This is a genomic window from Streptomyces sp. NPDC017246, assembly GCF_044331325.1.
Taxonomy (GTDB): Bacteria; Actinomycetota; Actinomycetes; order Streptomycetales; family Streptomycetaceae; genus Streptomyces.
The window spans coordinates 609679-722867 of the sequence record NZ_JBIRMW010000002.1 but is presented as its reverse complement, the minus strand read 5'-3'; the positions used below and the strand labels follow the sequence as shown (position 1 = coordinate 722867).

98 protein-coding genes, 2 tRNA genes and 1 pseudogene (2 of these 101 only partly in view) are annotated in these 113189 nt (G+C 73.0%); 30 read left to right on the top strand and 71 right to left on the bottom strand.

Translation table 11 applies throughout. The annotated features are described in order from the left end of the window. The 3 genes from ACH4MY_RS08110 to ACH4MY_RS08100 all read right to left on the bottom strand — a co-directional run. A protein-coding gene (locus ACH4MY_RS08110) for an FUSC family protein (RefSeq protein ID WP_397999126.1) crosses the window boundary here: on the bottom strand, positions 1-1569 show its 5' portion. Its footprint begins 498 nt before the window's first position; only the first 1569 of its 2067 coding nucleotides appear in the window; it begins with the start codon at positions 1567-1569; its stop codon lies beyond the left edge, outside the window. 213 nt (positions 1570-1782) lie between these two features. Further along, positions 1783-2925, bottom strand: coding sequence for a DUF2786 domain-containing protein (locus ACH4MY_RS08105; RefSeq protein WP_397999124.1), 1143 nt, complete (start codon positions 2923-2925; stop codon positions 1783-1785). Next, positions 2904-3293 (bottom strand): winged helix-turn-helix transcriptional regulator, encoded by a 390-nt coding sequence (locus ACH4MY_RS08100; RefSeq protein ID WP_397999121.1) that lies wholly within the window; start codon positions 3291-3293, stop codon positions 2904-2906. Before ACH4MY_RS08100 ends, ACH4MY_RS08105 begins: the two co-directional genes overlap by 22 nt. A gap of 73 nt (positions 3294-3366) precedes the next feature. On the opposite strand from ACH4MY_RS08100, the gene ACH4MY_RS08095 reads away from it, so the two are divergent. From ACH4MY_RS08095 to ACH4MY_RS08085, 3 genes are all read left to right on the top strand, one after another. Beyond that, positions 3367-4185, top strand: a complete 819-nt coding sequence (locus ACH4MY_RS08095; RefSeq protein ID WP_397999118.1) for an NAD(P)H-binding protein — start codon at positions 3367-3369, stop codon at positions 4183-4185. A gap of 107 nt (positions 4186-4292) precedes the next feature. After that, entirely contained in the window at positions 4293-5228 is a 936-nt protein-coding gene (locus ACH4MY_RS08090; RefSeq protein WP_397999114.1) for an ABC transporter ATP-binding protein, read from the top strand. Continuing rightward, entirely contained in the window at positions 5222-7462 is a 2241-nt protein-coding gene (locus ACH4MY_RS08085; protein WP_397999111.1) for an FtsX-like permease family protein, read from the top strand. Before ACH4MY_RS08090 ends, ACH4MY_RS08085 begins: the two co-directional genes overlap by 7 nt. A 285-nt stretch (positions 7463-7747) precedes the next feature. On the opposite strand, the gene ACH4MY_RS08080 is transcribed toward ACH4MY_RS08085, so the two are convergent. Together ACH4MY_RS08080 and ACH4MY_RS08075 are read right to left on the bottom strand one after the other, a co-directional pair. Next, a complete protein-coding gene (locus ACH4MY_RS08080) occupies positions 7748-8317 on the bottom strand; it encodes a GNAT family N-acetyltransferase (RefSeq protein ID WP_397999108.1) in 570 nt (189 codons plus the stop codon). A 76-nt stretch (positions 8318-8393) separates the two neighbouring features. Then, the gene (locus ACH4MY_RS08075) at positions 8394-9320 is read right to left on the bottom strand and encodes an NADP-dependent oxidoreductase (protein ID WP_397999105.1); all 927 of its coding nucleotides are present in this window, start codon (positions 9318-9320) and stop codon (positions 8394-8396) included. Between the two features lie 142 nt (positions 9321-9462). On the opposite strand from ACH4MY_RS08075, the gene ACH4MY_RS08070 reads away from it, so the two are divergent. Together ACH4MY_RS08070 and ACH4MY_RS08065 are read left to right on the top strand one after the other, a co-directional pair. Then, positions 9463-10707: a LuxR C-terminal-related transcriptional regulator gene (locus tag ACH4MY_RS08070; RefSeq protein ID WP_397999102.1), complete on the top strand. Its 1245-nt coding sequence runs from the start codon at positions 9463-9465 to the stop codon at positions 10705-10707. Between the two features lie 137 nt (positions 10708-10844). Next, a complete protein-coding gene (locus ACH4MY_RS08065) occupies positions 10845-12536 on the top strand; it encodes a bifunctional 3'-5' exonuclease/DNA polymerase (RefSeq protein WP_397999099.1) in 1692 nt (563 codons plus the stop codon). Between the two features lie 142 nt (positions 12537-12678). Here ACH4MY_RS08065 and ACH4MY_RS08060 read toward each other — a convergent pair whose 3' ends face one another. Both ACH4MY_RS08060 and ACH4MY_RS08055 read right to left on the bottom strand, forming a co-directional pair. After that, on the bottom strand, positions 12679-13992 hold the full coding sequence (locus ACH4MY_RS08060; RefSeq protein WP_397999096.1) for a hypothetical protein: 1314 nt from the start codon (positions 13990-13992) through the stop codon (positions 12679-12681). Positions 13993-14063: 71 nt separating this feature from the next. Beyond that, the gene (locus tag ACH4MY_RS08055; RefSeq protein ID WP_397999093.1) at positions 14064-14573 is read right to left on the bottom strand and encodes a SigE family RNA polymerase sigma factor; all 510 of its coding nucleotides are present in this window, start codon (positions 14571-14573) and stop codon (positions 14064-14066) included. A 141-nt stretch (positions 14574-14714) separates the two neighbouring features. On the opposite strand from ACH4MY_RS08055, the gene ACH4MY_RS08050 reads away from it, so the two are divergent. Beyond that, complete coding sequence (locus ACH4MY_RS08050; protein WP_397999090.1) at positions 14715-15095, top strand: DUF6479 family protein; 381 nt, start codon at positions 14715-14717, stop codon at positions 15093-15095. A gap of 91 nt (positions 15096-15186) precedes the next feature. Next, positions 15187-16104 (top strand): sigma factor-like helix-turn-helix DNA-binding protein, encoded by a 918-nt coding sequence (locus ACH4MY_RS08045; protein WP_397999087.1) that lies wholly within the window; start codon positions 15187-15189, stop codon positions 16102-16104. A gap of 38 nt (positions 16105-16142) precedes the next feature. Here the strand turns inward: ACH4MY_RS08045 and ACH4MY_RS08040 are convergent, their stop codons facing one another. The 17 genes from ACH4MY_RS08040 to ACH4MY_RS07960 all read right to left on the bottom strand — a co-directional run bounded on the left by ACH4MY_RS08040 (position 16143) and on the right by ACH4MY_RS07960 (position 33035). Next, positions 16143-16766, bottom strand: coding sequence for a pyridoxamine 5'-phosphate oxidase family protein (locus ACH4MY_RS08040; protein WP_397999425.1), 624 nt, complete (start codon positions 16764-16766; stop codon positions 16143-16145). Positions 16767-16988: 222 nt separating this feature from the next. Further along, a complete protein-coding gene (locus ACH4MY_RS08035) occupies positions 16989-17654 on the bottom strand; it encodes a 4'-phosphopantetheinyl transferase family protein (protein WP_397999084.1) in 666 nt (221 codons plus the stop codon). Between the two features lie 20 nt (positions 17655-17674). After that, positions 17675-18973 carry an MFS transporter gene (locus ACH4MY_RS08030; RefSeq protein ID WP_397999081.1) on the bottom strand — a complete coding sequence of 433 codons (1299 nt, stop codon included), beginning with the start codon at positions 18971-18973 and terminating at the stop codon, positions 17675-17677. 34 nt (positions 18974-19007) lie between these two features. Continuing rightward, entirely contained in the window at positions 19008-20072 is a 1065-nt protein-coding gene (locus tag ACH4MY_RS08025) for a polysaccharide deacetylase family protein (RefSeq protein WP_397999079.1), read from the bottom strand. Then, positions 20072-21442, bottom strand: coding sequence for a condensation domain-containing protein (locus ACH4MY_RS08020; RefSeq protein ID WP_397999076.1), 1371 nt, complete (start codon positions 21440-21442; stop codon positions 20072-20074). Before ACH4MY_RS08020 ends, ACH4MY_RS08025 begins: the two co-directional genes overlap by 1 nt. 257 nt (positions 21443-21699) lie before the next feature. Next, complete coding sequence (locus ACH4MY_RS08015) at positions 21700-22545, bottom strand: hypothetical protein (protein ID WP_397999074.1); 846 nt, start codon at positions 22543-22545, stop codon at positions 21700-21702. Further along, positions 22542-22808: an acyl carrier protein gene (locus tag ACH4MY_RS08010; protein ID WP_397999071.1), complete on the bottom strand. Its 267-nt coding sequence runs from the start codon at positions 22806-22808 to the stop codon at positions 22542-22544. Before ACH4MY_RS08010 ends, ACH4MY_RS08015 begins: the two co-directional genes overlap by 4 nt. Further along, a complete protein-coding gene (locus ACH4MY_RS08005) occupies positions 22805-23782 on the bottom strand; it encodes a 3-oxoacyl-[acyl-carrier-protein] synthase III C-terminal domain-containing protein (RefSeq protein ID WP_397999069.1) in 978 nt (325 codons plus the stop codon). The genes ACH4MY_RS08010 and ACH4MY_RS08005 overlap by 4 nt, the downstream gene beginning before the upstream one ends. Continuing rightward, a complete protein-coding gene (locus tag ACH4MY_RS08000; RefSeq protein ID WP_397999066.1) occupies positions 23782-24606 on the bottom strand; it encodes a class I SAM-dependent methyltransferase in 825 nt (274 codons plus the stop codon). Before ACH4MY_RS08000 ends, ACH4MY_RS08005 begins: the two co-directional genes overlap by 1 nt. A 21-nt stretch (positions 24607-24627) precedes the next feature. Beyond that, on the bottom strand, positions 24628-24861 hold the full coding sequence (locus ACH4MY_RS07995; protein ID WP_024755837.1) for a phosphopantetheine-binding protein: 234 nt from the start codon (positions 24859-24861) through the stop codon (positions 24628-24630). 10 nt (positions 24862-24871) lie between these two features. After that, positions 24872-25291 (bottom strand): holo-ACP synthase, encoded by a 420-nt coding sequence (locus tag ACH4MY_RS07990; protein WP_397999062.1) that lies wholly within the window; start codon positions 25289-25291, stop codon positions 24872-24874. Then, complete coding sequence (locus ACH4MY_RS07985; protein WP_397999060.1) at positions 25288-26127, bottom strand: hypothetical protein; 840 nt, start codon at positions 26125-26127, stop codon at positions 25288-25290. Before ACH4MY_RS07985 ends, ACH4MY_RS07990 begins: the two co-directional genes overlap by 4 nt. Then, the gene (locus tag ACH4MY_RS07980; protein WP_397999057.1) at positions 26124-26996 is read right to left on the bottom strand and encodes a diiron oxygenase; all 873 of its coding nucleotides are present in this window, start codon (positions 26994-26996) and stop codon (positions 26124-26126) included. Before ACH4MY_RS07980 ends, ACH4MY_RS07985 begins: the two co-directional genes overlap by 4 nt. Positions 26997-27221: 225 nt before the next feature. After that, positions 27222-27860, bottom strand: coding sequence for a pyridoxamine 5'-phosphate oxidase family protein (locus ACH4MY_RS07975; protein WP_397999054.1), 639 nt, complete (start codon positions 27858-27860; stop codon positions 27222-27224). Then, positions 27857-28885 (bottom strand): LuxR C-terminal-related transcriptional regulator, encoded by a 1029-nt coding sequence (locus ACH4MY_RS07970; protein WP_397999051.1) that lies wholly within the window; start codon positions 28883-28885, stop codon positions 27857-27859. Before ACH4MY_RS07970 ends, ACH4MY_RS07975 begins: the two co-directional genes overlap by 4 nt. 533 nt (positions 28886-29418) lie before the next feature. Continuing rightward, entirely contained in the window at positions 29419-32157 is a 2739-nt protein-coding gene (locus ACH4MY_RS07965) for a BTAD domain-containing putative transcriptional regulator (RefSeq protein ID WP_397999048.1), read from the bottom strand. 278 nt (positions 32158-32435) lie between these two features. After that, positions 32436-33035 (bottom strand): TetR/AcrR family transcriptional regulator, encoded by a 600-nt coding sequence (locus ACH4MY_RS07960; RefSeq protein ID WP_397999045.1) that lies wholly within the window; start codon positions 33033-33035, stop codon positions 32436-32438. 229 nt (positions 33036-33264) lie between these two features. Between ACH4MY_RS07960 and ACH4MY_RS07955 the strand changes: the two genes are divergently transcribed. Then, positions 33265-34170, top strand: a complete 906-nt coding sequence (locus ACH4MY_RS07955; protein WP_397999043.1) for an alpha/beta fold hydrolase — start codon at positions 33265-33267, stop codon at positions 34168-34170. 17 nt (positions 34171-34187) lie between these two features. On the opposite strand, the gene ACH4MY_RS07950 is transcribed toward ACH4MY_RS07955, so the two are convergent. The 4 genes from ACH4MY_RS07950 to ACH4MY_RS07935 form a co-directional block, all read right to left on the bottom strand. After that, positions 34188-34261 (bottom strand) — tRNA-Thr (locus tag ACH4MY_RS07950). Positions 34262-34346: 85 nt separating this feature from the next. Continuing rightward, positions 34347-35897: an alpha/beta hydrolase gene (locus ACH4MY_RS07945; protein WP_397999040.1), complete on the bottom strand. Its 1551-nt coding sequence runs from the start codon at positions 35895-35897 to the stop codon at positions 34347-34349. 58 nt (positions 35898-35955) lie between these two features. Then, positions 35956-37158 carry a DNA polymerase III subunit delta' gene (locus ACH4MY_RS07940; protein ID WP_397999037.1) on the bottom strand — a complete coding sequence of 401 codons (1203 nt, stop codon included), beginning with the start codon at positions 37156-37158 and terminating at the stop codon, positions 35956-35958. A 116-nt stretch (positions 37159-37274) separates the two neighbouring features. Then, positions 37275-37448, bottom strand: coding sequence for a hypothetical protein (locus tag ACH4MY_RS07935; RefSeq protein ID WP_397999034.1), 174 nt, complete (start codon positions 37446-37448; stop codon positions 37275-37277). A gap of 152 nt (positions 37449-37600) precedes the next feature. Here ACH4MY_RS07935 and ACH4MY_RS07930 point away from each other — a divergent pair, with 152 nt between their 5' ends. Further along, complete coding sequence (locus ACH4MY_RS07930) at positions 37601-38866, top strand: sensor histidine kinase (RefSeq protein ID WP_397999032.1); 1266 nt, start codon at positions 37601-37603, stop codon at positions 38864-38866. Next, positions 38854-39498, top strand: coding sequence for a LuxR C-terminal-related transcriptional regulator (locus ACH4MY_RS07925; protein WP_397999029.1), 645 nt, complete (start codon positions 38854-38856; stop codon positions 39496-39498). The genes ACH4MY_RS07930 and ACH4MY_RS07925 overlap by 13 nt, the downstream gene beginning before the upstream one ends. Positions 39499-39517: 19 nt before the next feature. Here the strand turns inward: ACH4MY_RS07925 and ACH4MY_RS07920 are convergent, their stop codons facing one another. From ACH4MY_RS07920 to ACH4MY_RS07855, 14 genes are all read right to left on the bottom strand, one after another. After that, positions 39518-42112 carry an FtsX-like permease family protein gene (locus tag ACH4MY_RS07920; RefSeq protein WP_397999026.1) on the bottom strand — a complete coding sequence of 865 codons (2595 nt, stop codon included), beginning with the start codon at positions 42110-42112 and terminating at the stop codon, positions 39518-39520. Continuing rightward, a complete protein-coding gene (locus ACH4MY_RS07915; RefSeq protein WP_397999023.1) occupies positions 42109-42927 on the bottom strand; it encodes an ABC transporter ATP-binding protein in 819 nt (272 codons plus the stop codon). Before ACH4MY_RS07915 ends, ACH4MY_RS07920 begins: the two co-directional genes overlap by 4 nt. 96 nt (positions 42928-43023) lie before the next feature. Further along, positions 43024-46482, bottom strand: a complete 3459-nt coding sequence (tmk, locus tag ACH4MY_RS07910) for a dTMP kinase (protein WP_397999020.1) — start codon at positions 46480-46482, stop codon at positions 43024-43026. A 127-nt stretch (positions 46483-46609) separates the two neighbouring features. Beyond that, positions 46610-49459 (bottom strand): type I DNA topoisomerase, encoded by a 2850-nt coding sequence (gene topA / locus ACH4MY_RS07905; RefSeq protein ID WP_397999017.1) that lies wholly within the window; start codon positions 49457-49459, stop codon positions 46610-46612. A gap of 283 nt (positions 49460-49742) precedes the next feature. After that, positions 49743-49940, bottom strand: coding sequence for a hypothetical protein (locus ACH4MY_RS07900; protein ID WP_397999015.1), 198 nt, complete (start codon positions 49938-49940; stop codon positions 49743-49745). 158 nt (positions 49941-50098) lie between these two features. Continuing rightward, entirely contained in the window at positions 50099-50890 is a 792-nt protein-coding gene (locus tag ACH4MY_RS07895) for an ABC transporter permease (RefSeq protein WP_397999012.1), read from the bottom strand. Between the two features lie 14 nt (positions 50891-50904). Next, positions 50905-51699 (bottom strand): ABC transporter permease, encoded by a 795-nt coding sequence (locus ACH4MY_RS07890; protein ID WP_397999009.1) that lies wholly within the window; start codon positions 51697-51699, stop codon positions 50905-50907. Next, a complete protein-coding gene (locus ACH4MY_RS07885; RefSeq protein WP_397999006.1) occupies positions 51696-52727 on the bottom strand; it encodes an ATP-binding cassette domain-containing protein in 1032 nt (343 codons plus the stop codon). The genes ACH4MY_RS07890 and ACH4MY_RS07885 overlap by 4 nt, the downstream gene beginning before the upstream one ends. A 183-nt stretch (positions 52728-52910) precedes the next feature. Continuing rightward, positions 52911-53915: an ArsR/SmtB family transcription factor gene (locus ACH4MY_RS07880; protein WP_397999003.1), complete on the bottom strand. Its 1005-nt coding sequence runs from the start codon at positions 53913-53915 to the stop codon at positions 52911-52913. Then, the gene (locus tag ACH4MY_RS07875; protein WP_397999001.1) at positions 53912-55462 is read right to left on the bottom strand and encodes a methyltransferase; all 1551 of its coding nucleotides are present in this window, start codon (positions 55460-55462) and stop codon (positions 53912-53914) included. The genes ACH4MY_RS07880 and ACH4MY_RS07875 overlap by 4 nt, the downstream gene beginning before the upstream one ends. A 247-nt stretch (positions 55463-55709) precedes the next feature. Then, positions 55710-56432, bottom strand: coding sequence for a small secreted protein (locus ACH4MY_RS07870; protein WP_397998998.1), 723 nt, complete (start codon positions 56430-56432; stop codon positions 55710-55712). Positions 56433-56593: 161 nt separating this feature from the next. After that, positions 56594-58903, bottom strand: coding sequence for a sodium-translocating pyrophosphatase (locus tag ACH4MY_RS07865; protein WP_397998995.1), 2310 nt, complete (start codon positions 58901-58903; stop codon positions 56594-56596). Between the two features lie 157 nt (positions 58904-59060). Beyond that, on the bottom strand, positions 59061-59519 hold the full coding sequence (locus ACH4MY_RS07860; RefSeq protein WP_397998992.1) for an ATP-binding protein: 459 nt from the start codon (positions 59517-59519) through the stop codon (positions 59061-59063). A gap of 15 nt (positions 59520-59534) precedes the next feature. Continuing rightward, entirely contained in the window at positions 59535-59888 is a 354-nt protein-coding gene (locus tag ACH4MY_RS07855; RefSeq protein WP_015034520.1) for an STAS domain-containing protein, read from the bottom strand. Positions 59889-59970: 82 nt separating this feature from the next. Between ACH4MY_RS07855 and ACH4MY_RS07850 the strand changes: the two genes are divergently transcribed. Next, the gene (locus ACH4MY_RS07850; protein WP_397998989.1) at positions 59971-62499 is read left to right on the top strand and encodes a DEAD/DEAH box helicase; all 2529 of its coding nucleotides are present in this window, start codon (positions 59971-59973) and stop codon (positions 62497-62499) included. Here the strand turns inward: ACH4MY_RS07850 and ACH4MY_RS07845 are convergent. The 7 genes from ACH4MY_RS07845 to ssd all read right to left on the bottom strand — a co-directional run bounded on the left by ACH4MY_RS07845 (position 62390) and on the right by ssd (position 67753). Further along, complete coding sequence (locus tag ACH4MY_RS07845; protein WP_397999422.1) at positions 62390-62896, bottom strand: Rv3654c family TadE-like protein; 507 nt, start codon at positions 62894-62896, stop codon at positions 62390-62392. The two genes, ACH4MY_RS07850 and ACH4MY_RS07845, sit on opposite strands and share 110 nt — an antisense overlap. 29 nt (positions 62897-62925) lie before the next feature. Further along, positions 62926-63354, bottom strand: a complete 429-nt coding sequence (locus ACH4MY_RS07840) for a TadE family type IV pilus minor pilin (protein ID WP_397999420.1) — start codon at positions 63352-63354, stop codon at positions 62926-62928. 28 nt (positions 63355-63382) lie between these two features. After that, positions 63383-63625, bottom strand: a complete 243-nt coding sequence (locus tag ACH4MY_RS07835; protein ID WP_397998986.1) for a DUF4244 domain-containing protein — start codon at positions 63623-63625, stop codon at positions 63383-63385. A 120-nt stretch (positions 63626-63745) separates the two neighbouring features. Then, positions 63746-64513, bottom strand: coding sequence for a type II secretion system F family protein (locus ACH4MY_RS07830; protein WP_397999417.1), 768 nt, complete (start codon positions 64511-64513; stop codon positions 63746-63748). Continuing rightward, positions 64513-65394: a type II secretion system F family protein gene (locus ACH4MY_RS07825; protein WP_397999414.1), complete on the bottom strand. Its 882-nt coding sequence runs from the start codon at positions 65392-65394 to the stop codon at positions 64513-64515. Before ACH4MY_RS07825 ends, ACH4MY_RS07830 begins: the two co-directional genes overlap by 1 nt. 44 nt (positions 65395-65438) lie before the next feature. Further along, positions 65439-66611, bottom strand: a complete 1173-nt coding sequence (locus ACH4MY_RS07820; protein ID WP_397998983.1) for a TadA family conjugal transfer-associated ATPase — start codon at positions 66609-66611, stop codon at positions 65439-65441. Further along, entirely contained in the window at positions 66608-67753 is a 1146-nt protein-coding gene (gene ssd / locus ACH4MY_RS07815; protein ID WP_397998980.1) for a septum site-determining protein Ssd, read from the bottom strand. The genes ACH4MY_RS07820 and ssd overlap by 4 nt, the downstream gene beginning before the upstream one ends. Before the next feature lie 451 nt (positions 67754-68204). Between ssd and ACH4MY_RS07810 the strand changes: the two genes are divergently transcribed. Next, positions 68205-69071, top strand: coding sequence for an HAD family hydrolase (locus tag ACH4MY_RS07810; RefSeq protein WP_397998978.1), 867 nt, complete (start codon positions 68205-68207; stop codon positions 69069-69071). A 426-nt stretch (positions 69072-69497) separates the two neighbouring features. Here the strand turns inward: ACH4MY_RS07810 and ACH4MY_RS07805 are convergent, their stop codons facing one another. Next, positions 69498-70316, bottom strand: a complete 819-nt coding sequence (locus ACH4MY_RS07805) for an oxidoreductase (RefSeq protein ID WP_397998975.1) — start codon at positions 70314-70316, stop codon at positions 69498-69500. Between the two features lie 102 nt (positions 70317-70418). Between ACH4MY_RS07805 and ACH4MY_RS07800 the strand changes: the two genes are divergently transcribed. Beyond that, positions 70419-71402, top strand: coding sequence for an ATP-binding protein (locus ACH4MY_RS07800; RefSeq protein ID WP_397998972.1), 984 nt, complete (start codon positions 70419-70421; stop codon positions 71400-71402). Positions 71403-71423: 21 nt separating this feature from the next. Here ACH4MY_RS07800 and ACH4MY_RS07795 read toward each other — a convergent pair whose 3' ends face one another. Further along, positions 71424-72737 (bottom strand): hypothetical protein, encoded by a 1314-nt coding sequence (locus tag ACH4MY_RS07795; RefSeq protein ID WP_397998969.1) that lies wholly within the window; start codon positions 72735-72737, stop codon positions 71424-71426. Positions 72738-73039: 302 nt separating this feature from the next. Here ACH4MY_RS07795 and ACH4MY_RS07790 point away from each other — a divergent pair, with 302 nt between their 5' ends. From ACH4MY_RS07790 to ACH4MY_RS07765, 6 genes are all read left to right on the top strand, one after another. After that, a complete protein-coding gene (locus tag ACH4MY_RS07790) occupies positions 73040-75403 on the top strand; it encodes a SulP family inorganic anion transporter (RefSeq protein ID WP_397998966.1) in 2364 nt (787 codons plus the stop codon). A 240-nt stretch (positions 75404-75643) separates the two neighbouring features. Continuing rightward, the gene (acs, locus tag ACH4MY_RS07785; protein ID WP_397998963.1) at positions 75644-77599 is read left to right on the top strand and encodes an acetate--CoA ligase; all 1956 of its coding nucleotides are present in this window, start codon (positions 75644-75646) and stop codon (positions 77597-77599) included. A 256-nt stretch (positions 77600-77855) separates the two neighbouring features. Beyond that, positions 77856-79253 carry a Na+/H+ antiporter NhaA gene (nhaA, locus tag ACH4MY_RS07780; protein WP_397998960.1) on the top strand — a complete coding sequence of 466 codons (1398 nt, stop codon included), beginning with the start codon at positions 77856-77858 and terminating at the stop codon, positions 79251-79253. Positions 79254-79310: 57 nt separating this feature from the next. After that, a complete protein-coding gene (locus tag ACH4MY_RS07775) occupies positions 79311-79808 on the top strand; it encodes a phage holin family protein (RefSeq protein WP_397998957.1) in 498 nt (165 codons plus the stop codon). Then, positions 79805-80743 (top strand): alpha/beta fold hydrolase, encoded by a 939-nt coding sequence (locus tag ACH4MY_RS07770; RefSeq protein ID WP_397998954.1) that lies wholly within the window; start codon positions 79805-79807, stop codon positions 80741-80743. Before ACH4MY_RS07775 ends, ACH4MY_RS07770 begins: the two co-directional genes overlap by 4 nt. Before the next feature lie 122 nt (positions 80744-80865). Continuing rightward, entirely contained in the window at positions 80866-81063 is a 198-nt protein-coding gene (locus tag ACH4MY_RS07765; RefSeq protein ID WP_397998952.1) for a hypothetical protein, read from the top strand. 68 nt (positions 81064-81131) lie between these two features. Here the strand turns inward: ACH4MY_RS07765 and ACH4MY_RS07760 are convergent, their stop codons facing one another. The 3 genes from ACH4MY_RS07760 to nth form a co-directional block, all read right to left on the bottom strand. Beyond that, positions 81132-82331, bottom strand: a complete 1200-nt coding sequence (locus ACH4MY_RS07760) for a MarP family serine protease (protein WP_397998949.1) — start codon at positions 82329-82331, stop codon at positions 81132-81134. A gap of 65 nt (positions 82332-82396) precedes the next feature. Continuing rightward, on the bottom strand, positions 82397-83104 hold the full coding sequence (locus ACH4MY_RS07755; RefSeq protein WP_397998946.1) for an NUDIX hydrolase: 708 nt from the start codon (positions 83102-83104) through the stop codon (positions 82397-82399). Between the two features lie 59 nt (positions 83105-83163). Then, on the bottom strand, positions 83164-84012 hold the full coding sequence (gene nth, locus ACH4MY_RS07750; RefSeq protein WP_397999411.1) for an endonuclease III: 849 nt from the start codon (positions 84010-84012) through the stop codon (positions 83164-83166). A 231-nt stretch (positions 84013-84243) separates the two neighbouring features. Here nth and ACH4MY_RS07745 point away from each other — a divergent pair, with 231 nt between their 5' ends. After that, positions 84244-84918, top strand: a complete 675-nt coding sequence (locus ACH4MY_RS07745) for a Crp/Fnr family transcriptional regulator (RefSeq protein ID WP_015034542.1) — start codon at positions 84244-84246, stop codon at positions 84916-84918. A 76-nt stretch (positions 84919-84994) separates the two neighbouring features. Here ACH4MY_RS07745 and ACH4MY_RS07740 read toward each other — a convergent pair whose 3' ends face one another. The 5 genes from ACH4MY_RS07740 to ACH4MY_RS07720 form a co-directional block, all read right to left on the bottom strand. Further along, positions 84995-85879 (bottom strand): prohibitin family protein, encoded by an 885-nt coding sequence (locus tag ACH4MY_RS07740; protein ID WP_397998942.1) that lies wholly within the window; start codon positions 85877-85879, stop codon positions 84995-84997. Positions 85880-86024: 145 nt separating this feature from the next. Further along, on the bottom strand, positions 86025-86855 hold the full coding sequence (locus ACH4MY_RS07735) for an MBL fold metallo-hydrolase (protein ID WP_397998939.1): 831 nt from the start codon (positions 86853-86855) through the stop codon (positions 86025-86027). Next, positions 86852-87718, bottom strand: coding sequence for an NUDIX hydrolase (locus tag ACH4MY_RS07730; RefSeq protein WP_397998937.1), 867 nt, complete (start codon positions 87716-87718; stop codon positions 86852-86854). Before ACH4MY_RS07730 ends, ACH4MY_RS07735 begins: the two co-directional genes overlap by 4 nt. A gap of 93 nt (positions 87719-87811) precedes the next feature. Further along, positions 87812-88282, bottom strand: coding sequence for a RidA family protein (locus ACH4MY_RS07725; RefSeq protein ID WP_189832090.1), 471 nt, complete (start codon positions 88280-88282; stop codon positions 87812-87814). Next, a complete protein-coding gene (locus ACH4MY_RS07720; protein ID WP_015034547.1) occupies positions 88279-88437 on the bottom strand; it encodes a DUF4177 domain-containing protein in 159 nt (52 codons plus the stop codon). Before ACH4MY_RS07720 ends, ACH4MY_RS07725 begins: the two co-directional genes overlap by 4 nt. A gap of 123 nt (positions 88438-88560) precedes the next feature. On the opposite strand from ACH4MY_RS07720, the gene ACH4MY_RS07715 reads away from it, so the two are divergent. Both ACH4MY_RS07715 and ACH4MY_RS07710 read left to right on the top strand, forming a co-directional pair. Then, entirely contained in the window at positions 88561-89523 is a 963-nt protein-coding gene (locus ACH4MY_RS07715) for an ArsA family ATPase (RefSeq protein ID WP_397998933.1), read from the top strand. 113 nt (positions 89524-89636) lie between these two features. Next, the gene (locus ACH4MY_RS07710; RefSeq protein WP_397999409.1) at positions 89637-90914 is read left to right on the top strand and encodes an ArsA family ATPase; all 1278 of its coding nucleotides are present in this window, start codon (positions 89637-89639) and stop codon (positions 90912-90914) included. Positions 90915-90930: 16 nt separating this feature from the next. Here the strand turns inward: ACH4MY_RS07710 and ACH4MY_RS07705 are convergent, their stop codons facing one another. Next, positions 90931-91275 carry a WhiB family transcriptional regulator gene (locus ACH4MY_RS07705; RefSeq protein ID WP_015034550.1) on the bottom strand — a complete coding sequence of 115 codons (345 nt, stop codon included), beginning with the start codon at positions 91273-91275 and terminating at the stop codon, positions 90931-90933. Positions 91276-91836: 561 nt separating this feature from the next. Here ACH4MY_RS07705 and ACH4MY_RS07700 point away from each other — a divergent pair. Continuing rightward, positions 91837-94080, top strand: coding sequence for a transglycosylase domain-containing protein (locus ACH4MY_RS07700; RefSeq protein WP_397998930.1), 2244 nt, complete (start codon positions 91837-91839; stop codon positions 94078-94080). A gap of 78 nt (positions 94081-94158) precedes the next feature. Here the strand turns inward: ACH4MY_RS07700 and ACH4MY_RS07695 are convergent, their stop codons facing one another. Then, complete coding sequence (locus ACH4MY_RS07695) at positions 94159-94623, bottom strand: GatB/YqeY domain-containing protein (protein WP_397998927.1); 465 nt, start codon at positions 94621-94623, stop codon at positions 94159-94161. 74 nt (positions 94624-94697) lie between these two features. Here ACH4MY_RS07695 and ACH4MY_RS07690 point away from each other — a divergent pair, with 74 nt between their 5' ends. Together ACH4MY_RS07690 and ACH4MY_RS07685 are read left to right on the top strand one after the other, a co-directional pair. Continuing rightward, entirely contained in the window at positions 94698-95636 is a 939-nt protein-coding gene (locus ACH4MY_RS07690; RefSeq protein ID WP_397998924.1) for a metallophosphoesterase, read from the top strand. 226 nt (positions 95637-95862) lie between these two features. Then, positions 95863-95936, top strand: a tRNA-Pro gene (locus ACH4MY_RS07685). A 120-nt stretch (positions 95937-96056) separates the two neighbouring features. Here the strand turns inward: ACH4MY_RS07685 and ACH4MY_RS07680 are convergent. Continuing rightward, entirely contained in the window at positions 96057-96935 is an 879-nt protein-coding gene (locus ACH4MY_RS07680) for a glycosyltransferase family 2 protein (RefSeq protein ID WP_397998921.1), read from the bottom strand. A gap of 251 nt (positions 96936-97186) precedes the next feature. Here ACH4MY_RS07680 and ACH4MY_RS07675 point away from each other — a divergent pair, with 251 nt between their 5' ends. Further along, complete coding sequence (locus ACH4MY_RS07675; protein ID WP_397998918.1) at positions 97187-98281, top strand: serine/threonine-protein kinase; 1095 nt, start codon at positions 97187-97189, stop codon at positions 98279-98281. 17 nt (positions 98282-98298) lie between these two features. Here ACH4MY_RS07675 and ACH4MY_RS07670 read toward each other — a convergent pair whose 3' ends face one another. The 3 genes from ACH4MY_RS07670 to ACH4MY_RS07660 form a co-directional block, all read right to left on the bottom strand. Then, positions 98299-98580, bottom strand: a complete 282-nt coding sequence (locus ACH4MY_RS07670) for a hypothetical protein (RefSeq protein ID WP_397998916.1) — start codon at positions 98578-98580, stop codon at positions 98299-98301. A gap of 261 nt (positions 98581-98841) precedes the next feature. Beyond that, a complete protein-coding gene (locus ACH4MY_RS07665) occupies positions 98842-99861 on the bottom strand; it encodes a YdcF family protein (protein ID WP_397998913.1) in 1020 nt (339 codons plus the stop codon). Between the two features lie 264 nt (positions 99862-100125). Further along, positions 100126-101793: a tetratricopeptide repeat protein gene (locus ACH4MY_RS07660; protein ID WP_397998910.1), complete on the bottom strand. Its 1668-nt coding sequence runs from the start codon at positions 101791-101793 to the stop codon at positions 100126-100128. 154 nt (positions 101794-101947) lie between these two features. On the opposite strand from ACH4MY_RS07660, the gene ACH4MY_RS07655 reads away from it, so the two are divergent. Together ACH4MY_RS07655 and ACH4MY_RS07650 are read left to right on the top strand one after the other, a co-directional pair. After that, positions 101948-102994, top strand: coding sequence for an Lrp/AsnC family transcriptional regulator (locus ACH4MY_RS07655; RefSeq protein ID WP_397998907.1), 1047 nt, complete (start codon positions 101948-101950; stop codon positions 102992-102994). Positions 102995-103002: 8 nt separating this feature from the next. Beyond that, a pseudogene (locus tag ACH4MY_RS07650) lies at positions 103003-103269 on the top strand (DUF6191 domain-containing protein); the annotation flags it as partial. 109 nt (positions 103270-103378) lie between these two features. On the opposite strand, the gene ACH4MY_RS07645 reads toward ACH4MY_RS07650, so the two are convergent. Continuing rightward, positions 103379-104209, bottom strand: a complete 831-nt coding sequence (locus ACH4MY_RS07645; RefSeq protein WP_397998904.1) for a class I SAM-dependent methyltransferase — start codon at positions 104207-104209, stop codon at positions 103379-103381. Between the two features lie 62 nt (positions 104210-104271). Here ACH4MY_RS07645 and ACH4MY_RS07640 point away from each other — a divergent pair, with 62 nt between their 5' ends. Further along, entirely contained in the window at positions 104272-106104 is a 1833-nt protein-coding gene (locus ACH4MY_RS07640; RefSeq protein WP_397998901.1) for a prolyl oligopeptidase family serine peptidase, read from the top strand. Between the two features lie 131 nt (positions 106105-106235). Beyond that, a complete protein-coding gene (locus ACH4MY_RS07635; protein WP_397998898.1) occupies positions 106236-106976 on the top strand; it encodes an SURF1 family protein in 741 nt (246 codons plus the stop codon). Between the two features lie 145 nt (positions 106977-107121). Here ACH4MY_RS07635 and ACH4MY_RS07630 read toward each other — a convergent pair whose 3' ends face one another. The 5 genes from ACH4MY_RS07630 to ACH4MY_RS07610 form a co-directional block, all read right to left on the bottom strand. After that, complete coding sequence (locus tag ACH4MY_RS07630; RefSeq protein ID WP_397998895.1) at positions 107122-108471, bottom strand: hypothetical protein; 1350 nt, start codon at positions 108469-108471, stop codon at positions 107122-107124. After that, positions 108468-109199: a SigE family RNA polymerase sigma factor gene (locus ACH4MY_RS07625; RefSeq protein WP_397998892.1), complete on the bottom strand. Its 732-nt coding sequence runs from the start codon at positions 109197-109199 to the stop codon at positions 108468-108470. The genes ACH4MY_RS07630 and ACH4MY_RS07625 overlap by 4 nt, the downstream gene beginning before the upstream one ends. Before the next feature lie 263 nt (positions 109200-109462). Beyond that, a complete protein-coding gene (locus ACH4MY_RS07620) occupies positions 109463-110521 on the bottom strand; it encodes an aspartate-semialdehyde dehydrogenase (RefSeq protein WP_397998889.1) in 1059 nt (352 codons plus the stop codon). Then, a complete protein-coding gene (locus ACH4MY_RS07615) occupies positions 110518-111789 on the bottom strand; it encodes an aspartate kinase (protein WP_397998886.1) in 1272 nt (423 codons plus the stop codon). The genes ACH4MY_RS07620 and ACH4MY_RS07615 overlap by 4 nt, the downstream gene beginning before the upstream one ends. 115 nt (positions 111790-111904) lie before the next feature. Next, a protein-coding gene (locus ACH4MY_RS07610; RefSeq protein WP_397998883.1) for a tetratricopeptide repeat protein crosses the window boundary here: on the bottom strand, positions 111905-113189 show its 3' portion. It continues 719 nt past the right edge of the window; only the last 1285 of its 2004 coding nucleotides appear in the window; the start codon falls outside the window, past its right edge; the stop codon is at positions 111905-111907.

The window sequence follows — 113189 nt, the reverse complement described above, 5'->3', positions numbered from 1 at the left end:
CCAGTCCGCGAGCCGGCCGCGCAGCCGCGGCGTCTCCCAGGCCGGATAGACGGCGTACGACAGCATCGCGAGGACTCCGCCGAGCAGGGTCAGCAGCACCCGGTCCCGCACCGTCTGGGTCAGGCCCGCGCCCTCCATGCCGAGCAGGAAGACGACGTACGCGGCGACGAAGACCTGCCCGGCCGCGTACCCCGTGCCCATCAGCAGATACATCGCGAAGGCGCACATCACCGCGAGCCCGGCCGACAGATACACGTCCGGATGCGCCGACTGCACCACCGCCGTCGCCAGGGCCACCCCCACCAGAGTGCCGCCGAACCGCGCCACCGAGCGGGCGTACGTCTGGGAGAAGTCCGGGCGCATCACCATCGCCGAGGTCATCGGCGCCCAGTAGCCGTGCCCGAAGGGAAGCGCCCCGCCCAGGAGATAACCGGCGGCCGTCACCACCGAGACACGGATCGCGTGACGCAGGATCGGGGAATCGCGGCGCAGCTCGGTGCGCACCTTCGCGAAGACGATCGGCGCGAGACGGACGAGGGTCGGGCGGGTACGGGCGGCGGCCGCGCCGTGCCCCGACGTCTCCGTCCTCGGTTCGGCCGTCTCGACGACATCACCGAGCAGCGCGACGAGCCGGAGGGCGGCGCGGCGGGACGGGCCGTGGAGGATCGCGGCTGCGTCCGGAGTCCGCAGGGCGTCGACGGCGGCCTCGGGGAGGGTGATCGGTACGCCGTGCCGGATCGCGTGCGCGGCGGCGTCCAGGACGGAGGCCGCCGCGGCGAGCAGCTCCCGCACGCGCGCGCGTGCCGGACCCTCCTCCGGCACGCCGACCGCCGGGTCGGCGAGGGAGGCGAGCACCGGACGGATGCGCTCGGCGAGACCCCGGGCCCCATGGAGCTCCGCCGGGCGGCGGCGGGCCTGGCCGGGGGTCACGGCGGCGGCGTTGCGGGCGGTGATGAGCGGCAGCGGATCGAAGGGGGCCACCGGGTCGTGGCGGAGCCGCCGGGCGTAGTCCGCCTCGGCGGCCAGCGCGTCCGCGAGGGCGTCGCGCTGGGCGCCCCAGCGGCGGACCGGGAGGACCACGACCAGGACGGCCTGGACGACACCGCCCGCGAAGATCATGACGGCGTGACCGGCGGCGGCGGCGACGGAGGTCGGGAGCGTGACCGTCACCAGCATGATCGCCACGTTGGAGGAGGCGATCATGCCGGCGGTGGGGCCGGCGGCCCAGGCCAGCCCCGAGAGGAACGTCCAGAGGAGCAGCAGGGCGAGGAAGAAGACCTCGTGGGCGCCGACGAGATAACCGAAGAAGGTCGACAGGGCGAGGCTGGCGCCGGAGGCGAGGGCGAGGGTCGGGCGGGGACGCCAGGAACGCTGGAAGGTGGCGATGGCCGCCTGGAACGCGCCGAAGGCGGAGGCTGCGGCGACGGCGGGGCCGAAGACGGCGAGGGAGAAGCCGACGACGAGCGCGAGACCGAGTGCGGCGCGGGCGGCGACGACGGGGTTGAGCCGCCGCCGCTCGACGGTGAGCCCGGAGCGCGCGGTCTCCTTCAACGCCCGGAGCCAGCTCATGGCCCGAGCGTATCCGCGATCGCCCGATAACCACCGGTTTCCCCCCTCCCCACCCCTTCCCGAAACCCTGCCGGGGGCGGGTCGGGGCGGGGTGGGGCCCGGGGGTGGAAGGGCCGGGCGGGGCTCAGGTGGAGGTCGAGGTCCGGAGCCGACGGCAGTGGTGGCTGGACCGGTCGGGCGGGGGGACCGTTCGACCGGGGGCGGGTAGTGGTCTTACTCCGGTAGGCCCCGCCGGCCCGGATGCAGGCCCGCTCTGTCCGCGGCCGATGCGCCGTGGGTCCAGCCCTGTTCGTCCCAGGCCGCGCGCACGCGCGTGGTGCGGGTTTCCGGGAAGAGTTCGTCCGTGCGGGTGGTGACCGCGAGGTCGCGGGAGGCGAGGGCCGGCAGGAGCGTGGGGGTTTCGGCGGCGACGCGGCGGGACGTCGTCGCGAGCCGTGCGCCGAGCCGGTTCGCGTACGCGAGCAGGAAGGACTGCCGGAAGGACTTCGTGCGTCTGCGGCCGCCCGCCCGCTGCTCCGCCTCGGCCCTCGTCATCGCCGCGGTCCCCTGCACGAGCAGCGACGTGTAGAGCAGTTCGACCGGGTCGAGGTCCGCCTCGAAGCCGACGACCGTCGAGAAGGCGTACGTCTCGTTCCACACCGCCCGGCAGTGGTTCGCCGTGGCGACCGCGTCCAGCAGGATCGCCTTCGCCTGCTCGTACGGCGGCTCCACCCCGATCCGGATCGCCCCCGGCGTCTCGGGCGACGGCGCCCCGGCCGCGAGCGTCGCCTCGTCCAGGCTGTGGCGTGCCATCAGTTCCTGGGCCTTGGCCGTGAGCGCCTCGGCCTCCTCCGGGTACCCCGTCGCCTCCGCCTTCGCGAGCAGCGCCCTGATCCGGCCGAGCATCCGCGGTTCGCCGGCCGTCGCGGGCGGCAGCACCTCTCCGGGGACCGGACCGACCGCGTCGAGCCGCGGCAGCCGGACCAGGAGGCGGTACAGCTCCAGGACGGTCGTCGCGTGCGAGAAGCGGTCCGAGGGCCGCGCGGGCGGCGCGTCGAGTTCGTCGAGCTGCGCGGGCCAGCGGTGCGGCAGCCGCTCGTAGCGGGCCGTCTCGGTCCGGATCAGGCCGGTGAGCACCCGGAGGTGGTCGTCGGAGAGGTCACGGCGCGCCAGCCGTACGACGTCCGCGGGCTGCCATCCCCGCTCCCACAGCGTCCGTACGAACTCCTCGCCGCGCCGTGCCAGGTCCGCGTCGGCGCCCCGGTCCGCGGCGAGCAGCGACGCGGCCGTGTCGAGCGACCCGTCGTCGCTCGCGTACAGCGCCTCGAAGGCCCTGTCGATCGTGGTGCTCGTACTCACGCCGTCCTCGTGTCCCATTCCTCGCGCGACCGGGCGATCACCGCTCGGTGGTCGAGCGACCAGTCGACGAGCTGTCTGATCAGGTGGGTCATGCTGTGCCCGGTCTCCGTCAGCGCGTACTCCACCTGCGGCGGGGTCGTCGGGTACACCGTCCGCGAGACGAGGCCGTCCCGTTCGAGGCGGCGCAGCGTCAGGGTCAGCATCCGCTGGGAGATCCCGGTGACCAGCCGCTGGAGTTCCCTGAAGCGCCGTGGCCCCGGTGCGAGTTCGACGACGACGTGCACCGTCCATTTGTCACCGAGCCGGTCCTGGACGTCCCGTACCCCGCACTCCTCCGCACAGCTCACCAAGGGATCGGTGGTTACCTCCGTGTGCCCCTCGGACATGGATGTGCCTCCTTACGCGATCTTCTCCGCCCCTCCACGATGGTCTCAGCCATCTCGACCCCTGGGGGAATCCATGCTGCTCGTCACCGGCGTCTCCGGCGCTCTCGGCTCGCTCGTCGCCGCTCGGCTCGCCGGTCGCGAGGAGGTCGTCCTCGGTACGCGCGCGGGGCTGCCCGGCACGCGCCGTCTCGACTTCGACGACCCCGGGACGCTGCCGGAGGCCTTCGCCGGGGTGGACACGCTGCTGCTGATATCCGCCGGGTACGGGGAGGACGACACGGTCGTCGCCCGTCACGAGGCCGCGATCTCGGCCGCCGAGCGGGCGGGCGTCCGGCATGTCGTGTACACGAGTCTCTCCGGCGACGGCGACCATCTGACGTACGCGCTCGCCCACCGCTGGACCGAGCGGCGGCTGCGGCGCTCGGCCACCCTCGACTGGACGATCCTCCGCAACGGCCTCTACGCCGAGTTCCTCACCTGGATCGCCGCGCCCGACGCCGACAACCGGATCACCGGCCCCCTCGGCGGGGGCCGTCTCGCCGCCGTCGCCCGTGAGGACCTCGCCGACATCGCCGTCTCGGTCGCGACGGACCCGGGCGCGCACCGGAACCGGGTGTACGAGCTCGTCGGCGAACGCGCCCTCGGCGGCGCCGACCTGGCACGGGCCCTGGGTGCCACGTACGCGCCCGGCACGCTCGCGGACGCCCGCGCCGCGGCCGCCGCGTCGGGGGCCGTGCCCTTCCAGGTGCCGATGCTGGCGAGTACGTACTCGGCGATCGCCCACGGCTTCCTGGACGGTTCGGGGGTCGAGAGCGATCTGCGGGCGCTGCTCGGCGGTCGCGAACCCCTGGACGCGCTCGATGTGTTCGTGAAGGCCGTACGGGAGGGGTGATCCCTTAGGGGTCGGCCCACCCCGCCCTTCGGGGTAGGGCCAGGCATACCCCCCGGACGCCCTTCAGTGGTCGTGATCGGCGGGCGCGAGAACGGTTCGCTTGGGGCATGACCTCGACTGCTCCCACCTCGCCCTCCGCTTCCGCCGCTCCTGCCCCGTCGGCCCCTTCTGTCGCTTCCGCCCTCGGCACCGGCTCCTCCGCCGCTGTACGGCTCCGCGGGCTCACCCGCCACCACCGGGAGGTCCGTGCCCTCGACGGCGTCGACCTCGACTTCCACGCCGGGACCTTCACCGCCGTCATGGGCCCTTCGGGCTCCGGCAAGTCCACGCTCCTCCAGTGCGCGGCCGGGCTGGACCGGCCCACCTCCGGGCGGGTGGAGGTCGGCGGGGTCGCTCTGGAGGGGCTGAGCGAGCGACGGCTGACGCTGCTGCGGCGGGACCGGATCGGCTTCGTCTTCCAGTCCTTCAATCTGCTGCCCTCCCTGACGGCCGCGCAGAACGTGGCCCTGCCGCTCCGGCTGGCCGGCCGCCGGCCGTCCCGTACGGAGGTACGGGAGGCGCTGGCGCGCGTCGGGCTCGCGGGGCGGGAGCGACGGCGGCCCGGCGAGCTGTCCGGCGGACAGCAGCAACGGGTCGCCATCGCGCGGGCGTTGATCACCCGGCCCGCCGTCCTCTTCGGCGACGAGCCGACCGGAGCACTGGACTCCACGACGAGCCGCGAGGTTCTCGACATGCTGCGGGAGCTGGTCGACCGGGACGGTCAGACGATCGTCATGGTCACGCACGACCCGGTGGCGGCGGCCCGCGCGGACCGCGTGGTCTTCCTGGTCGACGGCCGCGTGGCGGGCGAACTGCCGGGGCCGACGGTGGAGACGGTCGCGGCGCGGATGACGGCGCTGGAGACGGAGACGGAAACGGTTCCGGCGTCTGTGCCGGCGTCCGTGCCTGCGTCGGCGTCGATGCCGGTGCCGGTGCCGGATACGGCGTCGGAGACGGCAACGGCCCGCACCGCCGGTTCCCCCGCCCGGAGGCCCTCGTGCTGACCGTCGTCCTCTCCGGACTCCGCGCCCGCTGGGCCTCCTTCCTCGGCGGGTTCGTCGCCCTCGCGCTCGGTGTCGGGCTGCTCACCGTCATGGGGCTCGGGCTCTCCGCCACGTTCCACGCGCCCGAGCGTTCTCCCCAGCGGTTCGCCTCCTCGCCCGTCGTCGTGCAGGGTCAGGACCGGCTGACGCTCGATGTGCGGCGCGGGCCCGAGACCGTGTCCGTGGCACAGCGGCTCGACCGTCCACAGCCTGTGGACAGAGAACTGCTCCGCGAGCTCCGCGCCCGCTGGACCGTCACGACCTCCGACGCCCGCGACGCAGCCCCGTCCGCCCCGACGACCGGCGACCCCGACACAGCCCCGGCCGACCCCACGACCGACGCCCCCGACGCCGTCGGCGTGGACGGCCCCGCCGCCGAGGTCAGAGCGCTGGTCGGCGACCGCGCCCAGGTCCTCACCGGTGCCGAGCGGCGCCGCGCCGACCCCGACGCCGACCGGGACGCCGACGCGCTCGTCGGCCTCAACGCCCTCCTCGGCACCTCCGGCGGCGTCACCGCCTTCGTCTCCGTCTTCGTCGTCGCCTCCACCTTCGCCTTCGCCGTGGCACTGCGCCGCCGTGAGTTCGGGCTGCTCAGGACCGCCGGAGCCACCCCCGGGCAGATCCGGCGGCTCCTCCTCGCCGAGGCCGCGGCGCTCGGCGTGCTCGCCTCCGTCGCCGGATGCGCCCTCGGCGCCCTCGGCGCGCCGCTGCTCGCCAGGACCCTCGTCGACGGCGGCCTGGCACCCGAGTGGTTCGCGGTCGGCGGGCCGTCCTGGCCCTTCCACACCGCCTTCTGGACGGGGATGACCGTCGCCCTCGCCGGGGCCGTCGCCGCGTCCCGGCGCGCCGGGAAGGTCGGTCCCGCGGCCGCGCTCCGCGAGGCGGACGTCGACGCCGACACCCTGCCGCTCGGCCGGGCCGTGCTCGGTACGGGACTGCTCCTGACCGGCCTCGGGCTCCTCGTCTGGACGTACGCCACGGACCCGTCGGCGCTGCTCAAGCGGAAGACGTACACGACGCTCCCGATGCTCCTGATCACCGGAGTCGCCCTGCTCTCCCCGCTGTTCGTCCGGCCGGTGGCCCGGCTGCCGCGGCTGCGGGGCGCCGTGGGGACGCTGGTACGGGAGAACAGCGCGGCCTCCGTTCGCCGGACCGCCGCCGTCGCCGCCCCCGTCCTCGTGACCGTGGCGCTCGCCGGGACGCTCTTCGGCTCGGCGACGAGCGTCACGCGCGCGAAGGGCGTGGAGGCGCGGGAGCAGACGGCCGCGCAGTACGTCGTGACCGGCGCGGACGGGAAGGGCACGGACGGGAGGGGCACGGCAGGCGGGGAGCACGGCGCCGGGCTGAGGCCGGTGACGACCGCGCCGCCCGGGGCCGTCGTCTCCCCCACCGGGCCGACCTCCGTCTTCGTACGGGACGGGGACGAGGCCGTCGTGAAGTACGGGGCGCGTGCGGTCGAGGACCCGGCGGCCTTCGCCGCGCTCGCCCGGCTGCCCGTGGTCGCCGGCGACCTGCGGGACCTCGACGACCGGTCGATCGTCGTCAACGAGGAGTTCGAACAGCGCCGGGTGGGCGGGACCGTCGAGGTGTGGCGCGCGGACGGGACCGGTCCGGTACGGCTCCGGATCGCGGCCGTCCTCGCCGTCGGGACCGGCGACAACGGGCCCTACGTCACCCTGGCGAACGCCCCGGGCTCCGCCCCCGACCGGATCGAGGCACGCGGCGGCGGTACGGCCACGGTGCGGGCCCTGGAAACGAGCGGCGGCACCGTCAGGACCGCCGACGCCTGGGCCGCCGAGGCCCGGCCGTCGAGCAGCGGCCCGCAGGCCCGGCTCGGCCTGGCCCTCGTCCTCGGCATCGCCCTCGTCTACACGGTGATCGGCCTCGCCAACACCCTGCTCATGGCGACCTCCGTACGCGGTGGGGAGCTGGCCTCGCTCCGGCTGGCCGGGGCCACCAGGACGCAGATCCTGCGGGTGGTGACCGGGGAGGCGACGCTCGCCGTCGCGATCGGGGCCCTGCTCGGTCTCGTGGTCACCGCGCTGGTCCTCGGCGCCCTGGGAGCGGGCCTGGCCGCCCTCTCGGCGCCGGTGGCCCTGGCCCTCCCGTGGACCACGCTCGGTGCGGCGGCGGGGGTGTGCGCGACGGTCGCGGTCGCCGCGTCGGCCCTCCCCGCGTGGCGGCTGACGCGCTGAGCGGCGATGGTGGGACGGACGGGGCGGTGACCGGGGTCGGAGCCGGGTCACCGCCCCGTCCACCCGCGCGCGTGGAGGCGGGAAATCCCTGGCGGGGCGGGGCACGGAGTGGGGACCCTTGCCCTGTGCCCGGACAGCGGAAGCGGAACGCCCGACGACGCACGAGCTGAGCGTCTTCGTCCCCCACCCCGCGCCCGACGAGGCCCCCGCAACCCGCGCCGTCACCCCCAGCCCACGACGGACGGCCTCAGCCCCCGACGAACGGCCCAGCCCTCGCGGACTGCCTCAGCCCCCGGCAGCCGCGGACTTCGCCGCTCTCCACTCCGGGGCCAGGACCGACCAGACCTCCTCGTCGTGGCGCCTGCCCCGGTAAGGGTAGCTCTCCCTCAGGACGCCGTCCCTGGTCATGCCCAGGCGGCGGGCGACCGCGATGCTCGGGCCGTTGTCGGAGGAGACGACCCACTCCACCCGGTGGATGCCGCGCACCTCGATCGCCCAGTCGACGAGCGCCCGTGCCGCCCGGGTCACCAGGCCCTTGCCGACGCCCGCCGGCTCCAGCCAGCAGCCCGCCTCGGCCGTGCCGTCCCCGACGTCCAGCTTCCGGAGGATCACGGCGCCGACGAGGGTGCCGTCGGACCAGATGCCGTGGATACGGCCCGAGTCGGCGGCGGCCTTCTCCGCGTACGCCCGGAGGAACGCCCGGCTCGACTCCAGGTCGGTGACGACGTCGGGGAGTCCGTTGCGCGCGCCGATGAACTCGCGTCCCCGGTCCATGTGCGCGAGGAACTCCTCGGCCTGCCACGGTTCGAGCGGGCGCAGCTCCGCGCCGTCGTCTCCCAGCGGTATCGCGTACATCGTCGTCGCCTTCCAGGTCGGGACCCGCACTCGCGGCGGAGGGATCTTCTCACCCGCCCTCCACCGCGCGCCGGAATTACGGGACCAGGACCAGCTTCCCCCGCACATGGCCCGACTCGCTGAGTTCCTGGGCCCGCGCCGCCTCCTTCAGGGGGAGCGTGTCGGCCAGCCGGACCGCGAGGGTGCCCTCCGTCGCCGCGCGCGCGTGGGCCGTGAGCCCGGCCCGTACGGAGTCGGGGTCGCCCGTGACCCCCGAGAACACGATCCCGTGCTTCTCCGCGTCGACGTCCGCGATCGTCACGATCCGCTCCTTCGCCGCCCCGGCCCCGCCGAGGAGCTCGATCGCGACGGGCAGCACCCCGTGGCCGGCCGCGTCGAAGACCGCGTCGACGCCGTCGGGGGCCGCGGCCCGCACCCGCTCGGCGAGACCCTCCCCGTACGCCACCGGGATCGCGCCGAGTTCCCTCAGATAGGCGTGGTTGGACTCGGACGCGCTGCCGACGACGGTGATCCCGGCGGCGACCGCGAGCTGGACGCCGACCGAGCCGACGACACCCGCAGCGCCGTGCAGGAACAGCGTCTCGCCCTTCCGTACGCCGATCAGGTCCAGGACGCGCTGCGCCGTCTCCCCGGCCACCGGGAGGCTCGCGGCGGCCTCCCAGGAGAGCCCGGCGGGCTTGGGCACGACGATGCCGGCGACGGCGTACTCGGCGTAGGCACCGGTCTTCGTCCAGCCGAGGACCTCGTCGCCGACGGCGAGGTCGGTGACACCCTCGCCGAGCTTGTCGACGGTGCCGGCGAACTCCAGGCCGGGAACGGCCGGGAAGCTCGTCGGGTAGAACTCCTCGACCCAGCCGTAACGGCGCTTCCAGTCCACCGGGTTGAGCCCGACGGCCGCCACCTTGACGCGGACCTCGCCGGGGCCGGGCTCCGGTACGGCGACGCCGGTCGTGTGGCGCAGCACCTCGGGGCCGCCGAACTCCTCGTACACGATCGCTTCCATCTCAGCCTCCACAGCCACCCGTTGACTTCTACGGGTCACAGCCTGCGCCCACGGCCCCCCGGCCCCCGCCCTCCCGACGGCCAGTCCCACCTGGCCGAAAGACCGGCCTCGCCCCGTCCCCGGCCCCCGTACGCTCGACCGCATGGACGCGCCCACACTGACCACCGCGTACGAGATCATCCGGCAGCCGCTCGGGGAGATCCTTCCCAAGGTCTCGGCGGCCCTCGCCGCCCTCGTCCCGCACGTGGACGCGGCCGAACTCTCCACCCACTGCGCCCACTCGCCCTTCAAGGCACTCGGCGGTACGGAGCTGCTCACCGCCTCCGAACTGGCGCCGCTGCTCGCGGCGGGCGTCCCCGGGAGCCCCTGGCAGGGCCGGGCGACGATCGGCGGCCGGGAGCGCGAGGTCGTCGCCGTCACCAGCCGCGCGACCGCGCGCGGGGCGGTCCTCGTGCTCGTACGGGCGGACGGCGCCGCCCCCGTCGGCGAGGACGGGCTCACCGTGGCGCAGGCCCTGTGGGACCTGGTCACCGGACACTTCGACCGGTTCGCGACGGAGGCCCTGCCGGGGGCGCTCGCCCGTTCGCGGGCGGCGGCCGACACCCGGGCGCGGGTGATCGCCGAGCTGACGGCCGCGCACACGGCGGCGCTCTCCGGGGTCCTCGGGGTGCTGCGCAGCCGGGCCCTTGACGACACGACGGCCCGGACGACCGCGACCGATCTGGCCGGGGCGGCGCTGATCGAGATGCGGGCGGAGCAGCGGCGGGACCGGGCGATCGCGGAGGAGCCCGCCCAGGACGCCTTCGAGCGCCTCGCGGGCGAGCTCCGGCCCCTGCTGCGGCACAGCCGGGTCCGGCTCGACCTGGGGGCGCCGGACTCGGAGCGCTCGCTCGCCGCGGACGTGGCGCACAGCGCGCGGGCGATCGTCCGCTCCCTGCTCCTGATCGTGCTCGAACAGGACTCGGTGCGGCGGATCCACGTCGGCTGGCAGCTGACCGAGCACGAGCTGCGGGCCACCGTGCGGGACGACGGCGCGGGCGCGCTCGCCCCCTGCGACCTGGGGGCGGGCACGATCCGGGACCGGCTCGACGTGCTCGGCGGACGGCTCGACATGGACGCCGTCCCGGGCTGGGGCACGACGATCACGGCGGTGATCCCGCTGGCGGCGCCGGCCGCGCCGGTCGAGGCGGCGCACCCGCTGACCGGCCTCGGCGAGCGGGAGGTGGAGGTCCTGCGGCATCTGGCCCTCGGGCACCGCAACCGGCGGATCGCCGAGGCGCTGCACATCAGCGAGTCGACGGTGAAGTTCCACGTCGCGAACATCCTGAACAAGCTGGGCGTCGTCTCACGGGGCGAGGCCGCGGCGCTGTTCCACGCGGCGGCGTAGAGCCCGCGCCAGGGGGCCTCCACGCGGGCGCGTGCCCGTGACGGGCGCCTGCCAGGGGCGGGGGCGGCGAGCAACCCCGCGAGGCCTGACGTGCCGGTTCCGGGGTGCTGTCAGTGCCGGGTGTCAGACTCGGATCCATGAACGAGAGGTGGGCGCTCGCGGCCGAGGCGGAGGGGGACGGAGCACTGCTCGTACCCCTCGGCCCGGACGGGCTGCCCGCCGGGGAGGTGCGGCGCGAGCCGGATCTGGTCGGGGCCGTGCGGGCCAGGCCCGAGGTGGCCCGCTGGGTGTGGCGGTCGACGGCCGAGGTGTACCCCCGGCTGCTCGCCGGCGGGGTGCGGGTCGAGCGGTGCTACGACATCGAGGACGCCGAGCAGCTGCTCCTGGGCCACGAGGGGCGGCTCGGCGAGCCGCGCTCGGCCGCGGCCGCCTGGGCGCGCCTGCGGAACTCCCCCGTGCCGCCCGACCCGCCGCAGCGCAGCGCCGAGCCCGGTTCCCAGGACTCGCTCTTCGAGCCGCGCCCCGTGGTCTCCGTCCCCTTCGACGGCGTCCTCGCGGTCTACGCGGAGCAGCTGCGCCGCCACGACCGGGCGGAGCATCCGGGCAGGATACGGCTGCTCACGGCCGCCGAGTCGGCGGGGATGCTGGTGGCCGCCGAGATGCACAGGTCCGGGCTGCCGTGGCGCGCGGACGTGCACCGGGACCTGCTGAACGAACTCCTCGGCGAGCGGTACGCGGGCGGGGGCGAGCCGCGCCGCCTCGCGGAGCTCGCGGACGAGGTGTCCGCCGCCTTCGGCCGCCGGGTCCGGCCCGATCTGCCGGCCGATGTGCTGAAGGCCTTCGCGCAGGCCGGGATCCGGGTGAAGTCCACCCGCCGCTGGGAGCTGGAGGAGCTCGACCATCCGGCGGTGGAGCCGCTCGTCGCCTACAAGAAGCTGTACCGGATCTGGACGGCGCACGGCTGGTCGTGGCTCCAGGACTGGGTGCGGGACGGCCGGTTCCGGCCGGAGTACCTGCCGGGCGGCACGGTCAGCGGGCGCTGGACGACCAACGGCGGCGGGGCCCTGCAGATCCCCAAGGTGATCAGACGGGCGGTGGTCGCGGACCCGGGCTGGCGTCTGGTGGTGGCCGACGCCGACCAGATGGAGCCGCGGGTGCTCGCCGCGATCTCCCGGGACCCCGGTCTCATGGAGGTCGCGGGGCACCCCGACGATCTCTACACCCGGCTCTCGGACCGGGCCTTCTCCGGCGACCGCGACCACGCCAAGATCGCGCTCCTGGGCGCGATCTACGGGCAGACGAGCGGCGACGGCCTCAAGAACCTGGCGGCGCTGAGACGTCGGTTCCCGCGCGCGGTGGCCTATGTCGACGAGGCGGCGAAGGCGGGCGAGGAGGGCCGGCTCGTACGGACCTGGCTGGGCAGGACCAGCCCTCGGGCGGTGGGCGCGGGCGAGGACGAGGAGGCCGGCCTGCCGCAGGAGGGCGGTGAACCGGAGGCGGTGGACGGCGAGTTCGTCCCCGGATACGCCTCGGGCAACGCGCGGGCGCGGGGCCGCTTCACCCGTAACTTCGTGGTGCAGGGCAGCGCCGCCGACTGGGCGCTGCTGATGCTGGCGGCTTTGCGGCGGGCCCTCGCGGGACTGCGGGCGGAGCTGGTGTTCTTCCAGCACGACGAGGTGATCGTGCACTGCCCGGCGGAGGAGGCGGAAGCGGTCACGGCGGCGATCCGGGCGGCGGGGGACGAGGCGGGACGGATCGCGTTCGGGGAGACGCCGGTGCGGTTCCCGTTCACGGTCGCCACGGTCGAGCGGTACGCGGACGCCAAATAGGCGAGCGGGCGCGCGGGCGGACTGGCCGGCCGCCTCGCTGGGAGACGAACGGGCAGGCAGGCAGCCGAGCGGGACGGACGGAAAAGGGGTGAGGGTCCCGCACCCCCGTGGCGGGCCCCTCACCCCGAGCGCTCCCCCGGTACTACTCCGACGTCAGGGGCAGCTTCCGCCACTTGGGGCTCAGCGCGATCGCCTTCAGCTGCTCCATCGTCAGCACGGGCTCGGCGCGCGTGGCGGCCTCGTGCTGGGCGCCGGTGTTGAAGGTGGACACGATGACCCGGAAGCCGTCCGGGGTGATGGTGTCGGCGGTCCACCAGACGACGCCCGAGCCGCCCTTCTCACCGGGCTGCTGGGTGAGCTTGACCAGACGGCCGTCGGGGAGGGTGGTGACGTCGCCGGTGAAGACGTCGCCGATGATGTCCGCCATGTTCCGCTGGACGTTGATCTGGACGAGGCTCTTGCCCTTGCCGTCGTCGACGACCAGGAAGGCGCTCCCGGCCTGTCCGCCGTTGTCGCTCACCGTGAGGCCCTTGGGCAGGAACGAGCGCAGGGTGGACTGCACGGCGGCGGAGCTCGGCTCGGCCGGCGGCTTCTGGCCGGGGTCCGTCTTGGGCGGCGCGGGGATCTGCTTCAGGAGGGGGCGCCAGCCGTCGGCGGTGACGAGGGCCTTCAGCTGCGCCGGCGTGAAGGGCGGGTTCTCACGGCTGATCTCGGCGCCCTTCTCGGCGGCGGCGTTGTACTCCGCCGCGTCGATCAGGAAGCCGTCCTTGGTGAGGAGGACCGCACGCCACTGCTTGGTCTCCTCGCGCTTGTCGGGGTACTCGTACCCCTGGAAGACCATCAGGCGGGAGCCGTTCGCCAGCCGCTCCGTCGTGCAGTCGTCGTAGGGGACGGCGGTCCTGGAGGGGCAGGTCACCTGGTCGGCGCCCCCCTCGCCGCTGCCGGAGGCGCGGTAGAGGCCGACGGAGACGCCGGCCTTGCCCTTGCCGTCGTCGTAGACGCCGAGGACGGACTGGCCCTTGGCGTCCGGGTCGGCGATCTCCCAGGTGCCGGGCGGGGTGTTGGCCTTGAGGACGGCCGCGAGCTTCTTGACCGGGATCTGGGCCTCGCCCCGCTTGTTCGCCTCGGCCTCGGCCTTGGCCTCGGCGGAGGTGGAGGCGGAGGCGTTGGTGCTCCGCTCGGGGGCCTTGGGGCCCGCCACGGACACCTGCTCGGGTGCCCCGCCGGGCGAGAGCAGCGAGCCGCCGTACGCGCCGCCGACGCCGACGGCGGCGAGCGCGAGGACACCACCGGTCACCGCGAGGCGACGGCGGAACACGCGGCGCCTGCCGCGCCGGAGCCCGCCCTCGACCAGCTCGCGCCGGTCGTCGGCGGCGAAGCCGTCGCCGGTCCTGCGCAGGACCGCGCCGAGCTCCTCCTCGAATCCCTCGTGCTGGGGACCTTCGTTCTGGGGCATGTCGAATTCACCGTCTCCGGTAGGTGGATGCGGAAGGTGGAAAGGGATGGGGGTGCGGAACGCGGGAGGCGTCAGCGGGTCGCGAACTCGGCGATGCTGCCGCCGAGGCGTTCCCGCAGCTTCGCGAGCGCCCGCACGGAGCGGGTGCGGACCGCCGCGGAGCTGACGTGCAGGGCGTCGGCGGTCTCCTGGATGCTGCGGTCCTCCCAGTACCGCAGCACCACGACCGCCCGGTCCTTGGGCGCGAGTCCGGCCAGCGCGTCGAGCAGCGCGATCCGGAGTGCCGGATCCTCGCCGTTGTCGGGGGCGTGGTCGGGCAGTTCGCCGAGCGGGCGCTCGGTGGCCGAGCGGCGCCGCTGGTGGCTGAGAAACGTGCGGACGAGCACGGTCTGGGCGTACGCGGCGGGGTTCCCGATCCGGGCCATCCGGCCCCACAGGGCGTACATCCGGCCGAGTGTCTCCTGCGTGAGGTCCTCGGCGAGATGGGTGTCCCCGCTGGTCAGCAGGCAGGCCGAGCGGAACAGGTGGCCCGTGCGTGCGGCGGCGAACTCCAGGAACTCGTCCGCGCGGGACTTTCGCATGCCCCTCCTTTGCCTCGCGGTCACGTGGTGTGGTCGCCGTACACCTCATTGACGCGACGGGGGCGCGGGAATGTTTCAGGGAATCTGCAGGTGTCTTCGCCCGGTGCGTCCAAAACCGTCGAAATCGGGTAATCCTGGAGTATGAACAGTCTCAGCGCAGCCCAGACCATGGCCGCGGGAGTCTGGCAGTCAGGCCTCGGACAGCTCCTCGGCGGACTCGTGATCGTCGCCGTGCTGATCGCCGCGGTCTGGCTGGGCTTCCGGGTCCGGGACCGCGAATCCGCGGCGCCCAAGCCGGACGAGCAGCCCCACCGGCCGGAGACCGGTGCTCTGCCGGGCGAGTCGTCCGGGTACCGCAGGCCGACCGAGATGCCACAGACCGACGGCGAGCACCGGCTCATGCCCTACCAGCTCAAGGACGGCTCGGAAGCGTCACCCGACCCGCCCACCGAGGAGAAGCGCAAGTGGGGCGGCATCTCCAGCGGCGGCTTCGGCAGCGGGGGCACGGGCCACGGCGACTGAACCGGGGCACGGCGAAGCCCACCGCGATCGTCGTCGGGGCGCCCGCGCCGGCGCCCCGACGACACCCTCTGCCCGACGGAGGTCACGCCCCGTGGATGAGAACGGCGTCCCCGCGACCCTCTTCGAGAAGCACCGTCCCCGCCTGCGGGCGGTCGCGGTCCGCCTCCTCGGCACGTCCGGGGAGGCGGACGAGACGCTGGAGGAGGTACGAGAGACCTGGCCGGCCCCGGAGAAGCCGGCCGGGCCGCACGTGACCGGCCCGCACGCGGGCGCCCCGCCCCCGGACGACCCGACCGCGGCCGTGGCCCGCGCCTGTCTGGCCCGGCTCCGCTCCCGCGAGACCCACCGCGAACACCCCTGGGACCCGTGGGACCCCTGGGCCTCGGGCGGACCACCCCGCCCCGGCGACACCGCAGGCCCCGGTGGTCCCGCAGGCCCCGGTGGTCCCGCCGCCCAGGACACCTCCGGGGAACGGCCCCTGTCGTCCGCCCTCGACGGACTGACGCCCCCGGAACGGCTCGCCTACGTCCTCCACGACGAGTTCTCCGTCCCGTACGAGGAGATCGCCCCGGTCGTGGACCGCACCCCGGCCGCCACCCGGCAGCTGGCGGGCCGGGCCCGCTACCGGCTCCGGGAGGCCGAGGAGATGCCGGAGCCGGACCTGCCACGCCAGCGGGAGATCGTCGCGGCGTTCCTCGCGGCCGCGCGCGACGGCGACACCGCCGCCCTGCGGGAGCTCCTCGACCCGGACGTGGTGCTACGGGCCGACGCCGCTGCCGTACGGGCCGGGGCGGCGTCCGCGCACGGCCCCGCCGCGGTCGCCGAAGCCGTCGCCGGACCGGCGCGCACCGCGCGGAAGGCCCTGGTGGACGGGGCGGCGGGCCTGGCATGGCCGCCGGACGGAGATCCTCGGCTCGTCCTCGGCTTCACGGTTCTGGAGGACCGGATCACCGCGATCGACGCCCTGTCGGACGCGGACCACCTGAGCCGCCTGAAGCTCCAGCTCTGACGGCTCCCGGACCCGCGAAGGACCGCCGCCGTCCCGGCTCACTCCCCGAGAACGCGCCCCGCACGGGATGCCACATGGGCGGGCGGCTCGACGCCGGGGGGAAGGACGGGGTCGGTGACCGGCGCGCCGAAGGTGGTCACCACCGGCAGCACCCCCGCCCACAGCCCGAGGGCCGCGTCCTCGGAGTCCCCGTCGTCCGGCGGCCCGCTCCGGGTCTTCACGGAGGCCTCCGTGAGGTCGAGCGCGAGGAGCGCGGTCGCGGCCAGTTCCTTGCGGCTGGGCTGCCGCACGTACTCCCACTGACCCGGGGAACTCTGCTCGGTGAGCGCCCGGAGCCCGCGCAGCTTCTCGTCCGGGTCGGTCACGAGACGGGGAACGCCGTAGATCATCGCGCAGCGGTAGTTGACGCCGTGCTCGAAGACGGAGCGGGCGAGGACGAGCCCGTCGACATGGGTGACGGTGACGCAGACGGTGGTGTCGGGCGCCCGGACGAGACTGCGGCTGGCGACGGAGCCGTGCAGATACAGCTGGTCGCCCTCGACGCCGTAGGCGGTGGGCAGCACCATCGTCGTGCCGTCGACACCGACCCCGAGATGGCAGAGGAACCCGGCCGCGAGCACCGCGTCCAGATCGGCCCGCCGATGGCTCCCCTTCTCCCGCATCCGCCGCAGCCGGGTCCGCTCGGTCACGGCCGGTTCGCCCTCACTGCCGGACCTGCCGGTGTCACTCACACTGCCCCCAGATTCCTCGACCGACGGTCGATCTCCTGGAGTTGTACGACGTCCCGCCCCGGCCCCGCCACCGCGGACCACCTGTCGGAACGGTACGAGGAGGCCGGGGTGGGACGGGCGGGACGGGGCGGCACCCGCCCGGCGGGGAATCGTTCAGCCGCCGTCGGCTCCGTCCCGGTCCAATCGCTCGGTCCAGGCGCAGCCGACCGGTACCGGCCGGCGGTCGCGCGGGGCACACCAGTGGACCCGCCCCCACGTGCCCGTCCGGCGCCCGAGAGGGACCGGCACGTTCCAGGGACGGGCCGAGAAACCCGCGCCGACCGCCTTCACACAGGCCTCCTGGACGGTGAAGATCCGGGCGAACTCCCGTCTGCGGCCGTCCTCGGGCAGGGCGGCCAGCACCGCGGCGTCCCCGGGCGAGCAGCAGAGCCGCAGCAGTCGGTCGCCGACGGGGGACGGGGTCTGTACGTCGACACCGACGTCACGGCCCCTGCCGACGGCAGCGGCGACCCAGCCTGCCGAGTGCGAGAGGCTCACGCCCAGGTCGGGGCGGTCGGGCAGATACGGCCGGCCGCCCGGGCGGGCGGCGACCGGCCCGCCGCGGAGGTCCTCGCCGACCTCCCGCAGCAGGACGCGCAGCAGGGTCCGCGCCGCGGTGTACTCCGCGGCGCGCCACGGCGGCAGCGCCGCGGCCGCCGCCCGGTCCGCCGTGGCGAGGGGCAGCGCCGCCAGGACCTCCTCGCTCCGGCCGACCAGGTAGTGCACGCCCTCGGCGGCCGTGCACAGCCCGGCTCCCGGCGGCGGCGCCGACGCGCTCACCCGTACCGGTCCGATGCCGCTCAGGCGCGGTCCGGCACGCGCCGCAGCGACCGGATGGGCCGGGCGACGAGGAGGGCGGTGGCGGTGAGGAAGGAGACCACCACACCCACCATCAGCACCTCGTCGGTGCCGAACGCGCCGACCGCCGGGCCGGCGAGCGCGCTGCCGATCGGGTACATGCCGACGGAGCCCGCGACCTCGTAGGCGTGGACGCGGTTGAGGACCTCGCCCGGAACCTGGGTCTGCACGCTGGTGGCCCACATGACGCCCCAGACGCCGATGCCGATGCCGACCGCGACCTGCGCCGCGGCGAGCATCCAGACCGGCCAGCCGAGCACGATGCCGAGCGGGTAGAGCGGGTAGGCCATCATCGCCACGGCCCCGGCGGCCAGCGGCCGTTGGGGCTTGTAGCGGATCGCGAGGAGACCGCCGGCGATGGTGCCGGCGCCCAGGGCGGCGTTGATCAGACCGAAGGCGCTCGCGCCGTGCTCGGGCACGATGACACCGGCGGCCACCGAGAGCTGCGGCCCCCAGGAGAGCACCGCGTAGAACATCCAGATCAGGATCACGCCCCAGAGCCAGCTGCGGGAGCGGAACTCCTGCCAGCCGACCGCCAGGTTGCGCCAGAGGCTCTCGCCGGCCGGCGGGGCCGGCACCACGCCGAGCCGGAGCACGAACAGACAGATGGCGCTGGTCCCGTAGGCCACGGCGGATATCACCATGACCCAGCCGGTGGACCCGAAGCCGACGAGGGTTCCGGCCAGCGCGGGTCCGCCGAGTCCGGTGATCGCCTCGGAGGTGCGCAGTACGCCGTTGGCCCCCTGCACGTCCCGTGAGACCAGCGGAACGGTCGAGGAGGCGCCGGGCTGGAACAGCGCGTTGGCGGTGCCGGCCACCACGAGCAGCGCGTACAGCTGCCACAGGTGGTCGATGCCGTGGATGAAGAGGAGGGCGAGCAGGACATGGGCGGTGAGGTTGGCCAGATCCGCGATGATCATCATCCGGCGGGCGGTGAACCGGTCGGCGAGCACTCCGCCGAACAGCACCAGCCCGGCGAACGGGGCGACCAGGAAGGCCATCGAGTAGCCCGCGGTGTCCAGGCCGTATCCGCCCTTGAGCAGACCGGCCGAGACCGCGACCGGCAGCATGGCCCAGCTGAGCAGGCCCGCGCTGCGGGCGGTGAAGTAGTACCGGAAGTTACGGGACCAGATCGCCGGCTCCCCCGACGACGGCGCCCCGCCGGAGGTCCCGTCGGGCGTTCCGTCCTTCGTCTGTGGGGACGCCACCTCCGCAGTGTGATCTGCCAGGCGTTCTTCCATGACTGTTCAACCCTTCAGTCGTTGATCGTGCGCTTCATCGGTCGAGTGACCGCGGGCCGTCGGGGCCGGGAGCCGCGGGGAGTTCGCTCACGGTGACCAGTTCAAGGCCGCGTTCGAGCAGGCCCTCGACGATCGACGGAAGGGCCTGGACGGTCTGGGCCCGATCACCGGCGCCCTCGTGCATCAGCACCACCGAGCCGGGACCGGCGCCGTCCAGGACGGTCGCCGCGATCTGCTCCGGTCCCGGCCGCGACCAGTCGCGGGCGTCCACGTCCCACATCGTCAGCGTGGTCGGGTGCCCTTCCAGCGCGGCCAGCACCTCCGGGTTCAGCGCGCCGTACGGCGGCCGGAACCAGGTCGGGGTCTCGCCGGTCACCCGGGTCATCACCTCGGCCGTGCGGTCGATCTGCTCGCGCAGCTGGTCCGGTGTCAGGTCGAACAGAAAGGGGTGCGACCAGGAGTGGTTGCCCAGTTCATGGCCGGCGGCGGCGATCCGGCGCACCTCGTCGGGCAGCGCCGCCACGTGCTGGCCGACGCAGAAGAAGGTCGCCCGGGCTCCGTAGCGTTCCAGGATCTCCAGCACCTGGCGGGTGTGCACCGGATCGGGGCCGTCGTCGAAGGTGAGCGCGACCCGGGGGGTGTCCCGGCTGCCGTGCTCGAAGCAGCGTCCGGCCGCCGTCAGCGCCGCGAGGATCGGCTCGCCGCGCCGCACCCCGTCGAAGTACTCCTCGGCGCGGCCGGTCAGCGTGCCGCCCTCGGCGGTCACCCGGGCCAGCGCGCCGGGCGCCGTACGGGCCTGCTCCGCGAGCTGCTCGGCCGGGACGGAGCCGAACCCCGTCCGCTGCGGCAGCAGCCAGGGATCGGCCCGGTACACCTCCAGGCCGGCGGCGGTCATCGGACCGTCGAGCAGACCGTTGGTGCTGTCCAGGACGACGGCCGGGGCCCGCCCGCCGTCCAGGCTCCGCAGCCAGGCGATGAGTTCGGCGACCTGGGCGCCGCCCCAGCCGCTCGGCTCCACCACCCGGCGCCCCGCGTCGTCCAGGACCTCCACCCGGTAGCCCTCGTCCGTCCAGGCGATTCCCGCGTACCGCTTGGTCATCAGTCCCCCAGCGCGATCGCCTCGGCGACGATCAGCCGCTCGACCCCGCGCAGGAACGTCTCCATCCCCTCACGGCCGAGGACCGCCGGATCGGCGGTCATGGCGAGGTCCAGGGCACCGGGGGCGGTCAGCACGTCCACGGCCACCGACACGTTCCTGCGGGGCAGGAACTCCGTCGGCCAGCTCAGCTCGGTCCGGCCGATCAGCTCGCTGAGCGGGGCCCGCGGCTCCTCGACGGTGTCGAACGGCCCGACGCCCGGGTCACGGGTGTCGTTCCACCAGTACGAGTGGTCGGCCGCCTCGCCCTTCTCGACGAGCAGCGCCACCTCCCGGTCCAGCGCCCACTTGTCGTACGCGGCGTGCCGGAACGCGGCGAACGCGACGGACCGGGTCCGCCGCACCGCGTCCCCGAAGTCCCGGTCCGCGTCCGTGAGACGGAACAGGGCCTCCTGCGCCACCGTGCTGACCGACGCGGCGGCGGCCGGCTGGAAGCGGTTGCCGACCACCACCTGGAACAGCACGTCGCTGCTCCCGGACATCCTCGCCAGCTGGTGGGAGGTCGCCCCCAGCAGCACCGCGGCATCGCTGACCTCCAGCTCCGCCGCCACCCGCCCGACGGCGACGGCCAGCGCGGGCGAGCGCAGCAGCGCGTTGGGGAACATCCGGTGCGGATCGTCCGCGAGTTCCGGCGCCGCGGGCTCCCGGAAGATCTGCCGGGGTCCTGCGGTCAGCTGCTCGGACCAGTAGCGGCGGGCCGCCTCGTCCCGGCGGCGGCCGAGCGGCGACGCCTGGAGCTCCGCGGCCTCCAGGGGCTGGAGGGAGGGGCGCGAGCCGCGCAGCGACTCGGCGGTCTCCCCCGACTGGATCGACTCCAGGTCGCGGAGCAGCCGGCCGAGACCCCAGTAGTCCATCCCGGTGTGCGCGCCGGCGAGGACCAGCCGGTGGACCAGACCGTCGGACTCCACCAGGCCCAGCCTCAGGGGCCACTCCCGCGTGTGGTCGAAGGAGCGACCGGCGAGCTCCTTGAGCAGGCCCGCGCTGACCTCGGCGGCCCGCGCCGCCGAGGTCGTCCTGATCTCCACGGGAAGCTCGCCGCTGCCGTCGACGACCTGCTCCAGACCGTCCTCGCCGGTCGGCAGGAACCTGGTGTGCAGGCTGTCGTGGAGCAGGAGCAGCTCCGTCAGGTCCGCGAGGACGCGGGACACGGGGCGGGGCGGGGTGACGGGGAGGTCGACCGGCAGGTTGTACCGGGGGGCGTCGTCGCCGAGCCGGGTCACGACCCCCCAGATCGCCCGCTGCCCCCAGGTCGCCGGGCCGGTCCCGGCCCTCGCGGAGTCCAGCCTGATGGTCCGCTGCTCAGCCGTGGTCATCGTCTTCGAACTTCCCTTCGGTTGCCTTGTCGGATGTCTGTCGGAGCCGGGCCGAACGCGTGGGGGCGAGCCCGGTGTCCGTCACGGCCGGCCGTGACGGATGCCGTGCTCGCCCCTCGGCCGGCCGTGGCGGGTGGGGGGCGCCCCAGGGCCGGTCGTGACGGGTGCGGGCTCGTTCCTGGGCCGGCCGTGACGGGTGCGGTGCTCGCCCCAGGGCCGCCGTACCGGTACGGGCTCGCCCCGGGCCCGCAGGCCGGTTACCCCTCGCCGTGGCCGAAGAGCGCCACGTGGCTGCGGCCGGAGCGCGGATCCGTGTCGCACAGGACGATCCGCCGGTACGTCCGCTGCCACTCCTGCCAGTGGTCGGCCAGATCCAGCCAGACGCTGGTGCAGTAGCTGCCCGGGGCCACCCGGTGCACCGCGCCGTGCTCCGGGACGTCCTCGCCGACCCAGGGACCGAGGACCAGCAGGGTGCCGTCCTCCCCCAGGACCCGGCCAGGGACGTCCTCGCCGAAGTCCCGGGCGAGGGACTCCTCGCCGAGGGCCGCCGCCGCCGAGGCGGCCGAGCGGGCCCGGACGAACCGCAGACCGGGCCCGGTGGCGGCGCCGAGGACCAGCGCCGCCGCCGAGTCGACCAGCGGTGTCTCCTGGACCAGCGGGAAGGCCGTCGGCAGGGTGGTCTGCTCCAGCACCGCGAGGACCACTTCCGCGGCCCGCCCCGCGCGGTGGTACGCCGAGGCGATCCGCAGCGCGGTGAAGGGTGCGGCCAGGCCCTGTTCGGCGATCGCGAAGTTGGTCGCCCCGCCGCCGAGGCGGTCGGTCAGATGCGGCGCGACGGCGGTGAACGGCACCACGTCCGGGAGGGCGTGGGTGACGATCAGCAGCTCCGGCCGGCTCCGGCCGACGCCCTCGTCGGCGACGAGCAGATCCGCGAGGTCCCGGTGGTGGACGTGCGCCCCACGGCCCAGCAGCTCCTCGTCCGGCTTCTCGCCGAAGGGAGTGAGCAGGTCGCGGTAGTAGTCGAGCGCGGCCGGGGTGGTGCCGGACGCCCGGCCCTGCGGCGAGCGCACCGAGGCGGCGGCCCGGACGGCGAGTCCGCTCATGAGGTGCCCTCCGCTTCGCGGATCGCGGCCTCGACGTAGTCGGCGAAGGACCGCATGGTCCGCAGATGGTCGATGTCGAGCTTCTCGGGGTCGATCGAGATCCCGGTCGCCTCCTCGACGGTCATCAGCATCCCCAGGACGGCGAGGGAGTCGAGCTGCAGCTCGTCGAAGAGCGCGGTCTCCTCCGTCAGCCCGGTGACCGGCCGCTCCAGGACCTCGCTGATCGCCTTCTCGATCGTGAGCAGCACTTCCTGACGACTCATCGGGACTCTCCTCCCGCCCGGTGGGTGATCACCATGGCGCCGAACGTGGCGCCCAGGCCGACGGAGACCAGCAGGTAGTGCGCCCCGTCCACCAGGCGGCCGGCGTCCCGCAGCGTGGTGTAGTTGACGAAGACGTCCGCGGCGAAGGTGTGGCTGAAGCGCGGGACGTTGTCCAGGAAGACCTTCTCCGGCGCCACCTCCAGCTCCTTGATGGTCTGCCGCCAGGCCAGCTTGTTGACGTTGTGCGGGATGACCAGGTCGACGTCGTCGAGCGTCAGCCCCGCTTCCGTCAGGGCCTGGTGGATGACCTCGGAGATCCGCTTGCCGTACTGCTCGCCGAACTCGGTGTTCTGCTCGGCGGTCAGCTCCAGCCACTGGGCGTACTCGCCCAGGGTCCGGGTGGCGAAGGAGCGGACCACGTCGCCGTCGCCGTCCAGGGTGATCAGGCAGGACGCGGCGGCGTCGGCCATGATCGAGGTGTTGGGGACGAGCTGGACCATCGGCGAGTACGCCTGCTCGCCGGTGACCATCAGGGCGTACGCGCCCTCGGTGCCCTCCGCGCGGAGCAGTTCGCCGAGCACCTCGATGGCGCCCAGGCTGCTGACGCAGGCCTGGTGGCTGAGGCCGAAGGCCTCGGTCTCGGTGAGGCCGAGGTCCTCGGTGACCACCTGGGCGATGTCCACGTCGGCCGGGGCCACCGCCTGGGTGACATGGGCGTAGGCCAGGTAGTCCACCCGGCCGCCCTCCGGCAGGGCGGCCAGGGCGCCGCGCGCGGCGGGGCGCAGCAGGTCGATCAGCGGCAGCTCGGGGTCGAAGCGGAGCGTGTCCAGACCGTAGAACTTCCGGAACACCCCGAGTTCGGCCCGTCGCAGGCCCAGCCGCTCGCCCAGCTCCTCGATCCGTACGCTGCGCTCGGGCAGGTACGACTCGATCCGCTCCAGGGTGATCCGGCGGTCCGTGGTCGGCTGACTCATCAGGTCGTCACGACCTCGGCGCGGATCAGCCACAGCCGGTTGGCGCCGCGGCGGTCCCTCGGCTGGACCTCGTACGGCCAGCGGCCCTCGCCGGCGCCGGGCTGGCCGGGCTCGCGCAGGTCGGTGGTCTTCCAGCCGTTCGCGGTCAGGAACTCCTCGGGCTCGTCGGTGCCGAAGATCCACGGCGTGCCGTCGGCGGCGAGGTTGTCCAGGAAGCGCTTCGAGAACGGGCTGCGCAGCAGGGCGCGTCCGAGGATGTCGAAGGCGAGGTGGCTGCCGGGGGCCGAGGCGGAGGCGAGCAGCCGCAGCAGGCCGGCGGCCTGCTCGTCGGTGAGGAAGAAGGTCAGCGCCTCGGCGACCCAGAGGGTCGGGCGGTCGCGGTCGAAGCCGGCGGCCTCCAGGGAGGGCAGCCACTCCTGGGTGAGGTCGGCGGAGACCTCGCGCCGGTCGGTGCGCGGCTCGGCGCCGAGGGCGTCGAGCCGGCGGCGCTTCTCGGCGATCAGCAGGGCGTGGTCGACCTCGTAGAGCTCGATGCCGTCCGGCCAGTCGAGGCGGAACGCGCGGGTGTCCATGCCGGCCGCGATCAGGACCACCTGCTGGATCCCGCTCTCGGCGAGGACGGTCTTGATGGCGTCGTCGAGGAACCGGGTCCGGATGGAGATGAACGGCAGCAGGCCGCCGCCGGCGTAGCGCTCGATCAGCTCGAAGCCCCTGGGCGCGGCCAGGTCCTTGGCGAGCGGGTCGACGAAGAGCGCGTCCTCCCGCTCGGACTCCTGTGCGCGGGCCGCGGCCATCCACTGTGCGGTGTACGAGACTGCATCCATGGTGAAGATCCCTCCTCGGGATCAGGCGAAGAACGCCTTCTCGATGGTCGCGAGGGTCTGGAAGTCCTCGATGTCGATGTTGTCGAAGTCGATCTCGACGCCCGCGGCGTCCTCGATCGTGTAGACGAGCTCGACGAAGGCGAGCGAGTCGACCAGCCGGCTCTCGATGAGGTCGACGTCGGCGGCGAGCTCGGTGCGCTCGGGGTGACGGCCGAGGATCCAGTCCCGGACCTTGTCGATACCTGCGGAACTCATGGCATTCCCTTCAGAGTCGCTGTTCCAGCGAGATGGGGTGATCGAGAGAGGTGGAGGCGGCCGCGACGGCGATCGCGAAGCCGGCGTCGTGGCTGATGCTGACGTCGATCGGGCCGAGACCGGCGGCCCGGGCCAGCTCGGCGGCCCTGCCGGAGAGTCGGACCCCGGGCCGGCCGCCGGGCCCGCGGAGGACCTCGATGCCCTGCCAGGGGACCGGTCGTCCGACGGCGCCGAGGAGTTTGAAGACGGCTTCCTTGGCGGCCAGCCGGCCGGCGATCCTGGCCCGGTCGGGTTCTCCGTCCGGGGTCCGGGAGACGGTCAGCTCCTCGGCGGAGAGGTACCGCCGGAGCAGCGGTCCGATACCGGGGTCCAGGAGCTCGCCGACCCGGGAGATCGGTACGAGGTCGACGCCGATCAGCGGCTGGGTCACGTCGGGTCGGCGGCGGCGCGTACGGCGGTCAGCGCGGCGTCGAGATCCCCGTCGAAGTGCTCGGTGAGGACGGCGAGCCAGCGCTCGAGTCCGAAGGCGACACAGGAGGTGTAGGCGTGTTCGCCGGACTCCAGCCGGATGCCGCACCGCTCGCCGAAGAAGTTGCGGTGGGTGTTGACCGAGGCGATCGCCAGGTCGTCGCCGTACTGGAACTCGTACTTGACCGGGCTGAGCTTCTGCATCAGGGCGCGGCCGTTGTCGTTGCGGAAGAACGGGTCGCCGGCCGGCACCTTGGCCAGGTCGACCCCGAGCGCGGCGGCGAAGGCCTGGATCCGCTCGGTGAACCCGGCGAGCACCTGCTGGGTGTGCTCGAAGCTGCCGAGGGCGACGATCTCGCGCATCTGGAAGCTGGCGAGGCGGCGCAGCCCGCCGTAGTGGTCCTCGTTGCGGAAGCAGCGGTTGACCAGGGTCACCAGGGTGTCGTCGGCGACCTGGTCGCCCTCGTGGAAGAGGTACGCGCCGTAGCAGGTGGCGTGCGGCAGTCCGTAGCGCGCCTCGGTCACCGCTCCGGGCCCGAACTTGCCTTCCACCGGCTTGAACTGGTTGTCCGTCAGGTCGAGCGAGCCGGCCACCCAGGCGAGCTGGGGGAAGTTGGTGTAGACGTCGAACTTCTCCAGGTCGGTCACCGGGAAGAGCGGCGGGGCGCTGATCTCCTCGGCGCCGGCCGTCACGCCCCAGCCGGCGAAGACCCGGTCGAGCTCCTTGACGAGCCGGGTGGATCCCGGTCCGAGGATGGCGAGCGCGGGTGCGCCGTCGCTCCCGGTCAGGCGGTTCATCGGATGAGTCCCGTCTTCTCGAGGTACTTGGCGGTCTTGCGGAAGGTGCGCAGTTCGGCCTCGGCGCGGGCCGGCGACTCCATCAGGGACCGGCGCAGCTCGTGCGGCCGCTCCAGTCCGGCGTCGCGGTAGACCTGCGGGTGGTAGAGCGAGTCGAAGCTGTGCTTCAGATAGCGGCGCAGATAGGTGGAGACCTCGTCCAGTTCCTGTTCCGTGGCGGTCTGCTTCAGGTCCTGGTAGAGCAGGTCGACGAGTTCGCGGCCGAAGGCGATGTGCCGGGACTCGTCCTGGTGGTGGATCCGGTTGATGCCGCGGATGGTCTCGTGGAGCCGCTCGTCCGCGGCCATCTTCGAGTTGAAGTGGTCGACGAGCTCTTCGAAGATCAGGATGCGGGCGAACACCAGCAGGCTCTGGATCTTGTCCGAGGGGACGGCCGCCTCCGCGCCGCCGGCCGGCTGCCGGTAGATCTTCCCGCCGTACCGGAGGCAGAATTCGGCAAAGAACCACATGTGCTCGTTCTCCTCACCGATGAAATGGTGGAAGAACTCCGAAGGAGTTTCGAAACCGGCGGTGTGAATCCGTCCCACGACCTCGATGAGCAGTTCCCGGATTCCATGCACATTGAGGCTGTAGAAATTGATGCTCTCGTGCTTGGAAAGCGTGTGGAGCTGCTGAGGAGTGAGCGACTCGGCCCATTCCGTCCCGTATGTGGTGGTGAGCTCGGGGCTCATCCACCACATGTCCTCGGGGAGTCGGTCCGGCCACTCGAACAGCCGGTACGGGTTGTAGTAGTCGTCGATCGACTTCGTGGCGAGTCGGTCCAGAATTCCCCGGAACCGATCGTTTCGGTCGATCACGTCGCTGACCATCGCGCGATGTCTCCGTTCGCTTCGGGTGGCCCTTTGCTGACTCCAGTAAGGATTCCCGAGCGGGTTTTCTCAATGACCGGAACCGGCAGCCGAATGCGGTCAGTGGTCAGGTCGGGCCAAATCGGGACCGGTGCGCCGGACCGTCTCGATGACCGGAACCGGCTGCCGAATTCGGTCATCGGGACGGACGGCGCCGCAGCGGGCCGTGCCGTGGCGGACGGTCTCTCAGCGGGCCACGTCGTGCCGGGCGCCGAGTTCCGCGCGCAGGGCGGCGTTCTCCTGCTCCAGACGCGCGAGGCGGTCGCGGATCGGGGTCAGGGCCTCGGAGAGTTCGCGCTCGCTGAAGCGGGGGGTGATGTGGTTGGGGCAGTTCCAGGCGAAGGCCTCGACCCGGATGGTGACGAGCTGCTCGACCGTGCCGTCGGTGCGCGGCGAGTCCAGGCGGGCGGCCAGCGCGGGGTCCTCGTCGACCGGTACGGCGGTGGCGTGGCCGAACAGCTTGAGGCGGGTCTGACGGGCCTGGTCGAGGAAGAAGAGCGCGACCCGGTCGTTGGCGCGCACATTGCCGGTGGTGATGTACTGCCGGTTCCCCCGGACGTCCAGATAGCCGAGGGTGTGCGCGTCCAGGACATGGACGAACCCCGGTGGTCCGCCACGGAACTGGATGTACGGCCAGCCCGTCTCGCCCACGCTGGCGAACAGGAACCCGTCGAGGCCGCGGATGAACGCGGCGGCGTTGGCGTCGAGCGGCACCGCCTCCTCCGCCGGATCCCCCAGCCGGCGGTCGGCCGCCGACGCGCTGCCCATCTGCTCCTGGACCCGGCGCACCGCCGAGGTGTACGCGAGGTGGTCGTACCGGCTCATGCGGCGCTCCTCAGGGCAGGGTCGACCAGTCCGGTACGGGCGGCCAGCACACCGGCCTGGAAGCGGCTGGTGGCGGACAGGTCCTGCATGATCGTGGCCACATGACGGCGGAGGGTCCGCTCGGACATGCCCACCCGGCGCGCGATCACCTCGTCCTTGGCCCCCGAGGCCAGCAGTTCGAGCAGGGTCGCCTTGAGGTCCTCCATCGTTCCGGCGTAACCGGCCGCGCCGGAGTCGAAGTCGAAGGCGGACTCCCAGACCCGGGCGTGCAGTCCGGCCAGGAAGGCCGCGACCGCTCCGTCGTAGACGACGGCGATCGCGTCGCCCTCGCCGGCCGGGATGAAGGCCGTCTTCCGGTCGAAGACGAGGAAGCGGTCACGCACCTCGTTGGTGGTGCGCACCTGGCCTCCCGCGGGCAGGAGTTCTCCCAGGTGGGCGCGCGTGACGGAGTCACCCCGTGCGGTGTGGGGGTAGAGGATCCGTGCCTGCGCGCCGCGTCGTAACGCCTCGAGGACCAGGGGCCGGGCCAGCCGCAGCTCGTGGGTCTCCCGGCCCACACAGGGCTGCATCACCAGGACCTCCGCGGTGCAGCCCTGCGCCGCCTCCAGAAGCCGGAGCTCGATCTCCTCCTGGTCGTCGGTGATCACCACGGTTTCGGCCCGGGTCCTGGCCTGCTTCTCGAACGCCGCCACGAAGGAGTTCAACTGCCCCTTGAATCCGGCGAGTCGCCGACGGCTGTCGAGTATCTCCCGTTCCAGTGGGACCAGCAGCTCCATCTGGGCGGCCTCCGGACTGACCGCGACCAGCCGGTCCGCGACACCCTCCGCCGGTTTGACCAGGCGTAGTTCACGCAGCACGCAGACCGCCTGTTCGGCGCGCTGGCGGGGCACGCCCAGCTCGTCGGCGATCCCGGATGGGCAGAAGTCCGCACGTCCTATGGCGCGTTCGTAGAACGCCACCGCGAACTCGTCGAGCTCCGCCGGGCATGATGTTTCCTGACGCGGGGTCTGCGCCTCGAGTTCCATCGTCACCTCGTTCTGATCGCACGGATGCTGCGGGCATGGGGCATGACCGAAGGAGAGGCGGCCCGGAACGCGCCCCGCACGGGCGCCGGCGCATGCCACCGTGAGCTGTGGCAACGTGTCACCTCATGAATCGGCACGGGGGAACGGCCTTGCGGTGCGGCCCCACCGTACGGACCCCGCCTGGTCGGGCTCCTACAGCCGGACCAGAGGACCGGAAGCCCGGGAAGGTCCGCCCCCGGCCGCCCGCACGGCTGCTGACCTACGCTTCTGGCGGGCGCCGTCGGCAGGCCCAGAGGAACCGGCAGAACTTGTGCAACTGCCGGAGGAGTTGTCCTGCCGCCGCGGCGACGAGGGGCGGGGCGAGCACGCGGCACGGCGGATGCTCGGCACAGCGGGCCGCAGGCTCCACGGACTGTCGGCCCCACGGTGCAGCGGCTCGGCCGTTCACCGGCCCATACCGGCCCATCCCGCCCCAGCCCGGCTCAGCCCGGCTCAGCCGTTCACCGGATCAACAGCTCACCCGGATCACCGGCTCAGCAGCTCAGTCCCACCTTGGAGGCGGCGTCGACGTCGGCGACGGCCCCCGCCCCGCTGCCGCGCCGGGTGAGTGCACGGGCCTGGGAGCGGTGGTCGCAGGCCGGCCGCATGGTGCCGTCCTCCTGCCGCGCGGCGGCGATCCGGCGCAGCGCCAGGGCCTGCCCCTCCTGCCAGCCGGCCTGCCGCGCGAGCTCCAGCGCGCTGCGGAACAGGTCCAGGGCCTGCGCGTTGTTCGCCAGCACCCAGTGGCATTCGGCGCGCCGCAACTGGGCGGCGGCCTGGGCCCGCAGCTCGCCGTCGGCGACGGCGGCGAACAGACTGGCGGTCGCGACCTTGAGGCAGTCCCCCGTGTACATCCCCACCATGAAGTAGCTGTGCAGGCTCTCCGCCAGCCGCCAGGCGACGGCGGTGAAGCCCGCGCCGGAGGCCTGGAGGACGGCGCCGGCCAGGTTCTCCCGCTCGCTGTCCAGCCACTCCGAGGCCTGGTCGTGGTCCGAGAAGACCAGCGCGGCCGAGGGCGCCGTCCCGCCGGACGGCTGCGAGGCCGACTCCGCCGGGTGGAGCAGCCGGGCGGCGGCGTCGGTGTGGTAGAGGTACCAGTCGAAGAGCCGCTGCCGCCCTGCGTGCGCCTCCTCCCTGCTGACCAGCTCGCGGGCGTAGGTACGCAGCAGGTCGTGCAGCCCGAACCGGCCGGCCGCCCGTTCCCGCACCAGATGGGCGTCCGTCAGGGTGATCAGCAGTGCGGCCGACTCGGCCGAGGTCGAGTCGGCGAGGGCCGCGGCGCCGTCCACGGTGAGGTCCGGGCCGGGCGTCAGGCTGAGGAGCCGGAACATCCGCTGGGCCGCGGCCGGGAGCGCGCGGTAGGAGAGCTCGAAGGCGGCCCGCACCGTGGAGCGCCGGTCGCCTTCGATGTGCAGTCGGCTGAGCATGTCGTCGCCCGCTAATTCGGCGCAGTAGTCGGCGATGGCGACGTTGCGCGCCAGCAGGTTGGCACCGGCGATCCGGATGGCGAGCGGCAGGCCGCCGCAGACCTGTACGAGTCTCCGGGCCGCCTCCTCCTCGGCCGTGACCCGGCTCTCGCCGATGGTGCCGGCGAGGAGTTGATGGGCCTCGTCCGGGTCGAGCACGTCCAGGACGAGCTGACGGGCGCCGTCGCTGGCGACCAGTCCCGCGAGCCGGCTGCGGCTGGTGATCACCACCGCGCAGCCCTGGGCACCCGGGATGAGCGGCCTGACCTGCTCGGCGTCGCGCGCGTTGTCGAGGACGATCAGCATCTGCTTGTCGGCGAGCAGCGTGCGGTACAGCGCCGCGGCCTCGTCCTCGTCCGCGGGCAGCTGGTCGGGCGGCGCGCCCAGGGCCCGGAGGAACTGGGCCAGGACGTCGCCGGTCCGCAGGGTCGGGAGCGGGGAGTGGCCGCGCAGGTCGACGAAGAGCTGCCCGTCCTCGAAGTGTTCGCGCCGGGCGTGCGCCCAGTGCTTGGCGAGGGCGGTCTTGCCGACCCCGGGCGCGCCGACGACCGCCACCACGTGTGAGCGCAGGGCGGGGTGGGGCGAGACGAGGGCGTCCAGTTCCCGCATCTGGCGCCGGCGACCGACGTAGGAGCCGGCCCGGGCGGGCAGCTGGGCCGGGAGCGGTCCGGTGAGGGCCGGGCGTTCGGCGGGGACGGGGCGGTCGGGGCGCTGTGCGAGGGGCAGTTGCTGGCGCAGTACGCGCAGATGGGCGGCGCGGACCTCGGTGCTGGGCGCGATGCCGAGTTCCTCGTCGAGCCGGTCGCGCAGGCGGTTGAACACATTGAGCGCGGCGGCCTGTTCCCCGCAGCTGGCGAGGGTGAGGATCAGCCGGGCGTGCATGCCCTCGTGCAGCGGCTCGGTGTTCACCATGTCCCAGAGCAGCGGGACGGTCTCCTCGGGGCGGCGCAGCAGCAGCGCCGTGTCGGCGTGCAGCAGCATCGCCTTGACCCGGCGTTCGTTGGCCACCACCGCGGCCGGATGCTGGCGCAGTACGGGGTCCGCGTCGGCGAGCACCGGCCCCCGCCACCATTGGAGGGCGTGGGTCAGCGTCTCGTACGCGGCCTCCGGGTCCCCGGCGCGGTGCAGCCGCTCCGCCTGGGCCAGCAGCTCGTCGAAGTGGCCGAGGTCGATCTGGCTCCGGGTCGCCTCCAGGCGGTAGCCGGTGGGTGTCCGGGCGACGGTCGGCGGCGGGGCGGTCCGCGGTTCGTCGGGTTCCAGCAGCCGGCGGACCTGGCTGACGTAGGTGTGGATCAGGCTCTGGTGCGAACTGGGCGGTCCGGAGGGCCAGAGGGTGTCGGTGATCTCCTGCTGGGTGGAGGGTTCGGGGTGCTTGAGGGCCAGCAGCCCGAGCAGGCGGCGCAGCATGGGGCTGGTGACGGGGACGGGGGTCTGGCCGCGCCGGAGGGAGAGCGGGCCGAGGATCAGCAGGCGCGGCCGGGCGGCGCCGCGGGGTGATCCGGTGCGGGTGGCGGCCAGCAGGTCCGCCAGCTCACCGCCGGTCAGTCCGAGGGTCTCGGCCAGGCGTTGGAGGGTGCGCGACTGGGGCCGGTGGACCCGGCCGCGCTCGATGTCGCGCAGTGCCCTGGTGCTGATCCCGGCCCGTGAGGCGGCCGCTTCCTGGCTGAGCCCGGCCCGTCTGCGGAACGACTGGAGCCGCGAGCCGAACGAGCCCGGCTCTCCTGGGCCTCCCCGGGGAAGCCCCGAGGCCGACGTCCTCTCCGACATGGCATCCCCCTCATCCGATGACCGCGACCTGTCGATCGTGACCGGCTGCGGCATTGCGGGCCGTGCGCGGCCGACTCTGCAGAGGCTTCGTCAATGATCAGTTTGGACTAGACCAATGCCCCAAGCAAGGGGCCGTACACCTCGCGCGCGCCCGCGGGTGCGCGGGCGGGCGTGCGCGGCGGGCGCGCGCGAGACGAGGGCGCCCGAACCGGGCGGGACGGGCGGGAGTGCCCGAGAGAGGATCGGCCGAGCGGCCCGGTCAGGAGGCCGAGCGCGCGTCACGCGTCCGCGGACGACCGGGGATAGACCACGTCGAGCAGCCCGTCGACGAACGCGTCGAGATCATCGAGCCGCGCTCCGTTCGGCACCCCCGGGGGGTGCGCCAGCAGGTCGACGACGGCCGCGTGCATCGCCATGGTGACCACACCCGCGCGCTGCGGCGTGACGTCGAGCCCGGCGGACCGCTGGAGCCGCTCCATCGTCGCGAAGTCCGTGGCGGAGATCTCCGCGAGCACCTTGCCGAGCCACGGCTTGCGGGACGCCTCTCCGTGGAGTTCGAGGTAGGCGAGCACACGTCTGCGGCCCGGCCCCGTGGCCTCTTCGAGGACGCCGCGCAGCAGCGCCGCGAACTCCCGACGACTGGTGGGGCCGGTGGCGCCCGTCGGCAGGGTGCCCGCCTGCCGGAAGAGTTCGAGGCAGCGATCCGCGACGGCGGCGAGCAGGGCGTCGCGGGTGGGGAAGTAGTTCTTCGCCGTCCCGGTCGGCACTCCCGCCGCGCCGTCCACCGCTCGATGGGTCAGGCCACGGCCGCCCTCCGCGCCCAGCACCTCGAGGGCCGCGTCCCTCAGCAGGTTGCGCCGGTTCGCGTTCTCCGCCACGCCACCCACCCCTTCCCCGCTCCGTCGATCGCCATGACGCCCGGCCGGATCGGCCGCGATGGACCCACTCGCACACCACAGGCGTGGTGAACCTAGCAGCCCCGCCGCACCTCCCCATTGAACCACCTCACCCGTGGTGCCACAGCTGTGGTAGTTATGACCACGGAGACCGGGCCGCGCATACGCGAACGGCCGGCTGTCCGACGTACGACACGAGAAAGGCAAGCCGATGCCCGAGGTCGAACTGTCGTCCGGAACCATCGCCTACGAGGACACCGGCGGCGACGGTCCCGTCCTGGTGTTCCTGCACGGAGTGCTGATGGACCACACGGTGTGGCGCAAGGTCGTCCCCGAGCTGCGCGGCACCCACCGGTGCGTGCTGCCCACGCTGCCGCTGGGCAGCCACCGCAAGCCGATGCACCCGGACGCGGACCTCTCGCTCCGCGGACAGGCGCTCCTGGTCGGGGAGTTCCTCGACCGGCTCGGCCTGCGTGAGGTGACGCTGGTGCTCAACGACTGGGGCGGAGCGCAGCTGCTGCTGCCGGAAGGCCGCACGGCGCGCATCGCCCGGCTCGCCCTCGTCGCCTGCGAGGCGTTCGACAACTACCCTCCGGGCAAGCCCGGCCGGTCCCTGGCCAGGGCCGCGTCGGTCCCGGGCGGCCTGGCCCTGCTGATGAACCTTCTGCGACTGCGCCCGGTACGGCGGGCGCCGAACGGCTGGGGCGCCATGACCGAGCACCCGGTCCCCGACGCGATCATGGACGACTGGTTCCGGCCCGCCCGCACGAACCCGGGGGTCCGCCGCGACCTGGCCAAGTACCTCACCTCCACCCCGCCCCGAGCGCGCCTGCTCGAATGGTCCGAGCGGATGCGCTCCTTCGACAGACCGGTCCTGGTCGCCTGGGCGACGCGGGACAGACTGATGCCCCGCGCACACGGCCCGCGCCTGGCCGAACTGTTCCCGCAGGGACGCCTCGCCGAGATCGAGGGCAGCCGCACCCTGGTCCCCGAGGACCGCCCGGACGAACTGGTCCGACTGCTCCGGGACTTCACACGGCCCACGGACGACCGACGCCCCGCCCAAGCCTCCGACATGACATCCGGGCATGAAAAAACCCCAGGTCACGGCGAGTGAGTCCTGGGGTGATTCCGAGCCGCCTTCGGGATTCGAACCCGAGACCTACGCATTACGAGTGCGTTGCTCTGGCCAGCTGAGCTAAGGCGGCACGCTGTGTGAACCCATGGTGGGTGCAGCAGCGACGCCAAGTCTACACAGTTTCGCGGGGTGCTCCGACCACCCCCCGAGAGGGCCTATGAGCAGCGCTTTCCGTCCGCCGGAGGGGTGCCCTCCAGGAGGTAGGTGTTGATCGCCGAGTCGATGCAGTCGCTGCCCCGGCCGTACGCGGTGTGTCCGTCGCCCTCGTAGGTCAGCAGGGTGCCGGAGGAGAGCTGGCCGGCCAGGGACTGGGCCCACTTGTACGGGGTGGCCGGGTCGCGGGTGGTGCCGACGACCAGGATCGGGGCGGCGCCCTCGGCGGTGATGCGGTGCGGGCCGCCGGTGGCCGGGGTCGGCCAGGAGGTGCAGTTGAGGGCGGCCCAGGCGAGGCCCCGGCCGAAGATCGGGGAGGCCTTCTCGAAGGACGGGACGGCCTTCACCACATCGGCGGGGCCCTTGTAGGCGGGCGGCAGGTCCAGGCAGTTCACGGCCGCGTTGGCGAACATGAGGTTGGCGTACGTACCGTCCGCCTCGCGTTCGTAGTAGCTGTCGGCGAGCGCGAGGAGGCCCGAGCCCTCGCCGCCGATCGCCTGGGTGAGGGCCTCGCGCAGCTGGGGCCAGGCGCCCTCGTCGTACATGGCCGCGATCACGCCGGTGGTGGCGAGGGACTCGCCGAGCGCACGGCTCTCGCCGGTGGGCACGGGCTCGGCGTCGACGTCGCGGAAGAACTTCTTCAGCGCCTCGCCGGCCGCCGCCACCGACCCGGTGCCCAGCGGGCAGTCCGGCTTGCTCACGCAGTCGGCGGCGAAGGCCCGGAACGAGGTCTCGAAGCCGGCGGTCTGGTCGCGGTTGAGGTCGATCGCGGGCAGCGAGGGGTCCATCGCCCCGTCGAGGACGAGGCGGCCGACCCGGCCCGGGAAGAGTTCGGCGTACGTGGCCCCGAGGAACGTGCCGTACGAGGCCCCCACGTAGCTGAGCTTCTCGTCGCCGAGCACCGCCCGCAGGATGTCCATGTCACGCGCCGTCTCGACCGTGGACACATGGGGCAGGATCGCGCCCGACTTCTTCGCGCAGCCCGCCGAGAACGTCGTGAAGGCCGCGTCGATCGCGTTGATCTCCGCGGTGTCGTCGGGGGTCTGGTCGACCTGCGTGAACGTGTCCATCTGCGGGCCCGTCAGACACTCCACGGGCTCGCTGCGGGCGACGCCCCGCGGGTCGACGGCCACCATGTCGTAGCGGGCGCGGACGGGGGCGGGGTAGCCGATGCCCGCGTACCCCTGGAGGTAGCCGACGGCGGAGCCGCCGGGGCCGCCCGGGTTGACGAGCAGGGAACCGAGACGCTTGCCGGGGCCGGTGGCCCGCACCCGGGAGACGGCCAGCTCGATCTCGCCGCCGTTCGGCTTCGCGTAGTCCAGCGGGGCGCGCAGGGTGGCGCACTGGAAGCTCGGGACGCCGCAGTCGCGCCACGTCAGCTTCTGGGCGTAGAAGGTCTTCAGGTCCCCGGGCGAGGAGGAGGGGGCCGCGGCCGGCGGAGCCGACGTGGTGCGGGACGCCGCCGCGTCGCTGCCGCCCGAGCAGCCGGAGAGGATCAGCCCAGCGGCCGCGAGGGCCGTGGCGGACGTACGGAGCAAACGCCTGGAGTCCATTCCCGGAGCGTATCCGGACGGGTACGGACCGTGTCCAATCGTCCCGTGGGGGCCGGCCCTACTCGCGCAGCGCCATCGTCATCGCCTCCACCGCGAGCAGCGGTGCCACGTTCCGGTCGAGGGCCTCGCGGCAGGCCAGGACCGCCTCGATGCGGCGGAGGGTCCGCTCCGGGGTGGTGCCGCCGGCGATCCGCTCCAGCGCGTCCCGTACGTCCGTGTTGGCGAGGGCCGAACGCGAGCGCAGCTGGAGGGTCAGCACGTCGCGGTAGAAGCCGGTCAGATCGGTGAGCGCGAGGTCCAGGCTGTCGCGCTGGGTACGGGTCCTGCGGCGCTTCTGCCGCTCCTCCAGCTCCTTCATCGCCCCGGCCGTGCCGCGCGGCATCCGCCCGCCCTGCGCCGCGCCGAGGGCCGCCTTCAGCTCGTCGGTCTCCTTGACGTCGACCTCCTCGGCGACCTGCTTCGCGTCCTCGGCCGCCGCGTCCACCAGCTCCTGGGCGGCCTTGAGGCAGCCGCCGATGTCCTCGACCCGCAGCGGCAGTTTGAGGACGACGGACCGGCGCGCGCGGGCCCGCTCGTCGGTGGCCAGCCGCCGGGCCCGGTCGATGTGGCCCTGGGTGGCGCGGGCGGCGGCGTGCGCCGCCTCCGGGTCGATGCCGTCGCGCCGTACGAGCACGTCGGCGACGGCCTCGACGGACGGGGTGCGCAGGGTCAGATGCCGGCAGCGGGAGCGGATGGTGGGCAGCACGTCCTCCAGGGAGGGCGCGCAGAGCAGCCAGACCGTGCGCGGGGCGGGCTCCTCGACGGCCTTCAGGAGGACGTTGCCCGCGCCCTCGGTGAGCCGGTCGGCGTCCTCGAGGACGATGACCTGCCAGCGGCCTCCCGCCGGTGAGAGCTGGGCGCGCCGGACGAGGGCGCGGGTGTCCTTCACGCCGATGGACAGCAGGTCCGTACGGACGATCTCGACGTCCGCGTGGGTGCCGACGAGGGTCGTGTGGCAGCCGTCGCAGAAGCCGCACCCGGGGGCCCCGCCGAGCGCGCGGTCGGGGCTCACGCACTGGAGCGCGGCGGCGAAGGCCCGCGCCGCGGTCGCCCGCCCGGAGCCCGGCGGGCCGGTGAAGAGCCAGGCGTGCGTCATCTTCGAGGCCTCGGGATCGGGGCCTCCGGCGGCGTGGGCGGTCACGAGCGCGTCGGCGTCGCGCGCGGCGGCGGCGAGCTGCTCCTCGACCTTCGCCTGTCCGACCAGGTCGTCCCATACGGCCATGTCTGCCCCTCCTCAGGTACGCCCTCCATTGTGGGGCAGTCCTCTGACAACCCCCGCCGGGCGGAGGGAGGCCCGGGCCGGATCGGACGCCGCCCGCGTCTCGGTGGGCGTCGGCATCAGGCCTCGACGCGGGGGCGGGTCAGCCACAGGCCGACCGCGGAGCCCAGCACGGCCACGCCGCTGCAGACGCTCGCCGCGATGTGGGCGGCGCCGGAGAGGTGGGCGACGGTGTTGACGTAGGCGTTGCCGAGGACCGCCGCCGTGAGCAGCAGCCAGAGCAGGAATCGCATGGGGGTCTCCGTGGATCGGGGCAGGCGAAAGGGGTTGGGTACGGATTCGATCCTCGTCGCCCCGGCGTCCCGGCACAGCGGTGCCCGCCCCCGGACCGATGGTGGAGCCTGCACCACCGCACCCCTCGGGCCCTCCCGCATAACCTGGCCGTATGCGCGACGCGATCAAGGAAGCGGCCCGGGCGTCGCTCCATCTCCTGAGCGGGGCCGCGATCGCGATCCTCTGCTGTCTGATGGCCGGTGTGGCCCTCTTCACGGCCTTCCTCACCGTCACCGTCATCGGCGCGGGCGTACTCCCCGAGAGCGTGCTGCTGCTGCGCAGGCTCGCCGGCTGGGAGCGGCGCCGGACCGCCGCGTGGACGGGGACGCCCGTCCCGGAGGCGTACCTTCCGCTCGAAGGCCCCCTCCCCGCGCGCGTGCGCACCGCCGTCACCGACCCCGGCACCGGGCGGGACCTGGTCTGGGCCGCCGCGCAACTGCTCTACGGCATGGTGCTCTGGTACGTCTCGCTGGTGCTGTGGCTGCCCGCGCTGATCGTCGACGGCGTGGGGACCGGGCTCGCGGGACGGCGGCCGGTGGCCCTGCCGCTGTTCGGCCGGCTCGCCGGTCTGGGGGCCGAGTGGTCGCGCACCCTGCTCACGCCCACCGCGTCCGCCGCCCGGGACGCCGCGCTCGCCGCCCGTATCGAGCAGCTCACGGCCACCCGGGCGGGCGCGATCGCCGCGCACGGCGCCGAGCTGCGCCGGATCGAACGCGATCTGCACGACGGCGCGCAGGCCCGCCTCGTGGCGCTCTCCATGCGGATCGGCCTGGCCAAGCGGGCGTACGACTCCGATCCCGCGGCGGCCCGGAAGCTCCTCGACGACGCGCAGACGCAGGCCGAGGAGGCGCTGGCCGAGCTGCGGCACGTGGTGCGGGGGATCCACCCGCCGATCCTCACCGACCGGGGCCTGACCGGGGCGGTACGGGCCCTGGCCGCGAGCAGCGGCCTGGAAGTGAGGGTGTCCGTGACGGGCCTGGCGGACGGGCACCGGGCCGGCCTCCCGCCCGCCGACGGTCACCTCCCGCCCGCCGACGGTCACCTCCCGCCCGCCGACGGTCACCTCCCGCCCGCCGACGGTCACCTCGCGCCCGCCGCCGTCGAGGCAGCCGCGTACTTCGTGGTCGCCGAGGCCCTCACCAACGCCGCCAAGCACAGCGGCGCCTCCCGCGCCTCCGTCGCCCTCACCCGTGAACCGACCGCTCTCCGCGTCCGCGTGGAGGACGAGGGCCGCGGCGGGGCCGAGGCCGGTGAGAGCGGCGGCTCCGGGCTCACCGGCATGCGCCGCCGGGTCGCCGCGCTCGACGGCACCGTACGACTGACCAGCCCCGAAGGGGGCCCGACCGTGATCGAAGTGGAGCTTCCGTGCGTGTGGTGATCGCCGAGGACAACGCCCTCCTGAGGGAGGGCCTCGTGCTGCTGCTGACGTCCTCAGGGCACGAGGTCGCCGGGGTCGCCGCCACCGGCCCCGAGATCCTGCCGCTGCTCCTGGAGCACCGCCCCGACGTGGCCGTCCTCGACGTACGGCTGCCGCCCGGCTTCCGCGACGAGGGGCTGCGCGCGGCGCTCGCGGCCCGCGAGCAGCTGCCGGAACTGCCGGTCCTCGTGCTCTCCCAGTACGTGGAGGAGACGTACGCCGCCGAGCTCCTGGGCGGCGGCGCCCGGGGCGTCGGCTACCTCCTGAAGGACCGGGTGGGCCGGGTGGACGAGTTCCTGGACGCCCTGGAACGGGTCGCGTCCGGCGGTACGGCCCTGGACCCGGAGGTCGTCACCGAACTCCTCGCCCGCCGCCGCGACGACCCGCTGGACTCCCTCACGCCCCGCGAGCGCGAGGTCCTGGAACTCATGGCCCAGGGGCACGACAACGGCACGATCGCCCGCTCGATGGTGGTGACCGAGCGGGCCGTGCACAAGCACATCGGAAATGTCTTCCTGAAGCTCGGCCTGCCGCCGACCGACAGCGGCGGCCACCGCCGGGTCCTCGCCGTGCTCGCCTACCTCAACGCCTGAGCCGTCGCCCGGGACGGGCTCACGCCCGCTGCCGCCGCGAGGGCAGGAACACGCCCGCGACCACCGTGACCACCACGGTTCCGGCGATCAGTCCGGCCTGCCCGGGCGGCAGGTACGGCAGGCCGCCCGTCAGCGCCCAGGCGAAGGCGGTCAGCGGCACCGCGCCCACCACGGCCCCGACGATCAGCCCCGTGGCGGTCAGGAAGCCCGCCTCCAGACCGAGCATCCGGCGCAGCTGACCGGCCGAGGCTCCCACCTGGCCGAGCAGCTGGTGCTCGCCGCGCCGCCCGGCTCCGATCAGGGCGAGGGTGCTGAGGACGGAGAGGAGGGTGAGCCCGCCGATCGCGGAGACGATCGCGGCCGACACGATCCCGTTCAGCTCGGCCCCGGGAGGCATCACCTGCTCGGGCGCGACGGGGGAGGCGGCATCGCCCTTCGCCGTGGACGTCGTGGACGCCGTGGACGCCAGTACGCGCGCGGGGTACGGGTCGCTCATGTGCGGGGCCAGTTCGGCCTTCGGCAGCAGGAACTCGCCGAGGGCGAGCGAGCGTTCGTACACCGCCACCACCCGCAGCCGCTTCCGGACTCCGTCGCCCAGCCGCAGCTCGACCGGCGAACCGATCCGCGCGTCCAGGGACTCGGCCATGTCCGCGCCGACCGCGACCGTCCCGGCCCCGGCGAGTCCGGCCAGGTCGCCCTCGACGACACCGGGATCGAGCGTGCCCGCAAGACCCGCCGCGTCCACGCCGAGGACCGGCAGCCGGTCGAGGCGCGGCGAACCGGCCTCCGTCCGGGCCAGGACGACCGTCGAGCGCAGCACGTCCGTCGCCGTGCCGACGCCGGGCAGCTTCCGCACCTGCTCCGCCGTCGTGCCGGAGAACGAGAGGTCCGCGGTCGTCGCGGCCCGCGCCTGCGCGTCGGCGGCCCGCTGCATCGTCGTCCCCGCCCCGAGCTGCACGAGCGCGAAGGAGGTGACGAGGACGACCGGGACGAGCGCCGCCCCGAGCCGGCGCGAGTGGGCGCTCGCCCCGGCGGCCGTGAGCCGTCCGGGCGCGCCGCCGAGCCGGCGGAACGGCCCGTCGAGGACCTTCGACGCGGCCCCGGCGATCCACGGTCCGAGCACCGCGCACCCGGCGACCAGCGTCACCGTGGCGGCCCCGGCCGCGGCGGCGGCCGCCTCACCGCCCTGGACGCCGGCCGTTCCGGCCGCCCCCGCCCCCAGCAGGAGCAGCCCGATCCCGACGGCCCGCCGCGCACCGCCCTTCCCCGGCCGCCCGGGGCGCCGGGTCGCGAAGAGGGCGACGAGCCGGGTGATGCCCACCACGAGCCCGGCGGCGAGCAGGGAGGCGGCGAACAGCCAGGGCGGGGAGGGGAGTTCGAGCCCCTCCGGTACGACTCCGGTACGGCCCCGCAGCGCCGACCACAGCCCCAGGAACACCGGTACGGCGGCGACCGCGCCGAGCAGCGCCGCGAGTCCCGCCACCCGGGTCACCTCCCGTCCGGCCGAGGCCCTGATCTGACGGGGTGTCGCACCGATGGAGAGCAGCAGTTCCCGCTCCGCGGCACGCTGCCGGAGGGCCTGCGCGACGAGCGAGGCGAGGACGAGGACGGCCACGAGGACGACGGTCCCGGAGACGGCGGCGAGGAGTTGGAGGAGCTCCACGCGCGCGGGAGGGGCGGCGAGGTGCTCGGCGCCGCCCCGGCCGTCGCCGGTGAGCGCCCGGAGCGGCCGGCCCGAGGCTGTGTCCTTGAGCCCGGCCTCGTCCAGGGCGGCCCGTACGCGCGCGTGGAGGGTGTCCACGGGGACGCCGGGTTCGGCGAGCACCCCGACGGCGTCGACGGCGCCCTGGTGTCCGGCGAGCCTCCGCGCCTCCGCCGCCGTGACGTACAGCGCGGCGGGCCCGTCGGCGACCCCGACGACCTTCCGCCCGGCGACGGTGTCCCCGACCCGGACCCCGGAACCGGCCGCGGCCGCGGACCCGGCACGGGCATCGGCCCCTGCACGGGCATCGGCCCCTGCACGGGCATCGGCCCCTGCACCGGCACCGGCACCGGCACCGGCACCGGCACCCGACCCTGAACCGACACCAGCACCAGCACCAGCACCAGCACCAGCACCGGAGCCCATCACGGCCTCGTCGGCCCGACGGGGCTCCCGCCCGGCGGTCAGCCGGTACGGGGCGAGTCGCGCCGCCTCCCAGGACCGCCCGGCGTACGTCCGCGGGTCCGGGGAACCGCCCGCCCCCGACTCCCGTACGACGAAGGTGTGGTCCGGCACCGCGGCCAGGACCCCGGGAACGGCCCGCACCACGTCCACGGCCGCGCCGGGCACCCGTACCCGCTCGGTCAGACCGGCCGTCTCCGTCGTCGGTTCGTCTCCCCACGGCTTCGCCGTCCAGCGGACCTCCTGGTCACCGGCGACGACGACGGGCGCGGCCGCGTACCGCTCCACGCGCGCGTGGCCGAGCCCGGCCGAGCCGGCGGCGAGGGCCAGGGCGCCGAGCAGCGCGGTGGTGACGGCGACGGCGGCGAACACGGCCGCCCACGCCTTCCGGTGCGCCCGCAGGGAGCGGGTGGCGAGCAGCCGGACCGCGGGGTTCGCCGACGATGTCATCGGGCCACCGCCACACGGCGGAAGCCGGCGTCGACGTGGCGGACGTGCGCGGGCGCGGGCGCGCCCAGCATCTCCCGTACCGCGGACTCGTCCGGACGGTCGAGCCGCCCGACGAGCCGGCCTCCGTCGAGGAAGACGGCCTCGTCGGTCCAGGCGGCGGCCACCGGGTCGTGGGTGACGAGGACGACGGTGGTCCCCCGCTCGTCGACCGCGCGCCGCAGCAGGGCGAGGACCCCGGCAGCCGTGACCGGGTCGAGCGCGGCGGTCGGCTCGTCGGCGAAGACGACCTCGGGTTCGTTGACCAGGGCCCGGGCGACGGCCACCCGCTGGCGCTGGCCGCCGGACAGGTTCTCCGGGTTGTCCTCGGCCCGGTCTGCGAGCCCGACCGCCGCGAGACCGGCGAGGGCGCGGGCGTCGAGTGCCCGGCCTTCGCGGGCTCCGGCGAGGAGCAGCGGCAGGGTGACGTTCTCCCGCACGGTGAGGGCGGAGACGAGGTTCAGCGACTGGAAGACGAAGCCGACCCGGTCCCGGCGGAGCCGGGTGAGACCGGCCGTCTTCAGGGTGGCGAGGTCGGTGCCGCCGATCCGTACCGTCCCGGTCGTCGGCCGTTCGAGTCCCGCGGCGCACCGCAGCAGGGTGGACTTGCCGGATCCCGACCGGCCCATCACCGCGATGAACCGGCCGCGCGGCACGACCAGGCTCACCCGGTCGAGTGCCGGGGCCCCGCGTCCGTACGTCCGTCCCACCTCGTCGAGGGCGAGGGCGGCCTCGGGGGCGTGGGCGGCGCCGCTCTCCGTCACTGCAGTCGTCTTCATACGGACAACGCTAGAAAACTGCAGGTCACAGCGGTATGGAGCTGGCTTCCGGCTTGGGGGTGGAGCTAGCTCCACCCCCACCGGGGGCAGGGAGGGTCAGCGGCGGCGCCGCGGGCCCTCGTCCTCGTCGTCGTGCGGGCCGAACAGCTCGTCCGCCAGCGTCGGCAGATCGTCGAGCGGGGTCTCCTCGGCCCAGTCGGAGCGGCGGCGCGGCCGGCCGTTCTCGTCGAGCTGGGGCAGCTCACGGGTCTGGTCGTTCGCCCCGTGCGACTCCTCCCGCGCGTCACGGAAGATGCCCTGTGGCACCCGGTCGACGGGGTCGGACGCCCGGTCGGCCCGTACGGCCGGCAGCACGGCGGTCGCATCGGTGTCCCGTACGGAGGGCAGGACCGCGGTCTCGTCCACGCCCCGTGTCTCGCGGACCTGGGGCAGGACGGTGGTCTCGGCCTCCGGCTTCGCGATCTTCACGATCGGGGTCGCCACGGTGATCTCGTCGGGCGAGACGGTCGGCGCGTCCGGCGTACGGCCCGGCCGCGCCCCCTTCGGCGCGTCCGGCTTCGTGTCCTGCCGTACGGCCGTCCGCGGGTCGGACTGCGCGGCCGCCTCGGGCTTCACGATCGGGGTCGCCTGGGTGACCTCGTTCGCCGAGAGCTCGGCGGCCTCGGCGGCGCGCGCCGCCCGTTCGGCGGCGGCCTTCCGCTCGGCCTCCGCGGCCTTCGCGGCAACCGCGGCCTTCTCCTGAGCGGCCTTCGCGTCGGCCGCGGCCCTCGCCTCGGCCTCCGCGGCCTTCTTAGCGGCCTCGGCCTTCTCGGCCGCCGCCCGCTGCCGGGCGACCTTCGCCGCCTCGGCGCGCTGGGCGGCCGCGATCTCCGCCGCGGCCCGTTCGGCCGCGGCCCGCTCCGCGGCGGCCTTGGCAGCGGCCTCGGCCGCGATCTTCTCGGCGGCGGCCTTCGCCGCGGCCTCCTCCGCCGCCTTCGCGGCAGAGGCTGCCTCGGCCATCCGGCGGGCCTCCTCGGCGCGGAGCAGGGCCTCCTCGGCCTTGCGCTGCTTCTCCAGGCGGCGCTCCTCGGCCTCGGCCCGCAGCCTGGCCTCTTCCTCGGCCTCCCTGCGGAGCCGTTCCTGCTCCTCCTGGCGGGCCTTCTCCTCGGCCGCGAGCCGCTTGCGCTCCTCCTCTGCGGCGGCCTCGGCGGCGATGCGCTCCTCCTCGGCCCGGCGCCGGGCCTCCTCGGCCTGGCGTTCGGCCTCCAGACGGCGCGCCTCTTCCTCCTCGCGCCGCTTGCGCTCCTCCTCCTCGGCACGGAGCTTGGCGAGCTGCTCCTGGCGCTCACGCTCCAGGCGCTCCTCCTCGGCCTTGCGGGCGGCCTCTTCCTCCGCCTTCCTGCGCGCCTCCTCGACGGCCTTCCGGCGGGCCTCCTCGACGGCCTTCACCTCGGCCTCGGAGAGCGGCAGCATGCGGTCGAGCCGGTGGCGCACGACGGTGGTGACGGCCTCGGGCTCCTGGCCTGCGTCGACGACGAGGTAGCGGCCGGGGTCGGCGGCGGCGAGGGCGAGGAATCCGGCCCGTACGCGCGCGTGGAACTCCGGCGGCTCGGACTCCAGGCGGTCGGGCGCCTCGGTGAACCGTTCCCGCGCGGTCTCCGGGGAGACGTCGAGGACGACCGTCAGGTGGGGGACGAGACCGTCGGTCGCCCAGCGCGAGATGCGGGCGATCTCGGTCGGGGAGAGGTCCCGGCCGGCGCCCTGATAGGCCACGGACGAGTCGATGTACCGGTCGGAGAGGACGATCGCGCCCCGCTCCAGGGCGGGCCGGACCAGGGAGTCGACGTGTTCGGCGCGGTCGGCCGCGTACAGCAGGGCCTCGGCGCGGTTCGAGAGCCCCGCCGACGACACGTCGAGGAGGATCGAGCGGAGCCGCTTGCCGATGGGGGTGGCGCCGGGTTCGCGGGTGACGACGACCTCGTGGCCCTTGGCGCGGATCCAGTCGGCGAGCGCCTGCACCTGGGTGGACTTGCCGGCCCCGTCGCCGCCCTCCAGGGCGATGAAGAAGCCGGTCGCGGAGGGCGCCTGCACCGGGTCGGAGCCGCGCAGCGCGTCGCGCAGGTCGCGGCGGAGCGGGACGCCCGCCCGGTCGTCGGCCTTGGCGAGGACGAGCGCGGCGACCGGTAGCAGCAGGGCGCCGATCAGCGCGAGCGTGAAGGCGGCGCCGCCGTGGGCGAGGACGAAGTCGCCGGAGGCGAGCCGGTGCGGGCCGATCGCGGCGGCGAGCAGCGGCGCGGCGAGCGCGCCGAGGGCCATGGCGACGCGGGCGGTGGCCTGGAGGTGCTCGGTGGTCCGGGCCCTGCGGGGCTCCTCGGTCTCCTGGTCGACGAGGGTGTGGCCGGTGTTGGCGGCGACTCCGGCCGCGTATCCGGCGAGGACGGCGAGGAACAGCACGGTCGCCGTGTCCGGGACCAGGCCCATCGCGATCAGCGCGACGCCGGTGACGGCGGTCGCGAGGGCGAGCAGCCGTCGCCGGGAGAGGACGGGCAGGACCTTGCTCGCGGTGCGGATGCCGACGGCGGTGGCACCGCTGAGCGCCAGGATCAGGAGGGCGTACGTGACCGGGCCGCCGCCCAGGTCGTAGGCGTGCAGGACGGCGACGGACGCGGCCGCGGCGATGGCCCCCGCGACGGTGGCGCAGGCCAGGACGAGCAGGGAGACGACTCCCGTGCGGCCCTTCTCGGCGGCCGGGCGGCGCAGGCCCTCCAGGGGCGAGCGGGGCCGGGGCGTCTCTCCGCCGGGCAGCGCCATCGCGTACAGCACGGTGACGGAGGCGGCGAAGAGGCCGGCGGCGACGTACGAGCCGAGGGCGGCCTGGTGCAGGGTGAACCAGTCGATTCCGGCGCCGAGCAGATTGCCGACGAGGGTGGCGACGAGCAGCACGCCGGCCGCGGCCGGGACGGCCAGGAAGCCGGTGCGCTGGGAGAGCCGGCGCAGTGCGCCGAGGTGGTCGGGCAGCGGCCGTACGGCCCCGCCCTCGATCGGCGGGGCGGGCAGCAGCGCGGGCGCGGCGCCCTCGCGGCTGATCGTCCAGAGCCGCTCGGCCGCACCGGCGACGAAGACGGTGCCGAGCAGGTACCAGAGGGCGTTGCCCGGGGTCCAGTCGATCCACAGGGGTGCGATGACGAGCAGCGCGATCCGGACACCGTCGGCGCCGATCATGGTCCAGCGCCGGTCGAGTGCTCCGCCGGGCCCGGTGAGGGCGGTCAGCGGCCCGAGGAGGACGGCTCCGAAGAGGACGGAGGCGAGCAGCCGCGCGCCGACGACGGCGGCCACGGCCAGGGCCGCACCTCGCGCGCCGCCTCCGAGCGCGCCCTCGGTGACGGCCGCCTGGAGGCCGAGGAGGACGAGCACGAGCAGGGCGAGGGCGTCACCGGTGCTGCCGACGAGCTGGGCGCTCCACAGTCTGCGCAGAGGCTGGTGGCGCAGGAGGGCGCGTACGGCACGCTCCCCGGAATCCGCGACGAGTGCGGCGTCGGAATCGCCGAGGCGGTCTGGCTGCTCTGCTCGCGTCATCCGTCCACCCTATCCGGACGGCCTGGCTCCCCGCGGCCCCCGCCCGAACATCCGGACGAGCCTGTGACAAGGCGAAGGGTGGGGCGGAGGCACGCGCCTCCACCCCACCCTTCGGGTCCCGCGAGGACTACTCGGGCTTCGCCGCGGTCGTCTTGGCCGCGGTCGTCTTCTTCGCCGTCGTCTTCTTCGCCGTCGTCTTCTTGGCGGCCGTGGCCTTGGTGGCGGTGGTCTTCTTCGCCGCCGTCTTCGTGGCCGTCTTCTTCGCGGTGGTCGCCTTCTTGGCCGGGGCCTTCTTGGCGGTCTTCTTCGCCGGCGCCTTGGCCCGCTTCTCCGCGAGCAGCTCGTAACCGCGCTCCGGCGTGATGTCCTCCACGCTGTCGCCGGTCCGCAGGGTGGCGTTGGTCTCGCCGTCCGTCACGTACGGGCCGAAGCGCCCGTCCTTGACGACCACGGGCTTCTCGCTGACCGGGTCGGTGCCCAGCTCCTTCAGCGGCGGCTTGGCCGCGGCCCGGCCCCGCTGCTTCGGCTGGGCGTAGATCGCGAGCGCCTCTTCGAGGGTGACCGTGAAGAGCTGCTCCTCCTCGGTGAGCGACCGCGAGTCCGTGCCCTTCTTCAGGTACGGGCCGTAGCGGCCGTTCTGCGCGGTGATCTCGACGCCCTCGGCGTCCGCTCCGACGACCCTGGGCAGGGACATCAGCCGGAGCGCGTCCTCCAGGGTGACGGTGTCGAGGCTCATCGACTTGAAGAGGGAGGCCGTGCGCGGCTTCACCGCGTTCTTGCCGGTCTTCGGGGTGCCCTCGGGCAGGATCTCCGTGACGTACGGGCCGTAGCGGCCGTCCTTCGCGACGATCTGGTTGCCGCTGACCGGGTCGGCGCCCAGCTCGAAGTCACCGCTCGGCTTGGCGAGCAGCTCCTCGGCGAGTTCGACGGTCAGCTCGTCGGGGGCGAGCTCCTCGGGGACGTCGGCGCGCTGGTGGCCCTCGGCCTCCTTCTCGCCGCGCTCGACGTACGGGCCGTAGCGGCCGACGCGCAGCACGATGTCGTTGCCGACGGGGAAGGAGGAGATCTCGCGGGCGTCGATCGCGCCGAGGTCGGTGACGAGCTCCTTGAGACCGCCGAGGTGGTCGCCGTCGCCGTTGCCGGCGTCCGCGGCCCCGCCGACGGCGGCCGTACCGCCCTCGGTCTCACCGAAGTAGAAACGCTTCAGCCACGGCACGGACTTGGCCTCGCCCCGCGCGATGCGGTCGAGGTCGTCCTCCATCCGGGCGGTGAAGTCGTAGTCGACGAGCCGCCCGAAGTGCGTCTCCAGGAGGTTGACGACGGCGAAGCTCAGGAAGGACGGCACGAGGGCCGTGCCCTTCTTGAAGACGTAGCCGCGGTCGAGGATCGTGCCGATGATCGACGCGTACGTCGACGGGCGGCCGATCTCGCGCTCTTCCAGCTCCTTGACCAGCGAGGCCTCGGTGTAGCGGGCCGGCGGCTTGGTCGCGTGGCCGTCCGAGGTGATCTCGTCGGCGGTCAGCGCGTCGCCCTCGGCGACCTGCGGCAGGCGCCGCTCGCGGTCGTCGAGCTCGGCGTTCGGGTCGTCGGCGCCTTCGACGTAGGCCTTCATGAAGCCGTGGAAGGTGATCGTCTTGCCGGAGGCGCTGAACTCGGCGTCGCGGCCGTCGGCGGCCCGGCCGCCGATCTTCACGGTGACCGAGTTGCCGGTCGCGTCCTTCATCTGGGAGGCGACGGTCCGCTTCCAGATCAACTCGTAGAGGCGGAACTGGTCGCCGGTCAGACCGGTCTCCGCGGGGGTGCGGAAACGATCACCCGAAGGGCGGATCGCCTCGTGCGCCTCCTGCGCGTTCTTGACCTTGCCCGCGTAGACGCGGGGCTTCTCCGGCAGGTAGTCGGCGCCGTACAGCTGCGTGACCTGCGCCCGCGCCGCCGAGACGGCGGTGTCGGAGAGGGTCGTGGAGTCCGTACGCATGTAGGTGATGAAGCCGTTCTCGTACAGCTTCTGCGCCACCTGCATGGTCGCCTTCGCACCGAAGCCCAGCTTGCGGCTCGCCTCCTGCTGGAGGGTGGTGGTCCGGAAGGGGGCGTACGGGGAGCGGCGGTACGGCTTCGACTCGACCGACCGCACGGAGAACGCGGTGTCGGCGAGCGCTGCCGCCAGGCTCCGGGCGTTCGCCTCGTCCAGGTGGAGCACGCTCTCGCTCTTGAGGCGCCCGTCGGGACCGAAGTCACGGCCCTGCGCGACCCGCTTGCCGTCGACCGCCGCGAGGCGTGCGACCAGCTGCGACGGGTCGGAGGCGTCACCGGAGCGGCCGGTGCCGAAGGTGCCGGTGAGGTCCCAGTACTCGGCGGAACGGAAGGCGATGCGCTCGCGCTCCCGCTCGACGACGAGCCGGGTGGCGACGGACTGCACACGGCCGGCCGACAGCCGGGGCATGACCTTCTTCCACAGGACCGGCGAGACCTCGTAGCCGTAGAGCCGGTCGAGGATGCGGCGGGTCTCCTGGGCGTCGACCATGCGCTGGTTCAGCTCGCGCGGGTTGGCGACGGCCTCGCGGATCGCGTCCTTGGTGATCTCGTGGAAGACCATCCGGTGGACCGGGACCTTGGGCTTCAGGACTTCCTGGAGGTGCCACGCGATGGCCTCGCCCTCGCGGTCCTCATCGGTGGCGAGGTAGAGCTCGTCGGATTCGGCGAGGAGCTCCTTGAGCTTCCTGACCTGCGCCTTCTTGTCGGCGTTGACGACATAGATGGGCTGGAAGTCGTGCTCGACGTCGACCCCGAGGCGGCGCACCTCACCGGTGTACTTCTCGGGCACCTCCGCGGCGCCGCTGGGGAGGTCTCGGATGTGCCCGACGCTCGCCTCGACGACGTAGCCGGGGCCGAGGTAGCCCTTGATCGTCTTCGCCTTGGCAGGCGACTCGACGATGACGAGTCGGCGGCCGCCGTGTGCGGCTTCGCTGGTCGGGGACAACTTCGCTCTTCTCTCCGGATCGACACTCTCTGGCACGTACGGTGCTGGCACGCACGGCAGCGGCACGGACGGTGACGCTCCCGTCGCTGCGGAGTGTGACGGTACAACCCGCCCCCGTGTCAAACGGCGAAAGCCCGCAACGGCCACTCGAACGGTAACCCGAGTTTTGGCATTCCTGCCGCCCGGACTCCCGGTCGGGCGGGGCGGGCCGTCCGCTCCGGGGGTTCCGGGGAGGGATCGGGAAGGTGATCGGGGCCTGATCCGGAGGGACCCTCCTCAGGGGTCAGAGGCGGCCGAAGCACCAGACGCCGAGGACGAGGGAGGCGGCGCCGAAGACGCTCGTCAGCGCGACCGCGGCACGCGGCGCGACCCCGTACGCCACGGGCTCACGGTGCAGTGTCCGCACGGTGGTCCACAGCAGCAGCGCGCCTCCGAACAGCGTGAACGCCGTCCCCGCGAAGATCGCCGGCCCGCTCTCCATGCCCGTACCCCGTTCCGTTCACGTGCGGTGTTCGTCTCCGCCGCCGAGGCTGACACCCCCGGGCGTCGTGGGCGCGAACTCCGGGTGAACGACGCGGAGCGGCCCGCACGGTTTCACGAAGATGGCCGGTAGTGATCCGCCTCTCGCCCCCTCTTCCGTCACATCGTGTCGAGCGTGGCCCGGCGCCGGCTGCCCCGCTCGAAGGCAGCGAGCAGGACGACGGCGAGCAGCCCCCACCCGGCGCCCACCGCGAGCTCCGCCCCGAGCAGGGCCCCGTCCAGACCGCCGCCGGCGGTCAGCCCGCGCGCCGCGTCCGCCGCGTGGGTGAGCGGCAGCAGCTCACCGGCGACCCACATCCACTCCGGCAGCGTTTCCCGGGGTACGGCCGCGCCGGTCAGCAGGAGCAGTACGGAACTGGCTACGTTCGACACGAGGAACACGTCACGGAAGCGGAGCCCGAGCGCGCCGAGGGCGAGTCCGAACGCCGAGCAGGCGCCCGCCGCGACGAGCAGCACCAGGCCGAGCCCCGGCAGGGACCCGGCGGGGACGGGCAGACCGAGGACGAGGGAGGCGGCGGTGAGCACGAAGGCACTGACGAACAGCCCGTTGAGCACGTACGGGAGGGCCCGCCCGGTCCACAGCGGGACCCGGTGCCGGGGCGAGAGCAGGACGGCGCCGAGCGTCCCGTACCGGCGCTCGTTGGCGACGGCCATCGTGCCGCCGTACACACAGGAGGCGGAAGCCGCGAGGACGGCGTTCCCGACGAGGTGGAAACGGTCGTCGGCGACGCCCAGTTCCCTGCCCAGGTAGACGAAGAAGAAGACCTGGAGAAGCGGCCCGACCAGCAGGGTTCCGATGAACATCGGCGGGGTCGTCCAGTTGAACAGCGCCCGGTAGGAGATCGCCCCGCCGACGACGACGAGCCGTGCGGTGCCGAGGAAACGGAACATGTGTCGCGTGCCTTTCAGGTGAGGGCGAGGGTGGCGGCGGCGCGCGCCCGGCGCTCCACCCGCCCGAGGACGAGGACGGCGGCCAGGGCGTAGCCGGCCCCGAGCGCGGCGGCGGCGAGCAGCGGCGTGAGCACGTCCCCGCCGGAGGTCGCCGCGTGCACGGCCCGCGCGCCCCAGGTCGTGGGCAGCGCCCAGGAGACCGGACGGGTCCAGACGGGCAGCACGGTGACGGGCACCAGGAGCCCGGACAGCAGCCACACGGGGGTGTCGAGCGGGTTCGCCAGCGCGTTGGCGTTGCGCAGCAGGACGAAGGTGGCGGCCAGCAGCAGCCCGGTCATGCCGAGCGCGAGGACGCACACCGGGACGGCGACCAGGAAGAGCAACGGGTGCGCGAAGTCGAGCGGTACGTCGAAGAGCAGCACACCCCACAGGACCGTCGCGCCCATCGCGTACGTGCCGATGACGGCGGTCGCGAGGGTGATCGGCAGCAGCACCAGCGCCAGCGGCGTCGGCGCGGCGACCAGGGTCTCCAGGGTGCCGAGCCAGCGCTGGTTCTGCACCGCGCCGCCCGAACCGAAGAGCACCGAGCCCCAGATGCCCATGAGTCCGGCCCCGACGGAGGCCGTGAGCAGCCGGTCGGGATCCCCGGCGGCCCGGAACAGATAGACGGCGAGGGTCGCGTAGACGAGCGGGACGAGGACGGCGAAGGTGATCTCGATCGGGGAGCGCGACATGTACGAGACATGGGTCCGCACCCCGACGAGGACCAGCCGCGGAACGCGCCTCAGGAGCGCGGTGTCGACGCTCATCCCGACACCGCCCCCGCCACGGCGCCGCCCGCCGCCCCCTCCGTCACGCCGCCGCCGGCCGCCTCCTCCACGATCGCGATGTAGGCGTCCTCCAGGGACGGTTCGCGGCTCGTGACCCGGCCGATCCGTACGCCGTCGAGCGCGGCCAGGACCGGCCCGTGCAGCTCGGCGGCCCCCCGCCCGGTCTGCACGGTCACGGTCTGCAGCGCGCCCCGCTCCTCCGCCGACGCGCCCCGCACCCCCGGCACCCGCCGCAGGCGGTCGAGCCGCTCCTCGTCCACCCCGTACGCCTCGATCTCCAGCACGTCCCTTTCCCGCACGAGGGACTTGAGGCTGTCGGGGGTGCCGAGGGCGCGGATCCGGCCGCCCGCGATGACGGCGATCCGGTCGCAGAGCTCGTCCGCCTCGGCCATGTAGTGGGTGGTGAGCAGAACGGTCGTACCGGCCGCTGCCAGGTCGGCGACCGTACGGCGCAGATCGCGGGCGGCGACCGGGTCGACGCCGATGGACGGCTCGTCGAGGAAGAGGACGTCGGGGCGGTGGAGCAGACCGCGGGCGATGTGGAGGCGCTGCCGCATACCGCGCGAGTAGCCCTCGACGCGCTCCTTCTCCCGGCCCAGGAGGCCGACGAGTTCGAGGAGTTCGGCGATGCGCCGCTTCTGCTCGCGGGCCGGGACGCCGTACAGCTCGGCGAAGTAGCGGAGGTTGTCGAGCGCGGAGAGCCGGTCGTACAGCCCCCGGTCGCCGCCGAAGACGTATCCGATCCGGCGGCGTACGGCGACGGGGTCGCGGGCCACGTCGTGGCCGAACACCCGGGCCGTGCCGGAGGTCGGCAGGAGCAGGGTGTTGAGCATCTTGATGGTGGTGGTCTTCCCGGCGCCGTTGGGCCCGAGGAGGCCGAACAGCTCCCCCGGCGCCACCTCGAACGTGACGCCGCGAACGGCCTCGGTCCCGGTCCGCCGGGACTTCGGCAGGCCGGTCCCGCTGGTGTAGGTGCGGCGCAGCGCGTCCGCCTCGATTGCGAGCATGCGCCGGACGGTAGGAGCCCGCGGAGGGGCCCGGCCATCGATTCGGGAACCCCCGAATCGTCGGGCACGGCAGGCCCGCGGGCCTGCGCCGCCGCCCGGGGCAGCGCGGGGACGGCTCGTGGGGCCCGCGCCATCTCGCTTGAGGCACGCGGAGAGTCATGCCACCGCGCGGGACCCGGGGGCCTACGCCACCGCGTGCAGCACGCCCTCCCCCGCGAGCAGGGCGAGCAGCGAGCGGCCCATGTCCGTGAGCTGGTAGTACACCGAGCGCCCGACCCGGTGCCGGGTCACCACACCGGCCTCCGACAGCACCGACAGGTGCTCCGAGACCGTGCTGGGCGCCAGCCCGAGACGGTCGGCGAGCCCGGCCGTGGTCAGCGGCCCGCCCAGCTCGCGCAGGACCGCCGCACGGCCCCGGCCCAGCATCAGACCGAGCCGGTCCTCGGCGGTGGGCTCGGGCGGTTCGCGCAGGGCGCCGGCGCCCCGGGCCTGGAAGCCGACCGCCATCACCTCGGGGTCGTCCGTGGAGTAGAGCCGGCAGCCCTCGGCGAAGACCATCGGCACGAGGACGAGCCGGCGCTCCCCGGCCGCGTACTCGGCCTCGAGGTACTTGGTGAGTTCGAGGACGGGCGGATCCCACCGCGCCCGCGACTCCAGGCCGGCGAACAGCGCGTCGACGCCCTCGGTCGCGAACGTCCTGGCGCGGACCAGCACTTCGTCCTCGACGAGTCGCCGCATCGTCGGCCAGTACGGCTCGATCGCGCCCTCCCAGTAGGCCGCGTACGCGTCGGCGAGCGCCGCGCAGGCCGCCTCGGGGTCCTTCAGATACGGCTGGACGAAGGGCGCGTCGGCCATGCCGGGGTAGCAGGCGGCGACCTGTTCGCGGACGAACGCGGGGTCGGTGGCCCGCAGCAGGTCGAGCTCCTCCCGGACGTGGACGGTGCCGACGGGCCGGGGCAGCAGGAAGTCTGAGACCTCGTACCGGCCGTCGGCGAAGAGGTCCCACAGCGGCCGGAGCCGGTCGTCCTCGCGCCACACCTCGCGCGCCTGCCCGACCCACTCCTGGTACGGCCAGGAGGGGTGCCGGTGCGGCAGCGCGAGGTGCATCGAGCAGAACGCGTCCCGCAGCGGGCTGATCGCGATCCGCGTCGCCCCGAGCGAGGCCTCGTCCAGCTCGATGCGTATCAAGCGCCGTCCTCCTCGGAGGTCTCCTCGCCCACGGGCAGCAGGAAGCCCTCCTCCACGAGCAGCCGGATCGCCTGCGGGGTGCGGTCCCGCAGTATCACCGGATCCTCGCCCATCAGCTGCCCGATCGCGTCGAGGATGCGGCCCGCGCTGAGGGTGCCGTCGCAGACACCGGCGAACCCGGCGCCGACGTGGTCGACCCTGGTGGCGCGGCGCATGCCCCGGTTCTGCCGGAGGACCACGTGCTCGGGGTCCTCCGCGCCGGGGAGCCCGACCTGCTCCTGCACCACCTCGGGCGCGAGCGTGAACCGGCCGGCGAGGAGCGCGGCGTCGTCACGGGTGCGCAGATAGTCCTGGCGCTCGAAGTGGGCGAGCACGGTGGGGCCGAGGGGCTGCTCGACGGGGTGCGGCCACTCCTCGACGACGATCGAGGGCTCGACGGCGCCGGAGGCCACCGCCCCGTTCCGCCGGATCGTGATCCAGCCGAAGCCCACCGCACGGGTCTTGCGGGCCTCGAACTCGTCGAGCCAGCGCCCGTACGCCTCCTCGTACGCGTCCGGGTCACCGCGGTGGTCGCCGCTGTCCCGCAGCCAGAGCTCCGCGTACTGGGTGATGTCCTGGACCTCGCGCTGCACGATCCAGGCGTCGCAGCCGGCGGGCACCCAGGACCGCAGCCGGTCCTGCCACTCCTCGCCCTCGACGTGCTGCCAGTTGGCGAGGAACTGGGCGTGGCCGCCGTCGTTGAGCCGCTCGCCGGCCTGCTGCACGAGCGTGCGGCACAGGTCGTCGCCGCCCATCCCGCCGTCCCGGTAGGTCAGCCGGGCGCCGGGGGAGATCACGAACGGCGGGTTGGAGACGATCAGGTCGTACGTGTCGCCGTCGACCGGCTCGAACAGCGAGCCCGTGAGCAGCTCGGCCTCCCGCGCCCCGGAGAGCGCGAGCGTGAGCCGGGTGAAGTCCAGGGCCCGCGGGTTGAGGTCGGTGGCGGTGACCAGGGTGGCGTGCTGGGCGGCGTGCAGCGCCTGGATGCCGGAGCCGGTGCCGAGGTCGAGCGCGGCGGAGACCGGCCTACGGACCGTGATGCCGGCGAGCGTGGTGGACGCCCCGCCGACGCCGAGGACGACCCCTTCGTCCTTCTTCCCGATGCCTCCGGCTCCGCCGACGGCGCAGCCCAGGTCGGAGACGATGAACCAGTCCTCGCCGTCCGGTCCGCCGTACGGCCGGACGTCGACCGTCGCGGAGACCGTGTCGTCCTCGCGGACCACCCAGCCGTCGGCGAGGGCCTCGGCGAGCGGCAGCGCGGCCGCCGCCCGCTCGTGCCCGACGGACTGCTGGAGCAGGAAGAGCCGGACGAGGGTCTCCAGCGGGGAGTCGCCGCGGGTGGCGCGCAGGGCGGGCACGGTCTCGCTGCGCGCGAGCGCCGCGTAGGCCGGGGCGCCGAGCCGGTCGAGCAGTCCGTCGGCGGTGAAGTCGGCGGCGAGGAGAGCCTCGCGCAGACGGGCGGCGTGCGCGGGCACCGGGAGGCGGGGAGGCAGGCTGGTCGTACTCACCGCTCCATTGTGACCGCCGCCACCGACAACCGGGCGGCCGACCCGTCGACGGACTGCCTCGGCGTCCCCGCGACGCGCGCCGCCGGTGCGATGCGGGCCGCCCGCGCGGTCCGCGCCGGACGCCGGGACGCCCCGGGGCCGACGTTCCGGCCCCGGGGTGCGGGGACTTCAGAGGCTCCGGAGTGCCGGGGCTTCAGAGGCTCCGGGGAGAGCCGAGGGCGCCGCCCTCGGTCTCCGCCGGGCGGATCTACTCGCTCTTGGCCGTCGTCGGCTTCTTGGTCGGCTTCTTGGAGGTCTTCCCGGTGGGCTCGGACTCCTCGGAATCCGGCGACTCCGAGGAGTCCGAACCCTTGTCGGAGGTGTCGGAGGTGTCGGAGGTGGAGCCGGGCTTCGGCGACGCCGAACCGGAGGCCTTCGGCGGGGTGGAGGCCGTGGGCTTCTGGCAGCCGGGCTGCTTGGCCATCGCCTGGCCCAGCTCGCCCTCCTCCAGCTTGGACAGGGCGTTCTGGTCCATCTTCTCGATCTTGGTCAGACCGTCGGCGACGTCCTGGAGGCCGTCCGCGAACTTCTGCTGGTTCGTCGGGTCCAGCGCGTCGACCTGCTTCTTGAGCCCCTCGTACGCCACCGCGGTCGCGTTGAGCTCCTTGATCGCGTCCTGCTGGACCTTCTCACCGTTCTCGACCGGCGGGGCCCCGGCGCTCTCGACGGCCTTGGCCAGCGCCCGGTCCGCGTTGGCGATGTCCTGGAACGCCTTCGAGTCGGCGGCCTGGATCTCGGCGGGCTTGCTGTCGGCAGCCGTCGAGATGATGATCTGGTGGGCGTCGGCCCGCTTCTGGATCTGGGGCTTCGCCTGGTCGCAGAACGTCTTCGCCCAGTCGTCCACCTTGTTGCCCTCGTCGTCGCTGCAACCCGACAGCGCGAGCACCAGTACCGCGCCGCCGGACAGTGCGGCCGCAAGCTTCTTGTTCAACGGATCGGTCCCTTCCAAGGCTCTCGGCCCCGGAACATACACGCCGAACGGGCTACTTCCACCTTTCGTACGACTGATTCGCCCCGTATTGCAGTCTTTCGAACCAAGCGAGAGACCTCTCACGCACCCCGGACGCGCCCGGGAATGAGACGGACGCCACGTCAGGCGACCGTCACCGAACGCCTCTTGGAGACCCCCACGGCGACGATGACGACGAGCAGCGCGAACACCGCGATCCCCGTCCGCAGACCGACGCTGGCATCACCCCCGTAACTGAACCTGACGACCGCCGGGGCGATGAGCAGCGCGACCAGATTCATCACCTTCAGAAGCGGGTTGATCGCCGGACCCGCGGTGTCCTTGAACGGGTCGCCGACCGTGTCCCCGATGACGGTGGCCTCGTGCGCCTCGCTGCCCTTGCCGCCGTGATTCCCGTCCTCGACCAGCTTCTTCGCGTTGTCCCAGGCCCCACCGGAGTTGGCGAGGAAGACCGCCATCAGCGCGCCCGTGCCGATCGCCCCCGCGAGATACGCGCCGAGCGCGCCGACGCCGAGCGCGAAGCCGACCGCGATCGGGGCCATCACCGCGAGCAGTCCGGGCGTGACGAGTTCACGCAGCGCGTCCTTGGTGCAGATGTCGACGACCCGCCCGTACTCCGGCTTCTCGGTGTAGTTCATGATCCCGGGGTGCTCACGGAACTGCCGCCGCACCTCGTAGACGACCGATCCGGCCGACCGGGACACGGCGTTGATCGCGAGCCCCGAGAAGAGGAAGACGACGGCCGCGCCGAGGATCAGCCCGAAGAGGTTGTTGGGCTGCGAGATGTCCATCGAGAGTGTCAACTCGTCCGCCTTCGCGCCGACCTCGGCGACCGAGGTCGCGATGGCGTCCCGGTACGAGCCGAACAGCGCCGAGGCCGCGAGCACGGCGGTGGCGATGGCGATGCCCTTGGTGATGGCCTTCGTCGTGTTGCCGACGGCATCCAGATCGGTGAGGACCTGGGCCCCCGCACCCCGGACGTCACCCGACATCTCCGCGATGCCCTGGGCGTTGTCGGCGACCGGGCCGAAGGTGTCCATGGCGACGATCACGCCGACGGTGGTGAGCAGGCCCGTGCCCGCGAGGGCGACCGCGAACAGCGCCAGCATGATCGAGGCACCGGCGAGCAGGAACCCCCCGTACACGGCCAGCCCGATGAGCAGCGCCGTGTAGACGGCGGACTCCATCCCGAGGGCCACGCCCGCGAGGACGACGGTCGCCGGGCCGGTGAGCGAGGACTTGCCGACGTCCCTGACCGGCCGCCGGCTCGTCTCGGTGAAGTAGCCGGTGAGCTGCTGGATGAACGCGGCGAGGACGATGCCGAGCGCGACGGCGACCAGGGCGAGGACCCGGGGGTCGCCCGCGTGCTCGTGGATGCCCGGAACGGTGACGCCCTTCAGCTCGGCGTAGGACGACGGCAGGTACACGAAGGAGGCGACGGCCACACCGGCGAGCGAGATCACCGCCGAGACGAGGAATCCGCGGTTGATCGCGCTCATCCCGCCGCGGTCACCGTGCCGGGGCGAGACCGCGAAGATGCCGATGACGGCGGTGATCACGCCGATCGCGGGCACGATCAGGGGAAACGCGAGGCCGTGGTCGCCGAAGGCCGCCTTGCCGAGGATGAGCGCGGCGACCAGGGTCACGGCGTACGACTCGAAGAGATCGGCCGCCATGCCCGCGCAGTCGCCGACGTTGTCGCCCACGTTGTCGGCGATGGTGGCCGCGTTGCGCGGGTCGTCCTCGGGGATGCCCTGCTCGACCTTGCCGACCAGGTCGGCGCCGACATCGGCGGCCTTGGTGAAGATGCCGCCGCCCACACGCATGAACATGGCGATGAGCGCGGCCCCCAGCCCGAATCCCTCCAGCACCTTGGGCGCGTCGGCGGCGTAGACGAGCACCACACAGGCCGCCCCGAGCAGCCCGAGGCCCACCGTGCACATGCCGACGACCCCGCCCGTACGGAACGCGATCCGCATCGCCCGGTGCGCGACCTCGGTCAGATTCCTCTCCGGCTCGCCCTCGGCCGGCGTGGCCTCCCTCGCGGCCGCGGCGACCCGCACGTTCGCCCGTACGGCGAGCCGCATGCCGATGTACCCGGTGACCGCCGAGAACAACGCCCCGACCAGGAAGAACAGAGAACGTCCGGCACGCTGGGACCAGTTGTCCGCGGGCAGGAGCATCAGCAGGAAGAACACGGCGACCGCGAAGACGGCGAGGGTCCGCAGCTGCCGCGCGAGGTAGGCGTTGGCCCCCTCCTGCACCGCGGCGGCGATCTCCCTCATCCTCTCGGTTCCCTCACCGGCCTTGAGTACCTGACGGGCGAGGAGCCGTGCGACGAGGAGCGCGGCGAGAGCGACGGCGCCGACGACGTACACGATCGTCCGGTTCCCGCTCGTGAGCACCGCCGCGGCGAGAGTGGTGGGGTACATGGGGACGGATCATAGGGAGGCAAACCGGTACGGACGGGGATGCCGGAGGCCCACCGCGCGGATGCACCAATCCGGCCCCGGCCGCGTCGGCACGACGAGAAGAGGCCCTGCGGGGCAGGGCCTCTTCTCGTCGTACTTCCCGCAACGCGTGTACGGGTCAGGACAGGACGTCCGCCGAATTCACCGGCCAGCTCATCCGGATCGTGCCGCCGTCCTCGCCCGCGCTCACCTCGACGTCGTCGACGAGCCCGCGGATCACCGCGAGGCCCATCTCGTCCTCACCGTCGGCGTCGTCGAACTCCTCGGCCGGGGCCGAGGCACGCGCGCCGGGGACACCGGCGGCATCGGCCGCCGCGACCCCCGCGCCCGGGACCTCGTCGCCGACCTCGATGGAGAACGTCTTCTCCTCCTCGGTCAGCACGACCCGGATGGGTGTGGTGACGTCGTTGCTGCGGTGCAGCCCGACCGCACGAGAACACGCCTCGCCGACGGCGAGACGCACCTCGTCGAGGACCGCCTCGTCCACCCCGGCCCGTCTCGCGACCGCGGCGGCCACGAGACGGGCCGTACGGACGTGCTCGGGCTGAGCGCTGAAGCGGAGTTCAACGGTGGCCATGCGAACCCCCTGGGCTCAGTCGACGGCGTTGACGGCCTCGTCGACCGAGGTGTGGATCGGGAACACCTTGGTGAGACCCGTGATCCGGAAAATCTTGAGAATGCGCTCCTGGTTGCAGACCAGACGCAGCGAGCCCTCGTGCGCGCGAACGCGCTTCAGGCCGCCGACGAGCACACCGAGGCCCGTGGAGTCGAGGAAATCCACGCCCTCCATGTCGACAACCAGGTGGTAGCTGCCGTCGTTCACCAACTCGACCAACTGCTCGCGCAGCTTGGGCGCGGTATACACATCAATCTCGCCACCGACCTCGACGACCGTACGGTCACCACCAGCGCCGGACACATTGCGAGTCGACAGGGACAGGTCCACGGATCCTCCAGCACCTTGCTATCGAACGATCGTCCCCACTGGGTCTCCCGGGCGGGAGTCAGGGAACTGATCGCCAGCCGCGATGGCATTCAATCACTTACCAGCAGCCATGCACGACGCCTTGGAAGCATTGTCCGTCATGGCAGTGACACACTCGGTGCCGATGGCCAAGAATCAGCGCCCCCGTCGCCCGGCCGGGGACACGGGCAGCCGCCCCTCCCCCGGCATGGTCCTCGACCGGCTCTCCTCGGGCGAGAGCCGGGCCGCGCGCATCACTCATACGGAGCACATGCCCGCCCGGGAGGGTCGTCATGCCGTCTGGCCGCACCGCATCCGTCCGGAGGTGATCGCGGCGATCCAGGCGGCCGGGATCGAGCACCCCTGGGCCCACCAGGCGGAGGCCGCCGAGCACGCCCTGGACGGCGAATCCGTGGTGATCGCCACCGGTACGGCCTCGGGCAAGTCGCTCGCCTACCTCGCCCCGGTCCTCAGCACCCTCCTGGACGGCTCGGAGGCCCCCAACGGACGCGGGACCACCGCCCTGTACCTGTCGCCCACCAAGGCCCTCGCCGCCGACCAGCGGCGCGCCGTGCGGGAACTGGCCGCCCCGCTCGGCAACCGGATCCGCCCCGCCGTCTACGACGGCGACACCCCCGTCGAGGAACGCGAGTGGGTCCGCCAGTACGCGAACTACGTGCTGACCAATCCCGACATGCTGCACCGGGGCATACTCCCCTCCCACCCCAGGTGGTCCTCCTTCCTGCGCTCCCTGCGCTATGTCGTGATCGACGAGTGCCACACCTACCGGGGCGTCTTCGGCTCCCACGTCGCCCAGGTACTGCGCCGCCTGCGCCGGATCTGCGCCCGGTACGGCTCCGAGCCGGTCTTCCTCCTCGCCTCCGCCACCTCCGCCGAGCCCGCCCTCGCCGCCGGCCGCCTGACCGGCCTCCGGATCACCGAGGTATCCGACGACGCCTCCCCGCGCGGCGAGCTGGTCTTCGCCCTGTGGGAGCCGCCGCTGACCGAGCTGCACGGCGAGCGCGGCGCGCCCGTACGCCGCACCGCCACCGCCGAGACGGCGGACCTGCTGACCGATCTGACCCGGCAGGGTGTGCGCTCGGTCGCCTTCGTCCGCTCCCGGCGCGGCGCCGAACTGATCTCGGTGATCGCCCAGGAACGGCTCGCCGAGACCGACCGCTCGCTCGCCCGCCGGGTCGCCGCCTACCGCGGCGGCTACCTGCCCGAGGAGCGCCGGGCCCTGGAGCGGGCCCTGCACTCCGGCGAGCTCCTCGGCCTGGCCGCCACGACCGCCCTGGAGCTGGGCGTGGACGTCTCGGGCCTGGACGCGGTCCTGATCGCCGGCTACCCGGGCACCCGGGCCTCCCTCTGGCAGCAGGCGGGCCGCGCCGGTCGCTCCGGCGAGGGCGCCCTCGCGATCCTGATCGCCCGCGACGACCCGCTGGACACCTTCCTGGTCCACCACCCCGAGGCGATCTTCGACCAGCCCGTCGAGTCGACCGTCCTCGACCCCGACAACCCCTACGTCCTCGCCCCCCATCTGTGCGCCGCCGCGGCGGAGCTCCCGCTGACCGAACCCGACCTGGCCCTCTTCGGCCCGGCCGTCCCCGACCTGCTGCCCCAGCTGGAGGGCGCCGGACTGCTGCGCCGCCGCTCCACCGGCTGGTACTGGACCCGCCGCGAGCGGGCCGCCGACCTCACCGACATCCGGGGCGGCGGCGGCAGCCCCGTCCGCATCGTCGAGTCCGGCACCGGCCGGCTGCTCGGCACGGTCGACGAGGCCGCCTCCCACACCGCCGTCCACGAGGGCGCCGTCCACCTCCACCAGGGCCGCACCTACCTGGTGCGGGAGCTCGACCTGAAGGACTCCGTGGCCCTCGTGGAGGAGGCCGTCCCGCCGTACTCCACCACCGCCCGCGACACCACCTCCATCGCCGTTCTGGACACCGAGACCGAGATCCCCTGGGGAACCGGCCGGCTCTGCTTCGGCTCCGTCGAGGTCACCAACCAGGTCGTCTCCTTCCTGCGCCGCCGTCTGATCACCGGCGAGGTCCTCGGCGAGACCAAGCTCGACCTGCCGCCCCGCACCCTGCGCACCCGGGCCGTGTGGTGGACGGTCACCGAGGACCAGCTCGACGCCGCCCGGATCACCCCGGAGATCCTCGGAGGCGCCCTGCACGCCGCCGAGCACGCCTCCATCGGCATGCTGCCGCTCTTCGCCACCTGCGACCGCTGGGACATCGGCGGCGTCTCCGTACCGCTCCACCCCGACACCCTGCTGCCCACCGTCTTCGTGTACGACGGGCACCCGGGCGGCGCGGGCTTCGCCGAGCGCGCCTTCCACACGGCCCGCGCCTGGCTGACGGCCACCCGGGAGGCCATCGCCTCCTGCGAGTGCGAGGCGGGCTGCCCCTCCTGCATCCAGTCCCCGAAGTGCGGCAACGGCAACGACCCGCTCCACAAGCGCGGCGCGGTACGCCTCCTCACGGAACTCCTGAGGGAGGCCCCGCAGGCCCCGCAGTCGAAGACCCCGCTGGCCGAGGAGGCGCCCCAGGAGGCCCCTGCGGGCCCTGAGGGCCCGCCCGCGACCTGACCTCCGGCCGGTAGGGACCGCGTACGACCCGGGCGGTCACCTCGGCCACCTCGCCCCGCACCGCACACCCCAGCAGCTCGGCGCCCTGCGCGGCGGCCACCCGGGAGGCGGCGGCACACGCCTCGGCCTCGCCCCACAGTGCCCGGTCGGCGGCGGCGAGCGCCGCCAGATCGGCGGCCCCACCGGCCCTGTGCCGGGCCGCCATCGCCTGTCCGAGCGCGAGCACCGCCCCGAACACCACACAGAGCGCACAGGCCGCGAACGCCGTCCACACACTCGCCGCACCCCGGTCGCCCCGGAGACCGCCCCGGCTTCGGACGCCTATCCGGTTCCGGACGCCTACCCGGGTCTGCCGGCCGGCCCGGGTCCGAGTGCCGATCCGGGTCCCGGCGCCCATCCGGGTGACGCGGCCCTCGGCGCCGGCCGTCACGACGGCCCCCCGGGGTCCCGGCTCCCCGCCCCTGCGTCCGTGCCCGAGGCTGTGTCCGGGGCCGGGCCCGGGGCTGGGGCTGGGGCTGGGGCTGGGCCCGGGGCTGGGGCTGGGGCTGGGGCCGCGAGCGTCGTGTCCTCCGCGAGGGCCGCCGCTTCCGCTCTCAAGGTCACCCCCATGCCCCGGGGGCCCGGCGCCGCGGCCTCCACCGTCACCCTCCACAGCTCCCCCGACCGTGTCACCGAGACCCGGGCTCCCTCCGGTGCGGCGGCCCGGGCGGCCGACTCGGCGGAGGCCACGGGCTCGGAGCGGGCCGCGGCCCGTGCCCCGGCCCGCGCGGCGTCCACGCACCGGATCTGCGCCGCGGCCGCCGCCAGCGCCCAGAGCAGGGTCACCGTGAAGAGGGCGAGGACGGGCAGCACCATCGCCGCCTCCACGGTCACGAAACCCCGGTCAGAACGGCGCATCGAGAGCCTTCCCGATCACCGATTCCAGCGCTCCCGACACCGTCTCGCTGGTCACGATCTTGTAGAGCACCGCGGCGAACCCCGCCGCGGCGATCGTCCCCACCGCGTACTCGGACGTGGTCATCCCCGCGTCGCGGCGCACGGCCTCCCGCCGCACCCGCCACCAACCCCGCACCGCCGCCCTGCCTGCCGCGCCTGCCATGCCTGCCTTGCCTGCCTTGCCTGCCATGCCGATCTCCTCGGTCCGTCGTGCCTCGTCCTGCCGCGCCGCGTCTTGTCGTGCCTTCTCGTGCTGCGTCCTGCTCCTCGTGTCCTCCGTGCTTCCTCTCGGCGTGCCGAGCTGCGCCGTTCACCCGTCCAGGAGTCCCGTCGCCAGGCCGATCACCACCGGGGCCACCCCCACCGCCAGGAAGGCGGGCAGGAAGCAGAGCCCCACGGGCGCGCTGATCAACACCTGCGCCCTGCGTGCCCTGGCCGCCGCCGCGCGGGAGCGGGCCGCGCGCAGGCCGGCCGCGTGGCGGGCGACGGCCTCCGCCGCGGGCGCCCCCGAGGAACCGGCCCGTTCCATGCATCGCGCCAGCCCATCGGCGCCCGGTATCGCGCCGAACCTCCGCCACACCTCGGCCGGTTCACCGCCGAGCCGCAGCTCCGCCGCCGTACGGGCCAGACGTTCGCCCAGGGGTCCGCCCAGGGACCGGCCGACGGCCTCCGCCGCCTCCCCCGGCCCGGCCCCGGCCGAGGCGCAGGCCGCCAACAGATCGGCGGCCAGTGGAAGATGGCGTACCGCCTCCTCGTCGTCGACCGGCGGGGACGTCCGGTTCGCCGACCCCCGACTCACCACGACGGCCGTCACAATCCCGGCAACCGCGCCTCCCACGACTCCGAACAGCGCCCAGCCGAGGCCGACCGAGCCGAGAGGCGCCGCCCAGCGCGCCACCCACGACGGCAGCCCGGACCGAACCTTCGGAGGCCTCGGCGCCGGAGACGGAGCCGGAAGCAAACTTCTCAACCGCCGTCGCATCCCGCGCGCCCGCCGCCCGCACACCACTTCGCGGACGCCCTGCACGCACCACGTCACCGCCAGGGCCACGAGTGCCGCCGACCGCAAGACCTCGATCACTCCCGCTCCCCTCCTCGGACGATCCGCGCGGCCCACCACAGCCCCGCCGCTTCCAGGGCCCCGCCGACGACCAGGCAGCCCAGGCCCGCCGGTGTGTGCAGCAGCACCCGCAGCGGGTCGGCGCCGAGAGCCGCCCCGAGCGCGACACCGGCCAGCGGCAGTACCGCGAGGACCGCCACCGTCGCCCAGGCTCCAGCCAGTTCGGCGCGCAACCGCTCCCGCTGCTCGCGGTGGTCCCGCAGTGCCGCTTCGAGCCGGTCGAGCCCGGCGGCGAGGCCCGCGCCGCCGTCCACGGCCACCTGCCAGCAGGCCGCCATGCCGGCGAGTCCGTCGGCGCCGTCCTGTCCGGCCGCCCTGCGCAGCGCCGCCGGCACGTCCCCACCGAACCGCGCCGCCGCGAGCACCGCGGCCTCCTCCCCGCCCAGCGCGCCCGTCTCCCGGGCCGCGAAGGACAGGGCCTGCGCGGGCTGCCATCCGGCTCTCAGCTCGCCGACGACGGCCCCGCACAGGGCCACCACGCGTTCACCCCGCGCCTCCCGCTCCCTCCGGTGTTCGGCGGCCCGCAGCCGCCGCCCCACCAGCGGTACCGCGACCGCCCCCGCCACCAACGGCAGCGGCGATGCGCCGAGCACCGCGAGAACGCCCGCCACCGGCAGACACAGCCACGCCCGCCGCCCCCGCACCACGGCCCACCACCGCCCGGCCACCGGCGCCCACGGAACGCCGGGGAAGCCGCGGACGCCATGGACGCCAGGGGCACCAGGGGCACCAGGGGCACCACGATCCCCGGACCCCCGGCCCACGAGCACCGCCCGCGCCCTGCCCGATTCACGCCGCCGCTCGACCGTCCACCACACCGCGAGCACCGCGCAGAGCAGCGCCGCCCCGTGGGCCAACGACCGCGCCGCCACCGGTTCGGCCGTCACCACGTTCCCCCTCCGATCAACGTCCTCAGCCGCTCCCAGCCCCGCTCCCGCGCGAACCCGGACGCGCCCCACCGCAGTGCGGGAACGGTTCGCACCAGGCCGTCCCGGTCCCGCTCCAGGACATGGACCTCGGCGATCCGCCGCCGCCCGTCCCGGTCCCGCGTCAGATGGACCACGACCGACAGTCCGGCCCCCAACTGGCTGTGCAGGGCGGCCCGGTCGAGCCCGGCCGCCGTCCCCAGGGCTTCGAGCCGGGCCGGCACGTCCGCCGCGGTGTTGGCGTGGAGCGTCCCCGAGCCGCCTTCGTGGCCGGTGTTGAGAGCGGCGAGCAGATCCACCGCCTCCGGGCCTCTGACCTCGCCGACCACCAGCCGGTCCGGACGCATCCGCAGCGCCTGCCGGACCAGGTCCCGCAGGGTCACGAGTCCGGCGCCCTCCTGGTTCGCGGGCCTGGCCTCCAGGCGCACCACATGCGGGTGGTCCGGCCGCAGTTCCGCCGAGTCCTCGGCGAGGACGATCCGCTCCCGCTCTCCCACCAGGCCGAGCAGGGCGGCGAGCAGTGTCGTCTTCCCCGTCCCCGTTCCACCGCTGACCAGGTACGACGCCCGGGCGTCGATCAGGGCGCGCAGGATCGGGGCGCCGCCCGGCGGCACCGTGCCCGCCGCCGTGAGCTCCTCCAGGGTGAAGGCGCGCGGGCGCACCACTCGGAGCGACAGACAGGTCGAGCCGACGGCCACCGGCGGCAGCACCGCGTGCATCCGGGTGCCGTCGGGGAGGCGCGCGTCCACCCAGGGCCGGGCGTCGTCGAGCCTGCGGCCGGCCACCGCCGCGAGCCGTTGGGCGAGCCTGCGCACGGCGGCGGAGTCGGGGAAGGACACGGGCGCCCTCTCGAGTCCGGCGCCCCGGTCCACCCACACCCGGTCGGGCGCCGAGACCAGGACATCGGTGACGGCCGGGTCGGCGAGCAGGGGTTCGAGCGGGCCGGTGCCGATCAGTTCACATCTCAATTCCTCGGCCGCACCGAGCACTTCCGCGTCGCCGAGCAGCCGCCCCTGGGCCCGCAGCGCCGCCGCGACCCGTGCCGGGGTGGGCTCGGACCCGCTGGCCGCGAGCCGCTGCCGCACGGCGTCGAGCAGCCCCGCACCCCCGCTTCCCGCGCCCCCGGTCATGCCGCACCGCCGGCGGTGAGGGCGTGTGCCCAGAAGGCCTCGCAGAACCGGCCGAGCGGCCCGCGCGCCTCCGCGCCCGGCGGCACGCCCGCGTCCTGGTCCGCCACGATCCCCGGGTCGTAGGGGAGTTCACCCGCAAGCGGCAGTCGCAGCGCGTCGGCGACCCACCGCTCGTCGAGTCCGGCCGCGTACGGCCCGCGGACCACGGCCCGCAGATCGCGCACGCCCATGGAGAGGGTGGCGGCCACCCGGTGGGCGGCCGCGACGGCCCTCAACTCGCCGGGGACGACCAGCAGTCCGAGGTCGAGCTGGGCCAGCGCCTCGGCGGACGCGGCGTCCGCTCCCCGCGGCAGGTCGACCACCACGACCCCACCGCGACGGCGGGCCGCGGCGAGCACGGACCGCACAGCATCGGGCGGGACGGGCGCCGCGGGTTCCCTGCCCCAGCTGAGCACCCGGACTCCCCGCACGGACGGCAGGGACTCCTCCAGGGCGCCGCCGGCCAACCGGCCCTTCGAGGCGGCGAAGTCGGGCCATCGTCTACCCTCCTCGCGCTCGCCGCCGAGCAACACGTCCAGTCCCCCGCCGAGCGGGTCGCCGTCGACGAGCAGGGTGCGCCGCCCCGCCCGGGCGGCGGCGAGCGCGAGGCCGCAGGCCAGGGTGGAGGCGCCCGCGCCCCCTCGGCCGCCGACGATCCCGACGGTCAGCGCCTGCCGGCCGACACCCTCGGCCGCGTCGGCGATGCGGTCGACGAGAAGGCTCTCGGCGTCCGGCAGCCGCAGCACGCATTCGGCGCCGATCTCGACGGCCAGCCGCCACACCCCCGGATCGTCCGGCTCGCGCCCGACGAGGAAGGTGCCCGGCCGGCGGACCGCTCCCCGGCAGCGGGCCGCGGCGTCGGCGCCGACCAGGACGAGCGGTGGATCGGTCCAGCCCGCCCGTCGCTCGGGCACCCGGTGGTGCACCTCGGGTTCGACGCCGGCCGCGGCGCAGAGCCGCAGAAGGTCGTCGAGCAGCCCGAGGTCCTCGGTGACGATCAGCGGTCCTGTGCGGCGCGGTTCGCCGGTGCCCGGCGCCTGCGGCCCACTCGGCACCGGGGCCCATGCCGTACCCCTGGCCCCGGAAGTCCTGGATGCCTCCATGACGCGCACCCCTCTCGTGATTCCTGCCGTTCGCGAACTTCGCGACAGGAATCACCGTGGGGCCGTACCGAAAGTCCTGGGGATCTCGCCGAAAAACTGTGGATATCCGAAGCCCTGTGAATATCTTCGCCACCCCTCCGGGGACTGCCCGGAACGCAGCCTGCCGGTTACTGTGAGTGAGGAATCGAGGGCCCGGCAGAGCACGGGCCGAAGTGCGGCCGACGGCCGGAAGGAAGGGAGAGGGCGATGTCCCAGAGCGCCAAAACGGCTCCGGACATGCGACGACCCCCGCCGGGGGGGAGAGCGGGGGTCGTCTCTCCGGCCGACTCGGGGGGGGGAGGAGCCGGACCGGGTTAGCACGGTCGCGAACGATCCGTGACTTCCATGGTGTACCCGAGAGCCTTCTCAGGCAAACCCACACGCCCGAGCGTACGCCGAATGGCGGGCACCTATGCTCAGGCTTGTGGAAAACCACTCCTTGCCGCGCACAGCCGCCTTCTTTGACCTGGACAAGACGGTCATTGCGAAGTCCTCGACGCTGACCTTCAGCAAGTCCTTCTACCGGGGCGGACTGATCAGCCGCCGCGCCGCCCTGCGGACGGCCTACATCCAGTTCGTCTTCCTGGCAGGTGGGGCCGATCACGACCAGATGGAGCGGATGCGCGAATATCTTTCCGCGCTCTGCAAAGGCTGGAACGTGGCCCAGGTGAAGGAGCTCGTCGCCGAGACCCTTCACGACCTGATCGACCCGATCATCTACGACGAGGCCGCCTCCCTCATCGAGGATCATCACGCCGCCGGCCGCGACGTCGTGATCGTCTCGACCTCCGGCGCCGAGGTCGTCGAGCCGATCGGGGAGATGCTCGGCGCCGACCGGGTCGTCGCCACCCGGATGGTGGTCGGCGAGGACGGCTGCTTCACCGGTGAGGTGGAGTACTACGCATACGGACCGACGAAGGCCGAGGCCGTCCGGGAGCTCGCGAAGTCGGAGGGCTACGACCTCTCGCGCTGCTTCGCGTACAGCGACTCGGCGACCGACATCCCCATGCTGGAGGCCGTCGGACACCCGTACGCGGTCAATCCGGACCGGGCGCTGCGCCGTGAGGCCACGGCGCGGGAATGGCCGGTTCTCGCCTTCGAGAAGCCGGTACGGCTCAAGCAGCGACTGCCCGAATTCCGGATGCCGCCCCGGCCGACGCTCCTCGCCGCCGCGGCCGTGGGTGCGGCGGCCGTCGGGGCCGGACTCGTCTGGTACGCCGCACGGCGACGGCAGGCTGCCCTCGCCCATCGGCTCACGGATGGCTTTGCCCGAATTTGAGCAATGAGCAGAGAAGTGGAGCCAGCACTTTCGCTTCTACCCCGACAGGAGTAGAAAGGAATCAGGCCCGCGAGACCGAGGACATCCGAGAGGATCACCTGTTGAGCATGAAGGCCCCACGGACCTAGCACAGAAACCGAGCACCCACGCGACGTCGACCCGTCGATTACGGGCCAGCCGCACCAGGCCACGGGCAAAGTTCCCGGCCTGATGGGCACATATTCGAGGACGCATGGTAACTGGGTAGACGTGCCAGCGGCGGTACCAGAACTGGTGCCGCCGCAACCCATTCCGGGCCCCGCGAGGGGCCCGGAATCATGTCGCCTCCGCCGGAATCAGGGCGCCTCGCCGGAATCGTTCTCTCCGGCCGCGACTTCGGCCGACCAGCCGGCTGGTGACTCGACCGTCCGGCCTCGCCGTCGGCCCTCAGGCCGCGCCGCGCTGAAGCGCCTCACACACGGCCGTCGACTCGCGGACACCCAGCTCGACCGAACGCCCGCAGTGCGCGATCCAGCCGCCCACACCCTCCGGGGTCCCCGACAGGTACCCCTCGAACGCGGCCAGGTACGTGGCCCGGCCCTGCTCCGCGTGACCGACCTCCGCCGGGCAGATCGCCTTGGGGTCGAGACCGCTGCCGATCAGCGCGATCCGCTCCGCCGCACGCGCGATCAGACCGTTGTACGAGGTGAAGGGGCGCAGCGCGAGCAGTTCGCCGTGGACCACGGCGGCCGTCACGAGCGCGGGGGCCTCGCCGCCCGCGACGATCAGCTCCGCCAGCCCGTCGAGCCGTCCCGCGACCTCGGCGGGCGTCGGCACCGGCGCGGTGACCAGCGGTTCGTCGACGGTCTCGCCGTCCAGCCGGGGGCGCCCCACCGACTCGCCCGGGTCGCCCGCGGCGACCAGGTGGAGGCGGGCGAGCACCCGCAGCGGCGACTGGCGCCAGATGGAGAGCAGCTGCCCGGCCTCGGCGCCGAGCCGCAGGGCGGCGCCGACCGTGCGGGCCTCGGGGTCGGCGCTGAAGTCGCTGCGCCGGCGGACCTCTTCGAGGGCCCAGTCGGCACCCGAGAGGGCGGCCGAGCCGCGCGCGCCGCGCAGGGCCGCCTCGGAGGAGATCTCGTTGCTGCGGCGGCGCATCACGCGGTGGCCGTAGACCCGGTCGACGGCCTTGCGTACGGAGTCCACCGCGTCGGCGACGCCCGGCAGGGAGCCGAGGGCGGCCAAGGGGTCTGAAGCGTGCGTACTCATAAGTAGGGAGGCTACGCGCCCCGGAAGCCCGCCCCACGATGGAGTGGTCTTCTTCACGCATGATGACCACGCGACGCGTTCATACCACTACGCTAGGTGAACATGAAGATCGCTTTCGTGGGGAAGGGCGGCAGCGGCAAGACCACGCTGTCCTCGCTCTTCATCCGCCACCTCGCCGCCAATGAAGCCCCGGTCGTAGCCGTCGACGCCGACATCAACCAGCACTTGGGCACCGCGCTCGGGCTGCCCGACGCGGAGGCCGCCGCGCTGCCCGCGATGGGCGCGCATCTGCCGCTCATCAAGGAGTACCTGCGGGGCAGCAACCCGCGGATCGTCTCCGCCGACACGATGATCAAGACGACACCGCCCGGGGAGGGTTCGCGGCTGCTGCGGGTCCGCGAGGAGAACCCGGTGTACGAGGCCTGCGCGCGGACGGTCCCGCTCGACGACGGCGAGATCCGTCTGATGGCGACCGGCCCCTTCACGGAGTCGGACCTCGGGGTGTCCTGCTACCACTCGAAGGTCGGCGCGGTGGAGCTCTGCCTCAACCACCTGGTCGACGGCGCCGACGAGTACGTGGTCGTCGACATGACCGCGGGCTCGGACTCCTTCGCCTCCGGCCTCTTCACCCGGTTCGACATGACCTTCCTGGTCGCCGAGCCGACCCGCAAGGGCGTCTCGGTCTACCGCCAGTACAAGGAGTACGCGCGGGACTTCGGCGTCGCGCTCAAGGTCGTCGGCAACAAGGTGCAGTGCCAGGACGACCTCGACTTCCTGCGCGCGGAGGTCGGCGACGACCTGCTCGTGACGGTGGGCCACTCGGACTGGGTCCGCGCGATGGAGAAGGGCCGCCCGCCGCGCTTCGAGCTCCTGGAGGCGGAGAACCGGATGTCCCTCCAGGCCCTCCAGGACGCGGCGGACGACTCGTACGCCGACCGCGACTGGGAGCGCTACACCCGCCAGATGGTCCACTTCCACCTGCGCAACGCGGAGAGCTGGGGCAACGCGAAAACCGGGGCCGACCTGGCGGCGCAGGTCGACCCCGAGTTCACACTGGGCGAGCCGATGGCCGCACAGCTCGGCTGACGGTGCCCGTCACCGGACGGCTCAGTGTCGTTCGGTCTGCTTGACGACCGCCGCCGGGGCGCCCGCGGGGGCCGCCGGGGCCGCCGGCTGGGGGGCGAGGAAGGTCTTCCAGCCGGCCGGCGGGGCCTCGCCGACCTTCAGGGTGCGCATCTTGGCGATGACGTCGGGGTCCTGGGCGTCGAGCCAGTCGGCGAGCTGGCGGAAGGAGACGCACTTGACGTCCTTCTGCACGCAGACCGTGGCGATGGTCTCCTCGACGGCCCGCATGTACGTGCCGCCGTTCCAGGACTCGAAGTGGTTGCCGATGACGAGCGGCGCGCGGTTGCCCCGGTAGGAGCGCTCGAAGGCCTGCACCAGGCCGTCCCGCATCTGGTCGCCCCAGTACTCGCGCCGGGACGGGTCGCCCTGGGTCGTGCCCGGGGACTGGTTGACCAGGAAGTTGTAGTCCATGGAGAGCGTCTGGAAGGCGCGGCCCGGGACCGGCACGAGCTGGAGCGACAGGTCCCAGATCCCGAGGTCCTTCTTGGGCCAGATCTGGTCGTTGACGCCGCTCGTGTCGTAGCGGAAGCCCAGCTGCGCCGCCGCCTCGACGAAGTTCTTCCGGCCTTCGAGGCAGGGGGTGCGGGCGCCGACGAGCTCCTTGTCGTAGTCGAAGGGCAGCGGCTGCTCCGTGCTCAGGCCCGAGTTGCTCTTCCAGTTCTTGACGAAGGACTTGGCCTGCTTGATCTCGCTCTTCCACTCGTCGACGGACCAGGTGCCGACGCCGCCCTCGGCCCCGCAGAAGTGCCCGTTGAAGTGGGTGCCGATCTCGTTGCCCTCCTGCCACGCCCCGCGGAGTTCGCGGACGGTGGCACGGATGCCCTCGGTGTCGTTGAAGCCGATGTCGGAGCGCCCGGCGCTGTGCTGCGGCGGGTCGTAGAGCTCCCGCTTCCCCTCGGGCAGCAGATACACGCCGCTGAGGAAGTACGTCATGGTGGCGTCGTACTTCTTGCCCACGGAGCGGAAGTGGGAGAAGAGCTTCTGGCTGTCCTCGCCGGCGCCGTCCCACGAGAAGACGACGAACTGCGGCGGAGTCTCGCCCGGCTTGAGGCGCTGCCAGACGGGCTGACGGGGCTGGGCGCCGGTGTAGGCGGTGGAGCCGTCACCGATCAGGCGGACCGCTTGGGGCGCGGCCGCGGCCGGTCCCTTCTTGGCGCCCGCACCGCCCGGCGCGGCCTTCGTGGCGCCTCCGCCGGAGCCCGAGCAGCCGGCGAGGCCGGTGATCAGGGCGACGGTGAGGGCACCGGCGGCGAGTGCCTTCCTCTGGGCAGTGGTCCTTCTCCCGGCGGCTGTCATCCGCCCACCTCTCCTCGGTTCCGTGCGAGCGGCGTCAACGTCGCACCACGGGGACCGGAAAGATGAAACGACAAGCGGCAATCCGTTCGCCCTTCACCGGAACCGGTGAATCATTGCCCTGTTTGCCCCGAAAATAATGCCGCAGACTTTACTCTCCATTACGATCCATTTACCGAGCGTTGATCCTCGCCCCCGGCGGGATCCCGCCGGGATCCCGCCGCTGCACGCCGTGACCCACGGCCGCGAGCCCCCCACGTTCGTCCCGCACGAACCGCGACCGCGCCGCCCCGGAGGAGACGGGAATGACCCTCTGCACCCCTGCCCGCGCCACGACCCGACCCCGCGTCCAGCGACCCCACAGCCCGCCGGAGCGGCCCCGCCGCTTCCGCGTCGCCGGGGCCGATCTGTCCGCCTCCGTAGCCGTCTTCCTGATCGCGCTGCCACTCTCGCTCGGCATCGCGCTCGCCACCGGAGCCCCGCTCCAGTCCGGCCTGGTCGCCGCCGCCGTCGGCGGCCTGGTGGCCGGCCGCTTCGGCGGCTCCCCGCTCCAGGTGAGCGGCCCCGCCGCCGGCCTCACCGTGGTGACCGCCGAACTGATCCAGCTGTACGGCTGGCGCACCACCTGCGCCATCACCGTCCTGGCCGGCCTCGTCCAACTCGGCCTGTCGGCCCTCCGGGTGGCCCGCTCGGCGCTCGCCGTCTCGCCCGCGATCGTGCACGGCATGCTGGCCGGCATCGGCGTCACCATCGCCCTCGCCCAGCTCCACATCGTGCTCGGCGGCACCCCCCAGAGCTCCGCCGTCGACAACGTCCTCGGACTGCCCGCCCAGCTGGCGCGCACCCACCCGGCGGCGCTCGCGATCAGCGCCCTCACCGTGGCCGTGCTGCTGTGCTGGCCCCGACTGCCGGGCCGGGCCGGGCAGCTCGTGCGGAAGGTCCCCGCCGCGCTCGTCGCCGTGGCCGGGGCGACGGCGGTGGCGGCCTTCGCCGGGCTCGCCGTTCCCCGTGTCGACCTGCCGTCCTGGAGCAGCCACGCGCTGCCCGGTCTGCCCGAGGGCCCGGTGCTCGGCATCGCGGCCGGCGTCCTCACGATCACCCTGGTCACCAGCGTCCAGTCACTGCTCTCGGCCGTGGCGGTGGACAAGCTGGTCGCCGCCCGCCCGCACGGCGGTCACGGCGTCCCGCGCTCCGCTCTCGACCGCGAGCTCGCCGGTCAGGGCATGGCCAACGTGGTCTCCGGGGCGCTCGGCGGACTCCCGGTGGCCGGGGTCGCGGTCCGCAGCGTCGCCAATGTCTCGGCGGGCGCGGTGAGCCGCGCCTCCACGATGCTGCACGGTCTGTGGATCGTGCTCGCGGCCCTGCTGCTCGTCCCGGTGCTGGACCTGATCCCGCTGCCCGCGCTGGCCGCCCTGGTCATGGTGGTCGGCATCCAGATGGTCAGCATCACTCACATCCGTACCGTCACCCGGCACCGGGAGGTCGTCGTCTACGCGGTGACGCTGTCCGGTGTCGTCCTCGTCGGCATCCTGGAGGGTGTCGCCCTCGGCATCGCCGTGGCCACCGCGGTCGCCCTGCACCGGCTCACCCGCACCCGGATCACCCGCGAGGAGCGGGACGGGCACCACCTGTTGCACGTGCGGGGCCAGTTGACCTTCCTCGCCGTGCCCCGGCTGAGCCGGGCCCTGCACCAGCTGCCCCACGGTTCGCATGTGGTGGTCGAGCTGGACGGCTCCTTCATGGACCACGCCGCCTACGAGACGCTGAGCGACTGGACCGCCGGGCATCTCGCCCACGGCGGCACGGTCGAGACGACCGGCCCGTCCGGCGCCCGGATCGCCGAGGCGTCCCCCTCCACCGCCTCGGCCTCCGCCACGCACACCTGCTGTCGCCCCTGGACCCCGTGGCACAACCACCAGTGCGGGGAGCAGCCGGCCGAGCGGCCCGACGAGGCCGTGGAGACCCCTCGTACGACGGGTCTGAAGCTGGCCAGCGGCATCGGCAAGTTCCAGCGGAACACGGCCCCGCTGGTGCGGGACGAGCTCGCGCGGCTCGCCCGGGAGGGCCAGACCCCTTCGCAGCTCTTCCTGACCTGCGCCGACTCCCGCCTCGTCACGAGCATGATCACGTCGAGCGGCCCCGGCGATCTGTTCACCGTGCGCAACGTCGGCAATCTCGTCCCCCTGCCGGGCGAGGAGAGCGGCGACGACTCGGTGGCGGCGGCGATCGAGTACGCGGTGGAGGTGCTGCGGGTCGAGTCGATCACCATCTGCGGCCACTCCGGCTGCGGCGCGATGCAGGCCCTGCTCAACGGCGGTCCGGACGACCCGCCGACCCCGCTGCGCCGCTGGCTGCGGCACGGGCGGCCGAGCCTGGAGCGGATGGTGAGCCGCAGACACGCCTGGGCCCGGATCTCCGGACGGCTTCCGGCCGACGCGGTCGAGCAGCTCTGTCTGACCAATGTGGTCCAGCAGCTGGATCATCTGCGGGCGTACGAGCCGGTGGCGCGGCGGCTCGCCGAGGGCACGCTCTCGCTGCACGGCGTGTACTTCCACGTGGGCGAGGCGCAGGCGTATCTGCTCTCCGGGACGGACGAGGTGCACTCGTACGACGACGTCTTCACCCAGGTCATGCCGACGGAGCCCCTGGAGGCGGCACGAGCGTGCTGAGCGGGAACGGGGAGGAGCCTGATCGGGAACGGGGCCGCGCGTCCTGAACCTTCCTCTCCCCCCGTCCGTGAGACTGTGTGGCCCCTTCTTCCACCGCTCGGGAAGAAGGGGCCCCCGCACGTCGGACGACTCACAGGTCTAAACCAATTGCCTGGAGGCTCTTGTCACCCGGGCATCTGACTGATGAGCTATGACGCGGGACACATACGCACAGAGGACGCCCTGGGAAAGGGAGATGTCGTGAGCAACGAAAGCCTGGCCAATCTGCTTCGGGAAGAGCGTCGATTTTCGCCGCCCGCCGAGCTGGCCGCGCACGCCAACGTGACGGCGGAGGCGTACGAGCAGGCCAAGGCGGACAGGCTGGGCTTCTGGGCCGAGCAGGCCAAGCGCCTGACCTGGGCCACCGAGCCGACCGAGACCCTCGACTGGTCGAACCCGCCGTTCGCCAAGTGGTTCGCGGACGGCGAGCTGAACGTGGCGTACAACTGCGTCGACCGGCACGTCGAGGCGGGCCACGGCGACCGGATCGCCATCCACTTCGAGGGCGAGCCGGGCGACAGCCGCGCGATCACCTACGCCGAGCTGAAGGACGAGGTCTCCAAGGCGGCCAACGCCCTGACCGAGCTGGGTGTCCGCAAGGGCGACCGAGTCGCCGTCTACCTGCCGATGATCCCCGAGGCGGCCGTCACGATGCTGGCCTGCGCCCGCGTCGGCGCCGCCCACTCGGTGGTCTTCGGCGGCTTCTCGGCCGACGCCGTGGCCTCCCGCATCCAGGACGCCGACGCCAAGCTGGTCGTCACCGCGGACGGCGGCTACCGCCGCGGCAAGCCCAGCGCGCTGAAGCCGGCCATCGACGAGGCCGTCGCCAAGTGCCCGCAGGTCGAGCATGTGCTCGTGGTCCGCCGTACGGGTCAGGACACCGCGTTCACCGAGGGCCGCGACGTGTGGTGGGACGACATCGTCGCCCGTCAGTCCACCGAGCACACCCCGGAGGCGTTCCCGGCGGAGCACCCGCTCTTCATCCTCTACACCTCCGGTACGACCGGGAAGCCGAAGGGCATCCTGCACACCTCCGGCGGATACCTCACCCAGGCCGCGTACACCCACCACGCGGTCTTCGACCTCAAGCCGGAGACCGACGTCTACTGGTGCACCGCCGACATCGGCTGGGTCACCGGGCACTCGTACATCGTCTACGGCCCGCTGGCCAACGGCGCGACGCAGGTCATGTACGAGGGCACCCCGGACACCCCTCACCAGGGGCGGTTCTGGGAGATCGTGCAGAAGTACGGGGTGACGATCCTCTACACGGCGCCGACCGCGATCCGCACGTTCATGAAGTGGGGCGACGACATCCCCGCGAAGTTCGACCTGTCCAGCCTCCGTGTGCTGGGCTCGGTCGGCGAGCCGATCAACCCCGAGGCCTGGGTCTGGTACCGCGAGCACATCGGCGCGGGCAAGACCCCGATCGTGGACACCTGGTGGCAGACCGAGACCGGCGCGATGATGATCTCGCCGCTGCCGGGCGTCACCGAGACCAAGCCGGGCTCCGCCCAGCGCGCGCTGCCGGGCATCTCCGCGACCGTCGTCGACGACGAGGCCAACGAGGTCCCGGACGGGGGCGGCGGCTACCTGGTCCTCACCGAGCCGTGGCCGTCGATGCTCCGCACCATCTGGGGCGACGACCAGCGCTACATCGACACGTACTGGTCCCGCTTCGAGGGCAAGTACTTCGCCGGTGACGGGGCCAAGAAGGACGAGGACGGTGACATCTGGCTGCTCGGCCGGGTCGACGACGTCATGCTCGTCTCCGGTCACAACATCTCGACCACCGAGGTCGAGTCGGCCCTGGTCTCGCACCCGGCGGTCGCCGAGGCGGCTGTCGTGGGCGCCGCCGACGAGACGACCGGTCAGGCGATCGTCGCCTTCGTCATCCTGCGCGGTACGGCGAGCGAGGACGAGAGCCTGGTCGCCGAGCTGCGCAACCACGTCGGCGCGACGCTCGGTCCGATCGCCAAGCCGAAGCGGGTCCTGCCGGTGGCGGAGCTGCCGAAGACCCGTTCGGGCAAGATCATGCGCCGGCTGCTGCGTGACGTGGCGGAGAACCGTGAGCTGGGTGACGTCACCACCCTGACCGATTCGTCCGTCATGTCACTCATTCAGACCCAGCTGCCGGCCGCGTCCAGCGAGGACTGAGCCCGGCCCGTACGACGCGAACGCCCGCCCCGTACGACGCGAACGCCCGCCCCCGGACACTCGGGGCGGGCGTTTCGCTTGCCCTCATCCGGCGGGACGAAAGGGATGAAATTCCCTAAAGTGAGTCCCGCCGGACACACCCCTCGCTCGTTAGGTAAAGTAAGGACCGCGTCAGCGACGCGACAAGAAGACCTAGGTGCGCCGGGAAGTCTGGTCGGCATGTGCTCTGTCCTGCCCACCGACCGGAGGTTTCCCCGTGGCCGCGCCCTCACCGACCGACCGTAAGTTCCTCGGCCGTCTCTCCCTGCCCGAGCGGCGCTACCTCACCGACGCCCTGCGCACCGAGACCGTCGGCGGTGTCCTGCTCCTCGCCGCCGCCGTCATCGCCCTCATCTGGGCCAACACCCCGCTGAGCGACAGCTACGAGTCCGTCAGCGACTTCCACATAGGCCCCGCGGCCCTCGGCCTCGACCTGTCGATCCAGCACTGGGCCGCCGACGGCCTCCTCGCGATCTTCTTCTTCGTCGCCGGCATCGAACTCAAGCGGGAGCTCGTCGCGGGCGAGCTGCGCGACCCCAAGGCCGCCGCGCTCCCCGTCATCGCCGCGCTCTGCGGCATGGCCGCGCCCGCCCTCGTCTACGTCCTGGTCAACGCCCTCGGCGACGGCTCCATGGACGGCTGGGCCGTCCCCACCGCGACCGACATCGCCTTCGCGCTCGCCGTCCTCGCCGTCATCGGCACCTCGCTGCCCTCCGCCCTGCGCGCCTTCCTGCTCACCCTCGCCGTCGTCGACGACCTCTTCGCCATCCTGATCATCGCGGTCTTCTTCACCAGCGACCTGAACTTCGCCGCGCTCGGGGGCGCCGTCGCCGCGCTCGTCCTCTTCTGGTTCCTGCTCCGCAAGGACGTCCGCGGCTGGTACGTCTACGTCCCGCTGGCCCTGGTCATCTGGGGCCTGATGTACAACAGCGGCGTCCACGCCACCATCGCCGGTGTCGCCATGGGCCTGATGCTGCGCTGCACCACCCGGGAAGGCGAGAAGGAGTCCCCCGGCGAGCGCATCGAGCACATCGTCCGCCCGATCTCGGCCGGACTCGCCGTACCCCTGTTCGCGCTCTTCTCGGCCGGGGTGAGCATCTCCGGCGGCGCGATCCACGACGTGTTCACCCAGCCCGTCACCCTCGGCGTCGTCCTCGGGCTCGTCGTCGGCAAGGCCGTCGGCATCTTCGGCGGCACCTGGCTCGCCGCCCGCTTCACCAAGGCGGAACTCAACCCCGACCTGGCCTGGCCGGACGTCTTCGCCGTCGCCACACTCGCCGGCATCGGCTTCACCGTCTCCCTGCTCATCGGCGAACTCGCCTTCGCCGATGATCCCGTCCTCGCGGACGAGGTGAAGGCCGCGGTCCTCATCGGCTCGCTCATCGCGGCCGTCCTGGCCTCCGTGCTGCTGAAGCTGAGGGTCCGCCGGTACCAGGCACTGGTCTCCGAGGAGGAGCGCGACGACGACCAGGACGGCATCCCCGACATCTACGAGCAGGACAACCCGGAGTACCACCTGCGGATGGCCGCGATCTACGAGAAGAAGGCCGCCGAACACCGTGAGCGCGCCCAACTGGCGGGGGCACCGCGCGACGGGGCCGACCGTCCGGCATGATCTGAGTCGGACCGCGTAGAAGAGAACTCGGACCGCAGAAGAGAAGAGGGAGCAGCGATGAGCGACCCGTTCGACGGAACCGAGCGCAGCCTCGGCCAGCTGGTCGCCTCGGCGACCGCCGAGGTGTCCGCACTGGTGCACGACGAGCTCGCCCTGGCCAAGGCCGAGATCCGGCAGGACGTCAAGCGGGGTGTGATCGGAAGCGCGGCCGGCATCACGGCCGCCGTCGTGCTGCTGTTCTCACTGCCGATGCTGAGCTTCGCGCTCGCGTACGCCATCAACACCTGGACCGGCGGGCACAACGGCAACGGGGGCTGGAACCTCGTCTGGTGCTTCCTGCTGTCCTTCGCCTTCAACGTACTGGTCGCGGGGCTCCTCGGCCTGATCGCGTACGCCAAGTTCAAGAAGGTCAAGCCGCCGGAGAGGTCCATCGCCTCGGCCAAGCAGACGGCCGCCGTGCTCTCCACGGTCAAGCCGCACCCGCGTCCCGAGCCCTCCAAGGCCCTGGACAAGGCGCTGGACCGGTCCTCCACTGTGGCACGCTCGTCCGTATGACCCTTTCCGAGAGCAGCAACGGCGGGCCCGTACGGCTCGACGGGCCGTGGACCCATCGCGACGTGGCCGCGAACGGTGCCCGCTTCCACATCGCCGAGATGGGCGACGGCCCGCTGGTGCTGCTCCTGCACGGCTTCCCGCAGTTCTGGTGGACCTGGCGCCACCAGCTGCCCGTCCTCGCCGAGGCCGGTTTCCGGGCCGTGGCGATGGACCTGCGCGGGGTGGGCGGCAGCGACCGCACACCCCGGGGTTACGACCCCGCCAACCTGGCCCTCGACGTCACCGGTGTGATCCGCTCGCTGGGCGAGCCGGACGCGGCGCTCGTCGGGCACGACCTGGGCGGCTATCTCGCCTGGACGGCGGCCGTGATGCGGCCCAAGCTGGTGCGCCGGCTCGTGGTCTCCTCGATGCCGCACCCGCGCCGCTGGCGTACGGCGATGCTCTCCGACTTCGCCCAGTCGCGGGCCGGCTCGCACATCTGGGGTTTCCAGCGGCCGTGGCTGCCGGAGCGTCAGCTCGTCGCGGACGACGCCGCGGCGGTGGGCGAGCTCATCCGGGACTGGTCGGGGCCGCAGCCCCGGCTCACCTCGGACGAGCAGGCGATCGAGGTGTACCGGCGGGCGATGCTGATCCCGTCGACGGCGCACTGCTCGATCGAGCCGTACCGCTGGATGGTGCGCTCGCTGGCCCGCCCGGACGGCATCCAGTTCAACCGGCGCATGAAGCGCCCGGTGCGGGTGCCGACGCTCCATCTGCACGGCTCCCTGGACCCGGTGATGCGGACCCGGAGCGCGGCGGGGTCGGGCGAGTACGTGGAGGCGCCGTACCGCTGGCGGCTCTTCGACGGTCTCGGTCACTTCCCGCACGAGGAGGACCCGGTGGCCTTCTCCACGGAGCTCGTCAACTGGCTGAAGGACCCCGAGCCCGACCGCTGACGGTCCGTCTTCCCGCGCCGGGGCGTACAGACTTCCTTCGAACGGCCATGTGCCTGACGCATACTCCAATTGGCGGGCCCCCGGGCGGTTACCGACCTTGGGCCCCGGGCAGACGTCGAAGTATGGGCTGGACGCACGACTACGGTGACACGACAGCACGCAACCGCCGCTCGGCCACGGGGCCGGGCTCTCGCGAGGGGAGCGGCCCGCCGGACCCCGGCGGCACGCACGCGGCGCAAGACGTGGGGATCTCGCGCATCCTCCGCCGCCGGGCCCGCTGGGTCTCGGCCCGGCTCCGGCATCCACGCGACACCGCCTAGCGGGTCGGGGGCCGGCGAGCCCGGCGGATCGCCGGGGCGCCGGTCCGCCCGCAGGACGCGGGTCGGGCCTACAGAGCGCAGTTCTGGGTGTCGACCTGCTGGCCGGCGGTCCGGCCGCGCTCGATGTCCTCGCGGATCTCGTCGACCGTCAGGGCGTAGCCGGTGTTCGCGTCGTCGAGGGAGCGGGCGAAGATCACGCCGTACACCTCGCCGTCCTCGGTGAGGAGCGGGCCGCCGGAGTTGCCCTGGCGGACCGTCGTGTACAGCGAGTACACGTCCCTGCGCACCTCGTCGCGGTGGTAGATGTCGGGGCCCTTGGCGTTGATACGGCCCCGGACGCGCGCCGAGCGCACATCGTAGGAGCCGTTCTCCGGGAATCCGGCGACGATGGCGCCGTCACCGCTGCGGGCGTCCTCCTCGGTGAAGGTCAGCGGTGTGGCCTTGAGGTCCGGCACGTCCAGGACGGCGATGTCGCGCTGCCAGTCGTAGAGGACGACCTTGGCGTCGTAGAGCTTGCCCTCGCCGCCTATCTGGACGGTCGGCTCGTCGACGCCGCCGACCACGTGCGCATTGGTCATGACCCGGCGGTCGGCGAAGACGAAGCCGGTGCCTTCGAGGACCTTGCCGCAGCTCGGGGCGGTGCCGACGACCTTCACGATGGAGCGCTGGGCGCGGGCGGCGACGGGGCTGCCGGCGAGCGCCGGGTCCGGAGGCTGGACCTCGGTGATGGGCTCGTTGGCGAAGGGGCTGAAGACCTGGGGGAAGCCGCTGCGGGCCAGCGTCGAGCTGAAGTTGGCGAACCAGGTGGAGGTCTGATCCGGCATCACCTGGGAGACGCCGAGCAGCACCTTGGAGGTCCGCACCTCCTTGCCCAGGGTGGGCAGTGTGGTGCCGGCGAGGGCGGAGCCGATCAGCCAGGCCACGAGCAGCATCGCGACGACGTTGACCAGGGCGCCGCCGGTGGCGTCGAGGGCGCGGGCGGGTGACCAGGTGATGTGCCGGCGCAGTTTGTTGCCGAGGTGGGTGGTGAAGGCCTGGCCGACCGAGGCGCAGACGATGACCACCATCACGAAGACGACGGTCGCCGTCGTCGAGACCTCGCTGTTGTCGGTCAGCTGGTCCCAGAGGATCGGGAGCAGCAGAACGGCGACGAGACCGCCGCCGAGGAACCCGATCACCGACAGGATGCCGACCACGAAACCCTGGCGGTAGCCGATGATCGCGAACCACACGGCGGCGAGCAGCAACAAGATGTCCAGCACGTTCACCGTCAATTGCCTCGCAGATTCGTTTCCGGTCGCCGGGGATCAGCCAGTCCGCCGGGATCAGCCTGTCATGAGCGCCAGTCGAGCGGGACCTGCTTGGAGCGGTCCCAGGGGCGCTCCCAGCCGGAGAAGTGCAGGAGCCGGTCGATCACTCCGGCGGTAAAACCCCAGACCAGAGCGGACGCGACAAGGAACGCGGGGCCCTGGTGGCCGCTCGGGTGGACGGCCGTCGCACGGTTCGCGGGGTCCGTGAGATCCGCCACGGGGACGGTGAAGACCCGGGCGGTCTCGCCGGGGTCGACGACGCCGACGGGGCTCGGGGCGCGCCACCAGCCGAGGACCGGGGTGACGACGAAGCCGCTGACCGGGATGTAGAGCTGGGGCAGGACGCCGAAGAGCTGGACGCCCGCGGGGTCGAGTCCGGTCTCCTCCCGGGCCTCGCGGAGGGCGGCGCGCAGCAGCCCGCCGTCGGCCGTGTCGCCGTCCTCGGGGTCGAGGGCGCCGCCGGGGAAGGAGGGCTGTCCGGCGTGCGAGCGGAGGCTTCCCGCGCGCTCCATGAGCAGCAGCTCGGGCCCGCGCTCGCCCTCGCCGAAGAGGACGAGGACGGCGGACTGGCGCCCGGCGCCGCTCGCGGGCGGCAGGAAGCGGCTCAGCTGCTCGGGTGCGACCGTGCGGGCGGCCCGGTCGACGGGCCCGAGCCAGTCGGGCAGGCCTTCCCGGCTGAGCAGCCCGCCGGTGCCGGGCCCGTGGATCTCTTCTTCGTCAGTACGCGTCATAGGTACCCCCGTGCTTCACAACGCGATCGGTGTACGGGTTCGTTCCCTTCGCGGCGGGCTCAACCGCTCGCGCCCAGGGGCGGTGCCGGCCGGCCCGGGTAGCCCGGCGGCGGGTCGAGCCGCTGGCCGGGGAAGCCGCCCATCTCGTACTTGAGCAGCTTCTTCGCCTTCTCGGGGTCGGTCTCGCCCTCGCCGTAGGAGGGGCAGAGGTGGGTGATGGGGCAGGCGCCGCAGGCGGGCTTGCGGGCGTGGCAGATGCGGCGGCCGTGGAAGATCACCCGGTGCGAGAGCATCGTCCACTCGCTCTTCGGGAAGATCTCGGCGATCTCCGCCTCGATCTTCACCGGGTCCCCCTGCTCGGTCCACTTCCACCGTCGGACCAACCGCATGAAGTGGGTGTCGACGGTGATCCCCGGGACCCCGAAGGCGTTGCCGAGCACGACGAAGGCGGTCTTGCGGCCGACGCCGGGGAGCTTGACGAGATCGTCGAGGCGGCCGGGTACCTCGCCGCCGAAGTCGTCCCTGAGAGCGGCGGCGAGACCCATGATCGACTTGGTCTTGGCGCGGAAGAAGCCGGTGGGGCGGATGAGCTCCTCGACCTCCTCGGGCACGGCTGCGGCGAGGTCCTCGGGCATGGGGTACTTCGCGAAGAGGGCGGGGGTGGTCTGGTTGACCCGCAGGTCGGTGGTCTGCGCCGAGAGGACCGTGGCGACGAGCAGCTCGAAGGGGTTGCGGAAGTCGAGCTCCGGATGGGCGTACGGGAAGACCTCGGCGAGCTCGCGGTTGATCTTGCGGGCTCTGCGGACCATCGCGAGCCGTGACTCGGGCTTCGCAGCCTTCCGATTTGCGGCTTTCACCCGTTTCGACACGCCGTGTTCGCCCACGGCGGAATTACCTTCGGCCGACACTCTTTCAGCCCCCTTGGCCTGCGCTCTCACCGGCGAGTTGGACACCCGGCCAGCCTAGGGGGCACCACCGACATCCGCCCCGGGCGTGGCCGATCACCCCCCAATCGGGCCCCTGACGTACGGACGGGCGGCTCGGTACGTCAAACTTGTTGTGATTGATCGCACTGTTTTGTACGTCCGGCATCATGGGACGCAGGTCCCCTGAGCAGGTCGACAGTATGGAGAGAACTCGTGGACGACGTTCTGCGGCGCGCCCCGCTCTTCGCGGCGCTCGATGACGAGCAGGCTGCCGAGCTGCGCGCCTCGATGAGTGAGGCGACGCTCGCCCGTGGCGACGCGCTCTTCCACGAGGGCGACCCCGGTGACCGCCTGTACGTGGTCACGGAGGGCAAGGTGAAGCTGCACCGCACCTCCCCCGACGGCCGCGAGAACATGCTCGCCGTCCTCGGCCCCGGCGAGCTCATCGGTGAGCTCTCGCTCTTCGACCCGGGCCCGCGCACCGCGACCGCGACCGCGCTGACCGAGGTCAAGCTGCTCGGCCTGGGCCACGGCGACCTCCAGCCCTGGCTGAACGCCCGCCCCGAGGTGGCCACCGCGCTGCTGCGCGCGGTCGCCCGCCGGCTGCGCAAGACCAACGACCAGATGTCCGACCTGGTCTTCTCCGACGTCCCGGGCCGCGTCGCCCGCGCGCTCCTCGACCTGTCGCGCCGCTTCGGCGTGCAGTCGGAGGAGGGCATCCACGTCGTCCACGACCTCACCCAGGAGGAGCTGGCCCAGCTGGTCGGTGCCTCCCGCGAGACGGTCAACAAGGCGCTCGCCGACTTCGCCCAGCGCGGCTGGCTGCGCCTGGAGGCCCGCGCGGTGATCCTGCTGGACGTGGAGCGCCTCGCGAAGCGCTCCCGCTAGGGGGACGCGACACGTGAGAAGGCCGCCCCGGTCCGACGGACCGGGGCGGCCTTCTCGTATGCCTACGGGCGGGCGGTCAGCGCTTCGAGCCGTCCACGATCACCGGGGCGGAGGAACCGCTCGCGCAGGGCACGGTGTAGATCGGGTTCTTCGCCGCGGCCTCCTTGAAGGCGTCTATGCACTGGTTCATCAGGACCCGGTCCGTCAGCGAGTCGTTGAGGATCTTGTTGGCGCGGGCGATGCCCTCCGCCTCGATCCGGCGCCGGTCGGCCTCGGCCTTGGCGGTGCGGGCGGCCTCGGTGGCGCGCTCGGTGGCCTGCTGCTGCTGGATCTTGCGGTCGATCTGACCCTGGAGGGCCTCCGAGGGCTTCACGTTGCGCAGGTTGACCGTGGTCACGTCGATACCGCGCGGGCTCAGCCGCTCCTTGATCAGGACGCCGATCTCGGCGTTGATCTTCTCGCGGTCGGAGGCGTAGCCCTGCTCGCTGGTGTAGCGCGCGAAGACGTTGCGGACGATCTCGCGGCTGTCGGGGAAGACGAGACGCTGCTGGATGGCGTCCTCGCTGCCCGCGAGCTTGTAGAGCTCCACGGCGTTGCTCGGGACGACGGCCCACTTCACCGTCACCTCGACGTACATGACGCCGCCCTGCGAGGAGCGGACCTCGACCACGTCCTTGTCGGAGAGGTTGAGGTCGACGGGGCGGGTGGAGAAGGTCGTGACATCGGTGAAGGGCGACTTCACGTGCATGCCCGAGGTCATGGGCGACCCGACCTTGCCGAAGGCGACCGGCACACCGACCTCGTACGCGCTGATCACGTACGTCATGCTCACGACCAGCGAGAAGAGGCCGGCGACCACCGCGCCGAGGGAGCCGAGCTTCAGCCCCTTCGAGTCGGTGGAGCGGGCGACGAAGAAGAGCACCACTGCGGCGATGAGCAGCAGGATGGCGATGACGAACACGGGCGTTCCCCCCGAAAGCTACGGCCAGAAGTAAGCGGAGCGTAAAACACGGGTCAAGAACTCCGAAGAGCCGGGGTCCGCCTCGGGACAGGATCGTGACGACACCCGCACGGCCGCGCTCCCGCCCGGGGGGGCACGACGGCTCCTAGGCCGGACCCCGCTCCCTCAAGTACTCCAGCTGCGCCCGTACGGACAGCTCCGCCGCCGGCCACAGCGAGCGGTCCACGTCCGCGTACACATGGGCCACGACCTCCGCGGGCGTCCGGTGGCCCCGCTCGACCGCCGTCTCGACCTGGGCGAGCCGGCTCGCCCGGTGCGCGAGATAGAACTCCACGGCCCCCTGCGCGTCCTCCAGGACCGGCCCGTGCCCCGGCAGGACCGTGTGCACCCCGTCGTCGACGGTGAGCGAGCGCAGCCGCCGCAGCGAGTCCAGATAGTCGCCGAGGCGCCCGTCGGGATGGGCCACCATCGTCGTCCCGCGCCCCAGGATCGTGTCCCCCGTCAGCACCGCCCGGTCGGCGGGCAGGTGGAAGGAGAGCGAGTCCGAGGTGTGACCGGGTGTCGGGACGACCCGCACCTCCAGGCCGCCGACGGCCACCACGTCGCCCTCGCCGAGCCCCTCGTCGCCCAGCCGCAGCGCCGGGTCGAGGGCCCGTACGGCCGTCCCGGTCAGCTCGGCGAAACGGCCGGCGCCCTCCGCGTGGTCCGGGTGGCCGTGGGTCAGCAGGGTGAGCGCGACCCGCTTGCCGAGCTTCTCGGCGGTGTCGATCACATGCCGCAGATGGCCGTCGTCCAGCGGCCCCGGGTCGACGACGACGGCGAGGTCCGAGCCGGGCTCGGACAGGAGCCAGGTGTTGGTGCCGTCGAGGGTCATCGCGGACGGGTTCGGCGCCAGGACGTTCACGGCGCGGGCGGTCGCGGGCCCGGAGACCACGAGTCCGCGGGGCTGTCCCGGCAGCGCGGCGGCGTCGCTCATCGCGCACCTCCGGCAGGAATGATCTTGGTGAACTCCTCGTGGCCCGGCCAGCTCAGGACCAGCTCGTCGCCCTCCAGCCGCGCCTGCGCGAGCACCGGCGCCAGATCCTGCGCCCGGGCCCCCGCGAGGGCCTCGGCCGCCGTGCCGTACCGCTCCAGGGTGCGCAGGGTCGAGATCGTCGGCGGCATCATCATCAGCTCGCCCCGGTCGTAACCGGCCGCGGCGTCCGCCGGGCGGATCCAGACGGTCCGGTCGGCCTCCGTGGAGGCGTTCCGGGTGCGCTGTCCGGCCGGCAGCGCGGCCACGAAGAACCAGGTGTCGTACCGGCGCTGCTCGAACTCCGGCGTGATCCAGCGGGCCCACGCGCCCAGCAGGTCGGAGCGGAGCACGAGCCCGCGCCGGTCGAGGAAGTCGGCGAAGGACAGCTCCCGGGCGACGAGCGCCTCACGGTCCCGCTCCCAGTCCTCGCCGGTCGTGTCGCCGACGACCTCCTGCTCGGTCTCCCCGGCGAGCAGGACGCCCGCCTCCTCGTACGTCTCGCGTACGGCGGCGCAGACCACGGCCTGGGCCTGCGCGGGGTCGTCGAGGCCGAGCCGGGCCGCCCAGGTCTCCAGGGACGGGCCCGCCCAGCGCACCGGCTGCTCGTCGCGCGGATCGACACCGCCGCCGGGGTAGGCGTACGCGCCGCCCGCGAAGGCCATCGAGGCGCGGCGGCGCAGCATGTGGACGTCGGGTCCGGCGGCCCCGTCCCGCAGGAGCAGGACGGTGGCGGCGCGCCGCGGTGCCACCGGGGTGAGCTCACCGGCGGCGAGGGCGCGGATACGGTCGGGCCACTCGGGCGGATACCACTGACCATTCGACATGGCCGGATGCTATGCGCAAGTACCTGAATGCACGAGGGCCGGTCCCTCCCCGGAGGGAGGAACCGGCCCACGTCACCCGGGTACGGCGGGAGGTCAGGCCTCGACCAGCTCCACCTGGACCTCGACCTCGACCGGGGCGTCGAGCGGCAGCACGGTCACGCCGACGGCGCTGCGCGCGTGCACGCCCTTGTCGCCGAGGACCGCGCCGAGCAGCTCGCTGGCGCCGTTGATGACGCCCGGCTGCCCGGTGAAGTCGGGGGCGGAGGCGACGAAGCCGACGACCTTCACGACCCGCTTGATCCGGTCCAGGTCACCGGCGACCGACTTCACGGCCGCGAGGGCGTTCAGCGCGCAGGTGGCCGCGAGCTTCTTGGCCTCCTCGGCGGTGACCTCGGCACCGACCTTGCCGGTCAGCTGGAGCTCGCCGCCCACCATCGGGAGCTGGCCCGAGGTGTAGACGTACACGCCCGACTGCACGGCCGGCTGGTAGGCGGCCAGCGGCGGCACGACCGCCGGCAGGGTAAGGCCCAGCTCGGCGAGCTTCGCCTCGACGGCCCCGCTCACGACTTGGCCCGCTTCAGGTAGGCCACGAGCTGCTCGGGGTTGTTCGGTCCGGGCACGACCTGGACGAGCTCCCAGCCGTCCTCGCCCCAGGTGTCCAGAATCTGCTTGGTCGCGTGCACCAGAAGCGGCACCGTGACGTACTCCCACTTGGTCATGGAGCCGACTGTATCCGCTGCCGGTGGGCGGCTCTCCGAGGCGGCCCCCGAAGCTCCCCCTAGGGAGCTTCTCAGGGGCGGCCTCCTGATTGGGCGCCGCCGCCAGTGGTTAGGCTCGACAGCGTGAGCAGGCTCCAGGTCGTCAGCGGCAAGGGCGGTACCGGTAAGACGACGGTCGCCGCCGCCCTCGCCCTCGCCCTCGCGACGGAGGGCAAGCGCACCCTCCTCGTCGAGGTCGAAGGCAGACAGGGCATCGCACAGCTCTTCGAGACGGAAGCCCTTCCGTACGAGGAACGCAAGATCGCCGTCGCCCCGGGCGGCGGGGAGGTGTACGCGCTGGCGATCGACGCCGAGCGCGCGCTCCTCGACTACCTCCAGATGTTCTACAAACTGGGCGGTGCGGGGCGGGCCCTGAAGAAGCTCGGCGCGATCGACTTCGCGACGACGATAGCGCCGGGCGTACGGGACGTCCTGCTGACCGGCAAGGCCTGCGAGGCCGTCCGCCGGCGTGAGAAGCACGGCGGCCACACCTACGACCACGTGATCATGGACGCGCCGCCCACCGGCCGCATCACCCGCTTCCTCAACGTCAACGACGAGGTGGCGGGCCTGGCCAGGATCGGCCCGATATACAACCAGGCGCAGGCCGTCATGCGGGTCCTCAAGTCCCCCGAGACGGCGGTCCACCTGGTGACCCTGCTGGAGGAGATGCCCGTCCAGGAGACCGCGGACGGCATCGCGGAGCTCCGCGCGGCCGAACTGCCGGTGGGGCGGGTCGTGGTGAACATGGTCCGGCCGCACGTCCTCGACGAGGCGGCGGTACGGGCCGCCTCCGGCGACCACCGGGACGCGATCGCACGGACGCTCGCCTCCGCCGGTGTCACGGGCGGCACGACGCTGGTCGAGCCCCTCCTCGACCAGGCGACCGACCACGCCCGGCGGGTGGAGCTGGAGCGGACGCAGCGGGCGGTCCTGGACGACATCGGCGTCCCCTCGTACGAACTCCCCTTCCTGGGGGACGGGGCGGACATCGCGGGGCTCTACCGACTGGCGAAGGAACTGCGGAAGCAAGGGGTGGGCGCGTGACGGCGAAGGCTGCGGGCTCCGGGCCCGGACACGGGACCGGACCCGTCCCGGCCCTCGACACGAGCGGGCTCCCTCCGGCCCCCGAGGCGAGCGGCCTCGACGCCGTCCCCGTCCTGGACCTCGACACGCTGATCGACGACCGCGGCACCCGCATCGTCGTCTGCTGCGGCGCGGGCGGCGTCGGCAAGACGACGACGGCCGCGGCGCTCGGCGTGCGGGCGGCGGAGCGCGGCCGGCGGGTCGTCGTCCTCACCATCGACCCGGCCCGCCGCCTCGCCCAGTCGATGGGGATCGACTCCCTCGACAACACCCCGCGCAAGGTCGAGGGGATCAAGGGGTCCGACGGCGGCGAACTGCACGCGATGATGCTGGACATGAAGCGGACCTTCGACGAGATCGTCGAGGCGCACGCGGACCCCGACCGGGCGCGCGCGATCCTGGAGAACCCCTTCTACCAGTCCCTGTCGGCCGGATTCGCCGGTACGCAGGAGTACATGGCGATGGAGAAGCTGGGCCAGCTCCGGGCGCGCGACGAGTGGGACCTGATCGTCGTGGACACCCCGCCGTCCCGCTCCGCGCTGGACTTCCTGGACGCGCCGAAGCGGCTCGGGTCCTTCCTGGACGGGAAGTTCATCAAGCTGCTGATGGCGCCGGCGAAGGTGGGCGGCCGGGCCGGGATGAAGTTCCTCAACGTCGGCATGTCGATGATGACGGGGACCCTCGGAAAGCTGCTCGGGGGTCAGTTCCTCAAGGACGTGCAGACGTTCGTCGCCGCGATGGACACGATGTTCGGCGGCTTCCGGACTCGCGCCGACGCCACGTACAAGCTGCTCCAGGCCCCGGGCACGGCCTTCCTCGTCGTCGCCACACCGGAGCGGGACGCGCTGCGCGAGGCCGCGTACTTCGTGGAGCGGCTGGCCGCCGAGGAGATGCCGCTGGCCGGCCTCGTCCTCAACCGCGTCCACGGCAGTGGCGCCGCCCGGCTGTCGGCCGAGCGGGCCCGTGCCGCCGCGGAAAATCTTGAGGAGGGGCGCATTGTGGATCAGGGGGGCGGGAAGACTGAGCGCAGTGGCTCCCCGGCCACGGAGCACGAGCAGTCCGACCTCGCCACCGCCGCCACCGCACCTCCCGTACCCCAGGCTGCCCCCACAGCCGAACCGGCACAGGAAACAGACGTGGACGTACGACATCTCACCGCGGGACTTCTGCGCCTGCATGCCGAGCGCATGCGGGTGCTCTCGCGTGAGCAGCGCACGCGTGACCGCTTCACCGCGCTCCACCCCGAAGTGGCGGTGACCGAAGTGGCGGCCCTGCCCGGCGATGTGCACGACCTCGCCGGGCTGCGGGCCATCGGTGACCGCCTCACGGCCGGGCGAACCGCCTCGGCCTGAGGGGCCCGACCCGGGTCTAGCCCACCGCGGCGTACGCCTCGTACGTCGCGTCGTCCTCGATCGCCACGGGCAGCAGGCCCGCTCCCCGCTCGTACTCCGTGCGCGCGGTCTCCAGCAGCCTGCGCCACGAGGTGACCGTCGGCCTGCGGCGCAGCAGGGCGCGACGCTCGCGCTCCGTCATGCCGCCCCACACACCGAACTCCACGCGATTGTCGAGAGCGTCGGCGAGGCACTCGGTCCGCACCGGGCATCCGGTGCACACCGCCTTTGCCCTGTTCTGTGCCGCTCCCTGCACGAAAAGTTCATCCGGATCGGTAGTGCGGCAGGCCGCCTGCGCACTCCAGTCAGCTACCCAGCCCATACCGGCGCCGTCCTCTCCCGAATCGAGGCTCCCCCACGGCGGCAGCGGCATATTCACCGCTGCCAGTTGGGACGTTACGGAAGGTGGGGACAGCGCAACACCCCCTTCGGGCCCAATCTTGGATGGCCCGAACGGACTATGCGTGCGCGTCAGATCACCCAGGGGAGTGATCGAAGGACATGCGTGTGATAGCGGACATACCGTGCGGATATGCCGTTCTCTCGCGGTTCCATTTCGGACACCGTGTGACGCATGGGCCGGAATCGGACAGGAAGTTCCCATGATTCGGGGTCACGGGAATTCATGTCGATGTCACACCCGGGTCTTGATGCCAGACCACACCGCTGTGACAGTTGGGAGCAGCTTAGGCCAAGGCATATACGTGTGTCCGGCGAATGCGAACGTAGACGGCGCACGTCGCCGTGCCGTCGCGTTCGGAGGACGAGCCCTCCGTTCACGGCACGGAGACGCCGGCGCCGGATGTCACGGTCTGGTACTCGAACGCTCCGAGAGACCCCTGCTCCTGCGGATCGCACAGCACTACGGATTAGGCTGCCCCCCATGGCAAAGAAGCGCTCGGGCGGTGGTCTGACCGGGACCCAGCAGGCCGCGAAGTTCCTCGGTGTCAGTGTGCTCTCAGGAGCCGTGCTGGCGGGCATCGCCCTGCCCGCGGCCGGTGCACTCGGTCTGGCCGCGAAGGGCACGGTCGAGGGGTTCGACGAGATCCCCTCCAACCTGAAGACCCCACCGCTGAGCCAGCGCACCACGATCCTCGACTCCGGGGGCGGTCTCCTCGCCACGGTGTACTCGCGGGACCGGAAGGTCGTCCCGCTGGACAAGATCTCCCCGTACATGCAGAAGGCGATCGTCGCGATCGAGGACGGCCGCTTCTACGAGCACGGGGCGATCGACCTCAAGGGCGTGCTGCGCGCGATCAACCGCAACGCGCAGTCGGGCGGGGTCTCGCAGGGCGCGTCCACCCTCACCCAGCAGTACGTGAAGAACGTCTTCGTCGAGGAGGCCGGTGACGACCCCGAGAAGGTCGCGCAGGCCACCCAGCAGACCATCGGCCGGAAGGTCCGCGAGCTGAAGTTCGCGATCCAGGTCGAGGAGGAGCTGGGCAAGAAGAAGATCCTGGAGAACTACCTCAACATCACGTTCTTCGGGCAGCAGGCGTACGGCATCGAGGCCGCCTCCCAGCGGTACTTCTCCAAGCCGGCCGCCGACCTGACCCTGGGAGAGGCGGCGATGATGGCCGGCCTCGTCCAGTCGCCGAGCCGCTACGACCCCATCAACGACATCCAGGAAGCCACCAAGCGCCGCAACGTGGTCCTCCAGCGGATGGCCGACGTGAAGGACATCAGCCAGGCCGAGGCCGACAAGGCGTCGGCGGCCCCGCTGAAGCTGAAGGTCAAGACCCCGAAGAACGGCTGCATCACCGCCGTCGACGGCGCCGGCTTCTTCTGCGACTACGTCCGCAAGACGATCCTCACCGACCCGGTCTTCGGGAAGACGGCCGAGGAGCGCCAGAAGCTGTGGAACCTGGGCGGTCTCACCGTCAAGACCACGCTCGACCCGCGCGCGCAGGCCGCCGCCAACGAGGCCGCCGTCGCGAAGATCTACAAGGACGACCCGGTCGCCGCCTCCGTGGTGCAGGTCCAGCCCGGCAGCGGCAAGATCCTGTCGATGGGCCAGTCCCGTCCGTACGGCCTGGACCAGAAGCAGAACCAGACCACGCTCAACCTCGCCGTCGGCAGCAAGATGGGCGGCACCACGTACGGCTTCCAGGTCGGCTCGACCTTCAAGCCGATCACGGCCGCGGCCGCGCTGGAGAAGGGACTGAGCCCGGCCCAGTCCTTCGACACCCCGTGGAAGATCAACATCCCGGAGCAGGACTACACCCGCTGCGACGGCAGGCCGGCCGGGTACGCCAACTGGGAGATCGGCAACGAGCTCAAGTCGGAGGAGGGTTCCTTCGACATGACCGGCGCCCTCGGCAAGTCCATCAACACGTACTTCGCCAAGCTGGAGCAGATGGCCGGCCTCTGCGAGACGATCACGATGGCCAAGAACGTCGGGTACGAGCGCGAACTCGGCAAGAAGGTCAAGGAACTCCCCTCGATCACGCTCGGCGCCCAGGAGAGCACCCCGCTCGACATGGCGACCGTCTACGCGACCTTCGCCAACCGCGGCATGTACTGCACCCCGGTCGCCATCGAGTCGGTCAAGGCCGCCAACGGCGACAAGCTCAACGTGCCGCAGACCAAGTGCTCGCGGGCGATGAGCGAGCGCACCGCCGACACGATCAACCAGATGCTGAAGGGCGTCGTCGAGGACGGCACCGGCACCAAGGCCGGTCTCAGCGACCGCGACAACGCGGGCAAGACCGGTACGACCAACGACCGCAAGGACGCCTGGTTCGTCGGCTACACCCCGAACCTCTCCACCGCCGTCTGGGTCGGTGACGACGTCGGCGAGAAGAAGTCGATGTACGACCTCAACATCGGTGGCGAGTACTACGACAAGGTCTGTGGTGGCTGCCTCCCCGGTCCGATCTGGAAGATCGCGATGACGGGCGCCCTGAACGCCTCCGAGACGCCGGGCTTCGCCCCCATCTCCGTACCTCGGGCCGAGAAGCCCAAGGACAAGGAGAAGGAGGGGGACGAGGGCCCGAACAAGCCCAGGAAGCCCCGTAAGCCGGGCGACGACAAGCCGGGCGACACCGACCCGTTCCCCGGCATCTCGCTCCCGCCGGGTGTGATCGGCGGACCCGGAACCGACAACGGCCGCGGCGGAAACCGCTGACGCCGTAGCGCGTCGGGACACGAGGAAGGGCGCCCCACCTGAGTGGGGCGCCCTTCCTCGTATCCCTGTCCCGCGGGGTCAGCCCGCGAGGAGCTTCTTCACGGAGGCGGCGACCCGCCCGCCGTCGGCGAGGCCGGCCACCTTCGGGTTCACGATCTTCATGACGGCGCCCATGGCACGCGGGCCCTCGGCGCCCGCCGCCTTCGCCTCCTCGACGGCCGCCGCGACGATCCCGTCGAGCTCCTCGTCGCCGAGCTGCTTCGGCAGGTACGCGTCGAGGAGGACACCCTCCGCCTTCTCCCGCTCGGCGGACTCGAGGCGTCCGCCCTGGGTGAAGGCGTCCGCGGCCTCGCGGCGCTTCTTCGCCTCCTTGGCGATCACCTTCTGCACCTCGTCGTCGGAGAGTTCGCGCTTCGTCTTGCCCGCGACCTCCTCCTTGGTGATCGCGGTGATGGTCAGCCGCAGGGTCGAGGAGCGCAGTTCGTCGCGCTCCCGGATCGCGGCGTTGAGGTCGGCCTGGAGCTTCGCCTTGAGGGTGGTCATGGGGTCAAGTGTGGCAGGTGTCCCACCGCCCCCGCCCGCGCATTTACGCTCCACGGGTCTGCGACGATGGGGGAATGCGCGCACGGTACGGGATCCCCCTCAAGATCACGGCAGGCCTCACGGCGACGGCCGCCGCAGGACTCGTCTACGCGGCCGGCTTCGAGGCACGCTCGTTCCGGCTCCGCCGAGTGACGGTTCCGGTGCTTCCTCCCGGCATGAGCGACCTGCGGGTCCTCCAGGTCTCCGACATCCACATGGTGAGCGGCCAGCGCAAGAAGCGGGCCTGGCTCCAGTCCCTCGCGGGGCTCCGCCCGGACTTCGTCGTCAACACCGGTGACAACCTCTCCGACCCGGACGCGGTCCCCGAGGTGCTCGACGCGCTCGGCCCGCTGATGGAGTTCCCGGGCGTGTACGTCTTCGGGTCCAACGACTACTACGGACCCCGGCTGCGCAACCCCGCCCGCTACCTGATGGAGAAGGCGCAGGGCCGCCACGGCCTCAACGGCAACAAGCCCGTCGTCGGCGCCGTCCACAACCCCTGGGAGGGGCTGCGGGACGCCTTCGACGCGGCCGGCTGGGTGAACCTCACCAACACCCGCGGCCGGCTGAAGCTGCCGCAGGCGGACCTCGCGTTCACCGGCGTCGACGACCCGCACATCAAGCGGGACCGGTACGAGCGGGTGGCCGGCGGCCCCGACGCCACGGCCGACTTCACGATGGGCGTGGTCCACGCCCCGTACCTGCGCTCGCTCGACGCCTTCACGGCCGACGGGTACGAGCTGATCCTGGCCGGGCACACCCACGGCGGGCAGCTGTGCGTCCCCTTCTACGGGGCGCTCGTCACCAACTGCGACCTGGACACCGACCGGGTGAAGGGGCTCTCCACCCACTCGGTCGCCGACCGTACGTCCTATCTGCACGTCTCGGCGGGCTGTGGCACCAACCGGTTCACCCCGGTCCGCTTCGCCTGCCCGCCCGAGGTCACCCTCCTGACCCTGACGTCCCGCGGCTGAGGCCTCCCCCGACCCTCCCTACGTCGACACGCCCGGGCCCTCCCCGCTCCGGCGGCGGCGCGCGCGAAGGCACCCCCGCGCCCCTCTACGCCCCGGGCCTCGCGATCGTCGGCCCGGACCGCATCCGACCTGCGCCGCGACCCCCCGAAAACCGGATTTCGTCTCAGCGCGCGCGTGGGCTAAAGTAATCGATGTCGCCGCGACGTGAACAACGAAACAGCGACATCGGGGTGTAGCGCAGCTTGGCAGCGCGCTTCGTTCGGGACGAAGAGGTCGTGGGTTCAAATCCCGCCACCCCGACAGCCGTAAACCACTGAGGGCCTGGTCCGAGAAATCGGATCGGGCCCTCAGTGGTTTCCAGGGCGTGCGCGGAGTGACGCCCGGGGCCGCCGCCCGGGGGGCGGGCGGCGGCCGGGGATGTCAGATCACCGGCGGGCGGCCCAGGCGGGTCATGTGGCGGACCGTGGACCAGCGCATGGGGTGGCGGGGGCCGCAGGAGTGGCGGACGCCCTCCGCGAAGCCGGCGAACCAGGACGCCAGGCCCGGCAGGGAGCGGGTGCGGGCCAGCGTGAGGAGGGTCCAGACGCCCAGGTAGACCGGGACCAGCAGGGCGGGCAGGTTGCGCTTGGCCAGCCAGACGCGGTTGCGGGCCGTCATCCGGTAGTAGACGGCGTGCCGGGCCGGGCTGGTCCTGGGGTGCTGGAGGAGGAGTTTCGGCTCGTAGACGACCTTCCAGCCGGCGTCGAGGGCGCGCCAGGCGAGGTCGGTCTCCTCGTGGGTGAAGAAGAACTCCTCCGGCCAGCCGCCGATCTCGTCCAGCATCGGCATCGACAGGCCGTGGCCGCCGCCGAGGAAGGTGGTGACCTCCCCGCCGCGCATCGGGTCCTTCGCCCCGAGACGCGGGACGTGGCGCCGCTGTGTCTCACCGGTCTCGTCGGCGATGCGGAACGACACGACGCCCAGGGCCGGGTCGTCCTCGTACAGGTCGGCCAGGCGGCGGAAGACGTCCGTGTCGACGAGCAGGCCGTCGTCGTCGAGGTCCACCATCACGTCGATGTCGCCGAAGTCGCGCAGTGTCTCGATCGCGACGTTCCGGCCGCCGGACACGCCCCGGTTCTCGGGGAGTTCGACTCCGGTCACGCCCTCGGGGAGTTCGGGGAGGGTTCCCGTGCCGTTGCCGACGACGACGATCCGACGGGCGGGTTCGTCCTGCCGTGCCACGGCGTCGAGCAGCGCCCGCAGCTCGACCGGGCGCGTGCCCATCGTCAGTACCGCCACACCCACACGAGGTCGCGCCACGACCCCTCCGTTCCTGTTCACCGGAACTCGCTCCGGGCCGCGATGCTAACGCCCGGCGCCACCTTCCGTTCACCCGCACCACGGGTGCGGTGCACCGGGCGGGCGCCGGGAGGGGGGAGCGCGGCGAAGCGCGTGGTCCGTCGGCTCTACGCTGGTTCCCTTCCGTCAAGTTGATCGATCGTCGAAAGGGTGGTCTCCAGGTGCTGGTCGCGGACCGATATCGGCTTCACGTGTGTATCGGCCGGGGTGGCATGGGTGAGGTGTGGCAGGCCACCGACGAGGTGCTCGGCCGGGACGTCGCCGTGAAGCTGATGCTGGCGCACGGCACCGACCCCTCCGCCGCCGACCGGTTCCGGCTGGAGGCGCAGACCGCCGCCCGGCTGAGCCACCCGCACGTGGTGGGCGTCTTCGACTTCGGCACGTGGGACGGAAAGCTGTTCCTCGTCATGGAGTTGGTGGAGGGCGACAGCCTCGCGGGGAGTCCCTCCGATCCACTGGTCCTGCCCGCCGAGCGCGTCGCCGTGGTCGCCGCGCACGCCGCCGCCGGGCTCGCGGCCGCGCACCGGCAGGGTGTCGTGCACCGGGACATCAAGCCGGGGAACCTGCTCGTCGACGCCGACGGGACGGTGAAGCTGGCCGACTTCGGTATCGCGCGCTTCGTCGACGATCCCTCGGCGGCGCTGACGACGACGGGTCAGATCGTGGGTACGGGGCTCTATCTGGCCCCCGAGCGGGCGCTCGGACAGCCTGCCTCGCCCGCCTCTGACGTGTACTCGCTCGGCTGCGTGCTCTATCAACTGCTCACCGGGCGGCCGCCGTTCCGCGCGGACACGGCGACGGCCCTGCTGTACCAGCACATCGACACCGCTCCGATGCCGCCGGGCCGGCTCGGTGTGGCGCTGCCGCCCGAGTTCGAGACGTATCTGCTGAGCCTGCTGGCCAAGCAGCCGGAGCAGCGGCCCCCGGCGCAGGCCATCGCGGACTGGTTCTCCTCGGGCGCCTGGCGCGCCTACCCGCAGCGGCCCGCCCCGGCGCAGCATCGGCCCCACGCGCCGCACCACAACGCGGGCCCGCCGCCGGCCGCCGCGACCCGGCCCGCGCCCCTGCCCGCTCCGGCCCCCATGCCGGGGTCCGGGCGCGGTCAGGGACACAGACCCGCGCCCGCACAGGCACACAGACCCACCTCCTCCGCCGGGGCTCCCGCATCCCGGCGGCGCGAGCGGACCGCCGGTGCCGGCGGCGGGCTCGCGGAACTCTCACGGCGCCGTCCCCGCAAGACGGCCGCCGTGGCGGGAGCCATCGCCTTCGTCGTCTTCCTGATCATCGGGATGGCCTGGCTCTCCTGAGGCCGCCGCGGACCAGGTCAGTACGGCCTGGGCTCCATCACCTGCGGTTCCCCGTCAGCCGTCGCGAGCAGCTGGCAGCCGGGCAGGCCCGGCCCCGGGGTCACCCGTACGGTCACGGTGGTCGGCGGGTCGGTCGGCAGCTCGATCGGGACGGTGACCGGCCGGTCGTCCCTGGTGACGACGTACCCGGTCTCCTTGCCGTCGACGAGGACCTCGACGCCCGGCTTGTGACCGGTCTGGACGGTCACGGAGACCGAGTGACCGAGGTGGTCGATGTGGAAGTGGTGCCGTCGGCTCATGGGTCACCTCCGTACCTCCAGAGTAGGTACGGAGGGCCGGTCCCGCCGCTCCCGCGGGACCCGAACCGGTGTCCGGCGCGGTCGCCGATCCGGAATCCGGCGCGGTTCGCGGCCGGGGTACGGCGCGCTGTCCGGCCGGAGTGCGGCCTCGGCGGCCCGGTGTTCAGATGGACCGGTACGCCGGTCGCCGCCCGTGCGGAACGGAGCGCCCGGTACACGAGCGGCACCCCGTGAGGAGACCCCGATGACCCGGCACGGCCCTCAGCGACTGGCCCAGGCGAGCACCCCGAGCAGGATCAGGGTCAGGCAGATCCCGAGGTTGACCACCTTGTACTGGAGGAAGACCGCGACGAACTCGCGGATGGTCGCCGACGGCCAGAAGTAGGCGGCGGTCGGCGAGCCCACCACCTGGCCGTCCACACCCGCCCTGCGGGCCATCAGGGAGGCCCGGAAGGCGTGGAAGTTGTTGGTGACGATCACGCAGGAGGCCCCGGGCCGGTCCCGCTCCATCAGCTCCTTGCTGAAGAGCATGTTCTCCTCGGTGGTGCGTGAGCGGTCCTCGCGCACCACCGCCTCCGGCGGGAAGCCGCGCTCGACGAGGTAGTCGGCCATCGCGTGGGACTCGGGGAGCTCCTCGTCGGGGCCCTGGCCGCCCGAGGTGATGAGGACGGGGGCGACGCCGCCGCGCCGCTCGCGCGCGGCCAGCTTCTCGTACACGTCCCGGGCCCGGTCCAGCCTGCTCGCGAGCAGCGGGGGCACACGGCGGCCGCCGATCAGGCCGGAGCCGAGGACGACGACGTAGTCGGCGTCGCGGCGGAGCCGCATCCGGCCGTAGAGGAAGGCGTAGCCGACGAAGCAGACGAAGAGGAAGGAGACGTAGCCGAGGACGAAGAGGGTGGTGACGACCAGTATGTTCAGGGCCCACGACCCGGTGGCGGCGGCGGCCACGGCCAGGACCATCACCCCGAACATGCCGAGCCCGGCAAGGAGCGAGAGCAGGTTGGCCGGGCTTCTGCCCTCCTTGCGGACCATCTTCACGCCGTTCGCGGTGAGCAGTCCCGCGAGGACGACCGGGCCGAGCCCGAGCCCGAGCAGCACGACCAGCATCACGGTCTCGGCGACTCCGGGCGGGGCGTCGTCGATGCCCGCGATCAGTCCGATGCCGAGGAAGGTGACGGCGAGGCCGAGAAGCACGGCATTGCCGAAGCGGCGCCGGTCCCGCCGCACACCGACGCCGAAGAACAGCAGGAAGACCGCGGCCAGGGCGAAGGCGAACGACATGACGGCATCGTAGACAGGGTGACCGACAACGGGTGTTGAATGTCAGGGACCTGCCGGGACTTGATCCGGCCCGATCGCCGGGAAACCCCCTAGGGTCTGTCGTCACATTCCCGTCGTCGCCCGCAGGACGGACCTGCGGCGTCTGGTGCGTGCTCTCGGCGTGCCGGGGGGAAGTGCTCGTACTGGACGTACTCGCACTTTCGCCCGGTGCGGCGAGAGTGCGTGCCAGGCGTCGCGGGGCAGACGGGAATGTGACGACAGGCCCTAGGCCTCGCCCGCGAGGGAGAACAGGCCACGCCGCGCACCCTCTTCGTACGCGTACCGCAGCTCCTTGCCGTCGAGCAGCGACCGGAGAACCGTTTCGCTGCGGGCCCGGGTCACCACGCAGTACTCCGCCGGCCGGTACGACGCGTCGAAGACGGAGGTCCGCAACAGGTCCACCGCGCCCAGCAGGTGAGCCGCCTCGTCGCGCTCCCCCGCCGCCACCCGCAGCTGCGCGAGGAGCTCCGCCGCACCGGCCGCGCCCGCCGCCGACCCCATGCGCAGATGCTTGCGCAGGGCCCGCCGGGCGTATGCGGCGGCCCGGTCCAGCTCGCCGTCCCACGCGGCGAGTTCGGCCCGTACGACATGCGACCAGGCGTCGGCGCACAGGTCACGGCCCATCAGCGACCACCGGCTCTCACGGTCCAGGTCGCCCTGGTCCAGCGCCTCCTGCGCGGCCTCCGGGTCGGTGCGGCACAGGGAGAGCGCGAGACCGACCCAGCACGCGTGCCGGGTCGGCCCGAACTCCGGGTACTCCCCCATCAGCGCGAGGGCCTCCCGGAACTCGTCCGCCGCCGCGCGCGTCCGCCCCTGATAGAGCGCGGTCGCACCCCGCAGATGGGCCAGCAGCCCCAGCGCCCGGTCGTCCCCGTCCCGGACGGCCGCCGCCCAGGCCTGGGCGAGGAGCGGGTCGGCGGCGTCGGGACGGCCCGACTCCAGCTCCAGGAAGGCGGCGAGCCACAGGGCGCGGGCCGACGGCGGGCCGGTGCGCAGGGACAGGGCGTGCCGCAGCCGGGTGCGCCCCTCGGCGGCCCGCCCGCAGGCCACCCACAGGAACCACAGGGAGACGGTGATCTCGACGGCCGTGTCGGCCTCGTCGCTCGCCGAGAGCGGCGCCGTCGTCGGGTCCATGGCGGCGGCCAGGTCGGGGAGTTCACGCAGCGCGAGGTCGCGGGCGTCGAGCTGCCGGCCGCTCTGCCACCAGTCGGCGGCCCGCCGGGCGAGCTTCACACACCACCGCCGATGGCGCAGGACGAGGATCCGGCGGTCGCCGCGATCGGTGAGCCGCCGGGCGCCCACGGCCCTCATCGGGTGCGGCATCCAGTAGCGGGGGAGGTCGTTCTCGCCGTCGAAGAGGTCGTCGACGGGAAGGAGGGCGAGGGGGGCGAGCCGTTCCAGGACCGACAGGATCTTCGCCGGGGGCAGGGCTCCGGAGGCGCACACCTCGCGTACGGCGTCCCGGCCGAAGGCTCCCTCGAAGACGGAGAGCCGCTCCCAGAGGAGCCGTTCGGCGGGCCCGCAGCGGGCGTATCCGCGCTCGGCGGCGGCGAGCTGGTCGGCGCCCACGGCTTCGCCCCACAGTACGGTCGGTTCGCCGCTCGGCCCGGTCGGCTCGCCCCACAGCACGGTCGGTTCGCCGCTCGGCCCGGTCGGCTGGCCCCACAGCACGGTCGGCTCGCCGCTCGACCCCTCCGTGGCGCTCAGCACCTCCGTGGCGCTCGGCCCGTCCGCGGCGCTCAGCCCCTCCGTGCCGTCCCGGCGCAGCCCTTCCGTTCCGCTCCGCGCCTCCCCGTCACTCCACAACACCGCTGTCACGGGCGGCTCTCTGCTCTCTTCGAGCCCGTCGTTCCCGGCCGGTTCGCCGGTCTCCGCGGGCTTCCCGATCTCCATGCGCCCCATCCCCCGTTCTCTCCCGTGTGTGGGTTCTGCGTGAGTCAATGGCGCACAAGCGCCATGACGGCTTGAATGCATATGCCTCGGTCCACATCCTGGGGCGCCCTGGAACCCACACCCACGGTTTGCCGGGGATCGACCAGGGAGGGAAATGAGTACCGGGGAATCCGTCCTGGGAGAGGCGGATCTGTCGCTGATCCACGCACTGCAGATAGCCCCGCGCGCCAGCTGGACCCAGCTCTCGGCCGCTCTGGGGGCGAGTCCGGACACCCTCGCCCGGCGCTGGGAGCACCTCACGGCCGGCGGATACGCCTGGAGTTCGCTGCTCGCCGCCCGGAGCGGCGCCGACGCGATGCTCTACGCCTGGGTCGAGCTGGAGTGCGCCGCGGGCGCCGCGGAGACCACCGCGACCGAGGTCTCGGGCGATCCGTGCACCCTCGGCGTCCATCAGGTGACCGGCGACGCCGACCTGGTCCTGCTCGTGGTCTGTCCCGACCTGTACGCCCTCGACGCCTATCTCGCCGGACGGGTCCGCAGGCTGCCCGGGGTGCTCCGGGCCCGCACCCAGGTCGTCACCCGGCTGCACAACCGCCCGTACCGGTCGCGGATCGAGCAGCTCACGCCCGGACAGGTCCAGCTCCTCACGGAGATGACCGGCGGGGACCGGCGGGCACGCGCGCGCGTGGGGCCCCCGCCGAACCTGACGGAGCTCGACCACCGGCTCGTCGCGGAGCTGGCGGGGGACGCCCGCCGCAGCGCGGCCCAACTGGCCCGGCAGTGCGGCACGAGCGAGTCGACGGTACGGCGCAGGCTGGACGCCCTCACCGCCGGCGGCGTCCTCCACCACCACTGTCTGCCGGCCCCGAGGTTCTCCGGGCGCCCGGTGTGGGCGATGGTCACGACCGACGTACCGCCTCTCGAGGTGCCGACGACGGTGGCGGCACTGGCCCGGCTGCGCCAGACCCGTCTCGTCACCTCGGTCACCGGCCCCCACAACCTGGCCGTCGCCCTGTGGCTCCGTACGGTCGACGAGCTGCACGACGTGACGGCGACGCTCGTACGGGCCGCCCCGGCGCTCCGGATCGCGGGGACCGCGCTCTCGCTGCGCACCCACAAGATCGGCGCCCAGGTGCTCGGCCCTGACGGGCGAAGGACGCACCACGTGCGTCCTGACACGCCCGGGTGGGGCGTGGTCTGATGGAGGGCATGGAGTTCGCCGTGTTCGTGACGCTGCCCGGTCTGGTCATCCTGCTGACCGTGATCGCCTTCGCCGACCAGATCCTGCGGATGAGCGGCCGCGGGAAGCGCAGCGGCCAGATCTCGTCGACCGGCTTCGAGCAGCTGCACGCCACCTTCTCGCAGGGCAAGCAGAACGAGCTCAAGGAACGCCGGAGCGCGCTCGTGCTCCGCGACGACGAGGAGGACGGCGCCCCGCCGAACCGCTCGACGGTGGACCTCAAGGGCGGGCGGTCATCAGGCTCCCGTAGCCCCTCTCGGACGCCCGTGGCCCGGCCCGGACTCCGTGGCCGGCCCGGCCCCCCCGTGGCTCCCCCGGCCCGCCCACGGCTCCCGTGGAGCGGCCTCAGGCCGGTCGGGACGCCTTGACCGAGTACATCATCGGGATGCGGGGCCGGTCCGCCGGGAAGCGGTAGTAGCCGTCCTCGTGCCGCTGGAGAGCGCCGTAGCGGGGGTACAGCGAGGCGTCGTGCTCGTGCAGGAACTCGATCCGCAGCCCCGCCCTGGCGAGCGCGGTCACGACCTCTCCGACCGGGTGCACCCACTCCACGCTGCGGTTGTGGACGGTGGCGGCGTCGAGCTCGGCGTACGTTCCCGGGCTGGTGTCCACCCACGGGTCGCGGACGAAGTAGTCGTGCACGATCCGGCTGCCGGTCTCGTCGTCGAGCGAGTCGGTGATCGGATGGAACTCGGCCACGTACAGGAAGCCGCCGGGGGCGACGAGCGAGGCGGCGGTCTCCGCCCAGCGCTCGATGTCGGGCAGCCAGTTCAGCGCGCCGCAGCCGGTGTAGACGATGTCGTAGGCGCTGTCCGGGACGGCCTCGGCGGCGTCGTACACGTCGGCCGCGACGAAGGCCGCCCGGTCCTGGGTGAGGCCGAGGTCGGCGGCGAGCGAGCGGGCGGTGTCGACGGCCGGCTCGGAGAAGTCCAGGCCGACGACGTGCGAGGCGCCGTGGCGGGCCCAGGAGAGGGTGTCGAGGCCGATGTGGCACTGGAGGTGCAGCAGGGAGCGTCCGGTGACGTCACCGACCTCGGCGAGTTCGAAGTCCCGCAGGACGTCCTTGCCCGCGCGGAAGGTGTCGAGGTCGTAGTAGGCGCTCGCGGCGTGGATCGGGACGCGTTCGTCCCAGCGGGCGCGGTTGGCCTCGCGCCAGTCTTCGGGCGTCGGGGAATACATGTCGGCGAGGTTATCCACAGGTTGGGGGTGACGCGACCCGATTGTCCGCCGCGCGGAGCATCATGGATGCCATGACTGAGAGCAAGAACGCCGAGCTCACCGCCGAGCTCACCGACCAGGCCCCCGTGTGGGAGCAGCGCTTCCGCGCGCCGCGCGTCTCCCTGCCCGAGTGGGCCGAGGAGGCCCCGGACCGCTCGCTCTTCGTGTCGAACGCGACGGGGACGTACGAGCTGTACGCCTGGGACCGGGCGAGCGGCGAGCAGCGGCAGGTCACGGACCGGCCGAACGGCACGACGGACGGCACGCTGTCGCCGGACGGCGCCTGGGTCTGGTGGTTCGCGGACACCGACGGGGACGAGTTCGGGGTGTGGATGCGGCAGCCGTTCGGCGGCGGCGCGGACGAGCCGGCGGTGGCCGGTCTCGACGCCTCCTATCCGGCGGGGCTCGCCATCGGCCGGGACGGCACGCTCGTGGTGGGGCGTTCCACGGACGAGGACGGCTCGACGATCCATCTCGTACGTCCCGGGGCCGGCGCCCCGGTCGAGATCTACCGGCACCGGGAGTCGGCCGGGGTCGGCGACCTGTCGCACGACGGCGCGCTGATCGCGATCGAGCACACCGAGCACGGGGACGCGATGCACTCGGCGCTGCGGGTGGTGCGCGCCTCGGACGCGAGCGTGCTCGCCGAGCTCGACGACACCAAGGGGGGCACGGAGGAGCTGGGGCTCGCGGTCCTCGGCTTCGCGCCGGTGACGGGGGACACCCGGCTGCTCGTCGGACACCAGCGGCGCGGCCGCTGGGAGCCGATGCTCTGGGACGTGGCGGCGGGCACCGAGACGGATCTCGCGCTCGATCTCCCGGGCGACGTGTCGGCCGAGTGGTACCCGGACGGATCCGGGCTGCTGATCGTGCACAGCTTCGAGGCCCGCAGCGAGCTGTGGCGGTACGAGATCGCCACCGGCGCCCTGGTCCGGGTGGAGACCCCGGCCGGTTCGGTGTCGAGCGCGACGGCCCGCCCCGACGGCAGCGTGGAGTACCTGTGGTCCTCGGCCGCCGAGCCGCCGGTGGTGCGCTCCACGGACGGCGGCGTCGTCCTCGACCCGCCCGGCCCGAAGGCCCCGCCGTCGGTGCCGGTGGAGGACGTGTGGGTGGAGGGCCCCGGAGGCAGGGTCCACGCGCTCGTGCAGCGCCCCGAGGGCGAAGGTCCCTTCCCGACGGTCTTCGAGGTCCACGGCGGGCCCACGTGGCACGACAGCGATGCCTTCGCCTCGGGCCCGGCGGCCTGGGTGGACCACGGGTACGCGGTGGTGCGGGTCAACTACCGGGGCTCGACGGGGTACGGCCGGGAGTGGACGGACGCCCTCAAGCACCGGGTCGGTCTGATCGAGCTGGAGGACATCGAGGCGGTCCGCGCGTGGGCGGTGGACAGCGGCCTGGCCGATCCGGCCCGGCTCGTCCTGTCCGGCGGCTCCTGGGGCGGCTATCTCACCCTCCTCGGCCTCGGCACGCGGCCGGACGCCTGGGCGGTCGGTCTCGCGGCGGTGCCGGTCGCGGACTACGTCACGGCGTACGAGGACGAGATGGAGGCCCTCAAGGCGCTGGACCGGACGCTGCTCGGCGGCTCCCCCGAGGAGGTGCCCGAGCGGTACGCGGCCTCGTCGCCGCTGACGTACGTGGACGCGGTGAAGGCCCCGGTGCACATCTCGGCCGGCGTCAACGACCCGCGCTGCCCGATCCGGCAGATCGACAACTACGTCGACCGGCTCGCGGCCCGGGGCGCGGTCCACGAGGTCTACCGGTACGACGCGGGGCACGGCTCCCTCGTGGTGGAGGAGCGGATCAAGCAGGTCGGCCTGGACCTGGCGTTCGCGGCGAAGCACCTGGGCACCCGCTAGGCACCCGGGCGACGGGGAGCGGGCGACGGCACCCGGGCCACAGGACCCGGGCCACAGGACCCGGGCGACGGGTCGCGGGCGACGGGACCCGGGCGACAGGGAGCGGAGGCCGCTTGCGTACGGTGGGGGGCGTGTACCGGTTCCTGAGAACGCCCCGCTGGTGGGGGATCAACGTCTTCGTCCTGCTGGCGATCCCGTTCTGCGTCTTCATGGGGACCTGGCAGCTGGGCAAGTTCGAGGATCGCGTCGACTCCCACGAGAAGGCCGAGCAGCGGCCTGCCGCGAGCTCGCGGCAGGCGGAGCCGCTGGACTCCCTGCTCCCGGTGGACCAGGAGACCTCGGGCCGGTCCGCCGAGGCGCGCGGCCGGTTCGGGGAGCAGTTCCTCGTCCCGGACCGTGACCTTGACGGCCGGACCGGCAGTTACGTCCTGACGCTGCTGCGGACGGACGGCGGCCGGTCGCTGCCGGTCGTCCGGGGGTGGCTCCCCACGGGCGGGAAGGCCCCCGTCCCGCCGTCCGGCGAGGTCACGGTGGTGGGCGCGCTCCAGGCCTCGGAGAACGGTGGCACCAAGGGCGTCCACCAGGCCGGTGGGCTGCCCGAGGGGCAGCTGGGGATGATCAGCGCGGCGTCCCTGGTGAACGTGGTCACGGACGACGTCTACGACGCCTGGATCACCCTCGCCGACTCCCCCGCCGGTCTCACCCCGGTCCCGGCGGCCGCGGCGGCGGGCACGAGCCTGGACGCGAAGGCCTTCCAGAACCTGGGCTACACCGCGGAGTGGTTCGTCTTCGCGGGCTTCGTCCTCTTCATGTGGTTCCGCCTCGTGCGCCGCGAGGCGGAGGCCTCCCGCGACGAGGCACTGGGACTGTAGGCGCGCCCCGCGGCGCACCGCCCCCGAAACACCACGAAACACCCCTGAGCGCCCCTGAGCGCCCACTGAGCGCCCACTGAGAAGCCCGTCGCCGGGACCCCCCTAACGGGTCCCGGCGACGGGCTTTCAGGAGCCGTACCCCGCCTCAGGAGCCGGCGAGGATCCCGGTGCGGTAGATGGTGCCCGCGCAGGCGTTGGAGACGCTCGCCGACGCCGCCGGGCCGCCGGGCTCCGCGACGTGGCTGACCAGGACGCTGCCGTCGGCGAGGCCGCCGTCCTCACGGAGCAGCTGGGGTGCCGCGCCGGCCTCCGAGCCCGCTTCCGCGCCGGTGCCCGGGTCGGTGCCGGCGCCTCCGGAGCCCGTGCCCTCGGTGGGCTCGGGGTTGCCCGTGTTCCCCCCGGTCGGCGGGGGCGTCGTCGGCGGGGTCGTCGGAGGCTCGGTCGGCGGGGGCGTCGTCGGGGTCGGGCTGGTGCCGGTCGTCGGACAGGTCTCGCTCGGCACCCAGACGAACTTCACCTCGTAGGAGCCGCTCGGCCCGAGGACGAGCGAGGAGCTCTCCTGCGAGGGGTCGGGCAGACCACCGCCGCCGTCACCCGAGGTGTGCCGGATCACCGAGATCCGCGCCGGGTCGGCGGCGCCGCGGGCCTCGAAGCTGACGACACCGCTGCCGTCGACGACGCACTCCTGGCCGGAGATGTTGGCGATGCGGAAGGTGCCGTACACCTTGCCCTCGCCGTCGGGCCCACCGGCGTCCGCCCCGCTGACGCCGAGCTGCTCGGCTCCGCACCGCGGCACGGAGCCCCCGCCCGCGCCCTGTGTCTGCCGCGGGCCGGAGCCGGACACGCCGGGGCCGGGCCGCTGCGGCTTGCCCGAGGAACCGTCGGCCGCGCCCTGACTCGGGGACAGGGTGCTCGCGGGGCCCTCGGAGCTCTGGCCGCCCTCGACGCCGGTCTCGGTGCCGGTGCCGCCCTGGGCCTCCTCGCCGTGCCCGGCGTTCACCGGGTTGCCGGCGGCGGAGATGCCGCCCGAGGCGGCGACGTGCACGAAGGCGGGTACGGCCGTCCCGATGAGGACCGCGGCGGCGGCGGCGCCGACGATGGCCTGCCGCTTGCGGGCGCGCCGCGCGGGCACGGCACGGCGGAGGTGCTCCAGCGAGCCCAGGGAGGGCTCGAGGCCGGAGACGGCGCCCTGGAACAGCCGCCGCAGCGCGAGTTCGTCGTCCCCGTCGCCCTCGCCGGGGCCGGGCTCGATGTTCACCATGCGCTGTCCACTCAAGTCGTCACGTTCATCCGGGGCGTCGGTCTCGCCGGTATCGACGTCCCCGTCGGTCTCGACGGTCTCGCCGGTCACGGCGTCCCCACCGGTCTCGACGTTTTCGACGCTCCCGCCGGTCACGGCGTTCCCGTCGTTCTTGCTCTGCTCGCCGTTCTCGACGTGCTTGCCGGCCTCGCCGTTCTCGACGTGCTTGCCGTTCTTGCCGGGTGCCTCGCTCATGCCGTCGCTCCCATCGCGACGCGCAGCGCCGCGATGCCCCGCGAACCGTACGCCTTCACCGAACCCAGGGATATTCCGAGCGCCTCGGCGACCTGAACCTCGGTCATGTCGGAGAAGTACCGCAGGGCGAGCACCTCACGCTGGCGGCGCTGGAGTCCGCGCATCGCCTTGATGAGGTCCTCGCGCTCCAGCTGGTCGTACGCCCCCTCCTCCGCGCTGGCCATGTCCGGCATCGGCTTGGACAGCAGCTTGAGGCCGAGGATGCGGCGGCGCAGCGCGGACCGGGAGAGGTTCACGACGGTCTGGCGCAGATAGGCGAGCGTCTTCTCGGGCTCGCGCACCCGCTTGCGCGCCGAGTGGACGCGGATGAAGGCCTCCTGGACGACGTCCTCGCAGGAGGCCGTGTCGTCGAGGAGGAGTGCGGCGAGACCGAGCAGCGACCGGTAGTGGGCGCGGTAGGTCTCGGTCAGGTGGTCGACGGTGGTCCCGGCCGTCGAGATGCCTTCGGCGCTCGCCCGGGGCGAGGGGATGCCGTCCACCGCGCTCGCGCGGGATCCGGTGGGCACGGGGGCGATCACCGGCATTCCGCCGAGAGCGCGCGGTCGTTTGAACGCGCTGACCGCGGAGCCGCGGACGGGGACCATGCCGACGCTCCGCACGGGGAGCATCGCAGTGCCGCCCGCGCCGCGCAGCGGGGCGATGGTCGCGATGTCGAGTACCTCTGCCACGCCTGTTGGACACGCTTCCCCCCGGCAGGGTTGTACGCGTACGCCACCCTTTTTGACGGTGAGTTGTTTGTCCTCATGCGTAACCGTTCTCCCCCGATGCCCCGCTTTCGCAGCGTGTTCCGCGCCACACGACCGTGGGTGCAGGCAGAGACGCCCCCACCCAACTACTGGTTGCAGCAAGCGGGAAGAGCATCGTCGGCTACGGCATCACCGCAGTTCAAGAGGTATCTGACGCCTATTTGCTCACAGGTCGTTCACAGATCCTACAAAGCTGTGACAACAGATTCCGCGATCTGGAGGGCGTTGAGGGCCGCTCCCTTGCGCAGATTGTCGGCGCAGACGAAGAAATCGAGCGCGCGCTCGTCGTCCATGGAGCGCCGCACCCGCCCGACCCAGGCGGGGTCGGTGCCGACGACGTCGGCGGGGGTGGGGAAGTCGCCGGCGGCGGGGTCGTCGTAGAGCACGACCCCCGGCGAGGTCGCGATGATCCCGTTGGCACGCGCGAGCGGCACGGGGTGCTCGAAGCGGGCGTGCACGGAGACGGAGTGCCCGGTGACGACGGGCACGCGCACACAGGTGGCGGCGACGCGCAGGGCGGGAAGCCCGAGGATCCGCCGGGTCTCGTCCCGTACGCGCTCCTCCTCCGAGGAGGCTCCGTCGGCGCCCGCCGTGCCCGACCAGGGCAGGACGTTGAGCGCGAGGGGCCCGGCGAAGGGCCCGGTGTTCTCGCCGACGGCCCGTCGTACGTCTCCGGGGTGGGTGCCCAGATCGCCGCGGCCGGCCACCAGGCCGAGCTGCGCGCGGAGCGCCTCGACGCCCGCCTGTCCGGCACCGGCGCCGCTGGCGGCCTGCTGGGCGGTGACGACCAGCTCGTCGAGCCCGAATTCGGCGTGCAGGGCGCCCACGGCGACGATCAGCGCGAGGGTGGTGCTGCCGGGGCTCGCGACGATGCCCCGGGGGCGTACGCGCGCCGCGTGGGCGTTGGTCTCGGGGACGACGAGGGGGACCTCGGTGTCCGCCCGGAAGGCGGCGGAGGTGTCCACGACGACGGCCCCCTTGGCGGCGGCGACGGGCGCCCAGCGGGCGGCGACCGTCTCGGGCACCAGGAAGAGCGCGAGGTCGACGCCGTCCAGGGCCTCCTCGCTCAGCGCGAGGATCTCGCACTCCTCCCCGCGGACGGCGGCCTTGCGGCCGGCCGAGCGCGGGGAGGCGAGAAGGCGGATCTCGCCCCAGACGTCCGCGTGGTGCGTGAGCATCTGGAGCATCACCGAGCCGACGGCTCCGGTCGCACCGACGACCGCGAGCGTCGGCTTCGACGTCATCGGCCGGTGCCTCCGTAGACGACGGCCTCGTCCGAGTCGCTGTCCAGGCCGAAGGCGCTGTGGACGGCGCGCACGGCCTCGTTGACGTCGTCGGCACGGGTGACGACCGAGATGCGGATCTCGGAGGTCGAGATGAGCTCGATGTTCACGCCCGCGTCGGAGAGCGCGCGGAAGAAGTCCGCGGTGACGCCCGGGTTGGTCTTCATTCCGGCGCCGACCAGGGAGATCTTGCCGATCTGGTCGTCGTAGCGCAGCGAGTCGAAGCCGATCGCGCCCTTCGCCTTCTCCAGGGCGTCGATGGCCTTGCGGCCCTCGGCCTTGGGGAGGGTGAAGGAGATGTCCGTGAGGCCGGTGGAGGCCGCGGACACGTTCTGCACGATCATGTCGATGTTGATCTCGGCGTCGGCGACGGCCCGGAAGATGGCCGCGGCCTCGCCCGGCTTGTCCGGCACGCCGACGACGGTGATCTTCGCCTCGGAGGTGTCGTGGGCGACACCCGAGATGATGGCCTGCTCCACCTTCTGATCCCCTTGCGGTTCGTTGCTGACCCAGGTGCCCTGCAGTCCCGAGAAGGACGAGCGCACGTGGATCGGAATGTTGTAGCGGCGCGCGTACTCGACGCAGCGGTGCAGCAGCACCTTGGAGCCGGAGGCGGCGAGCTCCAGCATGTCCTCGAAGGAGATCCAGTCGATCTTCTTCGCCTTCTTCACCACGCGCGGGTCGGCCGTGAACACGCCGTCGACGTCGGTGTAGATCTCGCAGACCTCGGCGTCGAGCGCGGCGGCGAGCGCCACGGCCGTGGTGTCGGAACCGCCACGCCCCAGCGTGGTGATGTCCTTCTTGTCCTGGGACACGCCCTGGAACCCGGCGACGATGGCGATGTTGCCCTCGTCGAGGGCGGTACGGATCCGGCCCGGCGTGACATCGATGATGCGCGCTTTGTTGTGGACCGAGTCGGTGATGACACCCGCCTGGCTGCCCGTGAAGGACTGGGCCTCGTGGCCCAGGTTTTTGATCGCCATGGCCAGCAGGGCCATGGAGATCCGCTCTCCCGCGGTCAGCAGCATGTCGAACTCACGCCCGGCAGGGATCGGGGATACCTGCTCGGCGAGATCGATCAACTCGTCCGTCGTGTCGCCCATCGCGGATACCACGACGACCACCTGGTGGCCGTTCTTCTTGGCGTCCACGATTCGCTTGGCGACGCGCTTGATGCCTTCGGCATCGGCAACGGAGGAGCCTCCGTACTTCTGCACGACAAGGCCCACGTGCGCTCCTCGTTCGGTGTGTGCCGCAGCCGGCGCTGCGATCGGCTCAGTCTAACGAGCGACCCGCGAACACCTACGTGATATCGCATCGTGAGACACGGCGCTCACTGGGTGATCATTCCGGCCGCTGCGGGGATATCTCGCCGTGCACCCACCACTCCACCGTGTACTCGTTCTTCGCACCGAGCGGGTCGCCCGGCCCCTGTGCGTCGAGCATCTCGCGTACGTGGACGGTGTACGGATGGTCCTCGCCGAGGGCGCGGGTGCAGACGGACAGCAGTTCCGTGTACTCGGCACGGGCCTGCTCGATCGCCCCGACGCCCACGTAGAGGCCGACCAGGTTGATCCGGGTGACCAGGGTCTCCGGGGCCTCCTCGCCGAGGAGCAGGCTCATCTCGCCCGCCGCGTAGGCGTTCAGCACCAGGGCCTCCAGAGTCCGGTCCGCGTCCCGGTAGATCCCGGCGAGCCCGGAGTAGGCCGCCAGCGTCTCCAAGTCCTTGGGGCCCAGGACCCGGACCATGTCCCCCAGCACGCTCTCCTTCAGGGCCATCGCACGGTGGGTCAGTCCGGCCTTCGCATGGGCCGTCGCGAGGCAGGACCGTGCCTTGAGCGTCATCGGGTCGTCGGCTCCCAGCGCCTCGGTCATGCCGCGCACGGTCGCGGTCGCCATCCCGATCGCCTCATCCGCGCGGCCGGCCGAGGCGAGACTCTCGGACAGCGCGCCGCGCAGTTCCAGGAGGACGGGAACGTCCGGGCCGAACAGCCGCTCACAGCCGGCCAGCGTCCGCGCGTACGCCTCGGCCGACTCCTCGTACAGCCCGTTCAGGCTCAGGTACGCGGCCGTGGAGGCGAGCACCGGCATCAGGAGCTCGCCGTCCCCCGCGGGGTCCGTGTGCCGCAGGTACGCCTCGACGTGCGGCAGCAGCACCCGCCACACCTCTCGCTGGGCCGGTTCCTCGATGTCCGGCGGGGCGGCCTGGGCAAGCGCCGTCTCCGCGAGCGATCGCATGCGTTCGCGCATCCCCGGCCGCCCGGGTACGTCCCCGGGGGCCGGCCGGCGGGCGACGGCCTGCACGAGCCGGTGGACGGAGACCGAGCCGTCCTCGTGCAGGGTGATCATGCTGTGCGCGGCCAGCTCCCCGAGCGCCTCCCGGATGCCGGGGAACGGCGGCAGGAGCATCGAAGGAATCCGGTCGGGGGCGAACCAGCCGAGCAACCGAAGCAGCCCGGAGGCATACGGGACCGTGTCGGAGAGCCTGTTGAGCGTGACGCGCAGGGCCCGGACGACGGCCTCCTCCGCGTTGCCGAGGCCGCGGCTCCGGCCCAGCTCCGCGAGGTAGTCGAGCGGGGGCGTGGCCGTGCGGCCGCAGTACGCGGCGGCGATCTCGACGGCGAGCGGC

Bases quoted from the DNA above. Each gene is read 5' to 3' on its own strand.
- ACH4MY_RS08105 (WP_397999124.1), bottom strand. From the start codon at position 2,925: ATGGGACACGAGGACGGCGTGAGTACGAGCACCACGATCGACAGGGCC.
- ACH4MY_RS08100 (WP_397999121.1), bottom strand. From the start codon at position 3,293: ATGTCCGAGGGGCACACGGAGGTAACCACCGATCCCTTGGTGAGCTGT.
- ACH4MY_RS08095 (WP_397999118.1), top strand. From the start codon at position 3,367: ATGCTGCTCGTCACCGGCGTCTCCGGCGCTCTCGGCTCGCTCGTCGCC.
- ACH4MY_RS08090 (WP_397999114.1), top strand. From the start codon at position 4,293: ATGACCTCGACTGCTCCCACCTCGCCCTCCGCTTCCGCCGCTCCTGCC.
- ACH4MY_RS08080 (WP_397999108.1), bottom strand. From the start codon at position 8,317: ATGTACGCGATACCGCTGGGAGACGACGGCGCGGAGCTGCGCCCGCTC.
- ACH4MY_RS08075 (WP_397999105.1), bottom strand. From the start codon at position 9,320: ATGGAAGCGATCGTGTACGAGGAGTTCGGCGGCCCCGAGGTGCTGCGC.
- ACH4MY_RS08070 (WP_397999102.1), top strand. From the start codon at position 9,463: ATGGACGCGCCCACACTGACCACCGCGTACGAGATCATCCGGCAGCCG.
- ACH4MY_RS08065 (WP_397999099.1), top strand. From the start codon at position 10,845: ATGAACGAGAGGTGGGCGCTCGCGGCCGAGGCGGAGGGGGACGGAGCA.
- ACH4MY_RS08060 (WP_397999096.1), bottom strand. From the start codon at position 13,992: ATGCCCCAGAACGAAGGTCCCCAGCACGAGGGATTCGAGGAGGAGCTC.
- ACH4MY_RS08055 (WP_397999093.1), bottom strand. From the start codon at position 14,573: ATGCGAAAGTCCCGCGCGGACGAGTTCCTGGAGTTCGCCGCCGCACGC.
- ACH4MY_RS08050 (WP_397999090.1), top strand. From the start codon at position 14,715: ATGAACAGTCTCAGCGCAGCCCAGACCATGGCCGCGGGAGTCTGGCAG.
- ACH4MY_RS08040 (WP_397999425.1), bottom strand. From the start codon at position 16,766: ATGCGGGAGAAGGGGAGCCATCGGCGGGCCGATCTGGACGCGGTGCTC.
- ACH4MY_RS08030 (WP_397999081.1), bottom strand. From the start codon at position 18,973: ATGGAAGAACGCCTGGCAGATCACACTGCGGAGGTGGCGTCCCCACAG.
- ACH4MY_RS08025 (WP_397999079.1), bottom strand. From the start codon at position 20,072: ATGACCAAGCGGTACGCGGGAATCGCCTGGACGGACGAGGGCTACCGG.
- ACH4MY_RS08020 (WP_397999076.1), bottom strand. From the start codon at position 21,442: ATGACCACGGCTGAGCAGCGGACCATCAGGCTGGACTCCGCGAGGGCC.
- ACH4MY_RS08015 (WP_397999074.1), bottom strand. From the start codon at position 22,545: ATGAGCGGACTCGCCGTCCGGGCCGCCGCCTCGGTGCGCTCGCCGCAG.
- ACH4MY_RS08010 (WP_397999071.1), bottom strand. From the start codon at position 22,808: ATGAGTCGTCAGGAAGTGCTGCTCACGATCGAGAAGGCGATCAGCGAG.
- ACH4MY_RS08005 (WP_397999069.1), bottom strand. From the start codon at position 23,782: ATGAGTCAGCCGACCACGGACCGCCGGATCACCCTGGAGCGGATCGAG.
- ACH4MY_RS08000 (WP_397999066.1), bottom strand. From the start codon at position 24,606: ATGGATGCAGTCTCGTACACCGCACAGTGGATGGCCGCGGCCCGCGCA.
- ACH4MY_RS07995 (WP_024755837.1), bottom strand. From the start codon at position 24,861: ATGAGTTCCGCAGGTATCGACAAGGTCCGGGACTGGATCCTCGGCCGT.
- ACH4MY_RS07985 (WP_397999060.1), bottom strand. From the start codon at position 26,127: ATGAACCGCCTGACCGGGAGCGACGGCGCACCCGCGCTCGCCATCCTC.
- ACH4MY_RS07980 (WP_397999057.1), bottom strand. From the start codon at position 26,996: ATGGTCAGCGACGTGATCGACCGAAACGATCGGTTCCGGGGAATTCTG.
- ACH4MY_RS07975 (WP_397999054.1), bottom strand. From the start codon at position 27,860: ATGAGCCGGTACGACCACCTCGCGTACACCTCGGCGGTGCGCCGGGTC.
- ACH4MY_RS07970 (WP_397999051.1), bottom strand. From the start codon at position 28,885: ATGGAACTCGAGGCGCAGACCCCGCGTCAGGAAACATCATGCCCGGCG.
- ACH4MY_RS07965 (WP_397999048.1), bottom strand. From the start codon at position 32,157: ATGTCGGAGAGGACGTCGGCCTCGGGGCTTCCCCGGGGAGGCCCAGGA.
- ACH4MY_RS07955 (WP_397999043.1), top strand. From the start codon at position 33,265: ATGCCCGAGGTCGAACTGTCGTCCGGAACCATCGCCTACGAGGACACC.
- ACH4MY_RS07945 (WP_397999040.1), bottom strand. From the start codon at position 35,897: ATGGACTCCAGGCGTTTGCTCCGTACGTCCGCCACGGCCCTCGCGGCC.
- ACH4MY_RS07940 (WP_397999037.1), bottom strand. From the start codon at position 37,158: ATGGCCGTATGGGACGACCTGGTCGGACAGGCGAAGGTCGAGGAGCAG.
- ACH4MY_RS07935 (WP_397999034.1), bottom strand. From the start codon at position 37,448: ATGCGATTCCTGCTCTGGCTGCTGCTCACGGCGGCGGTCCTCGGCAAC.
- ACH4MY_RS07930 (WP_397999032.1), top strand. From the start codon at position 37,601: ATGCGCGACGCGATCAAGGAAGCGGCCCGGGCGTCGCTCCATCTCCTG.
- ACH4MY_RS07920 (WP_397999026.1), bottom strand. From the start codon at position 42,112: ATGACATCGTCGGCGAACCCCGCGGTCCGGCTGCTCGCCACCCGCTCC.
- ACH4MY_RS07915 (WP_397999023.1), bottom strand. From the start codon at position 42,927: ATGAAGACGACTGCAGTGACGGAGAGCGGCGCCGCCCACGCCCCCGAG.
- tmk (WP_397999020.1), bottom strand. From the start codon at position 46,482: ATGACGCGAGCAGAGCAGCCAGACCGCCTCGGCGATTCCGACGCCGCA.
- ACH4MY_RS07900 (WP_397999015.1), bottom strand. From the start codon at position 49,940: ATGGAGAGCGGGCCGGCGATCTTCGCGGGGACGGCGTTCACGCTGTTC.
- ACH4MY_RS07895 (WP_397999012.1), bottom strand. From the start codon at position 50,890: ATGTTCCGTTTCCTCGGCACCGCACGGCTCGTCGTCGTCGGCGGGGCG.
- ACH4MY_RS07890 (WP_397999009.1), bottom strand. From the start codon at position 51,699: ATGAGCGTCGACACCGCGCTCCTGAGGCGCGTTCCGCGGCTGGTCCTC.
- ACH4MY_RS07885 (WP_397999006.1), bottom strand. From the start codon at position 52,727: ATGCTCGCAATCGAGGCGGACGCGCTGCGCCGCACCTACACCAGCGGG.
- ACH4MY_RS07865 (WP_397998995.1), bottom strand. From the start codon at position 58,903: ATGTACCCCACCACTCTCGCCGCGGCGGTGCTCACGAGCGGGAACCGG.
- ACH4MY_RS07860 (WP_397998992.1), bottom strand. From the start codon at position 59,519: ATGGCCACCGTTGAACTCCGCTTCAGCGCTCAGCCCGAGCACGTCCGT.
- ACH4MY_RS07850 (WP_397998989.1), top strand. From the start codon at position 59,971: ATGGCATTCAATCACTTACCAGCAGCCATGCACGACGCCTTGGAAGCA.
- ACH4MY_RS07845 (WP_397999422.1), bottom strand. From the start codon at position 62,896: ATGGGCGCCGGGACCCGGATCGGCACTCGGACCCGGGCCGGCCGGCAG.
- ACH4MY_RS07840 (WP_397999420.1), bottom strand. From the start codon at position 63,354: ATGGTGCTGCCCGTCCTCGCCCTCTTCACGGTGACCCTGCTCTGGGCG.
- ACH4MY_RS07835 (WP_397998986.1), bottom strand. From the start codon at position 63,625: ATGGCAGGCAAGGCAGGCAAGGCAGGCATGGCAGGCGCGGCAGGCAGG.
- ACH4MY_RS07820 (WP_397998983.1), bottom strand. From the start codon at position 66,611: ATGACCGGGGGCGCGGGAAGCGGGGGTGCGGGGCTGCTCGACGCCGTG.
- ssd (WP_397998980.1), bottom strand. From the start codon at position 67,753: ATGGAGGCATCCAGGACTTCCGGGGCCAGGGGTACGGCATGGGCCCCG.
- ACH4MY_RS07810 (WP_397998978.1), top strand. From the start codon at position 68,205: ATGCTCAGGCTTGTGGAAAACCACTCCTTGCCGCGCACAGCCGCCTTC.
- ACH4MY_RS07805 (WP_397998975.1), bottom strand. From the start codon at position 70,316: ATGAGTACGCACGCTTCAGACCCCTTGGCCGCCCTCGGCTCCCTGCCG.
- ACH4MY_RS07800 (WP_397998972.1), top strand. From the start codon at position 70,419: ATGAAGATCGCTTTCGTGGGGAAGGGCGGCAGCGGCAAGACCACGCTG.
- ACH4MY_RS07795 (WP_397998969.1), bottom strand. From the start codon at position 72,737: ATGACAGCCGCCGGGAGAAGGACCACTGCCCAGAGGAAGGCACTCGCC.
- ACH4MY_RS07790 (WP_397998966.1), top strand. From the start codon at position 73,040: ATGACCCTCTGCACCCCTGCCCGCGCCACGACCCGACCCCGCGTCCAG.
- ACH4MY_RS07775 (WP_397998957.1), top strand. From the start codon at position 79,311: ATGAGCGACCCGTTCGACGGAACCGAGCGCAGCCTCGGCCAGCTGGTC.
- ACH4MY_RS07770 (WP_397998954.1), top strand. From the start codon at position 79,805: ATGACCCTTTCCGAGAGCAGCAACGGCGGGCCCGTACGGCTCGACGGG.
- ACH4MY_RS07765 (WP_397998952.1), top strand. From the start codon at position 80,866: ATGGGCTGGACGCACGACTACGGTGACACGACAGCACGCAACCGCCGC.
- ACH4MY_RS07755 (WP_397998946.1), bottom strand. From the start codon at position 83,104: ATGACGCGTACTGACGAAGAAGAGATCCACGGGCCCGGCACCGGCGGG.
- ACH4MY_RS07735 (WP_397998939.1), bottom strand. From the start codon at position 86,855: ATGAGCGACGCCGCCGCGCTGCCGGGACAGCCCCGCGGACTCGTGGTC.
- ACH4MY_RS07730 (WP_397998937.1), bottom strand. From the start codon at position 87,718: ATGTCGAATGGTCAGTGGTATCCGCCCGAGTGGCCCGACCGTATCCGC.
- ACH4MY_RS07720 (WP_015034547.1), bottom strand. From the start codon at position 88,437: ATGACCAAGTGGGAGTACGTCACGGTGCCGCTTCTGGTGCACGCGACC.
- ACH4MY_RS07705 (WP_015034550.1), bottom strand. From the start codon at position 91,275: ATGGGCTGGGTAGCTGACTGGAGTGCGCAGGCGGCCTGCCGCACTACC.
- ACH4MY_RS07700 (WP_397998930.1), top strand. From the start codon at position 91,837: ATGGCAAAGAAGCGCTCGGGCGGTGGTCTGACCGGGACCCAGCAGGCC.
- ACH4MY_RS07695 (WP_397998927.1), bottom strand. From the start codon at position 94,623: ATGACCACCCTCAAGGCGAAGCTCCAGGCCGACCTCAACGCCGCGATC.
- ACH4MY_RS07690 (WP_397998924.1), top strand. From the start codon at position 94,698: ATGCGCGCACGGTACGGGATCCCCCTCAAGATCACGGCAGGCCTCACG.
- ACH4MY_RS07675 (WP_397998918.1), top strand. From the start codon at position 97,187: ATGGGTGAGGTGTGGCAGGCCACCGACGAGGTGCTCGGCCGGGACGTC.
- ACH4MY_RS07670 (WP_397998916.1), bottom strand. From the start codon at position 98,580: ATGAGCCGACGGCACCACTTCCACATCGACCACCTCGGTCACTCGGTC.
- ACH4MY_RS07665 (WP_397998913.1), bottom strand. From the start codon at position 99,861: ATGTCGTTCGCCTTCGCCCTGGCCGCGGTCTTCCTGCTGTTCTTCGGC.
- ACH4MY_RS07660 (WP_397998910.1), bottom strand. From the start codon at position 101,793: ATGGAGATCGGGAAGCCCGCGGAGACCGGCGAACCGGCCGGGAACGAC.
- ACH4MY_RS07655 (WP_397998907.1), top strand. From the start codon at position 101,948: ATGAGTACCGGGGAATCCGTCCTGGGAGAGGCGGATCTGTCGCTGATC.
- ACH4MY_RS07645 (WP_397998904.1), bottom strand. From the start codon at position 104,209: ATGTATTCCCCGACGCCCGAAGACTGGCGCGAGGCCAACCGCGCCCGC.
- ACH4MY_RS07640 (WP_397998901.1), top strand. From the start codon at position 104,272: ATGGATGCCATGACTGAGAGCAAGAACGCCGAGCTCACCGCCGAGCTC.
- ACH4MY_RS07630 (WP_397998895.1), bottom strand. From the start codon at position 108,471: ATGAGCGAGGCACCCGGCAAGAACGGCAAGCACGTCGAGAACGGCGAG.
- ACH4MY_RS07620 (WP_397998889.1), bottom strand. From the start codon at position 110,521: ATGACGTCGAAGCCGACGCTCGCGGTCGTCGGTGCGACCGGAGCCGTC.